The sequence below is a fragment of the Arenimonas sp. genome (assembly GCF_036275555.1).
Lineage (GTDB): Bacteria > Pseudomonadota > Gammaproteobacteria > Xanthomonadales > Xanthomonadaceae > Arenimonas.
On sequence record NZ_DASUDO010000006.1, the window covers coordinates 53,631 to 165,036 of the forward strand.

Sequence of the window (111,406 nt, forward strand, 5' to 3'; positions counted from 1 at the left end):
CCGACCTGCCCGGCCTGACCCTGCTCCACCGCGGCAAGGTCCGCGACGTGTACGAACTGCCGGGCAACCGCCTGCTGATGGTCGCCACCGACCGGCTGTCGGCCTTCGACGTGGTGCTGCCGGACCCGATCCCGGGCAAGGGCGAGATGCTGTGCCAGATCAGCAACTTCTGGTTCGACAAGACCGCGCACCTGGTGCCCAACCACCTTACCCACGAGGACGTGGCCAGCGTGCTGCCGGCGGGCGTGGACCCGGCGCTGTACGCGAAGCGCGCCGTCGTGACCAAGCGCCTCAAGCCGGTGCCGGTGGAGGCCATCGCCCGCGGCTACCTGATCGGCAGCGGCTGGAAGGACTACCAGCGCTCGGGCGCCCTGTGCGGCATCGCCCTGCCCGCCGGCCTGCAGCAGGCTCAGCAGCTGCCCGAGCCGATCTTCACCCCGTCCACCAAGGCGGCCGTGGGCGACCACGACGAGAACGTCAGCTTCGCCCACGTGGTGTCGCTGGTCGGCGCCGACCTGGCGATGCAGGTGCGCGACGCGACGCTGGCGATCTACCGGTTCGCGGCGGCGTATGCGCTGGAGCGCGGCATCATCATCGCCGACACCAAGCTCGAGTTCGGCCTGGACGAACACGGCGTGCTGCACGTGATGGACGAGATGCTGACGCCGGATTCCTCGCGCTTCTGGCCGGCCGACCAGTACCGGGTCGGCATCAGCCCGCCCAGCTATGACAAGCAGTTCGTGCGCGACTACCTCGAGACCCTGGACTGGAACAAGACGGCGCCCGGCCCGAAGGTGCCGGCCGAGGTCATCGAGGGCACGCGCCGCAAGTACGCCGAGGCCCTGGACCGCCTGGCCGACCTGCGCCTGGACTGATGCCGGGCCCCGGGGGCGGGGCTATGATGGGCCGTCCCCGAAACCCCGGAGCACGACCATGGCCACGTCCCCCGACCTGATCGATACGCCCGACCCGCGGCGCCCGGTCGACCGCTGGCTGTCGAGCTATTCAGGCGACCACGTCAACCCGACCAACCAGTCCATCCACCTGCTGTGCGTGCCGGCGATCGTGTGGTCGGTGACGGCGGCGTTGTGGGTGGTCCCGGTGCCGACGGCACTCGTGAACCAGGGCGCCTGGATGGCGGTGGGCATGTTCCTGGCCTGGGCCTGGTACTGGCGGCTGTCGCGGCCGCTGGCGATCGGCATGCTGGTGGTGTTCGTGGCCTTCGGCTTCCTCAACCGCGCGCTCTGGATGGCGCTGGGGTCGCAGGGTTTGCTCTGGCTGGCGATCGGCGTGTTCGTCGTGGCCTGGATCGGGCAGTTCATCGGCCACAAGATCGAAGGCCGCAAGCCGAGTTTCCTCACCGACCTGAGCTACCTGCTGGTCGGGCCGCTGTGGACGCTCGACAAGCTCTATCGCAAGCTCGGCTGGCAGCACTGACTGCAAAAACGAATGTGGGAGGGACTTCAGTCCCGATGCCCTTCACCGAAAAGCATCGGGACTGAAGTCCCTCCCACAGGTCGAACGTGCTGCCGTATCAGCCGGCCATCGCGGCCGCGCCGACGCCCATCATGCCGATGATGATGCCGATCACGATGCTGGCCACGAAGCCCAGCACCACCATCGCCACCAGGTACAGCAGCGACACCAGGCAGGAGCGGCCGTAGCCGATGGCCTGGCCGGTCGGCGACTTGATCAGCAGGTTGATGAAGAACGCGGTGATGAACAGCGCCGCGAGCAGGCTCACGCCCATGATGCCCAGCGACGCCATCATCATGCCGGCCGCCGCCGCCTCGTTGCCCATCGAGGACGGATCGGTCATGCCGGCACCGACGCCCATCACCATGGTCAGCGCCATTTGGATGATGAAGCCCACCACGCCGGACAGGAACACCACCAGGATCGACTTGCCGTAGCTCGGCGAGAAGCCCTGCAGCAGGCGCACGCTGAACTTCAGGATCAGGCCACCCACCAGCAGGCCCAGCACCAGCATTACCGCGAAGATCACCAGGATCATGCCCCCCAGGGCAGCCATCTGTTCCATTGAAACTCTCCCCATTGGATACTCGGATGCGCGTTGCGCCCGCCGACTCTGCCCGAGCGCCGCGCCAGCGGCAAGCCATCCCCCGCCACTTGCCTTCCCACTCCCCCGCATCGGTAACCGGCATGCCCCTCCGCGACTTGCTCCTGGCGCTCCTGGTGTGCGTGGCCTGGGCCGGCAACTTCCTGACCTCGGCGCTGGCGCTGCGCGAGATGCCGCCGCTGCTGTTCACCGGCCTGCGGCTCGCGCTGCTGGCGCTGCTGCTGGGCGCCTTCCTGCGCCGCCCGGCGCCGGGCCAGTGGCCGCGGCTGCTGGCGATCGCGCTGTGCATGGGCGTGCTGCACTTCGGCCTGAGCTTCTGGGCGATCAAGCTCGCCGGTGACCTGTCCTCGCCGGCGATCGTGATGCAGAGCTACGTGCCGATGTCGGTGCTGCTGGCCTGGGCGCTGCTGGGCGAGCGCTTCGCATGGCGCACCGGCACGGCGATCGCTTTGAGCTTCGGCGGCGTGCTGGTGCTCGGCTTCGACCCGCTGGTGCTCGACAACCCCGAATCGCTGGTGCTGATGCTGGTGTCGGCGTTCTTCCTCGCGGTCGGCACGGTGCTGATGCGGGGCCTGGGTGGCGTCGATCGCTACGGCATGCAGGCCTGGACCGCCGTGCTGGGCGTGGGCCCGATGCTGGCGCTGAGCCTGTGGCTGGAGCCGGGCGGTTTCGAGGCCATCGCGGGCTTCAGCGGGCAGGCCTGGTTCGGCGTGGCCTACGCGGCCATCGTCGCGTCGCTGCTGGGCCACGGGATCTACTACTCGCTGGTGCAGCGCCACGCGGTGGCGAAGGTCATGCCGTGGCTGCTGCTGACGCCGGTCTTCGCGGTTGCGCTCGGGGTCCTGGTCTGGGGCGATCGCCCGGGCCCGAAGCTGTGGCTCGGCGGGGCGATGACCCTCGCCGGCATCCTGCTCATCGCCCTCCGCAGCCTCGCCAAGTCCCGTCCCGTTCCTACCCCCGAAGAACTTTAGGGCGTGGCGCCGGCGTCACCGCCCACGGGCACAAAAAGGAAGGCGGGCCGAGGCCCGCCTTCCAAAGCTTCCGACGCAGCAGGGGTCAGAGCTTGGCGACCCAGTCGTCCTTTTCGCGCGGGCGCAGCAGCCAGCGGCACAGCGCCGGCAGGAAGATGATCGCCGCGACCATGTTCACCACGAACATGAAGGTGAGCATGATGCCCATGTCGGCCTGGAACTTGAGGTCGGAGAAGATCCACATCGCCACGCCCACGGCCAGCGTCAGCGCCGTGTAGAAGATCGCGATGCCCGTGGTCTTGAGCGCCACGAAGTAGCTCTCCGCGACCGTCCGGCCCTGCAGCATCGACTCCCGCATGCGCGCGAAGATGTAGATGCCGTAGTCCACGCCGATGCCCACGCCCAGCGCCACCACGCACAGCGTGTTGACCTTCATGCCGATGTCGAGCTCGACCATCAGCGAATGGCCCAGCTCGGTCACCAGCACCAGCGGCGCCAGCACGCAGAGCGCGGCCAGCGGGTTCTTGAAGCTGATCCAGCACATCACGAACACCGCCGCGTAGAGCAGCATCAGGATCATGTGCTCGGACTCGCGCACCGTGTCGTTGGTGGCGGCGGCGACGCCGACGTTGCCGGTGGCCAGGCGCAGGTTCACCTGGTCGGAGGTGAACTCCGGGTTCTCGGCGGCCTGCTCGGCCAGCTGCAGGCGCAGGTTGCCGGGCACGTAGGCGTCGTTGGCCTCGCGGAACTCCTTCACCGCCGCGACCACGCGGTCGATGGTGGTGGCCTGGTGGTCGGAGGTGAAGATGGTGATTGGGATCGCGCTGCAGTCGGCGTTGAGCAGGCCCGAGTCGGTCTCGAAGCTCTGCGTGGCCTGGCGCAGCGTATCCGGGTCGCGCGGGAGGACGCGCCAGCGCACCGAGCCGTCGTTCCAGCCGGCGTTGACGATCTTGGCCGCGGCCGGCAGCGTGATGACCTGCTCCACGCCTTCCACGTTCTCCATGTGCCAGGCAAACCGGTCGATGGTCTCCATGGCGGCGAAGCTGGTGGTGCAGGCCGACGGCGCCGCCTCCGCGATCACGTTCATGATGTCCACGCCCAGCGCGAAGCGCTCGGCGATCAGCACCGCGTCCTGGTTGTAGCGGGCGTCCGGGCGCAGCTCGGCCACGCCCTTCTGGGCGTCGCCGATCATCACCTTGTTGCCGTGCTGCCAGGCGAAGAACCACACCACGAGGCCGATCAGGATCACCGCCGCGGCCGGGCCGGGCTTGGACAGGCGCGACAGCGCCGCCCAGATCTTGTCGAAGCGCGTGAGCTGGCGCAGGCGGAACTCGCGCTTGCGGTCGATGTTGCGCAGGCGCGTGTAGCTCAGCAGCACCGGCAGCAGCACCAGGTCGGTGAGGATGGTCAGCGCCACGCCCACGGTGGCGGTGATGGCCAGCTCGCGCACCATGTCGATCGGGATGACCATGATGGCGCCGAAGCCGATGCAGCCGGCGATCAGGGCCACGGTGCCCGGCACCAGCAGCATGCGGAACGACAGGCGCGCGGCCTCCAGCGGATCCACGGCGTCCTTGGCGCGGGCGCGCAGCTCCTCGACCGTGCCCTCCTCCAGGCCGCCGAAGAAAATCTCGCCGCGGAAGCGGTTGATCATCTGTTCGCCGTGGCTCACCGCGATCGCGAAGATGAGGAAGGGCGTCAGCATGTTCATCGGGTCGATGCCGAAGCCCATCAGCTTCAGCGCGCCCAGCATCCACACCACCGACACCAGGGCCGCGGCCACGGTCAGGCTGGCCAGCTTCACCGAGGTGGAGTAGAGGAACAGCAGCAGCCAGGTGAAGGCGATGGTGACCGCGAAGAACTTGATGACCGAGCGCGCGCCGTCGCTGATGTCGCCGACGACCTTGGCGAAGCCGATGATGTGGACGGTGTGGTTCTCGTCCTCGTACTTGGTGCGGATGGCCTCGAACTGCGCCGCCACTTCCTGGTAGTCGACCTTGTTGACGTCGCTTTCCGGGATCAGGTCGGCCCAGATCATCGCGCCGGACCAGTCCTTGGCGACCAGGCGGCCGACGATGTTGGCCTTGACGATGTTGCCGCGGATGGCCTGGAAGTCCTCGGGCGTGGACTGGAAGCCCTCGACGTTCGGGGTGAAGGTCTGCGGGATGACGTTGCCGCCGGACAGGCCGTCCTCGACCACCTCGATGAAGCGCACGTTCGGCGTGAACAGCGAGCGCGAGCGGGCGTCGTCGGTGGAGTCGAGGTTGATGACGTCGTTGGTGACGTTCTCCAGGGTCTTCATGAACTCCTGGTCGAACATGTCGCCGTCCTTCGCGATCACGGCGACCAGCACGCGGTTGGCACCGCCGAACTCGGCCTCGTAGTCCTGGAAGGTCTGCATGTACTCGTGCTGCAGCGGCACCTGCTTCTTGAAGCCGGCGTCGACCTCGAGTTGCATGGCGAAGTAGAGCATCGCCACGGTGATCGCCGTGAAGACGATCAGGACGAGCGGCCGGTTGCCGAAGACGATCTTCTCGGCAAAACGGGCGAAGGGGCCGGGCTGGGCGTTGGGCAGGCTCATTGCTACTCCGTCACTTCGGGCGGTACAGGTCGGCGCCCTTGTCGCCGATCACGAGGTATGCGGCGTCGTCCACCGGCAGCACGCCCGACAGCAGCGGCGTTTCGCCGGTGCCCATCTCGTAGGCGGTGGCGGTGAACGGCGTATCGGCGTCGGGGCGCGTCAGGATGGCGCCGTTGGCGCCGACCAGCACCGCGCCGCCGCCGGGCAGCGCGTGGCCGCCCATCAGGCTGGTGGTGATGCCGGTCTCGACCTCGGTCCAGGTATCGCCGAGGTCGCGGGACTCGAGCACGTTGCCGCGCAGGCCGAACACCAGGATGTGGTCGTCCTCCCACGTCAGCACGCCGAACATCGAGCCCTCGTAGGGCAGGCGCTTGCTTTCCCAGGTCTCGCCGCCGTCGCGCGAGCGCATGAAGGTGCCGCGCTCGCCGGCGATCACCAGCGCGCCGGAGCCGGCGCGGGCCATGGCGTTGAGGTGCGGGTCGGACTCCGCGTCGAGCATCAGGTCGTCGTCGCTGAAGGTCCAGTCGTCGGCCTCGGCGACTTCATCGGACGCGGGTTCGGGCTCGGCCGCCGCATCGTCGGCGGCACCGCCCAGCACGCTGCGCGGGGTCCAGGTGACGCCGCCATCGCTGGTGACCAGCATCAGGCTGTAGGCGCCGATCGCGAAGCCGTTGCGCGCGTCGGTGAACAGCAGGTCCATCACCGGCACGCCTTCGCTTGGGTCGACGAGGTCGTAGCTCCAGGGCGCGGCGCGACGACGGGTCCAGGTCTGGCCGCCGTCGGTGGAATGGACGATGACGCCGTCGTGGCCGGCGGCCCAGAGCACGCCATCGGCGGTGGCGATCGTGGTGAGCGTGGCGCGGGTCGGCACCTTGGCCTGGGTCCAGGCCTGGCCGTCTTCCGAGACCAGGACATGGCCGCGTTCGCCCACGGCGAAGAAGCCGGCATTGGTGCGCACCACGTCCAGCAGCAGCGAGCGGCTGGCGCGCGGCAGGATCTCGGCGTCGAGCAGCACCGGGTCGGTGGCGGCGACGGGAGCGGACGGCTCGACGGAGGCTTCCGGAGCGGCGTCCAGGCCGGGGTCGGCTTCGGCCGTCTCGGCGGCAGCCTCCTCGGCGGGAATCTCGGGCTCGGGCGACTGCGCGGACAGCGGCAGCGCCAGGGCCAACAGCAGGGCGCCGGTCAGGCGCGAACGACGAAGGGGGATCGCTGGCATTTCTTCCTCCACCTGGGCCCGCGCCATTCGCGGGCCCCTGAACGCAGCCGCGCCCTTTCGGGCGCGGCTGGTGAATCAACCACTGGGGATCAGCGAACGCCCGCGGTGCGGAGGTTCTGCGGCGAGTAGTTCGCCGGGGTGCTCTGGTAGCCGAAGTCGCGCGGCTTGTCCTCGTTGTCCAGCAGGCCGGTGATGTAACGGCCGGACTTGAGGTCGTGGTGGGTCTCGAGGGTGGACCAGAAGGTCGGCACCTCGTAGTAGTTGATCGACGGCGCGTCGGAGTAGCGCCACAGGTTGCCCTGGCCGTCGTAGTGGTCGGTCAGCAGGATCTGGTAGCTGTCCTCGTCCAGGTAGAAGGTGCGGCGGCTGTTGATATGGCGCTGGCCGGCCTTGAGCTTGGCCTCGACCACCCACACGCGATGCAGCTCGTAGCGCATGAGGTCCGGGTTGAGGTGGCCCGGGCGGATCAGGTCGCGGACCTTGGCCTTGTCGCTGTGGGCCCGGTACGAGTTGTACGGGACCAGCATTTCCTTCTTGCCGACCACGGTCCAGTCGAAGCGGTCCATCGCGCCGTTGAACATGTCGGTCATGTCATTGGTGCGCAGGCCGTCGGACGCGGTGCCCGGGTTGTCGTAGGCGACGTTCGGGGCGCGGCGCACGCGGCGCTGGCCCGGGTTGTACACCCACGCCTGGCGCGGCGCGGCGGCCGCGTTCAGGGTTTCGTGCACCAGCAGCACCTGGCCGGCGAGGCGGGCCGGGCCGAGCACTTCCTGCTTGAAGTACAGCAGGATGTTGTTGATGTTCTCGGTGGTGTTGCCCGGCTTGTAGTACAGGCCCAGGATTTCCTCGCGCAGCTTGATCAGCGTGAACGCACCGCCGGCCGTCGGGGCCGCCTGGTTCGAGTAGCTGACCACCGACAGGCCCTTGTACTTGAGCTTGTGGTTCCAGATCAGCTCGTAGGCGTTCTGCGGGATCGGGAACGGGATGCCCTCGGCGCAGCCCTGGATGCCTTCGCCATTGGCGACCAGCTTGCACTGGGTCGCGTTGCGCTTGGTGAAGTCATAGGTGCGCTGCGGGAACGAGGCGCTGCGGCGGGTCGGGTACACGTCCATGCGGAAGGTCGGGTACTTGGCGAACATCGCCTTCTGGCCCGGCGTCAGCACTTCGCCGTACTGGGCGACGTTGGCGCGGGTGACCGAGTACAGCGCCTTGTCGGCCGCGAACGGATCCGGATGGAAGGTGCCCACGCGGAAACCCGCGGGCGGGCGGACGATGCCGCCGTCCCACGCCGGGATGGTGCCCGCCGCGTTGCCCGCCTTCTCGGCGCCGATCGGGGTCAGGCTCTGGCCGAGCTTGGCCGCTTCCTGCGCGCTGACCGCGGCCTGCGCGGCGCCGCTGCCCAGCACGATCGCGCCGACGAGTGCGGTCAACGCGTGCTTCTTGATGATTTTCATCCTCTGCCTCCCTGTTGGCGTCAGAACGAATACTTGACGGTGAACGACGCGAAGTCGCGGTCGTGGATCTGGTTGAACTGCTTGGCGCCGCTGAACTGCGTGTAGCTCAGGTCGAAGACCAGCTTGTTGAGGTAGTTTGCTTCGACGCCGAGGGTCAGCGACTTGCGGTCCTCGAGGAAGTTGCCGCCCGGCCCCGGGGTGGTACCGCTGACGTCATGGTTGAACGCGATGCGCGGAGACAGCGTGAGCGGGGTGCCGAAGGCGCTGGCGTAATCGGCGCGGGCCGCCAGGCGGTAGCCCCACGAGAACGCGGTCGGGAAGCCGCCGCCCAGCGTCTGCGGGTTGCGCAGGCAGCCGAACTGCAGGGCGCCCGCGCCCGGGAAGCCGGCCGCGGCGACGTCGGCGACGTCGCAGCCACCGCCGGTGTCGGTGCCTTCACCTTCGTAACGCAGCACGGAGGCGTCCGGCAGGTCCCAGACCTCGGTGGCGCCGACTTCACCGACCAGGGCGACCTGGTTGGCGCCCAGCACCTCGGCGAAGGCCTTGGTGAAGGTCATCTGGATCTGGCTGACTTCATGCTCGCGCCAGCCACGGACTTCCTGGCCGAGGGCGAAGCTGCCCAGCTGGCTGTTGAAGCGTAGCGCCGGCACCGGGATGAACGGGTTGAGCGGGCTGAGCGCGCCGAACAGCAGCTCGACGTCGTCGACCTGCAGCGGGGCGTTCGGGCGGTGGCTGATTTCGCCCTGCCAGGCAACGCCGCCCGGCAGCGTGGTGTTCCAGCTCATGCCGAACAGCTGGATGTCTTCCGGATACTCGACGAAGAAGCGGCCGCTGGCGGCGCCCACGAGCGGGTTGTTGACGGCGCGGCCCGAGAGCAGCGGCACGCGGCTGTGGTAGTTCAGGAAGTAGAAGCCGAACTCGGTTTCGTTCAGGGCCTCGGCGTACCAGCGCAGCGCCATGCCGTACTGGCCGGCGTCATCGGCGGCGCGGTCCTCGATGCGGCCGACGGCGTTGCCGCAGCCGATGGCGATGATCTGGCCGGCGGTGGCCGGGCCGTAGATCGCGGCGAGGTCGGCGAAGCGATCCGAGGTGGCGAAGCCGGCCGGACCGTTGTAGCAGGTGGAGAAGAAGTTCTCGGGGTTGTACACCGGCTGCGGCGTGGTGCCGAAGCCCAGCATCACGTAGGTGCCGCCCGGGGTGCCGAAGTCGTTGGAGCTGAAGTAGGTGCCGGCGGCATCGACTTCGATTTCCTCGAACTCGAACATGTACAGGGCCTCGAGGGCCACGTTCTCGGACAGGTTGATGGAGGCCCAGGCCATGTCGATCGGCAGGAAGGCTTCCTTCAGCTCGGCGCCGGCCACGCGCAGGGCGGACAGGTCGACGGGGTTGATGACGTTGATGCCGTTCTGGATGAAGGTACCCTCGCCCCAGCTCACCACCTGGCGGCCGACGCGGACGGTGCCGCCGAGCTGACCTTCCTCGCCGAGCTCGAAGTTCTTGTAGACGAACATGTCGAGCATGCGGAAGCGCTGGCCGATGCGGTCCTGCGCGATCTCGGTGAGGTCGTCGCGGCCTTCGTTCTCGAAGTCGTGGAAGAAGGTGCCGCGGGCGAACGCGCCCCAGTCACGCCAGGTCAGGCTGACTTCGGAGGTGATCTTGAAGGCGCTGGAGATCGCGTCGCCGTCGTTGTACTTGAGGTTGCCGTCGTCGCGGTTGGCCGAGAAGCGGCCCGGCGCGGCGATCTGCGAGGGGGCGCCCGGCACGCCGCCGGTCGAGGTGCAGCGGCCCGGGCCGACCGGGATCGCGCCGAGCGGGAAGTTCTGCGCGCAAAGCAGCGGGTTGAACCAGGACTTGGCGATCAGGTTCTCGTCCTGCTCCTCGACGCGCCACGAGTAGCCGTAGGACACGGTGGTGTCCCAGCTGCCCGAGAGCTCGCCGCGCGAGAACTCGAAGGCCTGGGCGGCCGGGGCAAGCACGAGGCCGAGCGCGACGGCGGCGGCCAGCGGGGCACGAGCGGCCCGCCCGTGGTTTGCATGCAGTTTCTTCATGGGTGGATCCTCGGGTCAGGGCTTGCGTGCGGTAATCGGGGCACCACCAAATGCGGTGGCATCAAGGGGCGGGTGGAGTAACGCCGCAAAGGAATTGTTCTTCATGACGGTTCTGGCTCCCCCCAGACTCTAGAGCATTTCCTCTAGGCATATTAATTGTTCGTTAGGATTTGGCAATGCTCCCGCGTATGGTGCCGGTCACGCTTCCCTATGTTGCGGCGCAGCACGCGGCGGGAAGGCCTCGGGGCCGGGCCGGAAACCGCGCGGCGAGTGGCCCAGCGCCGTCCGCGCGGGGCCGCCGTCGTAGACCAGGTCCTGCCCCAGGCGGTCGAGGAAACCCTCGCCGAGCCCCGGCGTCCGGGTCAGCCAGCGCAGGCCGCGAACCGCCAGCCGGAACACCCATCCCGGGACCCGCAGCACCCGGGCGCCGGGCGCGCCGGCCGCGATCGCCCGCACCGCCATCTGGTCGAAGGGCAGCGTCTCGCCGCCCGGCAGGTCGAAGAAGCCGGGGCGCGGCCGCGGTTCGCGCAGGCAGGCCAACACCGCCGCGGCGACGTCCTCGACGTGCACGGGCTGGCGCAGCCCGCGGGCCGAGGCTGGCAGCGGCAGCAGGCGCCAGCGGCGCGCGGCGTCCACCAGCCGGCTGAGGTTGCGGTCGCGGCCGTTGCCGTAGACCAGGGTCGGGCGCAGCACGGTCAGGGCGATGCCGCGCGCGGCGGCGACCGCGGCCAAGCGGAGTTCGGCCGTGCGCAGCGACACCGCGAGCGCACGCTCGCCGGCCTCGGCGGAATCGCGCTTGGCATGCACGCTGGTCGAACCCAGGGCCACCACCCGCGCCGGCGCCAGCGGCGAGCGCTCGAGCCAGTCGGCGAACGCATCCAGCGGCCCGAGGCTGGCGATGGCGCCGGCCGCGGGCAGCCCCTCGAAGTCGTCCAGCCCGGCCTGCACCCAGCGCACGCCCCGCTGCGGCGCGCGCGCTTGCCGCGACACCGCCACGCAGGGCGGATCGCCCGGCGCCAGCGCCTGCGCGAAGGCCGTGCCCACTTGCCCGCTGAGCCCGAACACGAGCCATGGCGGGACATCCGGGGATCTGCGTTCTTCCATGCGCCGAGCATAGCGCCGCGGTCACGACACGGGCGCGACAAACGCATGGGTTAGACTTCCGGGCCGATCGTCGTCCCCCGGGGCGCCGGACCCGACCGCCGCCCCGCGCCGCTGGCCGCGGGGCGCCGACCAGCAAGGAACGCGATGCTCGAGGCACTGCTAGCCATTCCCTTCGTCCTGGCCCTGGCCATCGGGCTGCTGCCGCGCGAACGCCGCCGCACCGCCGCGTGGCTGGCGGGCCTGGCCCCCGTGGCCGGGCTGGTCCTGCTGGCGCTGCTCACGCCGCCCGTGCTGTCCGGGGAAGGCGTGCGCAGCCTCACCGAGTGGGTGCCGACGCTGGGCCTGGCCGTGTCGCTGCGGCTGGACGGGCTGGCCTGGATGTTCGCCGGCCTGGTGCTGGCGATCGGCGGCCTGATCGTGCTCTACGCCCGCTACTACCTCAGCGAAGAAGACAGCATGCCGCGCTTCTTCTGCTTCCTGCTGCTGTTCATGGGCTCGATGCTGGGGCTGGTGGTGGCCGGCAACCTGATCCTGATGGCGGTGTTCTGGGAGCTCACCAGCGTCAGCTCCTTCCTGCTGATCGGCTTCTGGAACCACCGCAGCGATGCCCGCGAGGGCGCGCGCATGGCGCTGGCCATCACCGGCACCGGCGGCCTGGCGCTGCTGGGCGGCGTGGTGCTGCTGGGCCGCATCGCCGGCAGCTACGAACTGGACGTGGTGCTGGCGGCGGGCCCGCAGATCCTCGCCAGCCCGTGGTACCCGGCGGCGCTGGGGCTGGTGCTGCTGGCGGTGTTCACCAAGAGCGCGCAGTTCCCGTTCCAGTTCTGGCTGCCGCACGCGATGGCGGCGCCGACGCCGGTGTCGGCCTACCTGCATTCGGCGACGATGGTGAAGGCCGGCGTGTTCCTGCTCGCGCGCCTGCACCCGGCGCTGGCGGGCAGCGACCTGTTCTTCTACGTGGTCAGCGGCATCGGCGCGGTCACGCTGCTGGTGGGCAGCTGGCACGCGATCTTCCAGCACGACATCAAGGGCCTGCTGGCCTACTCCACCATCTCGCACCTGGGCCTGATCACGCTGCTGTTCGGGCTCTCCACGCCGATGGCGGTGGTGGCGGGTTTGTTCCACATCATCAACCACGCCACCTTCAAGGCCTCGCTGTTCATGGCCGCCGGCATCATCGACCACGAGACCGGCACGCGCGACATGCGCCGGCTGGGCGGGCTGTTCAAGCTGATGCCCTACACCGGCGCGCTGGCGATCATCGCCTCGCTGGCGATGGCGGGCGTGCCGCTGCTCAACGGCTTCCTGTCGAAGGAAATGTTCTTCACCGAGGCGCTGGAGGTCGAGGGCCACCAGTTCATGCGCTGGGGCGTGGCGGCGGCGGCGGTGCTGGCGGGCGCGTTCGGCGTCGCCTACAGCCTGCGCTTCGTGGACGACACCTTCTTCGGACCTGGCCCGCTGCGGATCGAGACGACCCCGCACGAGCCGCCGCGCTGGATGCGCATCCCGGTGGAAGTGCTGGTGGTGGTCTGCCTGGCGGTCGGCATCGTGCCGGCGCTGACGATCGCGCCGGTGCTGCACGCCGCGGCCACCGGCGTGCTCGGCGACGACGTGCCGGCCTACAGCCTGGCGATCTGGCACGGCCTGAACGTGCCGCTGATGATGAGCCTGTTCGGCCTGGCCGCCGGCATCGCGCTCTACTTCGGCATCAAGCGGCTGATCGATCTCTACGGCATCAGCTACGACTCGCTGGGGCGCCGGGTGTTCGAGTGGAAGACCGACCGCGCGATCGCGTGGGCCGGGCGCCTCACCGCCACGCTCGAGAACGGCAGCCTGCAGCGCTACCTCGGCCTGATGGTGCTGGCGGCGCTGGTGATGGGCGCCACGCCCTTCCTGGCGGCGTCGCTGTCGCCCGGCGGTTCGCAGCCGATGCCGCCGCTGGGCTGGCTGGTGTGGGCGGTCGGCGTGGCGGCGACGCTGGCCACCGTCGCGCTGCACCGCCACCGCCTGCTGGCGCTGGTGGTGATGGGCGCGGTGGGCCTGGCGGTGAGCCTGGCCTTCCTGCTGCTGTCGGCGCCCGACCTGGCCCTGACCCAGCTGCTGGTGGAAATGGTGACGATCGCACTGATGCTGCTGGCGCTGAACTACCTGCCGGAGGAATCGCCGGTCGAGCGTTCGCGCCTGCGCCGATGGCGCGACGCGGCCATCGCGCTCGCGGCCGGCGGCGGCACCGCGGCGCTGGTGCATGCGGCGATCACCCGCCCGCTGGACACGGTGGCGACCGAGATGCTCGCGCTGTCGCTGCCCGAGGGCGGCGGCACCAACGTGGTGAACGTGATCCTGGTCGACATCCGCGGCTTCGACACGCTCGGCGAGATCACCGTGTTCGGCGTCGCGGGCCTGATCGTGCACGCGCTGCTGCGCCGCGTGCGCCTGCGGCCCGAGCGCGTGGTCGACGGCACGCCCGACCCGCTGCTGATCCCCAACCTGGTGGCGCGCCTGCTGCTGCCGCTGGCGCTGGCGGTGTCGCTCTACCTCTTCCTGCGCGGCCACAACCTGCCCGGCGGCGGCTTCATCGCCGGCCTGGTGCTGGCGGTGCCGATGTTGCTGCAGTACGTGCTGTCGGGCACCGACTACGTCGAGCAGCGGCTGGGCTTCGACTACCCGCGCGTGATCGGCCTGGGCCTCGCGGCCGCGCTGCTCACCGGCCTGGGCAGCTGGCTGCTCGGCTATCCCTACATGACCAGCCATACCGACTACGTCGCCGTGCCACTGCTCGGCAAACTTCCCCTGGCCAGCGCCATGGCCTTCGACACCGGCGTCTACCTGGTGGTGGCCGCCGGCACCCTGCTGATGCTGGGGATGATGGGCAGCGTGCGGGCGCCCGGCGCGCGGAGGGGCGGCTGATGGAGCTGGCGCTGTCGAGCTTCATCGGGGTGCTGGTCGCGGGCGGCGTCTACCTGCTGCTGCGCGCGCGCAGCTTCGACGTGATCCTGGGCCTGACCCTGCTGTCGTATGCAGTGAACCTGCTCATCTTCAGCATGGGGCGGCTGGTGGTGGGCAAGCCGCCGATCGTCGCCGAGGGCCTGGCGCCCACGCTGGCCAACCACGCCGACCCGCTGCCGCAGGCGCTGGTGCTAACTGCCATCGTGATTTCCTTCGCGATGACGGCGGTGCTGCTGGTGGTGGCGATCCGCAGCCGTGGCGAGAGCCGTACCGACCACGTCGACGGTGACGAGCCGCGGCCGGGGGATGGCCCGTGAGCCCGCACCTGGTGGTTGCGCCGATCCTGCTGCCGCTGCTGGCGGGCCTGTTGCTGCTGGTGCTGGGCACGCGGCGCGTGCAGGTGCAGCGCTGGATCGGCACCCTGGCCTGCCTCGGCGGCATCGCCCTCGCCGGCGCGCTGGCGCTGCAGGCCGACGACGGCGGCACCCGCGTCTACCTGGTCGGCAACTGGGCGGCGCACCTCGGCATCGCGCTGGTGGCCGACCGGCTGGCCGCCATCATGCTGCTGGCGACGGCGCTGCTGGCCCTGCCCTGCCTGGTGTTCGCGGCCGGTGGCTGGGACCGGCGCGCGCCGCATTTCCACGTGTTCTTCCAGTTCCAGCTGATGGGGCTCAACGGCGCTTTCCTCACCGGCGACCTGTTCAACCTGTTCGTGTTCTTCGAGGTGCTGCTGATCGCGTCCTACGGCCTGCTGCTCAGCGGCGGGCGCGGGCTGCAGATGCGCAGCGGCCTGCAGTACGTGGCCTTCAACATCACCGCGTCGACGCTGTTCCTGGTGGCGCTGGGCTTCATCTACGGGCTCACCGGCGCGCTGAACATGGCCGAGCTCGCGCATCGCGTCGGCCAGGTGCCGGCGGCCGAGGCGGCGCCGCTGAAGGCGGCGGCGGGGCTGCTGCTGGTGGTGTTCTGCGCCAAGGCGGCGCTGCTGCCGCTGTACTTCTGGCTGCCGGAAACCTACGCGCGCAGCCCGGCGGCGGTGGCGGCGATGTTCGCGATCATGACCAAGCTGGGCGTGTACGCGGTGCTGCGTGTCTTCAGCCTGGTGTTCGGCGCCGAGGCCGGTGCGCTGGCCGGGCTGGCCTGGCCCTGGCTGCTGCCGCTGGGCGCGGCGACGCTGGTGCTGGCGACGCTGGGCGCGCTGGCCGCGCCCTCGCTGAGGCTGCTGGCCGCCTACCTGGTGCTGGGTTCGGCGGCGACGCTGTTCATCGCGCTGGGGCTGGCGAGCGCGGACGCCGTGGGCGCGGGCCTCTATTACCTCGTGCACAGCACGCTGGTGGGCGGCGCGCTGTTCCTGCTGGCCGACCTGGTGCGCAAGCAGCGCGACAACGCCGGCGACAGCCTGCGCAAGTTCGACCGGCTGGGGCCGAAGGCGCTGCTGGGTTCGCTGTTCCTGCTGGCGGCGCTGTCGGTGGCCGGGCTGCCGCCGCTGTCGGGCTTCATCGGCAAGTTCAGCCTGCTGGCGGCGGTGCCGGAGGCGCACGTGGCCTGGCTGTGGCCGGTGCTGCTGGGCACCGGCGTGCTGACGTTGATCGCGCTGGCCAGCGCCGGCAGCCATGTGTTCTGGCGCGAAGGCGGCGAGGTGCCGGCGGCCGGGCGCGTGCCTGCGCTGCGCCGGGCCGAGGTGGGGGCGACGATCGCGCTGCTGGCGCTGGGCGTGCTGCTGGCCGTGGCCGGCGGGCCGGCGCTTCGCTACGCGCAGGACGCCGGGGCGCAGCTGATGTCGCCCGCGGGCTATATCGAGCAGGTGCGCGGCGCGCTGCCGCGGCCGGGGGTGTCGCCATGAAGGCCTGGTTCCCCGCGCCGCTGCTCAGCCTGGCGGTCTTCGTGGTGTGGCTGCTGCTGGCGGCCACGCTGGACCCGGCCCACCTGCTGCTGGCCGCGGTGCTGGCGGTGCTGCTGCCGCTCGCCGCCCAGCGCCTGCGCGGCGAAAGCGCAGGCATCCGGCGGCCGCTGCTGGCGGTACGCCTGGGCCTGCGGGTGCTGGGCGACATCGTGATGTCCAACCTTGAAGTCGCCGGGCGCATCCTGGGCCGTGAATCGAAGATCCACCCGGGCTTCGTCTGGATCCCGCTCGAGATCACCAACCCGCACGGCATCGCCGCGCTGGCCGGCATCATCACCATGACGCCGGGCACGCTGTCGGCCGAACTGGCGCCCGATGGCCGCCACCTGCTGGTGCACTGCTTCCACCTCGACGACGCCGCCGCCACGATCGCCCAGATCAAGCAGCGCTACGAGTCCCCGCTCAGGGAGATCTTCCCGTGATCGAAACCTGCCTGGACATCACGCTGGGGCTGTTCGCCCTGGCGATGCTGCTGAACCTGTTCCGCCTGCTGCGTGGCCCCACCCTGCCCGACCGCATCCTGGCGCTGGACACGCTGTACGTGAACACGATCGCGCTGCTGGTGCTGGTGGGACTGCGGCAGGGCAGCACGATCCACTTCGAGGCGGCGGTGGTGATCGCCATGCTGGGCTTCGTGGGCACGGTGGTGCTGTCGAAGTTCGTGATCCGCCGGGACATCATCGAATGAGCGCGCTCATGGAAATCCTGGTCTGCGCGATGCTGCTGCTCGGCGGCGGCTTCGCCCTCGTCGGCTCCTGGGGCCTGGCCAAGCTGGGCGACTTCTACCTGCGCCTGCACGGCCCGACCAAGGCCAGCACGCTCGGCGTGGGCGGCGTGCTGATCGCGGCGATGCTGTGGCAGCTGGTGCAGGGGCAGCCCAGCCTGCGCGAGCTGCTGATCACGCTGTTCCTGTTCATGACCGCGCCGGTCAGCGCCCACCTGCTGGCCAAGGCCGCCCTCGCCCTCGACCCCGCCTCCCGCCCCGCCGACCCGAAATAAATCGGTACCGGGTTCATTTTCTTTTCCGATGAGACCGAGCCCATGACCCTGCGATGCGTGGCACTGGTTTCGGGACCCGCGGCGGCCCTGGCGGCGTATTTCCTGCTGGTCAACGGCGGCAGTGCCCACGCGCTGGCGGCCACGGTGGGGCTGACGCTCTGGTGCGCGCTGTGGTGGATCCTCGAGCCGGTGCGCGGGCCGGTGACGGCGCTGCTGCCGCTGGCGGTGCTGCCGCTGCTGGGCGTGCTGGATGCCAAGCAGGTCGCGCAGAGCTACGGCCATGAGCTGATCATGCTGCTGGGTGGCGGCTTCATGCTCTCGCGCGCGCTCGAGCGCAGCGGCGCCCACCGGCGGCTGGCGCTGGGGATGGTGCGGGCCTTCGGTGGCCGCAGCGGGCGCAGCCTGCTGTATGGCTTCATCGCGGCCTGCGGACTGATCAGCATGTGGATCTCGAACACGGCCACGACGCTGCTGATGCTGCCGGTGGCGCTGGCGGTCCTCGAGGGTTATCCGGACAAGCGGCTGCACGCGCCGCTGATCCTGGCGATCGCCTACGCCGCGAGTGTCGGCGGCCTGGGCACGCCGATCGGCTCGCCGCCGAACCTGGTGTTCATGCAGGTGTATTCCGAGGCCACGGGCACGCGCTACGGCTTCCTCGACTGGATGGCAATCGGCGTGCCGGTGGTGCTGGTGTTCCTGCCGCTGATGGCGCTGTGGCTCGGCCGCGGCCTGGCGGGCGCGCCGGCGGCGGTGCTGCCCGACAGCGGGCCGTGGACGCCGGGCGAGCGGCGCGTGCTGGTGGTGTTCGCACTGACGGCGCTGGCCTGGATCTTCCGCAGCGAGCCTTTCGGCGGCTGGAGCGCGCTGCTGGGCCTGCCGGGCGCGAACGATGCCAGCGTGGCGCTGCTGGCGGTGGTGGCGCTGTGCGTGATTCCCGACGGGCGCGGCAGCCAGCTGCTGGACTGGGAGACGGCGGAGAAGGTGCCGTGGGGCGCGCTGGTGCTGTTCGGCGGCGGCATCGCGCTGGCGGCGGCGTTCCAGACGTCCGGCCTCAGCGCCGCGGTGGCGGAAAGCCTCTCGGGCCTGAGCGCGCTGCCGCTGCCCCTGCTGCTGCTAGGCATCGTCGGCGGCGTGGTGCTGCTGTCGGAGATCGCCAGCAACACGGCGACCGCGGTGCTGCTGATGCCCATCCTCGCCGCCACCGGCGTCGCCGTCGGCGTCGATCCCGCGCTGTTCATGTTCCCCGCCGTACTGGCAGCCAGCGTCGGCTTCATGCTGCCGGTGGCCACCGCGCCCAACGCCATCGCCTACGGCAGCGGCCTGGTCACGTCCCACGACATGCTGCGCCACGGCGCGGTGCTGGACCTCATCGGCGTCGCCGTCCTGAGCGCGATCTGCTACCTCGCCTTCGCCTGACAAAACCAAATGAACCTGGTTCATTTGGTTTTGCTGTTTGGGTTACTTTTTGGGGAGGTAGAGGTCGGTGATGGTGCCTTCCTGGATTTCGGCGGCCATGGCGACGGATTCGCTGAGGGTGGGGTGCGGGTGGATGGTGTGGCCGATGTCGCTGGCTTCGCAGCCCATCTCGATCGCGAGGGCGAGTTCGGCGATCAGGTCGCCGGCGTGGACGCCGACGATGCCGGCGCCGATCACGCGTTCGGTGTGCTCGTCGAAGATGAGCTTGGTGAAGCCCTCGGTGCGGCCGATGCCGACCGCACGGCCAGACGCCGCCCACGGGAATTTCGCCACGCCAACCGCCAGGCCCTTGGCCTTGGCTTCGGTTTCGGTGACGCCGACCCAGGCGATCTCCGGATCGGTGTAGGCCACCGACGGGATCACCCGCGCCACCCACTCCTTCTTGTGCCCGGCCGCGACCTCGGCCGCCAGCTTGCCCTCGTGCGTGGCCTTGTGCGCCAGCATCGGCTGGCCCACCAAGTCACCAATGGCGAAGATGTGCGGCACGTTGGTCCGCATCTGCTTGTCGACGGGGATGAAGCCGCGGTCGGTGACGTGCACGCCGGCCTTTTCGGCGTCGAGCTTGCCGCCGTTGGGCGCGCGGCCCACCGACACCAGCACGCGGTCGTACTTCGTGCCCGCGGGCACCGACGCGCCCTCGAAGGTGGCGTGCAGGCCGTCCTTCTTCGCATCCACCTTCGCGACCTTGCAGCCCAGGTGCACGGCCACGCCGCGCTTCTTCAGCAGGTCGGCCAGCGGCTTCACCAGGTCCTTGTCGGCGCCCGGCATCAGCTGGTCCATGAACTCGACCACGGTGACCTGGCTGCCCAGCGCCGAATACACGCAGGCCATTTCCAGGCCGATGATGCCGCCGCCGACGACCAGCAGCGTCTTCGGGATGTCCGTGAGCAACAGCGCATCGGTCGAGTCCATCACCCGCGCGTCGTCCCAGGGGAAACCGCCGAGCTTCACCGGCTGCGAACCGGCCGCGATGACGCACTGCCCGAAGCGCACCCGCTTCACGCCTTCCTGCGTGCGCACCTCCAGCTCGTTGGGCGACACGAAGCGGCCCTCGCCGGTCAGCGTGCGCACCTTGCGCTGCCTGGCCATGCCGGCCAGGCCCTTCACCATCTGCCCGACCACCTTGTCCTTGTGGCCGCGCAGCTTGTCGAGGTCGATCTTGGGCGTGCCGAACTCGATGCCGAAATCGGCGGCGTGCTTCGCCTCCACCAGCACCTCGGCCGCGTGCAGCAGCGCCTTGGACGGGATGCAGCCGACGTTGAGGCAGACGCCGCCCAGCGCGTCGTAGCGCTCGACCAGCACGGTGTCCAGGCCGAGGTCGGCGCTGCGGAAGGCGGCGGTGTACCCGCCGGGGCCGGCGCCGAGCACGAGCATTTCGCATTCGAGGTCCGCCTTGGCGCCGCTGTCCAGCGACGCGGCGGATGCCCTTGTGGGAGGGACTTCAGTCCCGATGCCCTTGGCAGTGTTCGCTCCGGCGGCGGCGGCGTTCGGGACTGAAGTCCCTCCTACAGGGGAGGCGACGGCGGCATCGGCCGCCTCGGCGATGGCGATCACGTCACCGGCGGAGACGGTGTCACCGACCTTCACCCTCAGTTCGGTGATGGTGCCCGCGGCGCTGGCCGGCACTTCCATCGTCGCCTTGTCCGACTCCAGCGTCACCAGGCCCTGGTCCTTCTTCACCGCGTCGCCGGGCTGCACCAGCAGCTCGATCACGGGCACGTCCTTGTCGTCGCCCAGGTCGGGCACGCGCAGTTCGATCTTGGCCATCGTTCTCTCCGGGATCAGGGGGCGCGCCAGCGGGCGTAGAGCTCCGGCCGGCGGTCTTGCAGGTTCTTGACGGTGCCGCTGCGGCGCGCCTCGCGCAGGGCGGCCAGGTCCAGGTCGGCGAACAGCAGCTGCTCGACCTGCGGCGCGGCCTCGGCGGCGATGCCTTCGGGCGGGAACATCACGTCGCAGGGCGTGTACACCGCCGACTGCGCGTACTGGATGTCGAAGTTGGCGACGTTGGGGCAATGGCCGACGTTGCCGGCCGCGACCAAGTACACCTGGTTCTCGACCGCGCGCGCGCGGCAACTCAGCGACACACGCAGGTGCCCGCTTCGCAGGTCGGTGCAGTAGGGCACGAACAGCACCAGCGCGCCCTGGTCCACCAGGTGGCGGCCGAGCTCGGGGAACTCGCTGTCGTAGCAAACCATCACCCCGACCGGGCCGGCGTCGGTTTCGATCACGCCGGCGGCGTCGCCGCCCTCCACCGCCCAGCTGGCCTGCTCGCTGGGCGTGATGTGCAGCTTGTCTCGGCGATGCAGCGCGCCGTCGCGGGTGGCGACATAGCAGATGTTGCGCAGGTCGCCCTCCGGCGTGCGGGTCGGGTGCGTGCCGCCGACCACGTGGATGCGGTACTGGTCGGCCAGGCGCACCAGCAGCGCGGTCACGTCGGGCGTGTGGCGGCTCAGGCGCTCGATCGCCGCGGCCGGATCGAGCATGGACGACTCGGCGCTGAGTAGCTGCAGGGTGAACAGCTCGGGGAAGACGATGAAATCGGCGCCGTAGTCGGCCGCCACCCGGACGAACTCCTCCACCTGCGCGGCGAAGCCGTCGAAGCCGGCGACCCGCCGCTGCCCGTACTGCACCGCCGCGACGCGGATGCGCGCGGGCACCGCGCCTGGAATGGCGGGCAGCGGCGCGGCCATCAGAGCAGCAGGCGGCGCAGGTCGCCCAGCACCTGGGCCAGGTAGGCGGTGAAGCGCGCGGCGGCGGCGCCGTCGATCACGCGGTGGTCGTAGCTCAGGCTCAGCGGCAGCATCAGGCGCGCGTCGAAGTCCTTGCCGTTCCAGACCGGCTTCATCGCGCTGCGCGACACGCCCAGGATGGCGACTTCCGGCGCGTTGATGATCGGCGTGAACGCGGTGCCGCCGATGCCGCCCAGCGAGCTGATCGAGAAGCAGCCGCCCTGCATGTCGGCCGAGGTCAGCTTCTTGTCGCGCGCCTTGGCGCTGATCTCGCCCAGCTCCTTCGCCAGTTCCAGCAGGCCCTTGCGGTCCGCGTCGCGGATCACGGGCACCACGAGGCCGTCGGGCGTGTCCACGGCGATGCCGATGTGGAAGTACTTCTTGAGCACCAGGTTGTCGCCGTCGAGCGAGGCGTTGAAGGCCGGATACTTCTTCAGCGCGGCCACCGCGGCCTTGATCAGGAACACCAGCGGCGTGACCTTGGTGTCCTTGTTCTCCTCGCCCAGCTTCTTGCGGAAGGCCTCCATCTCGGTGATGTCGGCGTCGTCGAACTGGGTGACGTGCGGGATCATGGCCCAGTTGCGCGCGAGGTTGGCGCCGCTGAGCTTCTGGATGCGCGAGAGCGGCTTGCTTTCGACCGGCCCGAACTTCGCGAAATCCACCTTCGGCCACGGGATCAGGTCGAGCCCGCCGCCACCGCCGGTCGCGCGGGGTGCGCCGCCGCCGGCCAACGCCGACTTCACGAAGGCCTGCACGTCCTCCTTGCTGATGCGGCCGGCGCGGGCGCTGCCCGTCACCTGCGACAGGTCCACGCCCAGCTCGCGCGCGAACAGGCGCACGGCCGGGCTGGCGTGCGGCACCTTGGCCGGCATCAGCGCGTCGGCGTCGAAGCTGACGGGCGGGCTGCTGCGCGAGGGCGCCTCCGCCGACGCAGCGCGCGGGGCTTCGGCCGGCTTGGCCGGGGCCGGGGCCGGGGCCGGGGCGGCGGATTCAGGCCTGGCGACGGCAGCCGGCGCCGGCGCGGCAGCGGGGGCGGGCGCGGGAGCAGGCGCCGCCGCGGGTTTGGCGGGCGGAGGCGCCGCGGCCGCCACGGCCGGCTCGATCAGCGCCACCACCGAGCCCTCGGACAGCTCGTCGCCGACCTTGACCTTCAGCTCGCGCACGATGCCGTCGAACGGTGCCGGCACTTCCATCGTCGCCTTGTCCGATTCCAGCGTCACCAGGCCCTGGTCCTTCTTCACCACGTCGCCGGGCTGCACCAGCAGCTCGATCACGGGCACGTCCTTGTCGTCGCCGATATCCGGCACCCGCGCTTCCTTAAGCTCGGCCATGGTCCACCTGGGTTCCGCGAAATGAGTCCGCGCCCATTGTCCCCCGTTCGCCGACGACGGCCAAGCGCCGGGCAAAAAGAACCCCCGGGGTAACGGGGGCCTTGGATTGGCGCAAACACCCTGGCGACGCGTGCTGTTCGCCGCCAGGCGAGGCCGGTAACGGCCCGAGCGCAATGTCACCCTTGGAGAGCAGGGCCAGTCTGGCCGCCACCGCGGCGACGATGCGCGTGCGGATGGTGACAGTGACTGCAGTCATGGACTGCCCCCGGCGCCGGAAGTTCCCGGCGAGCCTGAATCGTTCACGCGACTTGGACGCCGGCCTCACCGGGGCTTGAAGCGGCGCTCGCGAGGATCGGCGGGCCGGAAAGACCGGTCCCCCCGATAACCCCGCAAGGAGCCACCCCATGTCCCGCATTGCCCTGATCGCCCTCGCGCTTGGCGGCGCGCTCGCCGCCACCGGCGCCAACGCCCAGTCCTTCACCGCCACCCTCGGCTACCAGAACACCGACCCGAAGTCCGACAACGGCACGCTCGCCGGCGCCCGCGCCAGCGTCAACGATGACTGGAGCCTGACCGGCAGCTTCGCCTACGGCTTCAACGACAACTTCTCGGTCGAGCTGTGGAGCGGCCTGACCGCGTTCGAGCACGAAGTCTCGCTGGCCGGCCTCGGCACCGTCGCCACCGTCGAGCACCGCCCGACCACGCTGAGCCTGAACTACCACTTCAACACCGACGGCCAGTTCCGCCCGTTCATCGGCGCCGGCTACGGCGTGGTCAACGTCTCGGGCGAGCAGAGTCGCGGCGCGCTGGCGGGCCTGGGCATCGACGGCGACAACGCCAACGGCCTGAGCCTGACGCTGGGCGCGGACGTGTACTTCAACGACAACTTCTTCGTGCGCGCCGACGTGCGCAAGCTCGACTTCGACACCGAAGTGACGGTGGAGACCCTGGGCAACGTCGGCACCGCCGAGGTCGACCCGCTGGTCTACGGCATCAGCGCCGGCTTCCGCTTCTGATCCACCGCTGAAAACCCCCGGGGCGGCCCCACCGCCCGCCCCGGGGACCCCGCGCTTCAGCCTTCGCGCTGGGCGCGCTGCGCGCGATGTTCCGCGCGCATCTGCTGGCGGTGCGCCTTCAGTTCGTCCGCGCTGATCTCGCCGTTGTTGTTGGCATCGATCACCGCGAAGTGCTCCGCCCAGCGCGGCATCTTGTTCCCCAGCTCGGCGCGGCTGATCGCGCCGTTGCCGTCGTCATCCATGCCCTTGAAGAGGCCGCGCTGGTAGGCGTGCATCGTCCGCATGCGGTGATGGCGCTTGCCCTGCATGGCGTGGCGGCGCGCGTCGGCGATTTCAGTGCGCTCAAGCTCGCCGTCGCGGTTGGCGTCGATGCGGTCGAAGTTGCGCACCATGCGATCACCGAAGGCCTGGGCCTCGATGCGGTCCAGGCGGCCGTCGCGGTCCTTGTCGGCCTCGGCGAAGCGCGCCTCGGCCTTGGCCTGCCACTCGGCGCGGCGCGCCTCGCGGTCGGCGCCGGCGTCCTGCGCAAAGGCGAAGCCGCTGGCCAGGACCAGGGCGGTGCAGATCAGTGGCTTGAACATGTGGATCTCCCTCGTGGCGGCCCATTCCGCCCATGCCACCGAAAACGTGGCAACCCGGCACGCGTTGACGGGGCGCGCGAGGCCGCGGGGCATCCGTTCAGCCTCGCCATGGCGCCGCTTGCCGCCGTCCGGGCGCTGCGGCATCGTTCCCCCGGCGCCCCCTGGAGAAACGCCGATGAAGACGCGACTGCTCGCCCTCGCCCTGGTGATCCCGCTGGCTGCCTGCCGGCAGGAGGCGCCCGCGCCCGCCGCCGAGGCCCCGCCGCCGCCGATGGCCACCGCGCCGGAACCGGCGCCCCCGGAAGACACCGCCGTGCCCACCGTGCCGCGCGCCTTCCTTTGCCGGGGCAACGAACCCTTCTGGTCGCTGGACATCACGGCCGACCGCGCCCTGCTCAAGACACCCGACGCCGAAACCGAACTGCAGGGCGAACTGGCGGCCGCCGACGGCGGCAGCTTCCGCTTCACCGGCGCGCCGGAAGGCAGCCCCGAGGAATCGGTGGCCACGCTCATCGCGCCGGGCCAGTGCTTCGACACCATGGCCGACGGCCCTGCGTTTCCCTTCAGTGCCCAGGCCAGCTTCGGCGGCGGCGCGCCGGTGAACGGCTGCTGCAGCGCCGAGATGGGCCTGGACCTCGACGCCGCGCCGGTGTTCGAGGCCGCCGGCAAGCCCGACACCGACTGGACGCGCCGCCTCGCCGAGCTCGACGAGGCGATCGGCCGCTGCGTCCAGGACGCGGGCGTGGTCACGGTGGCCGTCACCAGCGCCTGGCCGATGAACCGCGGCAAGGCCGGCGTGCGCCTGCGTGACCCGGGCGATGCCCGCTTCGACTGCATCGTCGACCTGGGCAGCGGCAAGATCGACAACGTCACGGCCGTCGCCGCCGACGACCGGGTGCCCAACGAAGGCCAGCCGCTCTGGCTGCCGGCCGGCAACGGCCCGCCGATCCTCGGCTGCGGCCGGGTCGAGCGGGTGATGCTGGGCGGCGACGCCGTGGTGGGCTACCTGCACTACACCGACGGCTGCGGCTGAGGCCGCGGCGTCAGGCCGCGGGCAGCCCCAGCCGGGCGCAAAGGCCGCCCTCCGGCGCGGCGTCCAGCACGAGCTGGCCGCCGTATCCGGCGGCCAGGTCGGCCGTGATCGCGAGGCCCAGGCCGGTGCCGGGCGTGCGCTCATCGAGGCGCACGCCGCGCTGCAGCGCCGCCTCGCGCTGGCCCGGCGGCAGGCCCGGGCCATCGTCGCGCACCTCGATCCACAGGCCGGCGGCGGCAAGGCCCGCCACCACGCGCACCTGTCCGCGCGCCCATTTGCAGGCGTTGTCGAGCAGGTTGCCGAGCATTTCCTCCAGGTCGTCCTCGGCGCCGCGGAAGCGCAGCGCCCCGGGCACCTGCACGTCCCATGACAACGCCTTGTCGGCATGCGCGGCCTGCAGCAGGGGCTGCAGCCGCGCCACGGCCGCGGCGACGCCGGCGGCGCCGCGCAGGTCCACCGGCGTGCCGGCGGCCAGGTGCCGTTCGACCACGGTGCGCATGCGTGCGGTTTGTTCGGCCACCAGCGCGGGCAGGTCGTGGCCCGGGCGCTGGGTGCCGGCGTCCAGCACGGCCAGCGGCGTTTTCAGCGCGTGTGCCAGGTCCTGCGAAGAGCGGCGCGCACGCGCGACCATGCGCTCGTGGTGCTCGAGCAACTGGTTGAGATGCTCGGCCAGTGGCATGACCTCGGTGGGCAGCGGTGCCGGATCCAGGCGCCGGGCCTCGCCGCTGCGTACTTTCGCCAGCCCGTTGCCGAGCCCGCGCAGCGGCTTCAGGCCATAGCGCACCTGCCCGGCCGCGGCCAGCGCCAGCCCGGCCGCCAGCAGCGCGAAGGACAGGCCGGCCAGCCAGCGGAATTCCTCGACCTCGCGGCGCAGGATGGCCTGGTCGCTCGCCACCCATACCCGCACCGGCGCGTCGACGCCCGGCAGCTGAATCGTGCGCTCGGCGCTGCGCAGCACCTGCCCGCGCGGGCCCGCCACTTCCCGGAGCCGCAGCGCGCCGTCGGTGGCGGCGACCGGGAGCACCGGCGCGAAGTCCCACATCGAGCGCGAGCGGAACGCCCCCGGCCCTTCGCCCACCTGCCAGTAGTGGCCGGAGAACACGCGCGCGTAGCGGCCGTCGGCGGGCTCGCGGCGCATCCGCACCTGGCCGTTGCCGTCGCGCGCCAGCACGCCGGCCACCGTCACCAGGTCATCGGCCAGGCGTCGGTCGAAGGCACCCAGCACCGCGCGTTCGAAGGCCGCGCCCAGCAGCCACGCCGCCAGCAGCGAGGCGGCGGCGATGCCGGCGAGGCTGGCCAGCAGCAGGCGCCCGCGCAGCGAGCGCAGCGTCCTCATGGCGGGTCGCCCAGCACGAAGCCCTGGCCGCGCAGCGTGCGCAGCAGGCCCGGCCCGAGCTTTCGCCGGATGCGGCTGATCAGCACGTCGAGCGCGTTCGAATCCGGGTCGAAGCCGCCTTCGTACACATGCTCGCCCAGCACGCCGCGCGTGATCACCTTGCCCGGGTGGTGGATGAAGTAGGACAGGATGCGGAATTCCTGCGCGGTCAGCGCCAGCGGCGCACCGTCGAGGCTGAAGCGCGACGTGTTCACGTCCAGCACCAGCGGCCCGCAGGCGAGTCGCGGATGCGCATGCCCGGCGCTGCGGCGGATCAGCGCGCGCAGGCGCACGATCAATTCCTCCAGCTGGAAGGGCTTGGTGAGGTAATCGTCGGCGCCGGCGTTGAAGCCGGCCAGCTTGTCGTGCCAGCGGCTGCGCGCGGTCAGCACCAGCACCGGGAAGCCGCGCCCGGCGTCGCGCCAGCGGCCCAGCGCGGCCAGCCCGTCCATGCCCGGCAGGCCCAGGTCGAGCACCGCGGCGTCGAACGCCTCGGTCTGGCCCAGGAATTCGGCCTCGTTGCCATCCGCGACCGCGTCGACCGCGAAGCCGGCCCCGGCCAGGGCCTCGGCGATGCGTGCGCGCAGCGTCGGGTCATCTTCCGCCAGCAGGATGCGCATCAGTCGTCGTCATCGTCATCGTCCACCTCGAGTTCGAGCAGGCGGCCGCTGCGGGCATCGTAGGTGAGTTCGACCACGCGGCCGTCCTCGCGCAGGATCTCGATCTCGTACTCGCCGTCGTCGAGCTCGACCTCCAGCACCTCGCCCGGGTGCTCGCGTTCGGCCCGGGCGAGCAGGCGCTCGAGCGGCACGAACTCGCCGCGGCGCACGCCTTCGCGCGCGCGCCGCGAATCGTCGTCCGCCTGCACGGGCACGTGCAGCGCGGCGACGGCGCCGGCGATAACCAGCAGGATGGGAAGCTTGGGCATGCGCGCAGTGTGCCGGGAATCATTAACGGCTCCGTTAACGACCCGATCATGGGCCTGTTAGGCGCGGTGCGGATAGTGGCGTCCACCGGCAACGACCGGACCCACCCACCGAAGGAGACACCCCATGAAGACCCCCACCCTGCTGATCGCCCTCTCGCTCGCCTTCGCCGCCAGCGCGGCCTCCGCCCAGCCGGTCGGCAGCGCCGCCGACGCCACCGCCCGCCTGCAGGCAGCCGGCTACGCCGACGTCCGCGACCTCGAGTACGACGACGACCTCTGGGAAGCCGAAGTGCGCCACGCCGACGGCCGCTGGCACGACGTGGCCCTCGACCCGGCCACCGGCGAGCTGATGGACGACCGCGGCGACCGCGGCCTGATGACCGCCGGCGACGTGATCGCCCGCCTCCAGGCCGCGGGCTTCACCGAGGTGCGCGACCTCGACCTCGACGATGCCGTGTGGGAAGCGGACGCCCGCGGCAGCGACGGCCGCCGGGTCGAACTGCGCATCAACGCCCATTCCGGCCGCGTGATCTCGGAGGAGATCGACGACTGACCGCCGCGCCAGGCGGAATCCCCGGACGGGCCGCGAAAGCGGCCCGTTCCTTTTCCGACCCCGCGCCGGATCAGCCACGCCCGCGGCCGGCGGGCCCGTCGGATTTCGCCCCCGGAGGGCGTAAAGTCCGTTTTCACCCGCAAGGTGTCGTTTTCGCCACTGCCGGGGGCGGCCCGTGGGGCGGACGCTGTGCCTACCCCGGGCCTCGCCCGATTCGCACGGAGCCACCCATGAATCGCCTGCTGCTGGCCGCTCTGCTCTCCCTCGCCGGCCTGGCCCCCGCCAGCGCCGCCCCGCCCGCCGACGAAGCCATCTTCGTCGAGGGCAGCCGCTACGACGCCGTCCTCAGTGCCAGCCGCGGCGACTGGCGCCTGCTGCCGCTGACCGGCGCCGAAGTGCGCCTGCGCCTGGCCGAGGCCTGCCGCGCCGGCCCGACCCCGCCGCCCGGGCTGTGGCTGCTGAGCCAGGACGCCGCCGGCCGCCCGCAGCTGGTCGCGCCCTCGGCGACGCCGCTGCCGGCCGGCCATCCCGGCCGCATCCCGCTGGTGGGCTGCGGCGATGCCGACACCGGCGCGCTGGCCGTGCCCGACGCGCTGTCGGACTGGCTGCGGCAGCATTCCGGAGCGATCTATGTCACGCGATGAGCAGCGCTTCACCGTCGGCCTGCTGGCGCTCGAGGGCGCCGTGCTCTCGAGCCTCACCGGCCCGATGGACATCCTGCGCATCGCCCAGAAGCTGGCCGAGGTGCGCGATCCGGGCACCCGCCTGCGCCTGGAGACCGTGCTGGTCGGCGCGCGCGGCCAGGCCACGGTGACCGGCAGCGGCGGCCTGTCGATCGGCCCGGTGCAGCCGCCCGAGGTCGCGCTCGACCTGCTGCTGGTGCCGGGCTACATGCACTCCAGCGCCGGCGACATGGTCGACCAGCTGGCGGGCTTCGGCCCCGAGATCGCCCTGCTGCGCGCCATGCACCTGCGCGGCGTGCCGATCGCCGCCAACTGCTGCGGCACCTTCCTGCTGGCGGAGGCGGGCCTGCTCGACGGCCGCCACGCCACCACCAGCTGGTGGCTGGACGCCGCGTTCCGGCAGCGTTTCCCGCGGGTGAAGCTCGACATCGAGCGCATGGTGGTCGAGGACGGCGGCGTCACCACCACCGGCGCCAGCACCGCGGTGCTGAGCTACATCCTGCAGCTGCTGGCCCGGCGCGTGGACCCGGCGCTGGCCCAGCACACCGCGCGCATGATGCTGATCGACCCCGACCGGCAGAGCCAGGCGCCCTACATCAGCCTCGCGCTGACTGAACGGCCGCGGCATTCGCTGTCGGAGAAGGCCGAGCACTTCCTGCACAAGGAGCTGCACCGCGAGCTGAGCATCAGCGAGCTGGCCGAGGCCTGCGGCACCAGCGAGCGCAGCCTGCTGCGGCACTTCCGCCAGCACTACGGCAGCACCCCGCTGGGCCACGTGCAGCACCTGCGGGTCGAGCGCGCCAAGGCGCTGCTCGAGACCACCTTGCTCAGCTTCGAGGAAATCGTCGAGCGCTGCGGCTACAGCGACGCCTCGAGCTTCCGCAAGCTGTTCAAGCGCGCCACCTCACTGACCCCGGCCGAGTACCGCGACCGCTTCCGGCTGCGCGCGGCCTGAGGCCAGCCTCGGTTTCAAGCCAAACAGCGGGCGCAGCACGGCCACGCGCTTGACCATCTCGTGGCCAAGCCCGCAGGCCGCCAGCGTGCCCAGCACGACCAGGGCCGCCTCGAGCGCGCCGCCCAGCCGCAGCGGGACCAGCCAGTAGGCGAGCAGCACGGTCGCGCTCTGGTGGATCACGTACCACGGGAACACCGCCTCGCTCGCATAGGGCAGCCAACGGAAGGGGCGGTCGAGCGCGTGCCTGCCCCAGGCCAGGATCGCCAGCAGCACGGTCCACACCAGCAGGCCGCGCAGGCTGCGGATCGCCACCAGCGCCGGCTCGCCGAACACGATGTCGGACTTGAGCAGGGGCACGTACACCGCGGTCATCGCCAGCGCCGCCCAGCCCAGCGGGCGGCGGAGGCGGCGCAGTTCGTCCCAGAACCCGGCCGAGCGCGACAGCGCATAGCCATAAAGGAACACGGTGAAGAACTGCGCGTGCTGGAACCAGTCGTCGAACAGCCCGTTGGTCGCCTCGAAGCGAACGAGCAGCAGGTTCAGGTACAGCACCAGCGGGAACGCCGGAAGCAGCACGAGCTTCCAGCCGCGCAGCCCGGCGAGCGCAGACTGGAGGCGCCGGCCCGGGCCGGACTCGAGCAGGGGCAGCAAGGCCGCCAGCACGAGGGTGTAGATCCACAGGTAGGCCAGGTACCAGAGATGGTTCCAGGTCAGGTCGTAGTCGCTGAAATCGCCCGGCGGCCACGGCGCCAGGAACCAGTAGCGCGCCAGGAACGTGCCGAATCCAGGCTCGAAAGCGCCCGCGGCCACGCCTTGCACATAAGCCTGCACCGAGCAGATGACGAACATGCCGAACACCAGCGGCACGAACAGCCGCACCGTGCGCTCCCAGGCGAAGCGCCCCGGGTGCCGGGACGGCCGGTACAGCCCGATCGCCAGCCCGGACAGCAGGAACAGGAGCGCCATGCGCCACCGGTTCATGGCCAGCATCGGCCACTGCAGCCAGTCCTGCAGGTAGCTGCTCTTGATGTGCCAGTCCCACTCCGCCACGTAGAGCATCCCGCAGTGGTAGGCGATCAGCGACAGCAGGGCGAGGACGCGCAGCGCGTCGAGGTCGTGGCGGCGTTCCATGGGTCGTCTCCGGGATCGGGAGCACAGGCTGGCGCGGTCGTCGCACCGCGGGCCACCGCCGGGTGACGACCCGCGGGCCGCGAGGGACGAACGGCGGAACCGGGGGACGAACCGCGGCGTCGACCCGCAGGCCGCGGCCTAGAATGGCGGCATGCCTGCCCCCTCCCCCGCGGCCGAACGCGCGCCCACCCTGTACGAGCGATACCTGCCCTGGCGCCGGTGGGCGGAGGCCGGCTACTGGCTGGCGTCGATTTCCCTGTCGGCGATCGGCAACACCATCACCGTCGGCATGGAGCTTCGCCGCGCCGGCCTGCCCCACCATCCGGCCGAGCCGGCGATCTGGGAGTGGACCAGCAACCTGGTGATCCTGGCGCTGGTGCCGGCCATCGCCTGGTTCACCCGGCGCTTCCCGGTGCACTTCGATACCTGGCGCCGGCAGCTGCCGTGGTACCTGCTGGCCAGCGTCGCCTTCAGCCTGCTGCACGTGGTGGGCATGGTGGCGCTGCGGCAGGCCATCTACGCGCTGGGCGGCGACAGCTACGATTTCGGCGACTGGCCGCGGCAGCTGTTCTACGAGTACGTGAAGGACGCCCGGACTTTCCTGGGCGCCGTGCTGATGATCATTGGCTACCGGTTCGTGCTGCGGCGCCTGCAGGGCGAGGCCAGCCTTCTAGACGCCCCGGACGACGACGCGCCGCCCGTGGAGCCGGTGGACCGCCCGGAGCGCTTCCTGGTGCGCAAGCTCGGGCGGGAGTTCCTGGTGCCCGCGGCCGACATCGAGTCGCTGCAGGCGGCGGGCAACTACGTGAACCTGCGGGTGCGCGGCCGCGAGTACCCGCTGCGCAGCACCATCGCCGCGATCGAGTCCCGGCTCGACCCGGCGCGCTTCCAGCGCGTGCACCGCAGCCACATCGTCAACCTCGACCACGTGGCCATGATCGAGCCGCTGGAGACCGGCGACGCCCGCCTGCACCTCAAGGACGGCAGCACCCTGCCCTGCAGCCGCCGCTACCGCGCCGCGCTGCGCGAACGGACCGACTGAGGCCCGCTGCGGCGGCCGCGCTGCTGGGCGACAATGCGGCATGGCCCCGCCCCGCAAGATCGTGCACGTGGACATGGACGCGTTCTACGCGTCGGTGGAGCAGCGCGACGATCCGTCCCTGCGCGGCAAGCCGGTGGTGGTGGCCTGGCGCGGGGCACGCTCGGTGGTGTGCGCGGCCAGCTACGAGGCGCGCAAATTCGGCGTGCGTTCGGCGATGCCGGCGCTGCGGGCCGAGAAGCTGTGCCCGCAGGCGATCTTCGTGCCGCCCGATTTCGCCCGCTACAAGGCGGTGTCGCGCCAGGTGCGCGCGATCTTCGCCCGCCACACCGACCTGATCGAACCGCTGTCGCTGGACGAGGCCTACCTCGACGTGACCGAGAACAAGACCGGCCTGGCCAGCGCCACCGCGGTTGCCGAAGCGATCCGGGCCGCCATCCGCGAGGAAACCGCGCTGACCGCCTCGGCCGGCATCGCGCCCAACAAGTTCCTGGCCAAGATAGCCAGCGACTGGCGCAAGCCCGACGGCCAGTTCGTGGTGAAGCCGGCGCAGGTGCTGGCCTTCCTCGCGCCGCTGCCGGTGGGCAAGCTCCCCGGCGTGGGCAAGGTGATGGAGGCGAAGCTCGCCACGCTCGGCATCCGCACCGTGGGCCAGCTGCGCGAGCACGGGCTGCACGAACTGGAACGGCGCTTCGGGCGCTGGGGCCGCCGACTGCACGAGCTTTCGCGCGGCATCGACGAACACCCGGTGGAATCCGAGCGGCCAACCACGCAGGTCTCGGCCGAGGACACCTTCGAGCGCGACCTGCCGCTGGAGCAGACCACCGACGCGATCGAACGCCTGGCGGCCAAGGCCTGGGCCGCGGCCTCGCGCGAAGGCGACCGCAGTGGGCGCACCGTGGTGCTCAAGCTCAAGACCGCCGATTTCCGCATCCTCACACGCAGCCTGACGCCACCGTCGCCGCCGACTTCGCTGGCGCAGGTGGTGGCGATCGCGCTGGAGCTGCGCACGCGCGTGGAGCTGCCGGCGCGCACGCGCTACCGGCTGGTGGGCGTGGGCCTGGCCAACTTCCGCCGGCACGACGAGCTGCCGCCGCAGCCGGAATTGTTCGCGCCCTGAACGAAAACGGGCGGCCCGAGGGCCGCCCGTGTTCCGCGTGGGGGGAAGTGCCGCGGAACGTCGCGCCTTACTCCTCGGCCTCCTCTTCCTCCGGCGACTCCTCGAAGGCGTCGAACTCATCGCGGCTCAGGCGCTGGTCGCGGTCGAGGTCGGCGGCGGCGAACTGCAGCGCCAGCTCGTGCTCGGGCGGCAGGTCGGACTGGACGACGAAGCCGTCGGCATCCTTGTCGATCTCGTCGAAGCCGATGCTGGCGTGGTCCTGCACGGGGGCGTTGGCCATCGTGCCGTCCACCGGCGGCGGCGTGGCGGCGAAAGCGGCGCCGGACAGCGCCAGGGTGATCGCGGCCAGGGCGGCGGAACAGGGATTCTTGTTCATGTCGTGCTCCTTATCTGCGGGGGGATGAAGCCATTGGCTTCAACGACACCCTGCACCCGCGCACACGAACCTTCGCTGAAAAAAACCTCAGCGTTTCGTTAAGGCCCGACGCGGATGGGCAGCAGCGGCGTGGGCAGCCGCTCGGAGCCGACGTACACGACGCCCGGCTCGGGGCCGGTCGCCATGGCCTCAGCCTTCGACATCGGCGGCAGCGCGCGCCGCTGCACCGGCGCGGACAGTACCGACGCCCAGGGCTGGCCATCGATGCGCGGCCACACGTAGACCGCGGCATAGGTCAACACCACCAGCGCCCGGCCATCGTGCGTGATGTCCAGGCCGGTGGCCTGCGCCGACAGCGGCGGCAGCTCGGCAATCGCTTCGGCGAGCACCGGGACCTCGTTGCCGCGTGCCGACAGGGGCACGCGGTAAAGACGCTGCGGCGACTCGCGCTTGCTCAGCACCAGCAGGCTGCCCGACGCGGGATCGACGGTGATGCCCTCGGCATCGCGCGGGCCGTCGGGATAGCGGAAGCGCAGCGTCCATTCGACGGTGGCCTCGGTAGCGCCGGGCGCGGGCTCACGCACGGCATACACGTTGACGTGCGGCCGGCGCTGCTTGTTGTCGCCAACGTCGCCCAGCAGCAGCCAGTCGGTGCTGCCCTCGCGCCACATGGCCAGCGTTTCCCAGTCATCGCTGAGCCATGACGTGCCACGCACGACCACGCGCCCAAGGTCCTCGCCGCGCCGCCCCAGCCGGAACAGCCGGGGGCGGCTGCCGCTGTCGTTGATGCTCCAGAGCACGCCCGGGTCACGCACCGACGCCTCCAGGCCGCTCATCTCGCTCAAGGCCTGGTCCTGCACCAGGAAAGCGCCCTCGGGCAGCGGGTGCGGGGAGTTCTCGGCGCAGCCGGCGAGCCCGGCCAGCGCCGCCGCGGCAAGGCCGACACGGGGCAGGAAGGATCGGGCGACAGGCAGGGGCCGGGGCGACATGGCGCGACCCTAGTCCCCGCGTGGTGAAGCTTTCGTTACCCCGGCGCGCCGTCCCCAAAAGAAAAGGGGCCGGCATGGCCGGCCCCTTGGGACGCGTTTACGCGAAACGTCAGTAGTACAGCCCGTACAGCACGTCGCGGATCAGGCCGGTGGCCAGCGCAACCAGGACCACGTCGCGGTCGACCCGCACCCAGTGGTAGCCGTAGGGCGGCGGCGGCAGGCGGTAGGCCCGGTAGTCCACGTAGTAGTGGCGCTCGTAGTAGTGGCGCGGCAGGCGATGGCCCACGCGCCACTGGTAGGGCGCGTAGCCGCGCGGATACACGTAGCGCACCGGCGCGCGGTAGCGGTACTGCGGCTGCCAGTAGTAACCGCTCCAGCGGCCGTCGTCGTGGCGGGCGTAGTGGTCGCGACGGTCGTAGTAGCGGTCGTCGCGGCGGTCCTGGCGCCACTCGCGGCGATCATCGCGCCAGTCGCGGCGGTCTTCGCGCCACTCGCGACGGTCCTCGCGGTGGTCGGCACGCCAGTCGCGGCGGTCGTTCCGGCGGTCGTCCCGGCGGTCGTAGCGGCGATCCTGGCGGTCGTCGCGGCGGTCTTCGCGCCAGTCGCGACGGTCATCGCGGCGGCCGTCGCTGACGATGCCGCTGGCCCCGCCCGGCTGATCACCGCGGCGGTCGTTGCGGTAATCGCGGAACTCCTCGCGGTCCTCGACGCGCTCGCGCGCCTCGGCGCGGTACTGGGCGTCGCGGACGGCACCCGGCAGGCCGCTGTTCTGCGCACCGGCCGGCAGCGCCGAGGAACCGGCGAGCAGGAGGGCCAGGGTGGCAAGCTTGAGATGGGACATGGTCAGCCTCGAAAGGTACGTGGACGGGAAGGATCCACGGCGCGAATCATCGCTCCCGGGCGTCTGAATTCGTGTTGAATACCGGCGGCCCCGTTTCACTTCCAGTCAGCGGCGTGACGACTGACCGCGCCGGGCGGGCTGGGCTAGAATCCCGCATCCCCACCACCCCGCCCCCGAGGCCGCCATGCCCTCCTTCGACGTCGTCTCGGAAGTCGACAAGCACGAGCTCACCAACGCCGTGGACACGGCCAACCGCGAGCTGTCCACCCGCTTCGACTTCAAGGGCTCGGACGCCAAGTTCGAGCTGAACGAATTCGTGGTCACCCAGCACGCCCCGAGCGACTTCCAGCTCAAGCAGATGCTCGACATCCTGCGCGGCCGCCTGGTCGCCCGCGGCATCGACATCCGCTGCCTGGACGTGGCCGAGCCCGAGGTCAACCTGGCCGGCGCGCGCCAGAAGGTCACCATCAAGCAGGGCATCGAGCAGAAGCTGGCCAAGAAGATCGTGGCCACGCTCAAGGAAGCCAAGCTCAAGGTCGAGGCCCAGATCAACGGCGACAAGCTGCGGGTCAGCGGCAAGAAGCGCGACGACCTGCAGGACGCCATGGCCCTGCTGCGCAAGTCCGACATCGAGCTGCCGCTGCAGTTCGACAACTTCCGCGACTGAGCCGCGGGTTGGCGCGTCGTTGCCCGAGTGGAACTGTTTAACAGGAAATAGTGAAGAGGAAATAGGAACTAGTGAAGTGCTTACGGCTAGCCCGGACCTGCTCCACTATTTCCTAGTTCCTCCTCACTAGTTCCAAGTTCCTGGCCCCCCAAAGATCACCCTCCGATCCTCCTCCCCCAGCACCCTCCACTCCCCCGACACCGTCCCGCCCAGCGCTAGGCCGCCCAGGCTATGGCGGTGCAGGGCTTCGACGTGGTTGCCGACGGCGGCGAACATGCGCCGGATCTGGTGGTAGCGGCCCTCGACCAGCGTGATGCGCGCGCGCCGCGGGCCGAGTGCCTCGAAACCGGCGGGCGCCAGCGGCGTCTTTTCCGATTCCAGCATCAGCGTGCCGCTGCCGAAGACCGCGGCCTCGTCGCCGCGCAGGTCGGCGGCCAGCGTGGCCTCGTAGACCTTTTCCAGCCTGGCCTTGGGCGAGGTGATCCGGTGCAGCAGCGCGCCGTCGTCGGTCATGAGCAGCAGGCCCGAGGTGTCGCGGTCCAGGCGGCCGACCGTGGACAGCAGCGGGTCGCGCAGGCGGTAGCGCGGCGGCAGCAGGTCGTAGACCACGCGGCCCGGGTCCTTGGTCGAGCAGGTGTAGCCGGTCGGCTTGTGCAGCAGGAGCAGCAGGCCCTGCGGCGGGTCCAGGGGTTCCCCGTCGATGCGGATTTCGTCGTGGCCGACGGCGTCGTCGGCATACAGCACCTCGCCGGCCGGGTCGGTGACGCGGCCTTCGCGGAACATCAGCTGCACCTGCTTGCGGCTACCGTAGCCCAGGTTCGCGATCAGCTTCACCAGCTTCATGCGGCGCCCGCCTTGGTCGCTTCGATCACCTTGAAGCCCGCGTCCTCGCGCACCGTGCGCACGCCGGTGAAGCCGCGGGCCAGCGCCGCCTCGTAAGGAAGATGCCGGTTGGCCACCAGCCACAGCCGCCCGCCGGCGCGCAGCGCGCCCGCGGCGGCGGCGATGAAGGCCTGGCCCAGCCCCGGCTCGTCGGCGCGGCCCTGGTGAAAGGGCGGGTTGCTGACGATGAAGTCGAAGCGCTCGGCCAGGCCGCGGGTCACGTCGTGCCAATGGAAGCCGAGCGGCACGCGCGCGCCGGCCAGGTTCTCACGCGCCAGCGCCAGCGCCCGCGCCTCGGCTTCGTACAGATCGAGGCCGGTGACGGCCGGGCAGCGCGCCAGCACTTCGCTGGCGAGGTAGCCGAAGCCGGCGCCCAGGTCGGCGCCCCGCCCCGCGAGATCAGCCGGCAGGCTGTCGGCGAGCAGCGCGGACGCGGCATCGATGCGGTCCCAGGCGAACAGCCCCGGCCGGCTCAGGAAGCGACCCTCGGCGATGCGGCGCGGCCCATCGAGTGCGCGCCACTCGGCCTGCAGCGCCGCATCCACCTGGTCGGCGTCCATCGGCGCGGTCCAGCAGACCCGGCAGTGGTTCTTCGTCAGCGCGTGCACCGGGCCGGCCAGCCGCGCGAGGTCGTCTTGCATCGAGCGCGCGCCCTCCTTGTTGGCGGCGCAGGCCACCACCACGCCCCCCGGGGCCAGCTGCGCCAGCGCACGCGCCAGCAGCGCGCGCGATTCGTCGCGCTGGCGCGGCGCCAGCACCAGCACGCGCTCGAAGCGGCCACTGTTGGCCTCCGACACCGCCAGCCCGTCGCGCTCGAGCGCATCGGCCCAGGGGCGGAAGCTCTGCTCGCACACCGGCTTGTGCCGGCGTGCGGCGTTCAGCGCGACCCCGGCGCGCGCGCGCAGGAACAGCGTGCCGCCCGGCGCCGGCCAGTCGAGGGCGCCCGAGGACATCGGCAGGAACAAGGTGTCGAGTGCAGGATCGGCGGCCAGGGCCAAGGGCGGTCTCCGCCGTGGGAACGCCGCGATTCTAGCCGGTGCCGCGGCTCAGGCGCTTTCGTCGGCGAGCGCGTGCACGCGGTTGCGGCCCTGGTCCTTGGCCGAGTACAGCGCGAGGTCGACCGCGCGGTACAGGCCGTCCGCATCCCCGTGCCGGGCCGGCTCGAAGCGGCCGACGCCGATGCTCACCGTCACCGGCAGCCGTGCGCCGGGGCCGCAGTCCAGCGGATGCTGCGCCAGGTCGTTGCGCAGCGACTCGGCCAGCGCGCGGCCGTCGGCATGCGTCCCTTCGATCAACACCCCGAACTCCTCGCCGCCCAGCCGGGCCAGCAGGCAGGCCGGCGGCGGGAAGGCCCGGTGCAGGCGGTCGGCCAGCGCCTGCAGGCAGGCGTCGCCGACCGCGTGGCCATGGCGGTCGTTGACGCGCTTGAAGTGGTCGATGTCCAGGATCAGCAGCGTGAACCCGGCGCCGCCGCGCAGCGCGCGCTCGGCCGCATGGGCCAGGCAGGCGGTGAAATGCCGGCGGTTGGCGAGGCCGGTCAGCGAATCGGTGCGGCTGAGGTGTTCGTAGAGGTCGCGCTGTTCGCGCAGCGCCTCGTCCAGCCGCAGCCGGCGCCGGTACTCTGCGTGGCTGCGCACCACGGCGCCGGCGAGGTAGAGCGCGTAGAACGACATCGCCACCGCCAGCGCGCGCGCGTCGGGCAGGCTCCAGAGCACCACCAGCATCGGCAAGAACAGCACGCACACGCCCACCGCCGCGAGGTGCCGCACGGTCGAGTAGATGTTGGCGAACACGGTGGCATAGCCGATGGTGGCGATCAGCGACACCATCCGGGTGTCTTCGCCAAAGCGCGTATCCAGCAGCACCCAGGCCTGCACGCCGGCCCACAGCACCGACGCGAGCGGCAGCACGAGGGCGTAGCGCAGCAGCCAGCGGCGGGCGTCGTCCTCGTTGGCGGTGTCGGGCGGGCGCATCGCCACGCGCAGCGCGGCCAGCAGGAGGAAGCCCGCGGCCACCGCGAGCGCGGTGACCGGGGCGAAGTCGAGCACGTTGCCCAGCCAGCCGATCACGGCCCAGCCGAAAACGTAGAGGAAGCCGCCGACCTTCGAGAGCTGGTAGGTGTCGGCGACGACCTGCCGCAGCCGCCACCCGGCCAAGGGCTGCGGCGCGGCCATCAGGGGGTCATTCGCAGGCGCAGCGGGCGCGCGTCGCGCAGCGGACGGCGCCGAAGTCGCGGCCGGCGCGGCACACCGCCTGTTGGCCGGCATCGCAGCCCACGGAGCAACCGCTGCAGGTAGTGGTGGGCGGGGCCGTGCAGGAGGTCGGGCCCATGCCCGGGCCGGCGGACGCCAGCGGCGCCGGCGCGGTGGCGGCGACCATCGACAGGAAGCCGACATCGGGCTGGGCCTGGCAGGCCTGGCGGACCGAGGCCACGTGGGCGGCGGCGGTGTCTTCGCTGCCGCGGGCGCTGGCGAAACCCTCGATGTACGAGACGTACGGGGACGGGTCCGCGGCGCCGTTGAAGTCGGCGCACAGCGCGGCCTGCATGTCCGGGGCCGGCGCCGGTTCCTGCGCCAGGGCCGGCAGGCCCGCGAAGATCGTGGCCAGGGCGACCACGACCGCGAAACGCATCATTCCCATCATTTCCTTCACCCTTTTGGTTGATGGCGCCTGGGGGCGCCTGGACTGGCCGGAAGCACTGGAAACCACCGAAACGCACGACGCCAACACCGTAGCAAATTCCACCACCGGGCGCGCGAAATCAAGCGGCCGGCGGCCCGGCGGCGGGCGGGCGGCGCAGGTCCAGGCTGCGGTAGTCGAAGCCGTGGGCGATGCGCGGCTTCACCACCTGGAAGAAGGGCGAGACGTCGAAATCCCGTGGGGCGTACAGGCTGTGATGCCGGATGTGAAGGATCTCCCGCCGGGCGCGCCGGGCCCCGGCCGAATCGACGTCCACCAGCTCCACTTCCGGCAGGATCGGGTAGTGGATCGATTCGAAGGCCTGGGCCAGCAGGGTCGAGCAGATCGCCTTGGTCGGCTCGCCGCTGCCCAACGACAGCATCCGGCGCTTCATCGAACCCGGCACCGGCGGGGTGCGGATGAAATAGCGGGCCAGGTCGAGGATGTTCTTCAGGTCGTAGGTGATGCCCTTCCGGGACAGCATGAACTCGGCCAGCGCCGCCACCTCGGCCTCGCCCAGGCCGACCGGCCGGCAGATGCGGGTATGAAGACCCGAAAAGGCGCTCAGCGGGATCGTGCGTACGCCGTCCACCACGTCCACGTCCACCAGCACCCGCGGCTCCTCGCCCTCGGCCGGCGGGCCGAGGGTGTCGCCGATGTAGAGCGCGGCGTGCGACCAGGTCGACTGGGTGAGGTACTTGATGGCGCTGGCGAAGCGGCTGCTGCCCTCCACCAGCACCACGTCGCCCTTGCGGAGCGTCGCGGCGAGCAGGCCGGTCGGGCTGGTCGGTATGTGGCTGTTGCGCTCGCGCGGCCGGGCCAGGAAGGCCGCGAGGCGACGACCGAGGTATTGCAGGGGCGACATGCCGGCTCCGACCGGAGGATCCGGCGCCCAGCCTAGCGCAAGCGCCGGGCGCGCGGCCCGGTCAGGCGGCGGGACGCTGGCCCGCCAGCAGCGTGCGCAGTTCGCGCAGCTTGGCCTTCACCCGCGCGGCCTGCTCCGGGCCAAGCCGGATCATGGCCTTGTGACCCACCGACGCGGCCTCGAGGGTCGGGTCGGCGAAGGCCCAGCGCGGCTTGTCCGGCACCGGCACCAGGGCCAGCGGCCCGGGCGGCGTCGGCGCGGCGAGCAGGTGGTCGATCACCTCGACCAGCCGGTCGTTGAACTGCCGGTCCGGCACGCCCAGGTCGCGATAGGCCTGCTGCAGCAGCGGATAGAAGCGGACGTAGGCGGAAACCAGCTGGCGCGAATCCACGGCTTCGAACAGCGCCACCGCGGCGCGGTAGCGGGCTTCGTTGGCCGGGTCGAGCCAGGTGCCGCCGTCGCGCGTGGCGACGCCCAGCGTGCCGGCGACGGGCCGGGCCGCGTAGACGTTCTGGGTGACGGTGCTTCGCGGCAGCGCGTCGATGGTCGCGACCAGGCGCGGCAGCAGGAACTCCAGGCGCAGGAAGGGGCCCAGGTCGGCGCCGCCGGCCGCGGCGGCAAGCGCGGCCATGGCCTCCGCGTCGCTCTGGTCCAGCGGCGGCAGCGGCGTGGCCGGGGCGTCGGGCAGCACCGGCACGGCATCGATCGGGTAAGCGTCGGGCACCGCGGTGGGCGCAGGGTCGAGCACGGGCGCGACGGCGGCGGCCGGGGCGGTGGCGGTGGCCGGCGCAGGCGCGGCGTCACGCGGGTAGTACTTCCAGGCGACCAGGCCGGTGGCGGCCACGAAGGCGGCGGCCAGCCAGGGGCCGTAGTGGAAACGCTGGGACATGCCGGGACTCCGCGCGGTTCAGACCGGCCTGAGAGTGGCCGCCCCGGCCTGAAGTTCCCCGGAACGGAGGCGTATGCTGGCGCCCTCGCCGCCGGGAATGTCCGCCATGGCCTGCTGCCGTCGCCTGTTCGCCGCGTTGGTCCTGCTGCTCGCCGCCGCGGCGCAGGCCGAGCCGCCGCCGCGTTTCCCGCCGGGCGCGGTCTGGCACCAGGACATCCGCGACGCCCCGCTGCACCCGGATTCGGCGGCGATGGTGGCGACCTGGGTCGGGCTCGGCGGCTTCGGCTACGGCCGCATGCAGATCGACTTCAGTTTCCACGTGGTGCGCGCCGGCGATGACGCGCCGCTGCGCACGATCCTCGCCTACCCCTCGGCGGGCAGCTACTACTCGCCCGACTGCGAGGCGCCCGGCACCGCGATACCGGTGCCAGCGGACGCCGCGATCGAGGGCCAGGCCGGCCTGGCCTGCGACAACGCCAACGGCGACTGCCATTTGCTGGTCGTCCAGGGCTCGCGCCTGTACGAGGCTTACCGCGCCAACGCCAGCGGCACCGGCGGGCTGCAGGCGCAGTGCCTGGCGGTGTGGCGGCTCGACCGCACCTACCCGGCCAGCAACCGCGGCGAACACTGCACCAGCGCCGACGCCGCCGGTTTCCCGATCGCGCCGCTGCTGTTCAACGCCGACGAAGTCCACGCCGCGATGCAGCAGGCCGACGGCGACCTCGGCCATGCGATCCGCTTCATCCTGCCCAACGCGCGCATGGCGACCACGCTGGTCGGCGGCGTGCGCCGCCCGGTGTACGTGCGGCCGGCCAGCCATGCCGGCGGGCCGAGCGGGCCGGAGGGCACGATTCCCTACGGCGCGAGGCTGCGGCTGCGCGCCGATTTCCCGGTCGGGCTGTATCCGCCGGCGGCGCAGGTGATCCTGCGGACGATGCAGCGCTACGGCATCGTGCTCTCGGACGGCGGCAACATCGCGCTGACCGCCGAGAGCGACCGTTACACCGAACACACCTGGGCGTCGCTGGGCATCACCTCGCGCGTGTTCGACCAGGCGGTGCCGGCGGCGCCGGTGCGGGCGCAGGACTTCGCGGTGCTCGACACCGGGCCGCGCATCGTCGAGACCTACGACTGCGTGCGCAATCCCGAGCTGGTCGATCCCTACGGCCTGGTCGCGCGCACCCTGCGCGTCGGGTCCGGCCGGCGCGAGCTCACGTCATTGGCCTGGCAGGGCGGCGCCGAACGCGTGGACATCCACGCCGGCACCGAACTGGTGGCCACGGTCGACAACACCGGCGCCTTCACCGCCAAGCCGCGTCCGCGGGGCACGCCGTGGCGCGTCTGCAGCGCCGGCACCAGCGCCTGCAGCGAAGCGGCGGCACCGATGCCCGACCGCTATCTTCACGCGCCCAAGGCGCCCCGGAAAACCTTGCCCGGCCGCAACCAGGACTAGGCCATTGGTCACTTGACCGCCCCGGAGCGCATTCGCCACAGTCGGAAGGCAATTCCTCTCGCAGCCGCCCCGGTCACGCCGGCGCGCGGCCCGGTCCCTTCGCTGGAGTGACACGATGCACAGACGCGACTTCCTGACCATCTCGGGCGTCGGCCTTGCCGGCCTGATGCTTCCCTACAGCCGCTCCATCGCCGCCCAGGAGCTGGTGTCCGGCCTCGACGTCGCGCTCAAGAAGGCGATCGCCGACGCCGCGCTCAACGCCGCCACCGCCGCCGGCGCCAGCTACTGCGACGTGCGCGTGGGCCGCTACCTGCAGCAGTTCGTGATCACCCGCGAGGACAAGGTCCAGAACGTGGTGAACACCGAATCCACCGGCGTCGGCATCCGCGTGATCGCCAACGGCGCCTGGGGCTTCGCCGCCACCCGCGACCTCGGCGTCGCCGCGGTCGCCGAGGCCGCCCGCCAGGCCACCGCCATCGCCAAGGCCAATTCGCGCTTCCAGACCGCGCCGGTGCAGCTGGCCAAGGTCACCGGTGTCGGCGAAGTGAGCTGGAAGGCCCCGGTGAAGAAGAACGCCATGGCCGTGCCGCTCAAGGACAAGGTCGACCTGCTGCTGAGCGTGAACGCCGCCGCGATCAAGGCCGGCGCCGACTTCGTCAACTCCACGCTGTTCCTGGTGAACGAGCAAAAGTACTTCGCCTCCACCGACGGCAGCTACATCGACCAGGACGTGCACCGCATCTGGGCGCCGTTCACCGTGACCGCCATCGACAAGGCCAGCGGCAAGTTCCGCACCCGCGACGGCCTGTCGGCGCCGATGGGCATGGGCTACGAATACCTCGACGGCGACGCCTCGCAGAAGTACGTCTCGCCCAACGGCGTGGTGAACTACGGCAAGTCCTACGACATGGTCGAGGACGCCGTCGCCGCCGCCAAGCAGGCGCGCGAGAAGCTCACCGCCCCGTCGGTGAAGCCGGGCAAGTACGACCTGGTGCTCGACCCCTCGCACCTGTGGCTGACCATCCACGAGAACGTCGGCCACCCGCTCGAGCTCGACCGCGTGCTGGGCTACGAGGCCAACTACGCCGGCACCAGCTTCGCCACGCTCGACAAGCGCGAGCAGGGCTTCCGCTACGGCAACGAGCGCGTGAACCTGTTCGCCGACAAGATCCAGGAAGGCAGCCTGGGCGGCGTCGCCTACGACGACGAGGGCGTCAAGACCAAGCAGTGGGACCTGGTGAAGGACGGCATCCTGGTCAACTACCAGGCCATCCGCGACCAGGCCCACATCATCGGCGAGAAGGAATCGCACGGCTGCTGCTACGCCGACTCCTGGTCCAGCGTGCAGTTCCAGCGCATGGCCAACGTGTCGCTGGCGCCGGGCAAGGAAAAGCTCTCGGTCGCCGACATGATCAAGGACGTCGAGAAGGGCATCTACATCATCGGCGACGGCTCGTTCTCGATCGACCAGCAGCGCTACAACGCCCAGTTCGGCGGCCAGCTGTTCTACGAGATCAAGGACGGCGCCATCGCCGGCATGATCGAGGACGTGGCCTACCAGATCCGCACGCCGGAATTCTGGAACGCCTGCTCGGCCATCTGCGACGAGTCCGACTACCGCCTCGGCGGCAGCTTCTTCGACGGCAAGGGCCAGCCCGGCCAGGTCTCGGCGGTGTCGCATGGTTCCAGCACGGCCCGCTTCGACGGCATGAACGTCATCAACACCGCCCGCAACATCGGCTGACCGGCCAGGAGCCCAAGACATGAGCATCTTCACCGAAGAACAGGCCAAGGCCATCCTGGACAAGGTCATCAAGCTGTCGGTCGCCGACGACTGCACCGCGACCCTGACCGGTTCGATCAACGGCAACATCCGATTCGCCCTGAACAACGTCTCCACCAGCGGCATCGTCAGCGACATCCAGCTGGCCGTGCAGTGCGCCTTCGGCAAGCGCGAGGGCATCGCCACCATCAACGAGTTCGACGACGCCGCGCTCGAGCGCGTGGTGCGCCGGGCCGAGGACCTGGCGCGCCTGGCCCCGGAGAACGAGGAGTACATGCCGGCGCTGGAGAAGCAGGTCTACCGGCCCAGCCCGACCTTCGACGCCGCCACCGCCGCCATCACGCCGGAGCTGCGCGCCCAGGTCGCCGCCGACTCGATCACGCCCTGCAAGGAAAACAAGCTCATCGCCGCCGGCTTCCTCAGCGATGGCCAGAGCTTCTTCGCCTTCGCCAACAACAAGGGCAACTTCGGCTACCAGAAGGCCACCAACCTCAACTACACCTGCACGGTGCGCACCGAGGACGGCCGCGGTTCGGGCTGGGTCTCGCGCAACCTCGGCGACGTCAGCCAGTTCAAGGCCAGCGACGACATCCAGGTCGCGATCCAGAAGGCGCGTGATTCGGCCGACGCCAAGGCGCTCGAGCCGGGCAAGTACACCGTGATCCTGGAGCCGGCCGCGGCCGCGGGCCTGATCAGCTTCATGATGTTCTTCTTCGACGCCCGCCAGGCCGACGAAGGCCGCAGCTTCCTGTCCAAGAAGGGCGGCGGCACCAAGCTCGGCGAGCAGGTCTACGACCCGCGCGTGAACCTGCGCGCCGACCCCTGGGACGCCGATGCGCCGGTGCTGCCCTGGGACGAGCTGGGCCTGCCGCGCGAAGCGATGGACATCATCAAGGACGGCAAGATCGCCAACCTGCAGTACTCGCGCTACTGGGCGCAGAAGCAGGGCAAGAGGGCCGTGGCGACCCCGGGCAACCTGCTGATGTCGGGCGGCGACAAGTCCACCGCCGAGCTGGTGAAGGGCACCCAGAAGGGCATCCTGGTCACCCGCACCTGGTACATCCGCATGGTGGACCCGCAGACGGTGCTGCTGACCGGCCTGACCCGCGACGGCACCTTCTACATCGAGAACGGCGAGATCAAGCACCCGGTGAAGAACTTCCGCTTCAACGAGTCGCCGGTGATCATGCTCAACAACATCGAGGAGCTCGGCAAGCCGGTGCGCCTGGGTGCGGACGAGTCGCCGTTCGTGATGATGATCCCGCCGATGAAGCTGCGGGACTTTACGTTCACGTCGCTGTCCGACGCGGTTTGAGTTGAAAGAAAAGCTCCCTCTCCCCAGCCCTCTCCCCCAAGGGGAGAGGGAGCCTGAAGCCCCTCTCCCCTTGGGGGAGAGGGGTTGGGGAGAGGGGGACGCCCCGTCCCCATGAACCGCCGCCACTTCCTCGCCACCCTCGCCACCACCCTCGCCGCCCAGGCCCTGCTCCCGCGCAGTCTGATGGCGCAGTCCGGCGCCGACTACGACTTCTGGTTCACGCGACTGATGTACGACTCGGGCGACTGGGACGTCGACCAGCGCATGCCCGCCAACCTAATCACCTCGCTGATCGAGTACACCCCGCTGCGGGTGGACCCGAAGGAGCACGTGCTGGCGCTGTCGGACCCGCGCATGCTCACCGCGCCCTTTTGCTACTTGTCGGGGCACAAGCTGGTGGAGTTCAACCCGGACGAGCGCCGCAACTTCGAGCGCTACGTGCGCAGCGGCGGCTTCGTGTTCGTGGACGACTGCAACCACGACATCGACGGGCTGTTCGCGAAGTCCTTCGAGGACGAGATGGCGTCGATCTTCGGCCCGCAGGCGCTTCGGAAGCTGCCGCCGCGGCACCCGGTGTACTCCAGCTTCTTCACCTTCGACGGACCGCCCACCACCAGCTTCGAGCTCAACGGCTGGGGCGACGACATCGTGCACGACTACCTCAAGGGCATCAGCATCGATGGCCGGCTGGGCGTGCTCTACAGCAACAAGGATTACGGCTGCGAGTGGGACTATGACTGGCGGAACAAGCGCTGGCTGGCGGAAGACAACACGAAGTTTGCGGTGAATATCGTGATGTATGCGCTTACCAACTAGGAGGTAGTGATTAGGAGGTAGGAGATAATGAGAGCGGGATCCTGCTCCGGCTTTAACTATCTCCTACCTCCTAATCACTAACTCCTCATTCCAAGGATCCACGGACTCCAGATGACCACGCCCTCCCCCGAAGCCGATCTCCAAAGCCAGCTGGCCCGCATCGCCCCGCTCCGCGCCGCCATCGCCCAGGCCATCGTCGGCCAGGAGGACGTCGTCGAGCAGCTGCTGATCGGCCTGCTCGCCGGCGGCCACTGCCTGCTCGAGGGCGTGCCGGGCTTGGGCAAGACCCTGCTGGTGCGCACGCTGGGCCAGGCGCTGGACCTGCAGTTCCGGCGCGTGCAGTTCACGCCCGACCTGATGCCCAGCGACATCCTGGGCACCGAGATCCTCGAGGAGGACCACGGCACCGGCCACCGCCACTTCAAGTTCCAGCCCGGCCCGGTGTTCACCAACCTGCTGCTGGCCGACGAGCTCAACCGCACGCCGCCCAAGACCCAGGCCGCGCTGCTCGAGGCGATGCAGGAGAAGACCGTCAGCTACGCGGGCGTCACCCACGTGCTGCCGGCGCCGTTCTTCGTGCTGGCTACGCAGAACCCGCTCGAGCAGGCCGGCACCTATCCGCTGCCGGAAGCCCAGCTCGACCGCTTCCTGCTGCACGTGCGGGTGGACTACCCGAGCGAGGCCGAGGAGCGCGACATCATCGAGCAGACCACCGGCAGCAAGACCGCGAAGGTGCCGCAGGTGATGCACGGCGACGACGTGCTGGCGCTGCAGGCGCGCGTGCGCGAGGTGCACCTGGGCGCCGACCTGCTGGACTGGATCACGCGCCTGGTGCGCGCCAGCCGGCCGCTGCCGGGTGCCTCGGCCGACGTGATGAACTGGGTGAAGTGGGGCGCGGGCCCGCGCGCCGGGCAGTCGCTGGTGCTGGCCGCGAAGGCGCGGGCGCTGCTGCACGGCCGCTTCGCCGCCACCCGCGAGGACGTCGTCGCGCTGGCCGCACCCGTGCTGCGCCACCGGCTGCTGCTGTCCTTCGCCGCCGAGGCCGAACAGAAGTCGGCGGACGACGTCGTCGCCTCGCTGCTGCGCAGCGTGCCGCTGGGCGGCTGAGCCACGGCGTGGCCGGCCCCGATTTCATTCCCGCCGCGGTGCGCGCGCGGCTCAAGGACCTGCGCCTCGCGGGGCGCCGGGCCGTGGGCGGGCATGGCTTCGGGCAGCACCCCAGCCGCAGCCGCGGCGCCGGGCTGGAGTTCGCGCAGTACCGCGCCTACGAGCCCGGCGACGAGCTGCGGCAGATCGACTGGAAGCTGTACGCGCGCTCGGACAAGTTCTTCGTGCGCGAGGCCGAGCGCGACAGCCCGCTGACCGCGTGGGTGGTGGTCGACGCCAGCGCCTCGATGGGCCAGGGCGACGCCGCGCGCCCGGGCTGGACGCGGCTCGACGCCGCGCGCGCGCTGGCCGCCTGCGTGTTCGAGCTGGCGTTGCGGCAGGGCGATGCCTTCGGCCTCGCGATCATCGGCGGCGACGGACTGCGGCTGGTGCCGGCCGGCGCCGGGCCGCGGCAGCGCGACCGCTGCCTGATGGAGCTGCAGGCCGCGCGGGCCACTGGCGCGTGGCCGGACGCGATGAAGCTGCGGCCGCTGTGGGAGCGCGCGCTCGCCGGCCAGCTGGTGGTCGTGCTCAGCGATGACTTCGACGAAGCCGTGGTCGCGCTGTCGGAGAAGCTGGCGGCCGCGCGGCGCGAGGTCCTCAACGTGCAGCTGCTGACCGCCGAAGAGCGCGACTTCCCCTTCCGCGGCGGCCATCGTTTCCGCGACCCCGAGACCGGCGACGAGGTGCTGAGCGACGGCGCCGCGGCGCGCGACGATTTCCTGCGCCGCTTCGCCGCCGCGCGCGCGGCCCTCGGCGCGAGGCTGGCCGGCGCGGGTGTGCGCCGGGTCGAGTACTTCCTCGACGAGCCATTGGACCAGCCGCTGCGCCGCCTGTTCGCGCCACTCGCCTCGGAGCGCGCATGAGCCTCGGCCTGCTGGCACCGGCCGGACTCTGGGCGCTGGCGGCGCTGGCGCTGCCGCTGCTGGTGCACCTGGCCCGCCGCGATGAGCAGAAGCCCACCGCCTTCGCCGCCCTGCGCTGGCTGGCCGCGCGCCTGAAGCCGCGGCAGAAGCTGCGGTTCGAAGAGTGGCTGTTGCTGGCGCTGCGCCTGCTGCTGGTCGCCGGGCTGGCGCTGCTGCTGGCCCGGCCCGTGCTGCACGGCGCCGGCGCCGGCGTGCCGTGGCTGGTGGTGATGCCCGGCGCCGACACCGCGCAGATGCCCACGCTGCCGGATGACGCCGAACGGCGCTGGCTCGCCCCCGGGTTCCCGCCGCTCACCGACGCGCCGCCGTCGCCGCCGGTGGCCAGCGCCAGCCTGCTGCGCGAACTGGATGCCACGCTGCCCGCCGGCACCGCGATCACGGTGCTGGCCACCGAACGCTTCGACGGCGCCGACGGCGAACCCGTGCGCCTCTCGCGCCGCGTCGACTGGCGCGTGGTAGCAGGAGCGCCGGCGGAAGCCAAGCGCGCGGCCGATCCGCCGTTCAAGCTGGCCGTGCGCCACGGCGGCGACGACACGCCCGGCCTGCGCTACCTGGGCGCCGCCGCGCTCGCGTGGTCGCCGGACGCCGCGACCGCGCCCGACATCGCGCCGGACATCGCAGCCGCCGACGCCGCGCTGGCGGACGACACGCGCCACCTCGCGTGGCTGGCACCCGGCCCGCTGCCACCGGCCATCCGCACCTGGATCGAAGGCGGCGGGCGCGCACTGATAAGCGCCGACGCCGAATGGCCGCTGCCGGAGGATGGCCAACCCGCGTGGCACGACGCCAGCGGCGAACCGCGCGCCCGCCGCGCCGCGCTCGGCCAGGGCCTGGTGCTGCAGCTGGCGGTGCCGCTGTCGCCCGCGTCGCTGCCCGAATTGCTCGAGCCCGGATTCCCCGACACCGTGCGCAACCTACTGCAGGCGCCGCCGCCCGCCCCGCAGCGCGCGGTGGCCGCGGCCTACGCGCCGCGGCCCGGCGGCCCGGGCTTCCCCGAAACCCCGCGCGAACTGACGACGCCGCTGCTGTGGCTGCTGCTCGCGCTGTTCGCTCTCGAACGCTGGCTGGCCACCGGCCGGCGCGGGGTGCAGGCATGACGCCCGCCCTTCCGATCCAGCGCGCCCTCGCCGTCGCGCGCCGACGGCACGCCGCGATCGTCGCGGCGTTCGCCCTGCCGGTGCTGGGCTACGTGGCGGCATCGCTCGCGACTGACCGCTCGCCCGCTGCGCTGCTGCAGGCGGGCGTGGTGATCGCGATCACGGCCCTGGTGGCTTGGTTGAAGCGACCGGGTCGCGACCTGCGCGGCCTGGTCCGACGCCTCGACGCGCGCCCGGACCTCGAGGACAGCGCAGACCTGCTGTTCGCGGCGCCTGGGTCGCTGGGTCCGCTGCAGCAGCTCCAGCGCCAGCGCCTGCTCGACCGGCTGGCCTGCAGACCGGCCGACCTGCGCGCGGCCTGGCCGCTGCGCTCGCTGCTGGCGATCTGGATCGTCTTCGGCACGCTGACCGCAGCCACCATCTGGCTGTTCCCGCAGGGCATCACGATCACGCTGCCACAGCGCCCTTCGCCGACGCCGGCCCCGACGGCGGCGGCGGCCACCGACCTGGTGGTCGAGACCGCCCGGCTGCACGCCGAGCCGCCCGCCTACACCGGGCTCGCTGCGGGCACGCAGCCGGAGCTGTCGGGCAAGTTCGCGCAAGACTCGCGCCTGCGCTGGACACTGCGCTTCGCACCGCAGCCCGAGGCGGTCGAGCTCGTGTTCCACGACGGCCAGCGCCTGCCGCTCACCCGCGAGGGCGAGGACTGGACCGCCACCCGCACGCTGTCGAAGTCCACGCTCTACCGCATCGTCCCCGCCGGCCCGCTGCCGCTGCGCGACGACGCGCTGCACCGGCTCGATGCGATTCCCGACCAGCCGCCGCAGATCCGCGCGGTGGCGCCCGAGCGCAGCCTCACGCTGGCCACGCCGGGCCAGCGCCAGTGGGCGCTGGACTTCGAGGCCAGCGACGACCACGGCCTCGGCCCCGCGCGCCTCGAGATCACGCTGGCGCAAGGCAGCGGCGAACAGGTCACGGTGACGGAACAGACCCGCGTGCTGCGCGGCGAAGGCGACGCCCGCCTGCGCCGCTACACCCACACGCTCGACCTCGCCCGCCTCGGCCTGGCCGAAGGCGACGACCTGATCGTGCGCCTGGTGGTGGCCGACAATCGCGCGCCGTCGCCGCAGCAAAGCCGCAGCGCCAGCTTCATCCTGCGCTGGCCGCTGCCGCCCAGCGCCGAATCGACCGGCATGGAGGGCCTGGTGAAGAAAGCGCTGCCGGCCTACTTCCGCAGCCAGCGCCAGATCATCATCGACGCCGAGGCGCTGCTGGCCGATCGCCCGCGGCTGACGGCGGACGAGTTCATGCTGCGCTCGAACAACCTCGGCGTGGACCAGCGCCTGCTGCGCCTGCGCTACGGCCAGTTCCTGGGCGAAGAGAGCGAAGGCGAGCCCGAACCGCCGCCCGGCTACGAGGACGGCGAACACGCGGAAGGCGACGGCCACGACCACGCGTCCGAGCCCCCGGCCGCGCCCACGCCGCCCGGCGGCGACAGCATGCTCGAACTCTACGGCCACACCCACGACGAAGCCGAGGCCGCGACCCTGCTCGACCCCGAGACCCGCGCCCTGCTCAAGCAGGCGCTCGACGCGATGTGGCTCTCCGAAGGCGGCCTGCGCCAGGGCGACCCCGCCGCGGCGCTGCCGCATGCGTACCGCGCGCTGGGCTTCATCAAGCAGGTGCAGCAGGCCTCGCGCATCTACCTGGCGCGCACGGGCCTGGAGCTGCCGCCGATCGACGAGGCGCGACGCATGACCGGCGACCGCAAGGGCATCGCGTCCCGCACCACCGGCCTGGCGCCGCGGGACGCCGGCGAGAACCCGGCGCTGCCGCTGTGGCAGGCGCTGGCGGGGCCCGACGGCGGCGAACCGGCGCTGGAGGCCTTCGCCGACTGGCTGCGCGCGAACGAAGCGCGCGTGGACGACCCGCTGTCGCTGGTGGCGGCGATCGATGCGCTGCGCCGCGATCCCGCCTGCACGGACTGCCGCGCCGCGCTGCGCGCCCGGCTGTGGCCACTGCTGCCGCGCGACGCCGCGATGACCCCGGCCCGGCCGCGGCCCGGCGAACGCGGCCAGGCGTATCTCGACGCGCTGCGCACCGAGGCCTCGCCATGAACGAGCTCGCGCTGATGGCGTGGGCGCTGGCCGCGATCACCGCGGTGGCGATGCTGCGCGTCGCGATTTCCAGCCGCGGCGAACGCACGTGGCGCCGCGCGCTGCTGGGGGCCGGCCAAATCGCGCTGGCCGCGCTGCTTTGGTGCGTGCTGGTGCCGCCTTCGCAGCCGGGCCGGTCGGGCGCGCTGGTGCTGCTCACCGAAGGCGCCGACACGGATGCGCTGGAATCCGCGCCCGGGGACCGCGTGCTGTCGCTGCCGGGCGCGCCCGCGTTCGAAGGCGCCGAGCCCGTGCCCGACCTCGGCACCGCGCTGCGCCGCCATCCCGACGCGCGGCCCGTGCGCGTGCTCGGCCACGGCCTGGCCGCGCGCGACCGCGATGCCGCCCGCGGCCTCGGCTTCGGGTTCGTGCCGGCGCCGCTGCCGGAAACGCTGGTCGCGCTGTCGCGGCCGGACACGATCGTGCGCGGACGCCGCTTCGAACTCGCGGGCCGGATCACCGGGCATGCCGGCGGCGAAGTCGAGCTGCTCGATCCCGCGGGCGAACGCATCGATCGCGCCGCGCTCGATGCGGCCGGCGGCTTCCGGCTCACCGGCGTGGCCGGACCGGCAGGCGCGGCCGACTACCGCCTGCAGTGGCGCCGCGAGGGCGACGATGACGACGCCGGCGGCATCGCGCTGCCACTGCGCGCGACCGAGGGCGCTCCGCTGCGCGTGCTCGTGCTGGCGGGCGGCGCCAGCCCGGAGCTCAAGTACCTGCGCCGCTGGGCGCTCGATGGCGGCCTCGCGCTCGGCAGCCAGCTCCGGCTCGGCGCCGGCATCGTGCTGGGTGACGACCGCGCCGCGCTGACGGCCGCGCGCCTGGCCGAACTCGACCTGGTGGTGATCGACGAACGCGCCTGGCGCGCGCTCGGCGCCGGCGGCCAGGCCACGCTGCGCGACGCGGTGCGCGACGGGCTCGGCCTGATGCTGCGGCTCGGCGACGATCCCAACGCCGCCGAACGACGCGTGCTGGCCGACTGGGGTTTCACCGTGACGCCCGCGGACGTGCCGCGCGGCCTGCGCCTGCCCGGCACCGCGCAGGCCGACGCCGCCACGCCCGGCACCGACGATGCCGAAGCGCGCGCCACCGACGCCGCCCCGCTGCTGTCGCGCCGCCCGCTGCAGCTGGCCGCTGCCGACGGCGCGCCGCTGGCCACCGGCGACCAGGGCGAAGTCGTGGGGCTGTGGCGTCCCGAGGGCCGCGGCCGGATCGCGCTGTGGACGCTGTCCGACACCTTCCGCCTGGCGCTGGCGGGACGGCAGGCCGCCTACGGCAGCCTCTGGTCGCAGGCCTTCGGCACGCTCGCCCGCGCGCGCGGCGAGCCCGCGATGGCGGTGCCGGCGCAGGCCTGGACGGAGGAGCGCAGCGCGCTTTGCGGCGTGACCGACGACACGCGATTGATCGACCCCGCGGGCGAGACCATCGCGCTGGCGCCCGACCCCGCCACCGGCGCCGCGGCCTGCGCCGCGTTCTGGCCAACGCGCGCCGGCTGGCACCTGCGCCGCGACGGCGAGCGCGAGCAGGCCTTCCTGGTGCGCGCGCCGGCCGAGGCCCCGGGCCTGCATGCCGCGCAGCGCCAGCAGGAAACCGCCGCGCTGGCCGGCCGCGCCGCCGCCGGGGAAAGCACCCCCGCGCCGGTGCCCGGACCGCGCTGGCCATGGGTGCTGGCGTGGCTGCTGCTGGCCGGCGGGCTCTGGTGGTTCGAGCGTTCGCGGCGCGGCCGCGCCCCGCCGAACGGCGTCGGCTAGCCGCGCGCGTCCGCCGAAAGCTCGGCCGCAAGCTCCGGCGACACACCCGGGATGCGCGTCCAGTCGATGGCGTCCACCTGCTCCGGCGCCAGGAAGCGGCGCGCATAGTCGAGGTACACGCGCTCGCGCAGGAAGACCTCGAACAGGTCCGGATCCACGTGGTGGTCGAGCTTCATCCGGCCCAGGATCGCCAGTGATTCCGACAGCGTCTTGCCGGGTTTGTACGGCCGGTCGCTGGCGGTCAGTGCCTCGAAGATGTCGGCGATGCCCATCACCCGCGCCTGCACGCTCATCTGTTCGCGCGTCAGGCCGCGCGGGTAGCCCTTGCCGTCCATGCGTTCGTGGTGGCCGCCGGCGTACTCGGGCACGTTGCGCAGGTGCGCCGGCCAGGGCAGCGCTTCCAGCAGGCGGATGGTCATCACGATGTGGTGGTTGATGATCCCGCGCTCGGCGGCGGTGAGGGTGCCGCGGCGGATGGTGAGGTTCTCGACTTCGTCCTCGCTCAGGAAGGGCTGCTCGGCGCCATCGGGGCCGCGCCAGCGGTGCGCGGCGATGCGCTGGATGGCCGCCACCCGCGCGTCGTCCATGAACTCGCCGCCGGTGTTGGCGGCGCGCACGATCTCGCGGTCGGCGTCGAGCTGGGCCAGCCGCTCGGTGTAGGTGGCCGTATCGAGCTCGCCGTTGAGGTGGGCGATCTGGGCGTCGCGCTTGAGCACCTCGAAGCGCGTGTCGATCAGCGCGATGCGGTCGAACAGCGTCTGCAGCTTGGTGGCCTTATCCACCACGTGCACCGGCGTGGTGATCTTGCCGCAGTCGTGCAGCAGGCCGGCGATCTTGAGCTCGTAGCGGTCGGCCTCGCTCATGTCGAAATCGGCCAGCGGCCCGGCCTTCGTGCGCGCCACGGCCTCGGCCAGCAGGTTGGTCAGCACCGGCACGCGCTCGCAGTGGCCGCCGGTGTAGGGCGACTTCTCGTCGATGGCGGTGTTGACCAGGTTGATCAGCGCCTCGAACAGCGTCTCGAGCTGGTCGACCAGGATCCGGTTGTTCAACGCGATCGCGGCCTGCGAGGCCAGCGATTCCACCAGCTGCTGCTCGGCCTGGCTGAAGGCATCCACCTCGCCGGTGGCGTTGCGCGAGTTGATCAGCTGCAGCACGCCGATCACCTTGCCGTCGTGGTCCTTCATCGGCACGGTGAGGAAGGACTTCGAGCGGTAGCCGGTGCGGGCGTCGAAGGCGCGGGTGCCGCTGAAATCGTAGCCCTCTGCCGCGTAGGCGTCGGGGACGTTGACGGTGGTGCCGGTCAGCGCCGCGTGCACCGCCACCATGTCGTGGCGGCCGGCGCCGGTGGCGTCATGCATGGCGATCGGCGGGAAATCGATCGGCGCACCGTGGCGGCCGCCCATGAAGTAGCCGAGCGTGCCGTTGCGCAGCACTTCGAACACCAGGGTGTCGCCGCTGACGCGATAGAGCGTGCCGCCGTCGGCGTGGGCGAACTCGCGCGCGGTCTCGAGGATGCGCTCGAGCAGGGTCGGCAGGTCGCGTTCGTGCGACAGCGCCACGCCGATGGCGTTGAGCGTCTCGAGGCGGCTGAGGATGTCGGCTTCGCGGGTCATGGCGGCGGCGGCGGTGGGCCCGCCGCCAACATGACGCCAAACGCGGGGGCGCGCAATCCGCGTCCGGCGACCCGCGCCCGTGCCGCCGCGGCCGGAACGCCGGGCCGCCGTTGCAGGCGGTCGTCCCGCGTCGTTGCCGGCGGACCGCTCAGCGCCAGCCGGCGTCGCGCGCCTCGCGCTCCTGGGCGGCGTCGAGCGGCTCGCCGTCGATGCGCGCGTCCAGCTCCGCCAGCACGATCTCCGGCAACGCGGTCGAGGCCTGGCGCAGGCCTTCGCCCCCGACCGGCGGCACCGACACCACCACCGGCACCTGCCATCGGCCGTCGGGCGCGCGGCAGGCCAGGCCGGCCAGGTCGCGCTCGCCGCCAACGCGGAACGCGCGGCAGAACGCGCCGTCGCGATCGCGGAAACTCAGGCCGATGCGCAGGCCGTCGCCGGTTTCGGCGCCCAGCCGCGACTGCAGCGACTCCGCCAGCACGCCGTCCGCGACCAGGCGTCCCGATTCGGACGCCAGCGGACCGGCAGGCGGCGCCATCACCAGCCGCGAAACCGCGACGCCCAGCACCAGCGCCGCCGCCATCGCCGTCCATTCCGGCAGCGCCCAGCGCCGGCGCGCGGGGCGCGGCAGCGGATGCACCGTGGCCCCGCCCCTGGGCGCGGAAACAGGCGCGGGCACGGTCGCGGCGGCCGCGGCGGTGGCGGTCGAACCGGCACCGCGCGCCAGCGCCAGCAGGTGCGCCGGCACCGGCTCGTCGAGCATCGGGTCGAAAGCGTCGCGCAGCTGCGCCCGCAGCCGGCGCGCCTGCGCCACGGCCTCCGCCACGGCTGGGTCGGCGGCGATCGCGGCCTCGACGAGGGCCGTCCCGGCGGGATCGAGCTCGCCGTCGACGTAGGCGAAGATGCGCTCGTCGCCCGGCTTCATGCGCCCACCCCGGCGGCACCGCCCAGCAGCTGCTGCAGCGCCTCGCGGCCGCGCGCGAGGCGGCTGGTCAGCGTGCCGATCGGCACCGCCATCGCCTCCGCGGCCTCGCGGTAGGACAAGCCTTCGATCAGTACCAGTGCAATGGCCATGCGTTGTTCCTCCGGCAGGCGGGCCAGTGCGGACTGCACCGACATCGCCAGGTCCTGGCCCTCGAACGGCGACTCGCCGACCAGGGCCCCCTGTTCCTCGGGCGCGAACACGCGCTGCCCGCGCTGTCGCGACCGCACTTCGTCGATCCAGGCGTTGCGGACGATGCCGAACACCCACGCGTCGAGCCGCGCGTCCGGCCGCCATTGCGCGGAGCGGGCCAGCGCACGCTCCAGCGCCACCTGCACCAGGTCGTCGGCGTCGGCCGGATCCCGCGCCAGGGTCCGGGCGAAGCGCCTCAGGCGCGGCAGCAGGGCACACAGTTCCTGGTTGAAATCCATGGCGGTTACGGTGACCGTCCCTCTTGCCTACGCGCCGGAGGGCGTATTTATTCCCGCCCCGGCTGAACGGGATGCGACGGGATGCTAGCACCGCCCCGGATGATTCCGGCCCGTCCCGGCGTAGGCTGTAGGCATGAGGCGATCACTTTCCCTGATGCTGTTGCTTGCGGCCGCGCCGGTCGCGAGTGCGCTCGGCCTGCCCGTACCGCTGCCGCGGCTGCCGGTGGATCTGCCGCCCCCGGTGCAGGGAACCCTCGACCTGGCCGGCAGCGAACTGCGCGCCGTGCGTGAACGCGCCCTACTGCGCGAGCACCGGCGCTGGCTCGAAGCCGACCCGCGCGGCGCCCCCGCGATCCGCAGCGAAGTCGTGGCGATCGCGCCGACGGAGGCCGCGCTTGGGCGCGCCCGCGACGCCGGGTTCCGGATCGTGCGCGAGTCGGTGCTGGCGCCGCTGGACCTGCGCATCGTGGTGCTGCGCGCACCGGAGGGCCTGCGCGTGCGCAGCGCGCTGCGGCGGCTGGCGAAGCTCGATCCCGAGGGCCGCTACGACTACAACCACGTGTACCTGGGATCGGGCGCGACCGCGTCGGACTCGGCGGCGACGACGGTCCTCGCGCCCGCCGGGGACGGCGCGCCGCCCCGCGTCGGACTGGTGGACAGCGGCGTGGACGCCTCGCACCCCACGCTCGCCGGCGTGGACGTAAGGCGCTGGGGCTGCGGCGACCGCGCGCTTCCCGACGCACACGGCACGGCGGTGGCGTCGCTGCTGGCCGGCGATGCGCGGGGCCGCGCGCGCGGCGGCCAACTGTTCGCCGCCGACATCTACTGCGGCGAGCCGACCGGCGGCGCGGTCACGACGCTCGCCGAGGCCATGGCCTGGCTGGCGCGCGAGAAGGTGGCCGTGGTCAACGTCAGCCTGGTCGGCCCGCCGAACCAGCTGCTGGCGCAGCTGGTGGACGGCATGCAGCGGCGCGGCCACGTGCTGGTGGCCGCGGTGGGCAATGATGGTCCCTCGGCGCCGCCCCTGTTCCCCGCGGCCTACCCCGGGGTGATCGGCGTGACCGCGGTGGATCCGCGCGACCGGCTGCTGCCCGAGGCGATGCGCGGCGACGCCGTGGATTTCGCCGCGCCCGGCAGCGAACTCTGGGCGGCGCGCAGCGGCGGTGGGCAGGCGCGCGTGCGCGGCACCTCGTTCGCCGCGCCGCTGGTGGCGCGGCTGGCCGCGCGCGAGCTTGTACTCCCCACGCCCGGTGCGGCGGATCGCGTGGTGCGCCGCCTCGAGGGACAGGCGCGCGACCTCGGCCCCCGCGGGCACGATGCGCGCTTCGGGCGCGGCCTGCTGTCCGGGGACGCCCGCGCGGCCTGGGCCGCGCCGATGAACGAAGATTGAATGCGGCCCTCGCCGCGGGAAGAAAGCGGTACCCCGGCGCGTAGGACACCTTGAAGCCGCAGATGAGCTGCGGCGTTCCCAAGGAGACCGCCATGAACCACAAACTGCTCGCTTCCGCCGTCCTCGCCGCCCTGCTCTCCGCCAGCCCGATGCTGCAGGCGCAGTCGCTGGTGGGTGGCGCCGCCGGCAGCCTGCGCGGCACCGTCGGCGCCGGCCCGGGCTCGCTGGGCAACCTCGGTGCCCGCGAAACCCTCAACGGCGCCCGCGGTGAACTGCGCGGCACCCTGGCCGAGCGCCGCGCCGCCGCGCGCGAACTGCGCGAGCAGCAGCGTGCCGCCGCGGCCGCCGCCGAACTGGCCGGCGAAGCCACCGGCCGCGCCGACGCCAATGCCGGTGCACTCGGCAGCGCGGGGGCGCTGACCGGTTCGCTGGCGGGCGATACCGCCGGCCAGATGCGTGCGAACGAGGCCATGGCCTCGCTGTCGGGCGCGGGCGAACTGACCGGTGCCGCCTCGGGTGAACTGCCGCGCGCGGAGCTGCCGGAGATGCCGTCTTCGTCGGACCTGCCGTCCACGCCGGACCTGCCGTCGGGTTCCGACCTGCCGGCGACGCCGGGCGCGCCGGCCCTTCCCACCGGCGCCGAAGCCACCGCGGCGGTCGAAGGCGCGGCCAACGGCGCGGTGTCGCTGACCCGCCAGGCGCCGCCCGCCGTCGAGCCCGGTCCGACCGAGGGCGGCGACGGCAACGACGGTGCGACGCCGGCTCCGGCGCCGCGCGCCGAAGCCCGCGGCCAGGCCGATGCCTCGGCCAATGCCTCGGCCTCGCGCCGCGGCGCCTCGGTGGACGCGTCGGCCTCGGCGCGCGGCGAGGCCGGCGTTCGCCGCTGATCGCCGGTCCGCGGTAACGGGAGGCGGGCGCCGCGGGGCGCCCGCCTTTTTTTCTCACCTGCGCCGACGCGACCGGACAAGCGCGAATGCATCGGCTACGCTCGAACCGCCTTCCACTTCGTGGGCGAGCGGGAACATGCAGACGCGCGCAAGGCCTGCCGTTGGCGGGCACCTCCGGTCACCCGGACCCCGCGCCATCATGGCCGGGTGGGCGCTCGCGTTGCTCTGGCTCGCGCTCGCGCTGGCCCCGCCGGTGTCCGCCGCGACGCCCGCGGCCTTCGGCGACCTGCTGTCGCAGGCGGATGCGCTGCGCAGCGCGGACCCCGCCCGGTTCGAAGTCCTGCTCGCCCGCCTCACCGAACGCGTGCACGAAGCCACGCCCGCCCAGCGGGAACTGCTCGACTACCTCAAGGCCTACCGGCTCGGCTACACGGGCCGCTTCGACCTGGCCATCGAAGCCGGCACCCGCCTGTTCGAGACCTCGTCCGATCCCGCCATCAAGGTCCGCGCCGGCGGCCTGGTGGTCAGCAGCCGCGCGGTGACGCGCGAGTTCGTCGAGGGCCTGGTGTTCCTGGACAAGGTGCTGGCCCTGGTGGAGCAGGTCGACGACGCCGAAGTGCGCCACCACGCCTGGGCCGCCGCGGGCGTGATCCACAACCAGGTCGGGCAGTACGCGCAGGCGGTGCACTACGTGGAGCTGCTGCAGGCCGATGGCGTCCAGGGTCGCACGCGCTGCTTCACCGGCGTGCTGCGGCTGGAATCGCTGGGCTTCCTCGACGCCGCGCCGGAAGATCCGGCCGAATTCCAGTCGGTCATCGACTACTGCCTGTCGCAGGGCGAAACCATGCTGGCCAATTTCGGCCGCGTGCACCTGGCGGCCAAGCTGGCGGCCGATGGCCAGGTGCCGGTGGCGGTCTCGCTGCTGGAGTCGCGGCTCGGCGAGATCGAGGCCACCGGCTATCCGCGCCTGCTCGGCGAGGTGCACGCGCGGCTGGCGCGGCTCAAGCTCTCGCTGGGCTGGCGCGAAGCCGCCGACGCGCACGCCCTGCGCGCGGTCGCCAACTCCAGCGGCATCGCCAACACGCAGGTGCTGGTGCAGGCGCATGAGGTGCTGTACGAAAACGCGCTGGCGCGCGGCGATGCGGCCGCGACCCTGCAGCACTACCGCCAGTACGCCCAAGCCGAGCGCGCCTGGCTCGACCAGGTCAAGGCGCGCGAGCTGGCCTACCAGATGGCCCGGCACGAATCGCTGCAGAAGTCGCAGACCATCGAACTGCTCAACCGCCAGAACGACGTGCTGCGGCTCGAGCAGCAGGTGGCGGCGAAGACCGCGGAGGCCAACCGCCTGCTGATCGGCCTGCTGGCGCTGCTGGCCGCGTCGGTCTTCTACTGGGCCTACAAGGTCAAGCGGATGCAGGTCTCGCTGCGGACGATGGCGCAGACCGATGCCCTCACCGGCGTCAGCAACCGGCACCACTTCACGCAGACGGCCGAGGCGCTGCTCGAGGCCTGCCGGCGCGGCGGCACGGATGCCGGGCTCGTGATGCTCGACCTGGACCACTTCAAGGCGATCAACGACCAGTACGGCCACGCCGCCGGCGACTGGGCCCTGCGCCAGGTGGCCGAAGCCTGCCAGGCCGCCTGCCCGCCCGACGGGCGGGTGGGCCGGCTGGGCGGCGAGGAATTCGCACTGCTGGTGGTGAACCAGGATCTCGCCAGCGTGGTCGGCCTGGCGCGCGAGTGCCGCAAGCGCATCGCGTCCATCGATGCGCGCGGCGCGGGCCATGCCTTCGCCCTCACCGCCAGCTTCGGCGTGGCCGGCAGCCGCAGTGGCGGGCACGACTTCGATGGACTGCTGGCGCGGGCCGACGATGCGCTGTACCGCGCCAAGCGCGAAGGACGCGACCGCGTCTGCGTGCACATGCCGGGCAGCCACGCCGACGCGCCATCCCCCGCCAGCCGCTGACGGCACGCGCCCTGGGGAAATCCTTTCCCGCAGCCGCCGGCCGCGATGGCCAGGCGAATCCGTGCGCGGCGTTGGATTCCATGCAGCCCGCGTTCATCCCGGCGGCGTGACCCACCGCACGGAACGAACGAGAACTGTGAAGCAGTCGCGGAACGGAATGTGAGCAAGCGCTGGAAACCCCCGAAAACGTGCGCGAAATCCCACAGCTTGCAAGTGTGAGCCGCTGCGCATCCACGCGGTTTTCACTTTCCTAGACTGCGTTCCAAGGAACCACCGCACCCCTCGGCGCGTGGTCCTAAAGTCGGGAAGAAGGCACATGCGCAAGCACCTCGGTCTCCTGCTCCTCGCCCTCGTCGCCGCCGCCGGCAACGTCGAGGCCAGCTCGCAGTTCTCGGCCCAGCCGGCCGGCGGCCACGCCTCCTCTTCGCCCACCCGCGCCAGCGCCGCGGTCAACTTCCGCATCGTCATCCGCGAGTCGATCAGCCTCGGCGGCCAGCAGCAGAAGTCCCGCCCGGACGCGCCGCCGATGATCCAGTCGGTGAGCTTCGAGAACGGCCGCGAAGTGGTGACGCTCGCCCGCCCCTGAGTCCCGGCGCGGCCGCGCTTGCGGCCCGCCCCCGCCAGCGGCTTGAATGGACCGTCACCACGCGGTCCCCGCCATGGCCTCCTTCCTGCTCGAAACCCCGCGGCTGCGCCTCACCGAACTGGCCGAAGACGACGCCGGCTTCGCGCTGGCGCTGCTCAACACCGAGGGTTTCCTGCGCCACATCGGCGACCGCGGCGTGCGCCGCTTGGACGAGGCCCGGCGCTACCTGCGCGAAGGCCCGCTGGCGAGCTACGCCGAACACGGCTTCGGCCTGTGGAAAGTGACCCGCAAGGCCGACGGCGTCGCGGTCGGCATGAGCGGGCTGGTCCGGCGCGACAGCCTGCCGCGACCCGACCTCGGCTATGCCTTCCTGCCCGACTACACCGGGCAGGGCCTGGCCAGCGAGGCCGGCGCGGCGGTGCTGGCGCACGCCTTCGGCACGCTGCGGCTGCCGCAGGTGCTGGCGATCGTCAGCCCGGGCAACGAGGCGTCCGTGCGCGTGCTGGCAAAGCTGGGAATGCGCGAATGGGGCCTGCGCGACTTCGAGGGCGAAACGCTGCGGGTGTTCACCCGCGAGGCCGAGCCGGCGCCGGAATGAGAACGGGGCGGGCCGCTTGCGCGACCCGCCCCGTGTTTTCTCGCCCCGCGGCAGCCTTGCGGCGCCGCGACGGCGCGGCGATCAGGCCGCGGCGTCCTTGAGCTTCTTGAGCGGGCGCACCTTCACCTTGACGGTGGCCGGCTTGGCGGCGAACCACTGCTCTTCCTTGGTGAACGGGTTGATGCCCTTGCGCTTCGGCTTGGCCGGCACGTTGACGACCGAGATCTTCAGCAGGCCCGGCAGGGTGAACGAACCCGCGCCCTTCTTGCTGACCGAACCGTGCACCGCGCCTTCCAGCGCGCCCATCACGGCGCGGACGTCCTTCGCGGCGACGCCGGTGGACTCGGCGATGTGCGAGACCAGGCCCGACTTGGTCAGGGCTTCCTTGATCGGCTTCGGGGCGGACGGCTTGGCAGCGGCCTTCGGGGCAGCCTTCTTCTTTGCAGCTTTCTTGGTAGCCATTTTTGTTTGTTCCCGTGGTTCTTGGGTGGTTGGGGTGCCTGGAAATCCCTCCGGCACCGCGAATGTAGGGCAAGTCCGGCGCGCCGCCAAGTGCAAAACCGCAAAAAAACGGCTTTTTTCGCGGCCGGCAAAAAAAAGCGGCGAACCCGGAGAGCAGGGTTCGCCGCGGGAAGCCCAGGGGGGGGGCGGCTTCCTCAAGTCATGGCCCCGGCAGCACCCGGGGCCACCACGGGACTCAGGCCGCCTTGGCCTTCTTCAGCGCACGCATCTGGTCGTGCATCTGCTGCACCTCGGGCAGGTGGCGGGCGGCGAGCTCGCGCACGCGCACCGGCTGTCCGGCGTCGAGGGCGTCGCGGAAGGCCTCGAGGACGCGGTCCTCCTGCTCTTCGAGCGTGGCGATGTAGGCGGCGTCGGAATCCTTCTTAAGGCTCGCCTTGAGGTCGGCATAGCCCTTGCGGATGCTGCCCAGCCAGGTGCCGTCCTGGTCCGGCTCCACGCCCTGGTGGGCGATCTCGGACTTCAGGTCGGCGGCGATGCGGCCCTTGAGCGCGGCCATGCGCTGGAACAGCTCGCGATAGCCGGGGTGGGACGTCTCCTTGGCGGCATGCTGGTGGAAGTCGATGCCGTCGTTGAGGGCTTCGACCAGGTGGTTGAGCGTCTTGGCAGTCTTGTTCATTGCGAATTCTCCTTGGGGGGATGGCTGGCGCCGCAACGACGCCGGCCAGGGTGGGCGGCACGAGGCCGCCCGGGGGTGGAACACGGATCAGCCGTCGATGGCGTCGGCGGTGCGCTCGGCGGCCTTCAGTTCGGCATCGGCCACGGCGATGGCGGCCTCGTACTCGGCCTTGGCGGCGGCGTCGCAGGCGTCGCGGTCCTGGCCACTCAGCGCATCGCAGCGCTGCTGGGCGACGTCCAGCGCGCCCTTGGCGCGCGTGACCGCCACCTCGTGGCGCGCCTCCGCGGTGTCCTCGGTGGCTTCGGCCTGCGCGCCGGCGACGTCGTCGCCCTCGGCCCAGGCCTCGTTGACGTCCTGGTTGGCTTCCGCCGTGACGTCGGCGGCGTCGCTGCGCGCCTCGCCCAGGTCCTCGGCCGCTTCGGCACGGGCCTCGGCGACGTCCTCCTGGGTCTCGGCCGGGTTTTCCTGGCAGGCCGACAGCGCCAGGGCGATGGCGAACGGCAGGGCGACTCGGGTGAACTTGTTCATGTGCTTGCTCCATGTGGGGGGGAATCCGGCGCAGCCACCGGGGGGCCGTGGCGCCGTCATGGAAGAAGGGAGCAAGCACCGTGCCAACGGCGCGAAGCGCGCGGGGATGGGCTTTGGCGCGGGTGGCGCGCCCTGCATCCGCGCAATCTGCACGATCGTCGCGACGGGATCCTGCAAGCTGCACGTCGCGCGCTTCGCGATCCGCCGCGCCGTGCGCGCGGCCGCGCGTGTCATTCCACCCGCGGCAACTCGAGGGTGAAGCAGGCGCCACCGCCTTCGCGATCGTCGTACCAGAGGTCGCCGCCCATCGCGCGCGCCTTCTGCTTCGCCAACGCCAGGCCGAGGCCGGTGGACGACTCGCCGCCGGTCGGCTGGCTCGACAGCGTGGCATAGCGCCGGAACAGCGAGGCCTGCTCATCGGCGCCGATGCCGGGCCCGCGGTCCATCACCCGGAAGCGCGCACGATGCTCGCGCCCGGCGGCGGCCAGCGTCACCACGCTGCCGGGCGGCGCGTACTTCACCGCGTTCGACACCAGGTTCTGCAGCACGTGCAGCAGCGCCAGGCGCTGGCCGCGGGCGAACAGCGTGCGGTCGGCGTCGAACTCGAAGCGCATGCCCTTGGCGCGCGCCGAGTCGGCCAGCGCGTCCGCGGCCTGCTGCAGCAGCGGGCCCGCGGGCAGCGGCTCGACGGCGATGCCGCGGGCCTCGTCGGCGGCCTGGTCCAGCACCGCCTGCAGGAACATCAGGCCCGACTGCGAGGCCTCGCGCAGCGTCGCGAGGGGCCGGGCGCGCGCCGGCGGGTCGTCCGGCGACACCAGCATGTCGGCGGAGAACAGGATGTTGGTGAAGTGGTTGCGCAGGTCGTGGGCGATCAGCTCCAGGCTCTCCTGCCGCTCCACCGCCAGCGCCGCCAGCCGGTCGCGCGCCAGCTTGAGCGAGGCGTGGGTGCGCACCCGCGCCAGCAGCTCCTCGGGCACGAAGGGCTTGGTGATGTAGTCCACCGCGCCGGCGGAGAAGGCGCGCACGAGCGACTCGCGCTCGTGGTCGGCGGTGAGCAGGATCACCGGGATGGTGCGCGTGGCTTCGTCGGCCTGCAGCCGCGCGAGGACGTCGAAGCCGTCCATGCCGGGCATGCGCATGTCGAGCAGCACCAGGTCGGGCCGCAGGTCCGCCAGGCGGTCGATGGCCTCCGCCCCGCCCAGGCAGGGCGCCACGTCGAAGCCTTCGCGGGCCAGCAGGCTGCCGACGGCGCGCACGTTGGGCTCCTGGTCGTCGACCACCATCACCAGCGGGCTGCGTTCGGCATCAGTCATGGCGCGGCTCCGCGGCGCGGGGGCAGGTTTCCAGCAGGCGCTTGACCGCCGGCAGGTCGAAGGTGGCGGCGGCCTCGGTCAGCGCGGCGCCGTGGCGGGCCAGGCGCGGCCAGTCCAGCGTCGTCGCGAGCTCGGACATGCGCGCCGCGGCCGCCTCGACCTCGCGCATGCGCAGGTGGCGGCGGACCTGGGGAAGGTCGGCGTGCAGGGCTTCCAGCGCCTGCAGCGCGGCCGCATCGGGCGCGCGCGGCGTGCTGTCGTCGGCGGGTTCAACGACGGCTTCCGGGGCGGACGCAACGCCCGCCGGCGCATCGGGATCCGGTGCCGCCGGGAAATGCCGCGCCAGCGCCTCGAACAGCTCGGCCTTGGTGTACGGCTTGCGCACGTAGCCATCGAAGCGCGCGCGCACCCACTCCTCGTCCTCGTTCATGCTCGAGGCCGTGACCGCGATCACCGGGATGTCGTCGTGCTGCTGCGAGGCGCGGATGCGCTGCAGCGCCTGGTCGCCGGACAGCCGCGGCATGCGCAGGTCCATCAGCACCACGTCCGGCGCCGCGGTGCGCACCTGTTCGACGGCGGCCAGGCCGTCCACCGCCTGGCGCACGCGGTGGTGGCTGCCGCCGAGGTAGGCCGCCACCAGCTCGCGGTTCCACGCCACGTCGTCCACCACCAGCACCTCGAGCGGCGGCAGGCGGTCGAAATCGACGCGCAACCCGGCCACGGGCTGCTGGCTGACGCTCTCGTGGCTGATCGCCCGCTCGGGGATCTCGAACACGAACAGCGAGCCCTCGCCCACCGTGCTGTCCACGCGCAGCGTGCCGCCCATCAGGTCCACCAGGCGACGCGCGATGCTCAGGCCCAGGCCGGTGCCCTCCCGGCTGCGGCCGTCCACGCTGTCGCCCTGCTCGAACGGCTCGAAGATCTGGCCCAACTGGTGCGCGGGGATGCCGGTGCCGGTGTCGGCCACCTCGATGCGCAGGTCGCAGTGGCCATCCTTCGGGCAGGGGTGGCAGGCCAGGCGCACGATCACGCCACCGTGCTCGGTGTACTTCACCGCGTTCGACACCAGGTTGATCAGCACCTGCCGGACCCGCACCGGGTCAACCACCAGCGGCAGGTCGGCCTGGCCGTCGTACTCCGCGGTGAGGCGGATGCCCTTGTCGGCAGCGGCCTGGCGGAACATGGTCAGGGTCTGGTCGACGATCTCGCGCAGGTCGGTCGGCTCGTCGCGCAGGTCCATCTTGCCGGCCTCCATCTTCGAGAGGTCGAGCACGTCGTTGATCAGCGACAGCAGGGCCTGGCCGCTCTTGCGGATCGAGTCCACCCAGGCCACCTGCTTCGGGTCGCTGATGTCCTCGGCCAGCAGGTTGGTGAAGCCGAAGATGGCGTTCATCGGCGTGCGGATCTCGTGGCTCATGCTGGCCAGGAAGATGGATTTGTCCTGGCTCGAGCGCCGCGCCTGCTCGGCCTGCATCTCGGCGCGGAACGCCTCGGCGGCCTTGCGCTGCATGCGGCGGGTGGCGGCGTAACCCACCAGGCCGGCGAACAGGGCCAGCAGGCTGGCGGTCACCACCGTGGCCCAGTTCTGCTGCAGCATCTGGTTGCGCTGCTGGTTGCGCGCCGCGAGCAGCGTGGCCTCTTCGGCGTTCATTTCCACGATCACCTGGCGCATCTCGGCCAGCAGGCGCGCGCCCTGCCCGCTGCGCACCCGCTCTTCCATCGCGGCGAGGGCGCCGGTCATGCCGCGGTTGGCATCGCTGCGCAGCTGCTGGGTGGTGGCGCTGTATTCGCTGCGGGCGAGATGCATCGCCTGCAGCCGGGTCAGCAGTTCCACCTGCCGCGGGTTGTCGCTGACGTGGCCGGACAGGCCGGCGAACGACTCGTTCAAGGACTGCAGCACCAGCCGGTACTCGAGCTGGAAATCCGGCTTGCCGGTCAGCACGTAGCGCAGGTGGTGCGATTCGCTGTCGCCGAGCAGGCCCCAGACCCGGCCGATGTCGTTCATCACCTGCTGGGAATGGCTGGCGGCCTCCACCGAGGCCTGCATCGCGTCCGTGGCGCGCAGCGACAGGTAGGACGTGCCGGCGAGCACCAGCACCGAGGCCAGCAGCAGGCCGTTGAACACGCGGTAGCGAAACGTGGCCGGACGGTTCGGCATGGAGTCCCCCGGGGCCCGCGGCAGCGGGCGAAGCGATTGCAGTCGTCAGTTCATCAGCCACAGCGTGCCGTTGAGCACCAGCGCGAAGCTCACCCAGGCCACCAGCGGCACCTGCAGCGTACCGGCCAGCGGGCGCACGCGGCCGAAGGCCAGCGTCATCCACAGCACGGCGCCCCACAGCAGCACGATGTCCACGAAGGCCGAGGCCGGCGAACGCAGCCCGAAGAACAGCGGCGTCCAGGCCAGGTTGAGCACCGCCTGCACGCCGAAGGCCAGCCAGGCCTGCGGACGCGCGGCCTCCGCGGCCGGGCCGGGTTCGCGCGACACCAGCCAGACCCCGGTGCCCAGCAGCGCGTACAGCAGCGTCCACACCGGACCGAACAGCCACGCGGGCGGGTGCCAGGTGGGCTTGGCCAGGGCGTCGTACCAGGCGCCCGGGCTGAACAGCACGCCGACGCTGGCCCCCGCCGCCACCACCACCACGACCCAGCACAGCCAGGCGATGCCGTCGCGCAGGCGCACCGGGGGACGCGCCGGCGGCAGGCCGGGGGCGGCGTGGCGTGGGATGGAAGCCGGGTTTCGCACGAGCATTCTCCGTCGGTTCGGCGGCGTCAGAGGCCGTAGGCCTTGCGCTTGCGGTAAAGGGTGGAGCCGTCGATGCCCAGGGTGCGGGCGGCGGCGTCCAGGGTTTCGCTGGCGGCGATCACCGCCTCGATGTGGGATCGCTCCAGCGCCTCGAGCGTCACCGGGGCACCCACCGCGGGCGCATGCGGCGAAGCGTCGGCCGGGCCATGGCCCAGCGAGAGGTGCTGCGGCCCGATCTCCTCGTCATTGCACAGGATCACGGCGCGCTCGATCACGTTCTGCAGTTCGCGCACGTTGCCGGGCCAGGCGTAGGCCTGCATCGCCGCCATCGCGGCCGGCGAGATGCGCGCCGCCGGCAGGTGGTAGGCGCCGGCATAGCGGCGCAGGAAACCCTCGGCGAGGTCGGCCAGGTCCTCGCGGCGGTCGCGCAGCGGCGGCAGCACCAGGCTGATCACGTTCAGGCGGTACAGCAGGTCGAGGCGGAAGGTGTTGTCGCGCACCATCGCGTCGAGGTCGCGGTTGGTGGCCGAGACCAGGCGCACGTCGGCGTGGCGCGTGGTCGGGTCGCCGATGCGCTCGTATTGCTTGTCCTGCACGAAGCGCAGCAGCTTGGGCTGAAGCGCCAGCGGGAAGTCGCCGACCTCGTCCAGGAACAGCGTGCCGCCATCGGCCAGGCTGACGCGGCCCTGGGTGCTCTGGGTGGCACCGGTGAAGGACCCCTTGGCGTGGCCGAACAGCTCGCTTTCGAGCAGCTCGGCCGACAGCGAGGGGCAGTTCACGGTCGACATCGCGGCGCTGGCGCGATCGCTCCAGTCGTGGATGGCATTGGCGAGCACGCCCTTGCCGGTGCCGCTTTCGCCCAGCAGCAGCACGTTGGCATCGGTGCGCGCGACCTGGCGCGCCATCGCCAGCACCTGGGCCATGGCCGGGCTCTTGCTGGACAGCGCGTTGCCCGGGGTGGCCGGGCCCTGCTGCAGGCGGTCGATGCGGTTGAGCAGGTCGAGGGTGTCGAGCTGGCGCGCCACCGCCACCCGCAGCTGCGCCGGCGAGCAGGGCTTGACCAGGTAGTCGGCGGCACCGTCGCTGATCGCGCGCATGGCGTCGTCCACCTGCGAGTGCGCCGTGACCATGATCACGCGCATGCGCGGCGCCAGCTCGCGCAGTCGCGGCAGCGCATCCATGCCGGAATCGGCACCCAGGTTGCGGTCGAGCAGGCAGACGTGGAAAGGCTGGGTGGCGGCCAGCGCCAGGCCCTCCTGCAGGCGGGTGCTGGTGCTGACGCGATAGCCGGCGCCCTCCAGGCACAGCCTGAAGTTCTCCAGCAGGGTGGGATCGTCGTCGATCGCCAGGATGCGGCCTTTCGGGGCGGCCGGGGTATCGGGCACGGGAAGCTCCGGTTGAGTGTAAAAACTTCAGCAAGGGCTGTGCCAAGCCGTCCGGGGCGCGTGGCAACGCGGTTTCCAGCCGTGCGCCGCCCCGGGACCCTTGCATTCTGCAATACGCCTTCCGGGCTGGCCATGCAACTTGCAAGCCGTGCCCGGCCTCGGGCCGACCCGTTATCATGGCGCCCCCACGGCCCACGCCTTCGTCCGGACCCCGCCATGAGCAACACGCCTCCCGACCGCCTCAGCATCAACCCGCGCAGCCCCTTCTTCGACGAGGCCGTCCTCGAGCGGGGCATCGGCGTGCGCTTCAAAGGCATCGAGCGCACCAACGTCGAGGAGTACTGCATCAGCGAGGGCTGGGTTCGGCTGCCGGTGGGCAAGTCGCTCGACCGCCACGGCAACGCCATGACCCTCAAGACCAGCGGCGAAGTGGAAGTCTGGTTCCTCGACCAGGAAAAGTGATCCGCCGCACGATCCTGCGCATCGGCGGCTGAACGCCGGCGCGGGATCCGCGGAATCCGGCAGCCCGTCGCGGAATCCGCGATCCACGAGGCGCAAAGTCTCCCCACGGGACACCGGGGCCACGCGCCCCTCCGACGCGGCCCTTGCCGCGACGAGCACGATGCGTGCCCCGGAACGGAGGCCCGCATGCGCCTGGTTCCGCAACTCATCGTCCGCCTCGGCGGTGACATCCGGCTCGCCATGATCCTGCTGTTCGGCGCGCTGACGGTGGTGTCGGTCATTCCCTTCGCCATCTTCCGCGCCCTGCAGGGCGACTGGGTGGCGGCCGCGGTGGACACGCTGATGGTGCTGACCATGGTCGGCAACGCCAGCTTCGCCTGGATGACCGGGCGCACCGTGCTGGCGGGCTCGATCAACGCCGTGGTGGTGTCGGCCACCTGCGCGGTGCTGCCGGGCGTGCTGGGCATGGCCGGGCTGTTCTGGATCTACACGGTGCTGCTGGCGAACTTCATGCTGGCGCCGCGCTGGCTGGCGGTGTCCTGCGGCCTGCTGATCCTGGTCGGCGCCCTGATGACCGCGCCCTTCCCCCATGCGATGGCGGCGACCGCCTTCGTGGTCAGCACGGCGCTGGTGATGCTCTACGCCTTCATCTTCGCCTCGCTGACCGAGTACCAGCGCCAGCGCCTGGTCGGCCTGGCCACGCGCGACCCGCTGACCGGCGTCGCCAACCGCCGCAGCATGGAGGTCGAGCTGGCCGACGTGCTGCGCTCGCACCAGGAACAGGCCCAGCCGGCGGCGCTGGCGGTGGTGGACCTGGATCACTTCAAGCGCATCAACGACCTGCACGGCCACGATGCCGGCGACCGGGTGCTGCAGGCGTTCGCGCAGCTGGTGGAGCACTGCATCCGCAAGCGCGACCGGTTGTTCCGGTTCGGCGGCGAGGAGTTCGTGCTGCTGTTCCCCGCCACCGACCGCGAGGGCGCCCGCGCGGCGCTGGAGAAGGTGCAGCGCGAGCTGCGCGAGAACCTCATGGGCCCGGACGGCCCGGTCACCGTATCGATCGGCGCCGCGCTGCTCGCGCCGGGCGATGACTGGCCGGCCTGGCTGGCGCGCGCCGACCAGGCGCTGTACCTGGCCAAGCGCAGCGGCCGCGACCAGGTGCGCTTCGACGACCCGCGCCCCTCGCCGGGCGAGCGCCGCCTGCACCTGGTGATGCCCGGCAGCGGCTGATCAGCAGGGCGTGCCGCGGGCGATGCGGCGGGTCTCCACCACCGGCAGCGCCTGCAGCCCGTCGGGCGCGGGCACGTTGGTCGGCCGGTAGTTCGACGGGGCGTGGGCGAGGCGGTCGAGCACCGAGCGGTGCAGGCATTCGCCGTGTGCACGAAACTGGCCCACCGGCCGCTGGACCGCGCCCATGGCCTTGTACGCGATGGTCATCGAGTCGTTGAGGTTGGCGTTGAAACAGGGCCGGAACCAGGCCAGGTAGTCGTCGTCGAACTGCAGTCCCAGGCCCTCGGCCTTCTCGACGATCCAGTGCAGGGCTTCGTTGGCCAGGCCGTCCGGGTTGTAGCTGCCGCCGACGTTGCTGTGCACGCCCGCGAACCAGGCCTGCTCGAGCACGCCGTTCCAGCCCGCCGGTTTCTCCCACGGGTTGACCTTGAAGGGCTTGCGGCGCTCGTCGATGGCCATGGCGTGGTAGGCGTTCTGGATCTGCGGCACCAGCGAGATGTCGTGGTACTGGTATTTCTTGCCGTTGAAGACCTGGCCGAGCAGGCCGGGCGCACCCAGCGCGCCCACCGTGTCCCAGACGCCGACCATGCGGATCGGCGGCGCCGGCAGCGCGTCCTTCACCTTGCGGAAGGCGTGCGCCCACTCGGCGCTGTCCTTGCCGTGCTGGCTTTCGTAGCAGCCGTAGATTTCGGGCACGTAATAATCGTCGTCCTTGCGAAGCAATCCCACCTGGTTCATGAAGCCAGCCAGCGTGCGCACGGTGAAGGCGCCGCGGCTGAAGCCGAACAGGTAGATCTCGTCGCCCGGCACGTAGTTGTAGACGATGAACCGGTAGATGTTGCGGATGGTGTCCTCGATGCCCTTGCCGAAGGCACCGCCGGTGAACTTGTCCATGCCGCCTTCGGTGCCGACGCCGTCGAAGTAACCCACCACCTGGTCGACGCCGCGGTCGTCGCGCGAGCGCACGGCGCGGGCCAGCTTGGTGACGTTGGTGGGGCGGCGCTTGCCGGTCTTCTCGTCCACCTGGTCGCGCAGGTTCCAGGTGCCGTCGGCGCAGATCACGAGTCGTTTCATCGAAGGCCTCCGGGCCGGATCAGTCGATCACCACGCGCAGGCCTTCGCCCGGCGCGCCGTATTCGGTGCGGTAGCCGAACTGCCGGCGGCGGTCCGCGCCGGCCCAGTCGCGGTTGTGGTCGGATTCGCAGTTGAAGCAGATCACCACGTCGTCGCCGGCGCGATGCACGACCAGGCGGGCCAGGGCCTCGGGGTCCGGGTGGCCGAAGCGGGCGCCGGTGGTGGACACCAGGTAGCGCTGCGCGGGGAAGGCCTCGAGCATCGGCACCGACAGGTTCTTGGCGCTGCCGTGGTGCGGCAGCTTGAAGGCGTCGACCGGCTGCGGTTCACCCGCGAAGGGCTCGCGCGCCAGGCTTTCGAGCAGCACCGAGGGATGCGCGTCGGCGCCGAACAGCACGCGCTTGCCGTCGTACTCGGCCAGGAAGGCAATGCTGGAGCCGTTGGCCGGTGTCTTGTCCTCCTTGAACGGCACCTGCGCCAGCAGCTCGACGTCGTCGCCGAGGAAGCCACCGCCGAGGACGGTTTCCTCGCGCGCGTAAGCCTTGCCGGGCACCAACCCCTCCTCGACGATCACCTTCTCCCACTCCTTCTTCAAGGCCTGCATCTTCTCCCACGTCGGCGACAGCACCGTCAGCGCCATGCCGGCGAAGCGGAAGGTCCGCAGCTTGCCCTGGCGCGGCACCATCACCGCACGGTGGCCGAATTTTCGGTTCCAAGGCCAGCCGCCGCGACGGATCAGCTCGCTGAGCTGTTCGCCCTGGTCGGGCCCCATCAGGCCATCGATCTCGTCGGAAAGATGGAAGTAGCCGTTGAACCAGATCTCCTTGATGCGCACGACCGAGGGCTCGAGCTCGTCGAGGAAGCGCAGCGAGGCGCCGATGTGGTCGTCGTCGACGTGGGTAACCACGAACAGCTCGAACACGCATTCCCCCTCGGCGTCCACCACGGCCTGGATGCGCGGCAGCAGGTGCTTTTCGTAGGTGGCGGCCGGTCCGGTGTCGATCAGGATGCGCTTTGGCCGCGCCGGATCGCCGTACTCGATCCAGAGGCAGTCGCCGTGGGCGGCGTCGAGCATGTCGATGGTGAACATCGGTGGGGCTCCGTCGAGGGTCAGAGGCGCCAGGCGCTGTGGCCGTAGGCGACGAGGGTGAAGGCCATGCCGTGCCCGTCCGCCAGCAGCGAGCGCTTCACGGCGAGCATGGCCTCGTCGAAGCGCTGCGCGGCGTGCGCCGGCGCGCCGGTGGCCTGCATCAGCCGCGTCGCCAGCAGCGCCGCTTGGGTCGAGTGGATCACCGACAGCGTGCCGACCACGATCGGCGCACCGCTGCGCACGAAGCGGCCCACGGTGCCCATGAAATCGATCTCGGCGACGGACGTGCCGCAGCCCAGCAGCAGCACCAGCGGGCCCGGCCGGGCCAGCGCGGGCGCGCGCACGTGCAGCGGCTCGATGTTGTCGGCGTCCAGGTAGAGATTGGAAATCTCCAGCGACGGGATGGCGGGATCGATGGTCGACTTGCCGGTGTGCGGGAGCAGCACCAGCAGGTCCGGCAGGGTGTCGGCGATGCGTTCCTCCCAAGCCCGCCACGACTCCACGCGCGTGAGCTTGGGCACCAGCTTGCCGAGCGTGGCCGGCACGCCCGTGGGCCCGTCCATTTCGGCCTGGGCGATCTGGCTGGCGGCCAGCAGCGCGGAGGTGAAGGGCCCGATGCGCTCCTCGCCTGGCGTCGGGACCGAGAGCCGGTGCCGGCTGTCGCCGTGGGCTTGCCGCTCGATGCATTTGCTCATGCCCCAGAACGCCGCCGGGCAAACATGGTCGCGGCTGTCGCGGTGCGGGCAGCCGGCGTGTACCGCTTCGCCGCCCGGCGCCAGCGCGGCCGCCGCATTCGGGCACAGCGTGGCCTCGGGCAGCGGCGAGCGCCCGGAGTACAGGAATTCGACGGGGAAGAAGGCCTCGGCGATGGCTTCGACCACCTGCACGCGGGCGGCCGTGGCCATCTCGCCGAGCGGATAGTGCGCCTGGAGCAGGCCGAGGATGCTCGCGCCGTGCTTGGCCAGCAGGCGCATCAGCTTCAGGTTGGCGTCGCTGCCGAGCGCCGCGTCCTCGTCGCCCACCGAGACCACCACGTTGGCGGCCACCGCCTTGCGCAGCGACTGCAGCGAGGCCTTCATGCCTTCGGGCTCGTCGAAGCTGACCGCGCCGCCGGCAACGGTGGTGATGCCCGACACGCCGGCCGGGCTGTCGTTGATGACGAAGGCGATGTCGGCCGGCGTGCCCGCGCTGGCGCTGGCGAATCCGGGGACGTAGCGGTTTTCCTCGCGCAGCGCGCAGGCGCCGGCCGCATCGGCGGTCATCAGCAAGGTCTGCAGCACGCGGTTCTCGTGCAGCACCAGCAGGCGGGCGCGGAAGTCGGCGGGTTGCGCGCCGCAGCGCAGGTCGAACTCCGCGGCGGTGCTGTCGCCCGCGCGCGGCAGGTGGATCACGGCCGATGCCGGCGGCGGCAGCGTGCGCTGGCCGGCACCATCGCGCGCAGGCGAGAGCGGCACCCAGGCCAGCGTGAGGTCGTGGCCCTCGGGTTGGTCGGGCAGCCGGGTTTCATCCAGCGCGACGTTGGCGCGCACCTGCGGGCCGCCGCGGTCGGCGCCGATGTGCACGCGCACGCGGTAGTCGGTGTCGGGCACCAGCCGCACCGGCGCGGCATCGGGCGCGTCGGCCGCGGCCTCGCGCAGGACCAGCGCCTGCACGTAGCGCGGATCGCGCGGCGGTGCGTCGGGTGACGCGCCGTGGGGATCGGCGGCGGTGGCGGGCGGCGACATCGGCGGGCCGTCGTCGGGCGGCGGCGCCGCCATCGGCAGGTCGTCCGGTGGCGGCATCACCGGCGGCGCGGCGCCCGAAAGGGGCGGCGGCGGCGCCAGGTCGTCCGGCGGGGGCGACATCGCGAAGCCGTCGTCGGCCGGCATCGGCGCGGGCGCGCGCATCGCCGGCGGCGCCACCGGGGCCGCGGTGTCGATCCGCCCGAGCGCTCCCTCGAGGGCACGGCGCACGCGCACCAGGCTGCGGGCATCGCCGCCTTCGTTGGTCCAGCCCAGGGAAGGCAGCTGCGACTTCAGCGCGCGGCCGATCTGCCGCACGCGCGCCAGGCGGGTATCGAGGCCAAGGTTGCCGAGCACGTCCTGCGCCAGCACCACCGTCGCCTCCTTCGGCGCGTCCTGCAGCCGCGCCGCCAGGCGGCCGGCGGCGTCGGCAATGAAGGTGCCGGCGATGAAGCCCGGATCGGCGTGCAGCAGCGGCGCCGGGAAATCGCCGATCGCGGGATCGCCCTGTTCCTGTCGCCGGGCGTCCGCGCGCCGGGCCGTGAACAGGGAGGCCGGCAGGCCGCGATTGTGGGAGAGCTCGCGCACCAGCGCCTGGAACCAGGCCTGCTCGTCGCCCGCCGCCACCGCGCACAGGCCGATCGCGCCGGCGTGGTAGCGCGACGCCAGGGCGGCGATGCCTTCCTTCAGGCGCGCTTCGTCGCCGTCGGACCCGCCGAGCAACAGCACGGCGTCGGCGACGGTGCGGGCGCCGGGCACCGCGCCCAGCGCGGCCCGCAGGTCGCCGCGACAGAGCAGGAGGTCGACGATGCGATCGTCGTGGCCGACGGGCTCGACCTTGAAAAGTTCGCCGTAACGCGCGCCGGCGAGCCGCTGCCACAGCGCCGCGTCGTCGCGCGGCACGCCGATCCGTAGCGGCCACTCCCAGAGGCTGGCGCCCGGTGCCGCGACCTCGAACCAGGCGTCGGAGACTTCGGGCAACGCGCACAGGGCCTGCACCAGCGCCGCCGGCGACACGCCGCGCGCCGCGCCCGACAGCGCCACCGACCGCGGGCCCGGCGCGCAGACCCGCCGGCACCAGGCCGCAAGCCCGGACAGCACGCGGGCGCGCACCGGCGGCAGCTCCAGCATCGCGCCGATGCGCCGGACACCCGGCAGCGAGACGGACAGCGCGGGCGCCGAGGCGGCCCGATCCAGCGCCTTCGCCAACGCGGCCTCGTCGGCGCTGCCCTCGAGCAGCGACTGCAGCGCGCGCGGCGCCGCACCGGCCACCAGCACGAACCGCGCTTGCTGCACCGCATCGAAACCGGCCAGCGCCGCACCGAAAACCTCGAACCGCATGCCCATCCCCCGCGCCGTCGTACCCGGAGTTACGAGTCGCGGGCCCTGCACAGGCCATGCGGGAAAAGCCGGGACGCGGCGCCAGAATCGAAGTTCTTTCCGAATCAGTCGGTTGCCGGCTGACCGGGTAAGCATTGCTAACTGCCGCCACCGCGGCGGCGGGCCCGGAAGGCCTGTTTCAAGCAGTGATCGCGTTGGCAGGAGTGGTTCCCGATGGAGGCCCCCGCATGCGCCCCTTCCTGCCCCTCGCCGCCCTGGCTTGCCTGGCCGCCGCGCCCGCGCTCGCCCAGCCCGCCGCCTCGCACGTGGTCGTGCGCGACACGCTGCCGCGGCCGGTCAATATCCGCGTCGCCGAGGCCGACGGCGCCGCCGCGATCGAAGCGCAGCGCATCGCGCTCGAGGCCGCCCGCGCCGACGCCGAGCTGCAGCGGCGCGTGCTGCTGCACCAGCGCAAGATCGGCACGCTCACCGACGCGCAGTATCGCGAAGGCCTGTCCGGCTATGACCGCGCCATCGACGGCTATCGCCAGCTGCGCCCGGGCCAGCGCGTGCGCCCCGACGGCGCCGAGGCCGCGGTGCTGGAAAAACAGATCATTGATTTCACCGCCGCCCGCGACGGCCTCGGCGCGCCCTCGGTGCTCGCCGAGGTGGACACCTTGCGCGGCGACCGCGGCGAAGTGCGGCTGCCCGCCGAGGCGCTGCAATCGTCGCTGGCAGCGAGGCTGGAGCAAGCCCGCGCCGAACTGCCGGACGATGCGCGGCACGCGCCGGCGCGCGCCTATCTCGACGGACTGGAGCGCCGCGCCGCCGAGCAGCTGCCCGCGCTGGCCGACGCCCGCGGCAACGTGGCGCTGGCCGACACCGTCGAAATCATCGAGGAAGTGCAGGTCGCCTACACCATGTCGATGGAATCCTGGCCGGTGATGCTGCGCGTGCGCTCCATCCCCGAGCAGGCCATCGTCGAGCTGCGTGCGCTGGCCTCGGCGCCACTGGCCTTCACCACCGATACCCAGCGCGAGGTCATCCGCGGCTGGTTCGACTACACGGTCAGCAAGGCCGGCTACAAGACCGTCGAGGGCAAGGACCTGAACCTGGTGTGGGCCGAGGGCCTGTTCACCTGCCAGCTCGTGCCCGAGGACTCGCCGCAGGCCCCCCTGCCCTGCAACATCGAATGAGGTCGCCACGATGAACGAACCGGTCCTGCCCGCTCCCCCGCCCGCCACCCGGCGCTGGCTGTCCGCGCTGCTGGCGCTGGCGGTCACGGTGCCGCTGTCGATGGCGCCGCTGCTCGGCAACCTCGAGATCCCGGGGTTCCGGGCGCTGCTGTCGCTGTTCCCGCGCGGGCTGCAGGACACGGCCCTGCCGCTGGCCTCGCTGGCGATGGCACTGGTGGCGGTGAGCGTGCAGTTCTTCTCGCGCGACCGGTTCAGCGGCCGCAAGCTCACGCGCGCGTTCATCGTGCTGGTGGCGGGGCTGTTCCTGCTGCTGCTGGTGCTGGCCTGGCGCCACAACCAGACCGTGGTCGCCATGAAGGTCGGGCCGACCGGTGAGACCGCCAGCTTCGTGGTGGCGGCCCAGCGCAGCGCCACCTGCCCCTGCCCCGCCGGCAGCGGCGACGCTGAGTGCATCCAGCGCCTGGGCCTGGACGGCTCCCGCCTGCCGGTGTGCTGGGACGAACGCGAGGTGCGCGGCAACGGCTTCGTGCTGCTGCTGCTTTACGTGCTGCTGATGTCGGGCCTGGGCGCGCTGGTCGGGCTGCTGGTGATGACGCGCACGCAGCCGCGGCCGCGTGCGCGCAAGCCGCGCGGTCAGTAGCCGCGGGCGATGTCCACCCTGTTCAGAAGCGGCTCGCCGGCGGCGTAGCGGCGCAGGTTCTCGGTGACCAGCAGCCACAGGCGTGCATCCTCGCGGTCGGAATCGCCGGCGATGTGCGGGGTGATGATCACGTTCTCCATCGCCCACAGCGGGTGCCCGGGCGGCAGCGGCTCCGGATCCGTCACGTCCAGGCCGGCGCCGCCCAGCTGGCCGCTGCGCAGCGCCGCCACCAGGTCGTCCTGTACGACGCTGCGGCCGCGGGCGATGTTGATGAAGTAGCCGCCGGGCTTCATCGCCGCGAAGAAGCGCGCGTCGAAGATGCCGGTCGTGGCGGGCGTGATCGGCGCGGCGTTCACCACCACGTCGGCCTCGGCGGCCAGCGCCAGCAGTTCGTCGGGCAGGCCGACGCGGGCGACGTAGTCGGGGCCTTCGCGGCTGGAATTCCGGGTGGCGATGACGCGCATGCCCAGGCCGTGGCCGCGCCACGCCACCTCGGTGCCGATGCCGCCCAGGCCCACCACCAGCAGCGTGCGTCCCTTGAGCTCGCGCGCGCGGCCGAAGCCCTCGCGATTCCACTCGCCGGCCTGCTGGTAGCGCCCGTACTGCGGCAGGCCGCGGGCCAGCGACATCATCATGGCGATGGCGTGCTCGGCGATCGGCGGGCCGCTGGTGCGCTGGCCATTGGTCAGCACGACGCCGCGCGCGGCCAGTCCCTCCACCGCGACGCAGCGCTCGACGCCCACCGGGTAGGACTGGAACCAGTGCAGCCGCGGCGCCGCGAGCAGCGTCGGGTCGCAGGCGCCGAAGACCGCGGTGGCGGTGGCGAGCTGTTTGGCCAGGGCGGTCGGGTCGTCGCTGGCGGCGACGATGGCCGCGCCCGGCGCGGCGCGCTGCAGCGCCGCCAGGCGCTCCGCATCGGCGCGCAGCACCAGGACGCGGGGCGTGGCGGACCAGCCCGGCAGGTCGCGCGACGCGACCGCACCCTCGCGCAGGCCCAGCTCCCGGATCATCGCCGCGGCCGCCGGGTCGGGCGGGGGTGGCTTGGCCTGGGTGGCGCTGCCGAGCAGCGAGGTGAGCAGGACGAGGCAAGCGGCGAACTGGACGTGGGCGGACATGGATTTCCCCTGGTGGTGTCCCGGCCGGGCGTTCGGCGGGGACCAGCGTACTCCCCGGGCGGCGCAATGACCGGGTCCCGGGGCCGCGTTACGATGGCGGCCCGCCCATCAAGGCCCCGCGAACGCGCATGGACCCCATCCTTTCGATCCGCGGCATCGGCAAGACCTATGCCTCGGGCCATGTCGCCCTCAAGTCGGTCGACCTCGACATCCACCGCGGCGAGATCTTCGCCCTGCTCGGCCCCAACGGCGCCGGCAAGACCACGCTGATCAGCATCATCTGCGGCATCGTCAACGCCAGCCGGGGCAGCGTGCTGGCCGACGGCTTCGACATCGTCGGCGAGTTCCGGCAGGCGCGCTCGCGCATCGGGCTGGTGCCGCAGGAGCTCAGCACCGACGCCTTCGAGACCGTGTGGGCCACGGTGCGGCTCAGCCGCGGCCTGTTCGGCAAGCCGCGCGACGATGCCCACCTGGAGAAGGTGCTGCGATCGCTGAGCCTGTGGGACAAGAAGGACAGCAAGATCATGGCGCTCTCGGGCGGCATGAAGCGGCGCGTGCTGATCGCCAAGGCGCTGGCGCACGAGCCGCGCATCCTGTTCCTGGACGAGCCCACCGCCGGCGTGGACGTCGAGCTGCGCCGCGACATGTGGAACCTGGTGCGCGGGCTGCGCGACCAGGGCGTCACCATCATCCTCACCACGCACTACATCGAGGAGGCCGAGGAAATGGCCGATCGCATCGGCGTGATCAACCACGGCGAGCTGGTGGTGGTGGAGGACAAGCACGTGCTGATGCGCAAGCTGGGCAAGAAGCAGCTGGCGCTGCAGCTGCAGCAGCCGCTGGCCGCGATCCCGGCCGAGCTGGCGGCGCTTCCGCTGGAACTTTCGGAGGATGGCTTGACCCTCACCTACACCTTCGACGTGCAGGGCGAGCGCACCGGCATCGCCACGCTGCTGCGCAAGCTGGCCGACCACGGCATCGACTTCCGCGACCTGCATTCGAGCGAGAGCTCGCTCGAGGAGATCTTCGTGAACCTGGTGTCCGGCCGCGGCAAGGGAGGCCAGGCATGAACTGGTATGCCGTCAAGGCCATCTACCGCTTCGAGATGGCGCGCACCTTCCGCACGCTGGGCGAATCGATCATCTCGCCGGTGCTTACGACCTCGCTGTACTTCATCGTGTTCGGCGCCGCGATCGGCGCGCGCATGGGCGAGGTGGGCGGTGTCAGCTACGGCGCCTTCATCATCCCCGGACTGATCATGCTGTCGCTGCTCAACGAGTCGATCTCGAACGCGGCCTTCGGCATCTACATGCCCAAGTGGGCCGGCACCATCTTCGAGCTGCTGTCGGCGCCGGTGGGCTGGGGCGAGGCGGTGCTCGGCTACGTCGGCGCCGCGGCCAGCAAGTCGGTGATGCTGGGGCTGCTGATCCTGGTGACGGCGCGCTTCTTCGTGGACTACGAGATCGCGAATCCGCTGGCGATGATCCTGTTCCTGTTGCTCACGGCGGTGAGCTTCAGCCTGTTCGGTTTCATCATCGGGCTCTGGGCCACCGACTTCCAGAAGCTGCAGGTGATCCCGCTGATGGTGATGACGCCGCTGACCTTCCTGGGCGGCGCGTTCTACTCGATCGACATGCTGCCGCCGGTGTGGCAGAAGATCGCGCTGCTCAACCCGGTGGTGTACCTGATCAGCGGCTTCCGCTGGAGCTTCTTCGGGCGGTCGGACGTGAACGTGGTGGTGAGCTTCGCCGCCATCTGCGGCTTCCTGGCGCTGTGCCTTCTGGCGGTGTGGTGGATCTTCCGCACCGGGTGGCGGCTCAAGAGCTGAGCCGCGAAGCGCCGGGCTCAGGTGCCGCAGAAGGTGTGGGTGACGCGCTGCTCCGGCGCCGGTGGCGCCATGAACGGTGCCTGCGCCGGGCCGTCGTCGAACGGACGCCGCACCGCGGCAAGCAGCGCCTCGAATGGCGCCAGGTCGCCGGCCGCCGCGGCCGCCAGCGCGGCCTCGACGAGATGGTTACGCGGGATCACCGCCGGGTTGGCGGCATCCATCACGGCGACGCGCGCGGCGACATCGCCCGGCTCGCGGCCCAGCCGTTCGCGCCAGCGCGCCAGCCACGCGTCCATGCCGGGTGATTTGGGCAGGGCGGCTTGTTCGCCGCGGGCGACGCCCGACAGCGCGCGGTACGCCAGCGTGTAGTCGGCTTCCACCGCCTGCAGGGCCTCGAGGAAATCCTGCGCCAGCGCCTCGTCACCATCCTCTTCGGTGGACAGGCCCAGCTTGCGGCGCTGGCCGGCGAGCCAATGCTCCCGGTAGGCGGGCGCGAAGGCCTCGATCGCGGCGCGCGCCATCGCCACCGCCTGCTCGCCGTCGGCGTCGATCAGCGGCAGCAGGCACTCGGCCAGCCGCGCCAGGTTCCACTGCGCGATGCCCGGCTGGTTGCCGAAGGCATAGCGGCCGCGGCGGTCGATCGAGCTGAAGGTCTTGGCGGGGTGGTATTCGTCGAGGAACGCGCAGGGGCCGTAGTCGATCGTCTCGCCGGACACCGCCATGTTGTCGGTGTTCATCACGCCATGCACGAAGCCGACCTGCATCCAGGCGGCCACCAGCCGCGCCTGCGCCTGCACCACCGCTTCGAGCAGGGCCAGCGGCGGATTGTCGTGGTCGGCCAGCGCCGGGTAGTGGCGCGCGAGCACGAAGCCGACCAGCGCACGCACCGCCGCGTGCTCTTCGCGCGCGGCGAAGAACTGGAAGGTGCCTACGCGGACGTGGCTGGCCGCGATGCGGGTGAGCACCGCGCCGGGCAGCGCGCCGTCGCGGAACACCGCCTCGCCGGTCGCCACCGCCGCCAGCGCGCGCGTGGTCGGCACGCCCAGCGCGTGCATCGCCTCGCTGACCAGGAATTCGCGCAGCACCGGGCCAATGGCCGCGCGGCCGTCGCCATTGCGCGAGAAAGGCGTCGGGCCGGCGCCCTTGAGCTGCACGTCGAAGCGCCGTCCCTGCGGATCGGTCACTTCGCCGAGCAGGATCGCGCGGCCATCGCCGAGCTGCGGCACGAAGTGCCCGAACTGATGGCCGGCGTAGGCCATCGCGATCGGGCGCGCCTGCGGGGGCGGTGCATTGCCGGAAAACATCGCGGCGGCGCGCGCCTCTAGCGCGGGGTCGAGGCCGAGCGCCCCGGCCAGCGCCGCGTTCCAGGCCAGCAGCCGCGGCGCGGCCACCGGCGTGGGCTCGACGGCCGACCAGAAGGTCGGCGGCAGGGCGGCGTAGCTGTGCTGCAGCTGCATCAGGACTTCGGGACCTGCACCTTGGGGGCGTCCACGAAGGGCCGGATGCCGAACTCGGGATAGATCTCGGCCGGGTAGTAGACGACGCCGTCCTTCACCACGGCGCGGATGCGCTTGATCTCGCGCAGGTCGCGGGTCGGGTCGCCGGGCACGAGGAAGAAATCGGCCAGCTTGCCGCGCGCGACCGAGCCGGTGGACTGGTCCTGGCCGAGGTACTTCGCCATGTCGTACGTGGCCAGCTTCAGCACTTCCGCCGGGGTGTAGCCGAGCTGGCCGAACAGCTCGAGCTCGCGGTGGAAGTTGAACGAGCCGCCGAGGTCGGTGCCGGGCACGATCAGCACGCCGCGCGCCTTCATCTGGCGCAGCGTGTCCATGATCTTGCCGTAGGCCAGGCGATAGGCCTCGGCATCGCCGGGCGCCGACATGTCGGACCAGGCGCGCTTGCTGTCGCGCTGCACGCCCACGGGCAGGTTGTCGATCACGTCCACGGAACCCGCGGGCACCTCGCCGTCCTGGTTGAGCAACAGGTTCTCGTGGATGGCGATGGTGGGCTCGACCGCGACGCCCTTGGCGACGATGTTGTCGAGCGTCTTCTGCACCGGCGCCGAGTCCAGGTCCAGCGTGGCCAGGCGCTTGAGCGCGGTCAGGCGCAGCAGCGTGCGGGTGTCTTCCTCGGGCGACAGCACCCAGCCGAGCATGATCTGGTTGATGTGGGTGAGCTCGTCGTAGCCCGCATCCACCATCGCATCGGCGTTGGAGAACGCCGGCACGTGGCCGGCGACGCGCAGGCCCAACCGGTGCGCCTCGGCCGCGGCGGCCTTCGACCACTCGGGCTTCATGCTGTTGTAGAGCTTGACCTGGTGGTAGCCGCGCGCCGCGTAGAAGCGCACCGCCTCCAGCGCCTCGGCCTCGCTCGCGACCAGGTAGCCATTGTTCGAATTGAACGGGCTGCGGCCCTCGATGAAGCCGCTGCGATGCACGCGCGGGCCGGCGATGCGGCCGGCCTCGATGCTGGCCACGAGGTCGTCGAGCACGGCGTTGTTGTTGCCCATGTCGCGCACGGTGGTGATGCCGGCGGCGATGTTGAGGATGGCGCCGCCCTGCCCGGTGTGCGAGTGCATCTCGTGCAGGCCGGCGACCAGGGTGCCGCCCTCGCCGTCGATGCGCACCTCGCCCGGCGAGGGCTTGGCGTCGAGCGGCTGGATGCCGGCGATGTGGCGGCCGTGCACCACCACGCTCACGGGCTCGGAAAGCTTGAGCGTGGCCGGGTCGAAGACACGCACGTCGTGGAAGCGGACCGGCGCACCGTACCGGTGCGCGGTGCGCGCCTGCAGCGCCACCAGCCGGGCCTCGCCGAGGTCGGCGGCGAGCTTGCGCAGCCGTTCTTCCTCGGCCTCGTAGCCCTTGCGGACCACCACGCTGCCCGGCGAAGCGACGGCGAACATCCCGCCGCGCTCGTCCAGCAGCACGTACTCCGGGTTGAGCTCGAGGCCGGAGAGCGCGTAGGTGCGCACGGTGATGCGCTCCTTGCCCATGCCCACCTGCAGCGGCTCGCCCGGCACCAGGCTCACTTCGCCGGCGGGCAGGGCCGCGATGCGGCGGTCGGCGTCGTCCAGCAGCACGCGCGCGTAAAGGCCCAGCGACCACGGGCTGGCCGACTGGCCGATGTAGAGCGCCGGCGCCGACAGCGCCTGCTTGCCCGGGCCCACGGCGTCCTTCCACGCGGCCTCGCCGTCCGCCAGCGTGAAGGATTCGTCCACCTTGCTGCCGAACGTGGTGCTGCCGGTGATCGTCCACGCCACCGGCAGGCCGTCGGCGCCCAGCGTGAGCTGTTCGGCGATGGTGGGGCCGCGGCCGTTGTTCTTGACGTCGTAGTCGATGCTGACGCGGTCGCCCTCGCGGGTGGCGACCAGGTGGCCGACGGTGTTTCCGCCGGTGATGACGGTGAACTGCTCGGCCCCGTCGGCGGCGACGGCCGCGTTCGACAGCAGGCAAAGGGCGGCGACGGCGAACCAACGCATGGCGTGCTTCCTGTTTCCCCTGGGATGCGGCCACTGTCGGTCATGCGGGCGGCCGATTCAAGCGGGGCCCGGACCGTGAATTTTTTCAGCGGCGTGGGAATCGATTTCCCCTCGGGATGCGCCCGGACCCCTGATTCCACGGGTTTTTTGGCTTGGCAAGCTTCGTGCAGTGCTTTGCCTGCCACGCGAACTTCCTCGCGCCATGGAGCCCACCGCCATGCAGAACACGCTGACCGTCCACGACTCCCCGCCCGCCGCCCCCCTGCTGCCGTCCGCCGAAGGCCTCGAGCGTGCGCTGCGGGACGTGCTGTCCCTGGAGTCCGCCTTCGTCGCCAAGTTCCTGCCCTACCAGGACATGACCCGGCTGCCGCCCGGCTACGCGGGCTTCGCCAAATGGCACTTCCGCCGCCTGCACGACGACAGCCTGGCCTGGAAGGACGTGGCGCCCGCCTACGCGCTGGCCTGCCTGTCGCACTCGGCCTACGGCACCGCCATGGATCCGAGCGTGGAGTGGGAGCTGGAGCTGCAGTGGGGCGACCTCAAGTCGCTGTCGCGGCTCGACTGGAGCACGGCCCGCCGCCTGATCATGGACGCCTGGACCTACCTGTCGGGCAACAAGGCCCTGCCGGAAGGGCTGGACGAAGCCATCGAAGCCCGCAATGCCGCCGCCGAGGCCGCCGACGCCTACGTCGAGGAAGACGAGGACGGCCTGCGCGTCGACCTGGAGCTGGTGCCGGCCTACGTGGTGCTGCGCGAATCCATGGCCGGCCGGCGCCCGCAGGATTGGCGCACGCGCGGCCAGGCGCGCTGGCTGTCGAGCGACGTGAACGTGCTGTCGCTGGCGATGAGCCCGGCGCTTGCGGTGCTGGACGCCGTGAGCCTCTACAGCTTCGTCGACGAGGAAGGCCGGCTGCTGGTGCGCATGGCCTTCCCGCCGAACCTGCTGCGCACGCTGGACACGGGCACCAAGACCCGGCGCGCGCTGGACCGCGACCTGCGCGAGCGCATCGAGCGCTGGCGGGTGGAGCAGCACTCGGCCCTGCTGCGGGTTCCGAGCGCGCTGTGCCCGGGCGAGTTCAACCTGCTGGCCAATCCGGAACACCCGGACTTCCCGCTGCTGCAGCGCATGGACGCGGTGCCGCTGGACATGGACCGCCGGCGCCGCAGCCACTGAGGCGCGGCGTGATCAGGGCGGCGGCGGTGGGAACAGCCGCCGCATCTGGTCCAGGCACCCCACCGCGTCGGATTCCATCTGGTCGAGGATGGGTTCGATGTCGGTGCGGTCCTCGCAGCGCAGGCCCAGCACCCCGGCATTCATGAACAGCGAGTTGAGGTGGTTGCGGAGCTGGTGTTCGACCTCGACCACGGTGGTGCCGGGAAGCGTCACCCAGGCGCGGCCACCCTTCGCGGGCGGCGCATCGAGGAAGGGGCGCAGCGCCGCCAGGTAATCCGCCAGCACCAGCCGGTCGTGCAGCGTCAGCGCGGCCGGGTCGCGCATCCGCAGGCACAGCACCGCCGACGATCCCGGAGCCGAACCCATGTCGAGGTCGAATTCCACGCACTGCCTGCCGCCCGCCGCCGCGGCGCTGGGCGACACCAGCTCGATGTCCTCGCAGCCCTTGGCCTCGAGCCAGGACAGCATGGGCGGCGGAAACAGGAAGCCCATCTCAGGCGTGGTTTCCATTCGAGGCCTCCGCATCCAGATCCCCCGCCCCCAGCGCATCCTCGGGCGGCAGCGACGCGGCCTTGTAGCTGCTGAGCCGGTTGTAGATGGTCTTGGTGGTGATGCCCAGCACCTGCGCCGCCTTGGCCTTGTTGTTGTCGAAGTAGGCCAGGGTCTTGAACAGCATGCGCCGCTCGATCTCGTGCATCGGCGTGCCGACCACGAAGGTGATGGTGCTGGCGGTCTCGGCCACGGGGCGCATGTCGTCCACCGGCAGGCTGGGCGTGACGCGGTCGGACTCGGCCAGGATGTAGGCGCGCTGGATGATGTTCTTGAGCTCGCGGATGTTGCCGGGCCAGCGGTAGCGCTGCAGCAGGTCGGCGCCCTCGCGGGTCAGCACGCGGCGGGTGCCGTAGCGGTCGTTGAGCCGCTTCAGGAACAGGTTGGCGATCGGCAGGATGTCCGCGGGCCGGTCGCGCAGCGGCGGCAGCGCCATCGGGAATTCGGCCAGGCGGTAGTAGAGGTCTTCGCGCAGCCGGCCCGAGTCGATGGCATCGACGTGCGGCCGGTTGGTGGCCGAGACGATGCGCACGTCCACCGCGATGTCCTCGCTGCCGCCGACGCGGCGGATCTGCCGCGTCTCGAGGGCGCGCAGCAGATGCACCTGCAGGTGCACGGGCATCTCGCTGAGCTCGTCGAGGAAGAGCGTGCCGCCCTCGGCCTGCTCGAACAGCCCGACGTGGCGCGAAGCGGCGCCGGTGAAGCTGCCGCGCTCATGCCCGAACAGCTGGCTGGTGAGCAGGTCGGCCGGCACCGCGCCGCAGTTGATCGCGACGAAGGCGCCCTTGCGCCCGCTCTCGGCGTGGATGGCGGCGGCCACCAGCTCCTTGCCGACGCCGCTTTCGCCCTCGATAAACACCGAGGCGTCGGTGGGCGCGACGCGGCGAACCTGCTGGCGCACGGCATCCATCGCGGCCGACGGGCCGGCGATGCCGTGCCAGGGATCGCCCAGCGCGGGCTCCGGCGCGGGCAGCCGCGGCGCGGCGGCCTGCAGCAGCTGCCGGAAGCGCGCGACCTGCATCGGCTTGACCACGTAATCCACGATCGGCAGGTGCATCGCCTTGAGCGCGGACTCGACCGTGGGATTGCCGGTGATCAGGATCACCTGGGTGCGGCCGCCGAGGTCGACGTGCTCAAGCAGTTCGAGGCCGGAGCCATCGGGCAACGAAAGATCCACCAGGGCGACGTCGAAGGCGGTTTCGCGGATGCGGGCCAGCGCCTGTGCGACGGAGCCGGCGATGACGACATCGAAATCCAGTGCGCGGGCGATCTCGGCAGCGGCCCTGACGAAACCCACGTCGTCGTCAACGATAAGCAAAGCGGCACGGTCAACCATGATGTCCACCCCCCCGAGTGGCAGTCTTTGCCAAGACTAACCGGTGGAATGGGCCCGTGTTCACGGATTTTCCCGGCCCGCCCCGGATTACAACGCAGTGAAAGTTCTTCCCGCCACCCCTCGCGTTGGCACCGTCCTTGCCATGCACAAACCACCCCCCAGGAGCCCGCCATGCGCACGCCCACCGCCACCCTGCCCGAACTGGTCGAAGCCCTGAACGACGGCATGGGTTACCTCTATCTCGCCGCCGAGCGCAGCCACCATCCCGCGCGCGTGCAGCTGTTCCACCGCATCCGGCGGCTGAAAGCCGACATCGCGGCTGACCTTGCCAGCGGCTGTGTCGGGCCGATGCACCCGGTGCCCGAGGACGGCAGCTGGCTGGCCGCCTGGCGCGACGCCTGCAGGGGCCTCCCGGCCACCCTCGCCCACGGCCCCGACCGCGCGATGCTCACCGCGCTCGATGCGCAGGAGCTGCGCCTGCTGCGGGCCTTCCGCGACGCCATCGGCAAGGACCAGCCGCCGGCGCTGCGCGAACTCGCCGCCACCCACCTGCCCGAGGTCGAGGAGGCGCGCGACCAGCTGCACGAACTCAAGTCCGGCACCGAAAACGCCTTCCTCGCCCGCAAGCGCCATGCGGGCGGCGTGGCGGGCCGGCTGCTGCTTCGGCCGGCCGATCCCGGAGCGGGCCGCGGGGCCTGATTCCGCGGGCGTGCGGGGCCGGCCGCGGCAAAGCCGGGCCCCGCCGCGGGGACGCAGGGAATAAAACCCCTGCCCCGGACGTAGTGCTTGTGGAGAGGCCGCGGGTTCCCGCGGTTGGACCGGTTATTCCAACCCTCGATACAAGGACACGACCATGAAGCACCCCGCCCTTGCCACCTCCCTCGCCCTGCTGCTGGTCCCCGGCCTCGCGGTCGCCGACGGCGAATTCACGCTTTCGACCGGCGCCAGCCACAGCACCGGCACCTACGGCGGCGACATCACCACCGACATCAGCACCTTGGCAGTGACCGCGCGGTACGACGCCGAACGCTGGAACCTGAGCGCCAGCCTGCCGTGGCTGCGCGTTTCGGGTGACCCGAACGTGCTGCCGGGCACCGGTCCGGTGCTCAACCTCAATCCGCTGGGGCGCGGCCGGCTCGGATTGGTGCTCGATGAACCGCAGGACGACTTCGGCAGCCGCCGTGGCACCGCCTCCGGCGCCGGCGACGTGACGCTGCGCGCCGGCTATGCCCTTGCCTCGACGGGACCGGTGCTGGCCGAACTCAGCACCACGGTGAAGCTCGCCACGGCCGACGAGGACAAGGGACTGGGCACCGGCGCCAACGACTATGGCGTGGCGCTGGATGTGTCCCGCGAGTGGGATCGCGCCAGTGTGTTCGGCGGCGTGAGCTACACCCGGCTCGGCGATACCGACTTCATCGCCGCCGCGGACGTGCTCGGCGCGAACCTCGGCACTGGCTGGCGCGCCGGCCGCGGCCAGCTCGGCCTGGTCTACGACTTCCGCGAGTCGGCCTCGAGCAGCTTCGACGACCGCAGCGAGGTCACCGGCTACTACAGCGTCAACACCGCCCGCGGGAATCCATTCCAGGTCTACGTGCTCGCCGGCCTCAGCGAAGGCAGCCCCGACTGGGGTACCGGCGTGAGCTACGGCTGGAAGTTCTGAGCCGCCTGCGGGGGCAGGCAAGCAACGGGGTCAGGTTCCGAACCTGACCCCGTCCTTCTCGGACTCCAGCAGCGTGAGGACGGGCGCGAAGCCACCGCCCGGGGTGCGGAAATTGGTGGTCTGGCCCTGGTACATGCGCGCGGCGAACAGCAGCGGGTGGCCTTGGTAGGCGTAGGCGCGGAGGTCGATCTTCAGCGGCGCGTCGCAAGCGCCCCGGTGGCGCTGGCTGGGCGGCACCAGCGCCTGCGCGACGTAATGGGTGCCGGTCATCTGCTGCCAGGTCTTGTGCGTGAGCTTGTCGCCTCGGTAGCTGGCGCGGCTGCCAAAGCCACCGGCGGGCTTGAAGAACAGCTGCTTGCGGCGCTGCCAGAGGTCGTCGCGATTGGCGTCGGTCATCACCTCCGTGCGCGGGATGCCTTCGGCCAAGCGGTCGATGTCGGCGGCGGCGATACCCGCGGCCTGCAGCCAGCGGCGATCGCCAAGCAGCGCCAGGTTACGCTTGTCGGCGTAGAGCGCGTGGCTCCAGGGGTGCGGACTCAGCGCCACGGCGCGATCGACATAAGCGGCGCGCAGCGCGGCCGACGCGGGCTCGGCCAGGGCGAAATCGGTGCAGCGGTTGTAGACGAAACCGATGGCCTGGTTGTCGACCTGCAGCGCGCCATCGCGGTAGTCCAACTCCGCCGGATCACGGATCACCGCGTCGATGCCGCGGGCGCGCAGGCGGTCGCGGAACAGCACGAACTCCGGATACAGGTACTGCTGGCGCGGCGCCTCGTCGACGATGGCCAGCAGGCCGCGGCGACCGGCGGGCGCCTGCGCGTCCCACTCGGCCAGCAGCACGTCCACCGCCGCTTCGGCGACGTCGCCTTCGGCCACCGCCGGCGCGGTCAGCGTCGGCAGGCACAGCTGCTGCGCCTCGACCAGCAGCGCGTTGATCAGCACGCCGCCCGGGTTGGTGTTGATCTCGATCAGCCGCGGGCCGTCGGGGCCGAGATGGAAGTCGAAGCCCAGCAGGCCGCCCGGCGAGCCGGGGTCGACATACGCGGTGTCCGGCGTGCGCTCGCGCACCGCACGACGAAAGGATTCGGAGGCCGCCACGCGCTCGATCGCTTCGATCAACGCCGTCATCGCCCGCACCTGCGCCGCCGGCACGAACACCGGCAGCGCGGCGAACAGGTGCGCATGGGTCTCGGCCAGCGGCGCGGACGCTCCGTGCGCGGCAAGCACCTTCTCCAGCTGCGCGCGCAGCTCGGCCGGATCCACCGCCAGGCAGAAGCAGGCGCGATGCAGGTCGTCGGCGGAGAGCGGCGCGGTGCAGCCGATGCCGCAGATGCGGGACAGCGCCTCGGCGGTCAGGCCCTTGGTCCGCTCCGCCTCCCCGCCTTTCGTTGGCGACTGCACCTGTTCCGCTCCCGGTTTGGAATCGGCGCCAGTATGCCAGCGCGCGTCCTCGGGCGAGCCTTCCCGGACCGGCGTATCAGCGGGGCGACGGCCTCGGGCCGGCGGGACGGTTGGCGCGCTCTTCGCGGAAGGGCGCAGCGAGGAATGGCACCAGCATCGGCACGCGCTGGCGGTAGGCCAGGTAGCGATCCCCCAGCTGGCGCGCGAGGTCGCGCTCCTCGAAGCGGATGGCAACCAGGATGTAAGCGGTCAACGCCCCCGCGAACAGCGCATGACCCACCGTCATCGTGGGCCCGCCCCACAGCGCGAGGATGAAACCGAGGTACAGCGGGTGGCGCACGAGGCGGTAGAAGAGTGGCGTCACGAACTGATGGTCGCGGTCGGCGCGACCCACGAACTGCTGCCAGACCTGGCGCAGGCCGAACAGGTCGAAATGGTCGATCAGGAAGGTGGACAGCAGCACGAGGCCGAAGCCACCCGCGAACACCGCCCAGCCGATGGCCTGCCCCACCGGCGTCGCCGCCGACCACAGCAGGCCGGGCAGCGGACGCCACTGCCAGAACAGCAGCATCAGCACGAGGCTGGCCAGCAGCACGTACACGCTGCGTTCGGCCGAGGCCGGTAGCCGCTGCCTGAGCCAGGCCTTGAAACCGAGCCGCGCCATCACGCTGTGCTGCAGGCCGAACACCAGCACCAGGCCCAGGTTGACCAGCACGGCCGTGGCCATCGGCGTCGGCTGGCCGCCGAGGTCGACCGAACGCGGCACCAGCGCCGGCAACCGCGGTAGCCATTCCGCCAGCGCGGTGGCCTGCAGGTTGCCGGTGAAGGCAATCAGGTAGAGGAAGGTGGCGAAGAAGATCGCGTAGGTCACAAGGCCGAACAGCAGGATCGCGCTTCGCTTCATGGCACGCACTCGCAGGGGGACTGCCGCGAACGCTACGCCCGGGCCCGCCCCCTGCCATGGGGCGGGTGTCCCGATGGCCGGCAGGCGCTCGCCTATTCCCGGGACAATTGTCCCGATTGTTAAGGCGCGCCGCCCGCCGAAGAACCGCGCACCATCGCCTGCCCCCGGTTGGCGACGCCCAGTTTCCGGTAAAGGTTGGAGAGGTGGTTGCGCACGGTCTTCTCGCTGATCAGCAGGCGTCGCCCGATGTCGGCATTGCCCAGGCCCCGGCACAGCAGGTGCAGCACCTCGCGCTCGCGACGGCTGAGCGCTTCCTCGCCCGCCGCCGGTCGCCCGCCCGGCGCGATGCCCGCGAAGTCCAGCACCGCGCGCTGGAACACCGCCCAGGCCGCCTCGTGCCCAAGCAGCACGTGGTTGCGCGACTCGAGCTCGACGAACTCGGCACCGGGAATGCCCGCGGCCAGCCGGCGACCTTCGTCGAACGGCACCACCTCGTCCTCGCGCGCGTGCAGCACCAGCGTCGGCACCCGCACCTGCGGCAGCAGCTCGGAGATGTCGGTGAAGGCGCGCACCGACAACAGCTTCACCGCCATCTCCGGCGAACAGGTCTTGCGGCACAGGTCGTTGTACCAGTCGAGCTGCTCGTGCGTGCCGCCCGGCAGGAAGCGCGCGGTGAAGGCCTGCCGGAACACCGGGTTGTCGCTGCCCCAGCCCAGCCGCACCATCTCCACGACGGCGCGGTAGTGCTCGGCGTCACGCTCGCTGCGCCTGGCCCAGCCGCGCGCATAGCTGCCGTAGAGGATCAGGTGCGACACCCGCTCGGGGTGCCGGATGGCATAGCGGATAGCCGCCGCGCCGCCCTGCGAGATGCCCAGCAGGACCAGCGGCGCGCGCGGTTTCGCGGCCTCGACCACGGTTTCCAGGTCGGAAAGCCAGTGCGTTTCCGCGACGTCGTCGACCTCGCGGTCCGACAGCCCGCAGCCGCGCTCGTCGAAGCGCAGCAGGTCGAAATGGGTGGAGAAGAAACGCAGCCAGTGCCGCCAGACCGGGCTGTCGACGTCGTCGCGCAGGTGGGTCATCCAGTTCGCGGCCTTGACGAGCGACGGCCCGGTGCCGGTGCGCGTCCAGGCCAGGTGCACGCCGTCGGCGGTGCGCACGAGATGGATGGACTGGCGCATCCGGTGGCGGGGCTTCAGCGGTGCTGGTCGAGCAGGATCGGATTGCCGTCGGGATCGACCACGATGCAGTGGCCGCGGCCGGTGGTGGATTCGTCCACCTCCGTCACCGGCGTGATGCCGCGGGCCTTGAGCTGGCGCTGCAGCTCGCGCACGTCGGTGAAGGGGTCGACGTTCTGGCCGTTGTTGTCCCAGCCCGGATTGAAGCAGAGCATGTTCTTCTCGAACATGCCCTGGAACAGGCCGATCACGGTGTCGCCGTTCTTCAGGATCATCCAGCCGTGCTGCGACTGGTCGTGGAAGGCGGTGAAGCCCAGCGCCTCGTAGAACTTGCGCGAGGCGTGGATGTCCTTGACCGCGAGGCTGACCGAGAAATTGCCGAGGTTCATGGCGTGGCTCCCTGGCCGCGCGGCGGCCGGCTCTGCGGGAGTGTGCCAGTTTTCAATCCGTCGACGTAGCCGCCTTCATCGCCGCCGCCAGCGCCGCGTCCAGCTCGCCTGCGCGCGCCACGGCCGGGTGCGCCGCCACGCGCGCCATGTAGTCGGTGATGGCCGGCAGCTTGGGCACGATGCCGAAGCCGGTGGTCCAGGTGAAGGCGGTGCCCCAGAGCAGGTCGGCGGCGGTCAGCGTGTCGCCCACCAGGTAGCTGCCGCGCGAAAGCTGCGCCACCAGCACGTCGATCACGGTCTGGTAATCGCGGTACGGCGAAGCGCTGGGTTCCAGCGGGGCGCGTTGGTAAGCGTGGTCCACCAGCGCCGGCTCAAAGCAGGCCCCGTAAAAGGCCAGCCAGCGCAGGTAGGGCCCGCGCAGCGGATGGTCGAAGGCCGGCGCCAAGCCGGCCTCGGGGAAGCGATCGGCGAGGTAGATCGTGATGGCCACCTGCTCGGTGACCACCGCATCGCCATGCACGAGGGTGGGCAGCTTGCCCAGCGGATTGATCGCCAGGAATTCCGGCGTGCGGGTCTGGCCCGTGGCGAAATCGAGCGGGACCACCGTGTAGTCCACGCCCAGCGCCTCGAGCAGCACGCGCGCGCTGGCGGAGCGGGACTGCGGGTTGTGGTAGAGCGTGAGCGTCGTCATGGCGGAACCCCGGTAAGCGGAAAGTGTCGCCACGGTATCGGAGATTGCGGACAGTTACTGTCCTCGATACGCTCGGCGCATGCTGTCCACCTCCGCCCGCCTGCTCCGCCTCGCCAGCCTGCTGCAGTCGCGGCGGCACTGGCCCGGCGCGGCGCTGGCCGAGGCGCTGGGCGTGGAGTCGCGCACCCTGCGGCGCGACATCGACCGATTGCGCGAACTGGGGTATCCGGTGGAGGCGTCGTCGGGCGTCGGCGGCGGCTACGCGATGGGCCGCGGCGCGGCGCTGCCGCCGTTGCTGCTCGATGACGAGGAGGCCGTGGCGCTGGCGATCGCGCTGCGCGCCGCGGGCGCCACCGTCGGCGGCATGGAGGCCACCGCGCTGCAGCTGGTGGGCAAGCTCGACCAGCTGATGCCCGCCCGCCTGCAGCGTCGCGCCAGCGCCCTGCATGCCGTGACACTGTCGCTGCGCACGGGCGAGCCGCTGGTGGATGCCGGCCGCCTCAGCGCCCTGGCCGCCGCCTGTCGCGATGGCCGCGCCCTGCACTTCCACTACCGCAAGCACGCCGGCGACACCGACGCGCGCCACGTGCAGCCGCAGCGGCTCGCCAACTACGGCCGGCGCTGGTACCTGGTGGCCTGGGACGTGGACCGCGCCGACTGGCGCACCTTCCGCATCGACCGCATCGAGGGCGCCCTCGAGCCGGGCGAAGCGTTCCCGCCCCGTCCCTTGCCCGCGGATGTGGCCGCGCGCCTCGAGCGCGGCATCGCCTATGCGCCGTTCGCCTGCCGCGTCACGCTGCGGCTCGCGGGAAGCGCGGAGGAACTGCAGGCCGCGCTGCCGCTGTGGTGCGGCGTGGTCGAGCCTTTGACCGACACGCACAGCTTGCTTCACATGGGCGCCGAGACGCCGGAAGGCTTGCTGGCCCAGGTGCTGATGATCGACCGCGAGGTGGAATGGGTGGGCGGCAATGTGCCGGCTGCGTCGTTCGCGCGGGTGCTGGGGCGGTTGTCTTCGTTGTTCTCCGGCGTCCGGGAAGAGGTGACCGCGTGAAGTGGCGGTACGTGTGCATCACATTGCTGGTCGTGGCCACCGCGCCGGCGTGCGTGCCGGCGATCAACGCACTGGGCGGCGCCCTGGCCCCTGCGATGGGCCTGCCGTCCGGCGGCCACGCGCGGCTGGCCTGGGACCTGGGCTGGCTGCTGCTGTCGGCGTTCGCGACCGTCTGGCTGCCTGCGCGCTGGTCGCCGCTGTGGCCGCGTGGGTTGGCGGTTGGCCTGGCGGGTCTGTGGATGGGCGCGGCCGCTTGGGCCGCCTGGAACATGGGATCCGATTTCGCAGCGTGGTTTGTCGTGGCCGTACTGGTCGGGGTGCCGATCGTTGTGTGTGCCGCCGCGTGGCTGGGCGGTAGCCGCCGAAAGCGTTAGGCCGCAATGGTTGGCGCCGAGACCAACTCGTCAGGCGGCGACGTCGACGTAGTTGACGAGCACGCTCGGCTGCGGAATAGGTTGGCCGTCCTCGCGAATACCCGCCAGGTGCATCTCGATGGCCGAACGCATGCGCTGCCCGACCTCCTCCACCGTGTCACCCAATGCAACGCAGCCCGGCAGGTCGGGCGCCCAGGCGCCGTAGTTGTTGTCGGTCTTGTCGATGACGATGGCGTAGCGCATGGCGTTCACTTTTTCAGCCCAGCCTGCATCAGGATAGTGCCTGATTTCGCTGACCTTCGGGGGCATGGGCCGGTTCCTGCTTGAACCGGCCCAGCCTCCCTTCCCCGGAGCCTCCGGGGCATCCGTGTTCGACGCGCAACCGCGTCCGAACTTACGCCGCGCGAAGCAGCGCCACCTTCGGGAAATCCACCGGCACGTCCAGCGCCACGTTGATGTAGTTGGTGAAAAGGTTCAGCGCGATGTGCGCGAGCAGCTCGACGATGCCTTCGTCGTCGAAGCCGGCGTTGCGCAGGGCCTGCACATCATCGGCGCCGACCGCCGCGCGGTGCTCGACCACCTTCAGCGCGAACGCGAGCGCGGCGGCGGTCTGCGGGTCATCGCTGTGGCCGGACTGGGCGGCGGCCATCGCCTCGGCGCTGGCGCCGGCCTTGCGGCCGAGCGCGGTGTGCGCGGCCAGGCAGTACTCGCAGACGTTGCGGTTGGCGATGGCCACCGCGACCTGCTCGCCCAGCTTCGCCGGCAGCTTGCCGCCGCCGAGCGCGCCGAAGGCGGACCACATCTGCTGCAGCGCGGCCGGCGAGTTGGCCACGGCGCGGAACATGTTCGGGGTGGCGCCGAACGCCCCCTGGACCTGGGCCAGCAGCGGCTGGCTGGCGGCGGGGGCAGTGGCGGCAGTGTGCAGGGGGACGCGGGACATGGGGTTCTCCGTAAGGGGTAGCGCGGATTGCGCCAGCACAGGATCGGGCCTAGGCTCGGTTCCTTGGTGACGAATCGTCCCGATTACTTGATGGAGCGTCCGAAATGGCCGTCGACCGCCTGCAGGGCCTGCTGAGCCGCTTCTCGGTCAGCGCCCGCCTCTTCCACAGCGGACCGCTGTGCGGCATCACCGACTTCGCCGAGAACGGCCAGGGGCAACTCCACCTGGTGCGGCGCGGCCCGCTGGAGGTCCACCACGCCGGTGAAGTGGTGCATGTCACCGAACCCAGTCTGCTGTTCTACCCGCGCCCGCTGGCGCACCGCTTCGTCAGCGATGCCCAAGTGGGCGCCGACATGGCCTGCGCGAACCTGGCCTTCGGCGGGGCGGTGTCTGTCAGCGTGGGCGGCGGGGCCACCCATCCCATCGCGCGCTCGCTTCCGCGGTTTGTGTGCCTGCCGTTGGCCGAACTGCCCGGCGCCGCAAGTGTGCTCGAGGTACTTTTCGACGAAGCCTTCGCCCAGCGCTGCGGAAGGCAGATTTTGCTGGATCGGTTGTTTGACGCGGTGCTAGTGCTGCTATTGCGACACCTGCTCGACAGTGGCCATCTCACCGACGGGCCGTTGGCGGGGCTGGGCCACCCGCAGTTAGCGAAAGCGATCGTAGCGATGCACGACGAACCGACTACGGCGTGGACGCTGGAGAGCCTGGCCACGCGCGCCGGCATGTCGCGCAGCCGCTTCGCCGAAGTGTTTGCGCAGGTGGTAGGCGAAACGCCCGCGGCTTACCTCGCACAGTACCGCATGACGCTGGCGCAGCAGGCGCTGCTGCGCGGCGACGGGCTGGAGCGAGTGGCGCAACTTGTGGGGTATGGGAGCGGTCCCGCACTATCCAGAGCCTTCACGGCAAACTTCGGCTTCTCACCAAGTGAATGGCGGCGAAAAATCGCTCTCAATCATCAGGCCACCCTTCGTTCGGCGCGTAAAAATGTAGTTTAAGAGCCAGAACATAATTGCTCAGCACTAGACGCTAGCGACCCGCACCGAGGAACAAAAATGTCAGATAAAGTCGCCAAAGCACACCCTTTTCTAATGCACTACACAACCTCAGAGGGGCTAAAGGGAATCGTCGAAAGCGGTAGCCTGTGGGCATCCAACGCCAAGTTCCTCAACGACTCAGAGGAGACAGTTCACTACCTCAATACTCGCCTTCCCGAATTTGTGAGGGAAGTTGCCGAAGACTTTATAAAGGACTGCAAAATCGACCGGACCAAGTCAGCGGCTATTAATAAGCTTGGCGGATCAGAAGCATTGGTTGCGAGAGCTACAAGCTTGCTTGTCGATCACCTTAAAGCAAGGACTCTGCAGTACATCGACCCCTACATTCTTTCCCTTTCTTCGCCTGCAAGTGAGTTGATCTCAAGGAACGGCCTTCTCAGCCAGTGGCGAGCCTATGGAAGTGATGGCGGCTATGCTATCAAGATCAATACGGAAAAATTTTGGTCACTCCTCCGGGAGGAAGAGAAGAAATTTCACTACCAACACTTGGAGTGGGGAGATGTCTTTTACTATGGTGCTAGCCATCCGCAAGCAGCCAGCGACGACGCACGGAAAGCAGAAGCTGTGTTACGAGAAGAGGTGTACCGAATGATAGAAACCGGGACACCAAGAAACCACATGAATATTTACTTCTCGCTAACGACACTATCGTGCCTAAGCAAGCACTGGGGCTTCTTTGAAGAGCAAGAAGTCAGAGTTGTTGCAATACCGCAGAGAGATGCATCGGATATCATTAACACCGACTCGAACGGAAAGACTCAGAAACTGATCCACCATCGAACGAAAGGTGGAACCGTAATTCCATACATTGCGATTACTGGAGATCGAGGAGAGAGAGGCCGCCTTCCGATTGAGTCTGTGATTGTCGGCCCTCACAAAGACAAGGACATGCGTAAGCTGTCGGCGGAAACGCTGCTTAGGGAAAACGGCTATGACGTTCCCGTCATCGTATCTGCGATCCCCTATCTCGGCAGCTAGATAAAGCATACAAAACGTATATAGTTTTATTCCAGAGCGAGGCGACACGTTAGGAGGCGCAATGGCAGCCCATCCAACCGCAAAATTCTTCCGCCGTGGCATGAGCGCCAGACGCTAATTAGGCCTCGTAGATCGGGCTATATAGGGAGTCGACTGAATGGTTAAGACATGGTCTCGCGGTGAGGGGCAAGACGCGACCTGCGATGTTTGTGCATCGGTCTATTCCGTCACCATCCATCGATTCCCTCATAGGGACAAAGACTCCTTTTCATGCAGCGTTTGCGGCGAGCTGATGCGAGAGTGGAACGATACCGCCAGCCCCAGCTTTGCGCTCAAACACCGCGGCACACCGCTTCCTGGGCGCGGCGCATAACTAGTCATTCAAGCCGACGCCTACGGCGCAGCTTAACCAGGGCGTTATACCGCTGTCGGATTGGATCGCTCGTTATCGATCTTGTACTGCTTGATCGCCCGCGCCACATCCTTCCCGTTCATCTTCCCCTCCGCCGCCAGCGCCGCGATCGCCGCGTGGGCGATGTAGTACCGGTCGACCTCAAAGAAGCGGCGCAGGTTCGCGCGGGTGTCGGAGCGCCCGAAGCCGTCAGTGCCCAGCACCGTGTACTTCATCGGCACGAAGGCGCGAATCTGGTCGGCGAAGGCGCGCACGTAGTCGGTTGCGGCGATGGCCGGGCCCTGGCGGCCTTCCAGGCATTCGGTGACGTAGGCCTTGCGCGGGGTCTTGGCCTCGGGGTTGAGGCGGTTCCAGCGTTCGACGTCGAAGCCGTCGCGGCGCAGCTCGGTGAAGCTGGGGCAGCTCCAGATGTCGGCGGTGACGCCGAAGTCCTTGTCCAGCAGCTCGGCCGCGGCGATGGCTTCGCGCAGGATGGTGCCCGAGCCCAGCAGCTGCACGCGCAGCTCGCCCTTCTTGGGCTTGCCGGCGTCCTTCAGCAGGTACATCCCCTTGAGGATGCCCTCGGCCGCGCCCTCCGGCATGTCCGGGTGCGGGTAGTTTTCGTTCATCAAGGTCAGGTAGTAGTACTCGTCCACCTGGTCCTCGAGCATGCGCTGCATGCCGTGCTGCAGGATCACCGCCACTTCGAAGCCGAAGGTCGGGTCATACGCCTTGCAGTTCGGAATCGCGCCGGCGAGCAAATGCGAGTGGCCGTCTTCGTGCTGCAGGCCTTCGCCGTTCAGCGTGGTGCGGCCGGCGGTGGCGCCGAGCAGGAAGCCGCGGGCGCGCATGTCGGCGGCCTGCCAGGCGCTGTCGCCGATGCGCTGGAAGCCGAACATCGAGTAATAGATGTAGAACGGCAGCATCGGCTGGTCGGACGAGGAATAGCTCGTCGCCGCGGCCATCCACGAGCTGAAGGCGCCGGCTTCGGTGATGCCCTCTTCCAGCACCTGGCCGGCCTGGTCCTCGCGGTAGTACATCAGCTGGTCGGCATCCACCGGCTTGTACTTCTGGCCGTGCGGGGCGTAGATGCCGATCTGGCGGAACAGACCCTCCATGCCGAAGGTGCGCGCCTCGTCGGCCACGATCGGCACGCAGCGCGGGCCCACCTGCTTGTCGCGCAGCACGATGTTCAGCGCCTGCACGAAGCTCATGGTGGTGGAGTTCTCGCGGTCGCCGGTGCTCTTGAGCAGGCGCTCGAACACTTCGAGCTTCGGCGCGGTCAGCGCCTGCGAGGTCTTGCGGCGGCGCTGCGGCAGGAACCCGCCCAGCTTCTCGCGGCGCGACTTCATGTACTCCACTTCCGGCGACTTCTCGCCCGGGTGGTAGAAGGGCACGTCGGCCAGCTTGTCGTCGCTGATGGGGATCTGGAAGCGGTCGCGGAAGGCCTTCACCGCGCTGTCGTCGAGCTTCTTGGTCTGGTGGGTCGGGTTCAGCGACTCGCCCCAGCTGCCCATGCCGTAACCCTTCACGGTCTTGGCCAGGATCACGGTGGGCTGGCCCTTGTGGTTCACGGCGCTGTGGTAGGCGGCGTACACCTTGTGCGGGTCGTGGCCGCCGCGGTTCAGGCGGGTGATGTCCTGGTCGCTTAGGTTGCTCACCAGCTGCAGCGTCTGCGGCGTCTTGCCGAAGAAGTTCTCGCGCGTGTAGGCGCCGCCGAAGGCCTTGCAGTTCTGGTACTCGCCGTCGACGGTGTCCATCATCACTTTCTTGAGCGAGCCGTCGGTGTCGCGCGCCAGCAGCGGATCCCAGTAGCTGCCCCACACCAGCTTGAGCACGTTCCAGCCGGCGCCGCGGAAGCTGCCCTCCAGCTCCTGGATGATCTTGCCGTTGCCGCGCACCGGGCCGTCCAGGCGCTGCAGGTTGCAATTGATGACGAAGATGAGGTTATCGAGGCCCTCGCGGCCGGCCACGCCGATCGCGCCCAGGCTCTCGGGCTCGTCCGTCTCGCCGTCGCCCAGGAAGCACCAAACCTTGCGGTCGCTCGGCGCGATCAGGCCGCGGTGCTCGAGGTACTTCAGGAAGCGCGCCTGGTAGATGGCGCTGATCGGGCCCAGGCCCATGCTCACGGTCGGGGTCTGCCAGTAGTCCGGCATCAGCCACGGGTGCGGGTAGCTGGAGATGCCCTTGCCGTCCACTTCCATGCGGAAGTGGTTGAGCTGGTCCTCGCTGATGCGGCCTTCCAGGAAGCTGCGGGCGTAGATGCCCGGCGAGCTGTGGCCCTGGATGTAGAGGATGTCGCCCGGGTGGTCGGCCGAGGGCGCGCGCCAGAAGTGGTTGAAGCCCACGTCGTACAGCGTGGCGCCGGACGCGAAGCTCGCGATGTGGCCGCCCAGGTCGCCGGGCTTGCGGTTGGCCTTCACCACCATGGCCATGGCGTTCCAGCGGATGATGCTGCGGATGCGCCATTCCAGCGTGGCGTCGCCGTCGTGCTTGGCTTCCAGGTGCGGCGGGATGGTGTTGATGTACTGGGTGGTGGGCTGGAACGGCAGCTGGCCGCCGGCGCGGCGGGTCAGCTCGACCATGCGCTCGAGCAGGTGGTGGGCGCGCTCGGGGCCGTCGGCGTCCAGCACGGCCTTCATGGACTCGATCCACTCGCGGGTCTCGATGGGGTCGAGGTCGTTTTCCAGTACGTCGGTCAGCCAGTTCATTCCGTCTTCCTGAGGCCGGCGGTCGGGCGCGGCCGGTCCGTTTTAGAGTCAAGGCTCGGGAGTTTACCGCAGGGGGCCGGCCCGACGCCCCCGTATGCACCCGGGGCTCACCTCCGGAGGCTATGCTGTCCGGGCCCTGCCCCCGAGGGGACCGATGGAAGCGAACCTGCCACGCGCCTCCGACCTGCTGGCTGCCGGCCGCCTGGGCTGGCGGCGCAGCCTGCGCACCCGGCTGATGTTCTGGTCCAGCCTGACCAGCATCGTGCTGCTGTTGGGCGTGGCCGCGGTGTTCTACGCGGCGCTGCGGGGCGTGCTGATCCAGAACGCCAAGTCCGAGATCCACAACCTCGCCAGCCAGACCTCCCGCGGCCTGGCGGCCACCCTCGAATCGGTGCAGGTCAGCGGCCAGGCCCTGGCCGAGAACGCCACCGCCGTGGGGCTGGAGCCGATGCGCCAGCGGACGCTGCTGATGTCCACCATCCGCTCCGACCCGTCCATCGCTGGCGCCATGGTGATCATCGAGCCGGGGCGGCTGTCGCCCGAGGACCCGGGCTTCGACTGGTACATCCGTCGCGAGGGCGGCGGCTTCAAGGAATCCTCGGTCAAGGACCTGGGCTACGACTACCGGAACATGCCCTGGTACACGCGCACCACCGGCGTGGGCCAGGCCTGGTGGGGCGAGCCCTACGCCAACGCCGCCACCGGCGGCGAGTACTTCACCACCTTCAACTTGCCGCTGCGGCGCCCGGGCGACGGGCCGGAGGGCGCCGTGATCGGCATGGTCAGCGTGGACGTGCCGCTGCAGCGGCTGCGCAGCGTGCTGGGCGAGCTGCCCGACGCCAGCAACCTGATCCCGGTGCTTTATTCGCCCGAGTACCTGATCACGCTGCACCCGGACCCCGCGCTGGCGATGAAGCAGAACCTCGAGGGACTGGTCACCACCGGCGGCCGCAGCGACCTGGCGCCGGTGGCCGACCAGATCCGGCGCCGCCAGGACTTCGAGGTGCAGCACCGCGTCGCCAGCGGCGCCGACGCCGGGCTGGTGCGCTACACCTTCGGCGGGCCGGTCGGCAGCACCGGCTGGACCTTCACGCTGGCGGTGAACGAGAACGTGATCCTGGCCCAGCTCAACCGGATCACGCTCTGGGGCCTGCTCGGCGGCCTGTTCGGCGTGCTGCTGTGCGTGGCGGCGATCCGGCGCTACTCGGGCATGATCGCGCGGCCGATCGAGGACATCACCAACACGGCGCGGCATTTCGCCCAGGGCGAGTTCGATTACCCGCTGGCGCACACCCAGCGCGAGGACGAGGTGGGGGTGCTGGCGCGCGCGTTCGACACCGCGCGCGCCTCGATCAAGCGGCAGATGACCGAGATCGCCGACATGGGCGCGGCGCGGGCGCGGCTGGAAGGCGAGCTCAACATCGCCGCCGACATCCAGCAGGCCATGCTGCCGGCCGGCAGCGAGTTCGATGCGGGCGAGGCCCACCTCGAGTTCCACGGCCTGCTGGAGCCGGCCAAGGCGGTGGGCGGCGACTTCTACAACCTGTTCGAGCGCGACGGCGACTCGCTGTGGTTCGTGATCGGCGACGTGTCGGACAAGGGCGTGCCGGCGGCGCTGTTCATGGCGCGCACGATGACGGTGCTGGAGGTGGCGGCGCAGCTGGGCGGCTCGCCGGGCAAGGCGCTGCGCGAGGCGGCCAAGCACCTGGTCGAAGGCAACGACACCTGCATGTTCGCCACCGTGCTGTGCGGCGTGATCGAGCTGCGCACCGGCGCGCTGGCGCTGGCCAGCGCCGGCCACGAGGCGCCGGTGATCCTGCGTGCCGACGGCCGGCGCGAGTTCGTGCCGGTACCCACCGAGGGCCCGCTGGGCGTGGACGTGGCGCGCGAGTATCCCGCCTGGCGTGGCCGACTGATGGCGGGCGACACGTTGTTGACCTATACCGACGGCATCACCGAGGCGTTTGATCGTGACGACCAGCCCTTCGGCACCGACCGCCTGCTGGCGACGCTCGACCCCGCGCTGTCCGCACGCGCGCAGTGCAGCCACCTGGTGGACGCCGTGCACGCCTTCACCAACGGCGCGCCGCAGTCCGACGACATCACCGTGCTGGCCATCCGCTACCGGCGCGATGCCCGCGTTCGCGAGCGCTTCAGCGTGAAGGCCTCGTTGCAGCCGCCGCTGCCCGGCGACGCGGTGCACCAGCTGCTGGCGCAGGTGGACGCCGGCCTCGAAGGCCACGACCTGCCGGCCACCCTGATGCACGACGTGCACCTGGTGGTGGAGGAAGTGGCCTGCAACGTCATCGACCACGGCGCCGAGGACGGCCGCGAGCCGACGCTGGAGCTGGTGGCCACGGTCGAAGGCAACCAGCTCTCCATGGAATTCCGCGACGACGGCCGGCCCTTCGACCCGCTGTCGCAGCCCACGCCCGACCTCTACGCCGACATCGCCGACCGCCCGATCGGCGGCCTCGGCGTGCACCTGATCCGCGAGCTGGCCGAGGACGTCGCCTATGCCCGCGACGACGGCCAGAACATCCTCCGCATCGTCCTGCACATCCCCACTCCGGAGCGCACTGCATGAGCCTGAGCATCGAGATCACCCCCGCCGGCAACGGCAACCAGCGCGTGGCCCTGGCCGGGCGGCTGGACACCCACACCTACGGCGACCTCGACCAGCAGCTGGCGCCGGTGCTGGGCTCGTCCATCCATTCGCTGGTGCTCGACCTGGCCGGCCTCGACTACATCAGCTCGGCCGGCGTGCGCTCGATCTTCAAGGCGCGCAAGGCGCTGGCGGCGCGCGGCGGCAAGGTGGTGGTGGTGAACCCGAAGCCGCAGATCCAGAAGGTGTTCGACGTGGTGAAGGCGGTGCCGCTGGACGAGATCTTCTCGTCGGTGGAGGAGGCCGATGCCTACCTCGACGCGATGCAGAAGAAGGTGCTGCGCGGCGACGACGACGAGTAGTCGTCAGCGATTGAGCCAGAGCGCGCCGTACACGGCCAACGAGCCGAGCACGTAGAGCATTTCCACCGCGCGCTTGCGCCCGGGCTTGTCGCGCGAGCGGGTGAGGTCGAGCAGCATCTGCCGCAGCAGGAAGGTGTAGAGGATGTAGTACAGGAAGGGCGTGACGTGCACCCATGGCGGGAAATCGGAGAGCGCCTTGCCGAACCAGCCGAGGATGGTCTCGATCTCGACCCAGATGCCGAGCAGGCCGAGCGCCGCGTTGATCAGCATCCACTTCACCTCGTCCCGGCCGAAGATGGCCAGGTAGAACGCGAGGTAGACGACGATCGCGATGCCGCCGTGCAGGTACAGGAACGCCAGCTCGACGTCGTCGGCCGCGTAGGCCATCAGGAAGCCCGACAGCCCGAACATCCCCATGTGCACGAGGAAGAACGGGTAGATGAAAAGCATCGGCAGCTTCTCGCCCTTGCGAATGAGCTTGCCGTTCACCGTGATGTCACCCTCCGCCCTCATCCCCGCCCCCAGGCAAATGAACCAGGTTCATTTGATTTTTCCCCGCGCCAACGATGGCCGGGAATGCCGGCGTCCGCAAGGGGCCGCCGCGCCGCAAATGAACCTGGTTCATTTGCGGGGGAGGAGGAGTTTCAGGGAGCGTTCGAGGGCTTTGCGGCGGAGGCCGGGGTAGCGGAGGCCGTCCCAGAGGGGGCGGAGCCAGCGGCGGCGGTCGGGCTCGAGCAGGGCTTCGCGCATGCGGGCCTCGAGGCGGTACATCGTGGCCAGGCCGCGGCCCTGTTCGCGGCGGCCGGCGGGCAGGTCGGGACGGGCGTCGACGCAGCGGTCCTGGTCGTCGGCGACCTCGTGGTACATCTGCGCCACCCGCTGCTGGCGGCGGCGCCAGGTGGCGGCGTCGTCGGCGCTGCGGTCGAACACCCAGTTGCCCAGGTTGCCTTCGTGGCGCCGGTAGCCGAGCAGCGGCTCGGGCAGGCAGTGGCATTCGCCCAACAGCACGGCACGCAGCTGCAGCGCGTTGTCCTCCACCCTGCCCTGCAGCGGCGGCAGCGTGGTGAAGACCTCGCGGCGCACCGCCATCGAGGCGCCCAGCACGGTGATCAGGTGCCCGGCGCGGCGCAGGTCGCGCTGGGTCAGCACCGCCTGCTGGCCGCGGTTGCGCGGCTTGATGATCTCGCCGCGCGGGTTGATGTCGTTGACCGTGGAGCCAACGATCATCGCCTGCGGATGCTTGCGCATGTGCCCCACCAGGCGCTCGACGCGATGCGGGTAGGCCACGTCGTCGCCGGCCAGGAACACCAGGATGTCGGTGCCCGCCAGCGGCGCCAGTTCGGTGAGATGCGCGCACAGGCCGACGTTGCGGGCCGTGCTGCGCACGCGCACGCGGTGCGGGCCGCGGTAGTCGCGAACACGGGCGGCGATGCGCTGCAGCGATTCATCGCCCGAGCTGTCGTCGGAGACGATGATCTCGCAGGGCACGGTCTGCGCCAGCGCCGAATCCAGCGCCTCCACGATCGTGTCCTGCATGCGGTAGCAGACCAGCAGGATGGTCGCCACCGGCGGCACGTCGGCCACGACCCCGGCCTCGAACAGCGACGGCTGGATCGAGGACGTGGTCCGGGTGGCCATGTCAGCCCCGGGCGATGCGGATCTGGGCGTCCACGGCCGCGATCGCCGTCATGTTCACCACGCGCCGCACCGTGGCGGAGGGCGTGAGCACGTGCGCGGCGCTGGCCAGGCCCATCAGGATCGGGCCGATGCCGACGCCGTCGGTGACGCTGCGCACCAGGTTGTAGCTGGCGTTGGCCGCGTCGAGGTTGGAGAAGGCCAGCAGGTTGGCCCGGCCCGAGAGCTGCGACTGCGGGAAGATGCGCTGGCGCGCTTCTTCGTTCAGGGCGATGTCGGCGTGCATCTCGCCCTCGACCTCGAGCTTGGGCGCGCGCTCGCGCAGGATCGCCAGCGCGTCGCGCATCTTCTGCGAGGAGGCGCTGTCGCTGGAGCCGAAGTTGCTGTGGCTCACCAGCGCCGCCTTCGGCGTGATGCCGAACAGCTTGAGCCGGAACGCCGACTGGATCAGCGACTCGGCCACCTCGGCCGCGCTCGGGTCCACGTTCACATGCGTGTCGGTGAAGAAGAACACGCCCTTCTCGTTGAGCACGGCGCTGAGCGCGGACAGGCCGCGGGTCTCGCTTTCCACGCCCAAGATCTCGCGCACGTACTTGAGCTTGCGCACGAAGCGGCCGACCAGGCCGCACAGCAGCGCGTCGGCCTCGCCCCGGCGCACCATCAGCGCCGCGATCACCACGTCGCGCGAGCGCACGATGGCCTTGGCCGCCGCCGGCGTGATGCCCTTGCGCTGCATGATCTGGTGGTAGAGCTGCCAGTAGTCGTTGAAGCGCGGGTCGTCGTCGATGTTGGTCACGTCCACGTCCACGCCGACGCGCAGGCGCAGGCCCAGGCGCTGGATGCGGCGCTCGATCACCGCCGGGCGGCCGACCAGGATCGGCCGGGCCAGGCCTTCGTCCACCACCGTCTGCACGGCGCGCAGCACGGTTTCTTCCTCGCCCTCGGCGTAGACCACGCGCTTGCGGTCGGCGCGGGCGCGGTCGAACACCGGCTTCATCAGCAGGCCGGTGCGGAACACCCAGCTGCTGAGGCGGTCGCGGTAGGCCTCGAGGTCGGCGATCGGGCGGGTGGCGACGCCGGAATCCATCGCCGCCTTCGCCACCGCCGGCGCCAGCGACACCAGCAGGCGCGGGTCGAACGGGCGCGGGATCAGGTACTCGGGGCCGAAGCGCGGCGTCTCGCCGGCGTAGGCCGCACCGAGGTCGGTGGCCTCGCGCCGGGCCAGGTCGGCGATCGCGCGCACGCAGGCCAGCTTCATCTCTTCGTTGATGGTGGTGGCGCCGACATCGAGCGCGCCGCGGAAGATGTAGGGGAAGCAGAGCGCGTTGTTGACCTGGTTCGGGTGGTCGCTGCGGCCGGTGGCGATGATCGCGTCGGGGCGCGCCTGCCGCGCCAGCGCCGGGTCGATCTCGGGCGTGGGGTTGGCCAGCGCGAAGATCACCGGGCGTTCGGCCATCTGCTTCACCATTGCCTCGGTGAGCACGTTGCCGGCCGAGACGCCGATGAACACGTCGGCGCCGACGATGATGTCGGCCAGCGTGCGCGCGGACGTCTCGCGGGCGTAGCGGACGATGCCGTGGTTGGCGCCGCCGGGCGCCAGGTCGGCGCGGCCGGTGTGCAGCACGCCGTCGCGGTCGCTGACCAGGATGTTCTGCGGCTGCATGCCCAGCGCCACCAGCATGTCCAGGCAGGCGATGCCGGCCGCGCCGGCGCCGCTGACCGCGAGCTTCACCTGCGCGATGTCCTTGCCGACCACGTGCAGCGCGTTGAGCACCGCGGCGCCGACGATGATCGCGGTGCCGTGCTGGTCGTCGTGGAAGACGGGGATCTTCAGCCGCTCGCGCAGCTTCTTCTCGACCACGAAGCACTCGGGCGCCTTGATGTCCTCGAGGTTGATGCCGCCGAAGGTGGGCTCGAGCGAGGCGATGATGTCGACCAGCTTGTCCGGGTCGTTCTCGGCGATCTCGAGGTCGAACACGTCGATGCCGGCGAACTTCTGGAACAGCACGCCCTTGCCTTCCATCACCGGCTTGCCGGCGAGCGGGCCGATGTTGCCCAGGCCCAGCACCGCGGTGCCGTTGGTGATCACGCCCACCAGGTTGCCGCGCGCGGTGAGCGCGCTGGCCTCGCCCGGGTCGGCGACGATGGCTTCGCACGCCGCGGCCACGCCCGGCGAATAGGCCAGGGCCAGGTCACGCTGGGTGATCATCGCCTTGGTGGGCGTGACCTTGATCTTTCCCGCCGGCGCCTGCCGGTGGTAGTCGAGGGCGGCTTGCTTGAAGTCTTCTTGTTCGGACATGGGTCGGACGGTCTCGGGCCGTGCGCGCGGGCGCCGGCGAATGGGCCCCCGATTGTAGCGGCCCGCCGGGGGGCCTGCCGACGCGCCCGTATGGCCGCGGCTGGCGATGCCCGGCGCAGGCGGCCAGAATGGCGCTTTCCCGCGCGACCCGACGATGCCCGCCAGCCCCGACGCCCCGCCGCGCCTGCGCGCCCTGCCCCTGCTGCTGGCCCTGGTCGCCCTGCAGTGGCTGCTGGTGGCCAACCCGGGCTATTTCAGCCACGACGAACTGCAATGGGGCGCGCGCGCCGACGTGGCGGGCTGGGCCGACCTGCCGTGGGTGTCCTGGACCGATGTCGGCACGTTCCAGTGGCGGCCGCTCACCTTCAACCTGTGGCTGGTGGTTTCGAACGCCAGCTTTGGCTGGCCCCAGGCCATGCATTTGCTGTGGGTGGCGATGGGCAGCGCGGTCGCGCTGGCGCTGGGTTCCCTGCTGCTGCGCGTCGGTGCCTCGGCGGCGGTGGCGCGCGGCGCGGCGCTGCTGTTCGCGCTGGGTCCGTACGCGGCTTACGTGCACGGGTGGGTGGGCACGCTGGCCGACCTGCTGTGGGTGGGCGCCGCGATGGCGCTGGCGCACGCGCTGGTGACGCTGCACGCCCGCGGCGCCGCGCCGGTGGTGGCCGCCGCGGTGGCGTTCGCCTTCACCGCGCTGGGGCTGCTGGCGAAGGAAGCCGCGCTGGCCATTCCCGCGCTGCTCGGCCTCGCCTGGTGCCTGCAGCGCGGCCGGCCGGTCGGGCTGGCCGCGGTGATCGGCAGCGGCGTGGCGGCGGTGCTCTACCTGGCGCTGCGGTTCGACACGCTGATGACGCCGGCCGAGGCCAGCACCTACGCGATCTCGCCCGGATCGGCGCCGCGCAACTGGGCCACGTACTGGCTGTTCCCGCTGCGGCCGGCGGCGTTCGAGGCCACGGGCACCTGGCTGGCGTCCGCGAAGCACCTGGTGCTGGCGTCGGTTCTGCTGCTGGCGCTGGTCGCGGCAATCGCGTGGCGCGCGCCGCGACGGGCGCTGGCGCTGGTGGTCGGCGGCAGCCTGGCGCTGGCGCCGGCGCTGCCGCTGGCGTTTCCCGCCAACCAGTACGGCTACGGGTTCTGGGCCTGGGTCGTGGCCTGCCTTGCGCTGGCGTGGCCGGCGCTGGGGCGCGCGGGGCGCGGGCTGGTGCTGTTCCTGGCGCTGGTGACGACCTGGCACGGCGTCAACGTGCAGCGCGAGATGCAGCGCGTGGGCGGGAAGCAGGCGGTGTTCCAGCCGGCGCTGGTGCAGGCGCTGGCGGCGCACGACGGCGAGCTTCGACTGCTGACCCCGGTGCGCGACGAGTGGATCTATCGGCGCCTGAGCCACGAGGTGCCGGCGTGGCGCGGTGCGGCGATCGGGGATCGGGTGCGGTGGGTGGAGGCGGACGAGGCGGCGGATTATCGGGTGGCGGAAGACGGGGCGCTGGTCGCGCCCTGAAAAGCATCGGGACTGAAGTCCCTCCTACAGGGAGCTGCTGTGGGACGGACTTCAGTCCCGATGCTTTTCAAAGACCCAAGACCAGGTCATCGGCATCCACGCGATCCAGCCGGATCTTGTTCGCAAACAGCGAGAACGCCAGCATCCCCGCCAGCCCGTTCGCGCGCTGCATCCAGGGCGGCACGTACAGCGGCGCCGCCAGCGCGCCCGACTCGAACGCGCCCTCGAGCGCGAACACGTCCTCGAGCGCCATCTTGCCCGCGAACAGCTGCCGCGCCTGGCCCAGCTTGTGGTGGCGCAGGCACCAGCGGAAATACGTGTGCACCGACAGCAGCCCGCGCAGGTACACCGTGTCCTTGGTGAAGGCCGCACCGCCGCCCAGCGGCACGCCGCGGAACACGCGCTGGCTGGAGGTGAAGCTGTCGAGCGCCGACTGCCCCGAGTCGATGAAGAAGCGGAACACCTCGACGAAATCAGCGCCGTGGATGGCCTTGTCGATCGCGACGATGCGCAGGCTGATCCGCTTCATCCGCTCGATGTCCATCGAGCCCGAGATCAGCTCGGCGAAGGTGGCCAGGCCCTCCTGCGTCGCGGTGGTGCGCGGCGAGCCGCGGGCCAGCGACTTCAGGTGCGGCTGCTCGCGGCCGTTGAGGCCGGTGAGCGTGTGCACGAAGGCCTCGTGCACCAGCAGCTGGTTGCGGTCGTACTCGCTGAAGCCGGTGTTGGTGCGCAGGCGGATGCGGGTGGAGCTGGCGGCGGCCTTCGCGATCAGGGCGTCGTCGAGTTCGACCCGCACCTTGTGCCCGGTGAAGAACCCGTCCACCGCGGCCTGCAGCTCGGCCTGCACGGTCTCGGCGGGCAGCACGTAGTCGGGCTCGACCTCGCGCAATTCCTGGTCCATTTCGTCGGCCAGGCCGATGAAGTGGGTGGCGGCGTCGAGGTGGGTGGGGCCGTCGCCCGGCAGCATCTCCACCGGGCGGCCGAACAGCCGCGTCGAGTACGCCGTGACCCGGTGCGAGCCCACCGCGTCGAGCAGGCGGGTGGTGATGCGCCAGCTCTCCGAGGTCAGGCGCAGGTAGCGGCCGAGCGGATCGTCGGGGTCGGCCAGCTCGTGCACCTTGTCCAGCTCGTCGCGCACGGCGGCGTAGTCGCCGCGCGGATACTCGGGGCGCGGCATGTGGATGCGGCCGATTTTCCAGGCGGCCAGGAACTCCTCCTGCAACCGCGCGGGCCAGCTCACCGATTCGAGCAGCCGGATGCCGCGCACCGCCGCCACCAGGCGCGCATCGAGCGCCGCGTGGTGCGCCAGCGAGCGCGCGGCCGCGGTCATCGGCGGCCCAGCTTGTCCTTGGTGCGCCGCTGCTTGTTCTTCAGCGCCAGCGCTTCCTCGGCGCGGCGCGCGGCCTGGGTGACGGCGGCGGCCTCGGCTTCGTCGCGCAGCTTCACGTAGTTGAGGTAGCGGGCCTCGTCGAGCGTGCCGTCCTCGATCGCCGCGCGCACGGCGCAGCCGGGCTCGTTGCCGTGCACGCAGTCGCGGAAGCGGCAGCCGGCGCCCAGGGCCTCGATGTCCTCGAAGGCGTCGACGATGTCCTCGTCGCCGCTGAGCTTTACTTCGCGCATGCCCGGCGTGTCGATCAGGC

102 protein-coding genes (2 of these 102 only partly in view) are annotated in these 111,406 nt (G+C 71.0%); 48 read left to right on the forward strand and 54 right to left on the reverse strand.

Going from position 1 to position 111,406, the window contains the following annotated elements:
• Both VFV21_RS01230 and VFV21_RS01235 read left to right on the forward strand, forming a co-directional pair.
• Window positions 1–875, forward strand: the 3' portion of a protein-coding gene (locus VFV21_RS01230) for a phosphoribosylaminoimidazolesuccinocarboxamide synthase (RefSeq protein WP_329667737.1). It extends 22 nt beyond the left edge of the window; only the last 875 of its 897 coding nucleotides appear in the window; its start codon lies beyond the left edge, outside the window; the stop codon is at window positions 873–875.
• A 58-nt stretch (window positions 876–933) separates the two neighbouring features.
• Window positions 934–1,437 carry a DUF962 domain-containing protein gene (locus tag VFV21_RS01235; protein WP_084590549.1) on the forward strand — a complete coding sequence of 168 codons (504 nt, stop codon included), beginning with the start codon at window positions 934–936 and terminating at the stop codon, window positions 1,435–1,437.
• 97 nt (window positions 1,438–1,534) lie between these two features.
• On the opposite strand, the gene VFV21_RS01240 is transcribed toward VFV21_RS01235, so the two are convergent.
• Window positions 1,535–2,032, reverse strand: a complete 498-nt coding sequence (locus tag VFV21_RS01240; RefSeq protein WP_329667738.1) for a hypothetical protein — start codon at window positions 2,030–2,032, stop codon at window positions 1,535–1,537.
• A gap of 131 nt (window positions 2,033–2,163) precedes the next feature.
• Between VFV21_RS01240 and VFV21_RS01245 the strand changes: the two genes are divergently transcribed.
• Entirely contained in the window at window positions 2,164–3,051 is an 888-nt protein-coding gene (locus VFV21_RS01245; protein ID WP_329667739.1) for a DMT family transporter, read from the forward strand.
• Window positions 3,052–3,136: 85 nt separating this feature from the next.
• Here VFV21_RS01245 and VFV21_RS01250 read toward each other — a convergent pair whose 3' ends face one another.
• The 5 genes from VFV21_RS01250 to VFV21_RS01270 form a co-directional block, all read right to left on the reverse strand.
• Window positions 3,137–5,632 (reverse strand): efflux RND transporter permease subunit, encoded by a 2,496-nt coding sequence (locus tag VFV21_RS01250; RefSeq protein ID WP_052574987.1) that lies wholly within the window; start codon window positions 5,630–5,632, stop codon window positions 3,137–3,139.
• Between the two features lie 10 nt (window positions 5,633–5,642).
• Window positions 5,643–6,848 (reverse strand): WD40/YVTN/BNR-like repeat-containing protein, encoded by a 1,206-nt coding sequence (locus VFV21_RS01255; protein ID WP_329667740.1) that lies wholly within the window; start codon window positions 6,846–6,848, stop codon window positions 5,643–5,645.
• 89 nt (window positions 6,849–6,937) lie between these two features.
• A complete protein-coding gene (locus VFV21_RS01260) occupies window positions 6,938–8,302 on the reverse strand; it encodes a DUF1329 domain-containing protein (RefSeq protein ID WP_156968845.1) in 1,365 nt (454 codons plus the stop codon).
• 20 nt (window positions 8,303–8,322) lie between these two features.
• The gene (locus VFV21_RS01265; RefSeq protein ID WP_329667741.1) at window positions 8,323–10,350 is read right to left on the reverse strand and encodes a DUF1302 domain-containing protein; all 2,028 of its coding nucleotides are present in this window, start codon (window positions 10,348–10,350) and stop codon (window positions 8,323–8,325) included.
• Window positions 10,351–10,548: 198 nt separating this feature from the next.
• Entirely contained in the window at window positions 10,549–11,454 is a 906-nt protein-coding gene (locus VFV21_RS01270; protein WP_329667742.1) for an SDR family oxidoreductase, read from the reverse strand.
• Between the two features lie 144 nt (window positions 11,455–11,598).
• On the opposite strand from VFV21_RS01270, the gene VFV21_RS01275 reads away from it, so the two are divergent.
• From VFV21_RS01275 to VFV21_RS01305, 7 genes are read left to right on the forward strand one after another with little or no spacing between them, the layout of a single operon-like run.
• Window positions 11,599–14,361, forward strand: coding sequence for a monovalent cation/H+ antiporter subunit A (locus VFV21_RS01275; protein ID WP_329667743.1), 2,763 nt, complete (start codon window positions 11,599–11,601; stop codon window positions 14,359–14,361).
• Complete coding sequence (locus tag VFV21_RS01280) at window positions 14,361–14,717, forward strand: Na+/H+ antiporter subunit C (RefSeq protein ID WP_034210002.1); 357 nt, start codon at window positions 14,361–14,363, stop codon at window positions 14,715–14,717. Before VFV21_RS01275 ends, VFV21_RS01280 begins: the two co-directional genes overlap by 1 nt.
• Window positions 14,714–16,243 (forward strand): monovalent cation/H+ antiporter subunit D, encoded by a 1,530-nt coding sequence (locus VFV21_RS01285; RefSeq protein ID WP_329667744.1) that lies wholly within the window; start codon window positions 14,714–14,716, stop codon window positions 16,241–16,243. Before VFV21_RS01280 ends, VFV21_RS01285 begins: the two co-directional genes overlap by 4 nt.
• A complete protein-coding gene (locus tag VFV21_RS01290; protein WP_034210004.1) occupies window positions 16,240–16,725 on the forward strand; it encodes a Na+/H+ antiporter subunit E in 486 nt (161 codons plus the stop codon). Before VFV21_RS01285 ends, VFV21_RS01290 begins: the two co-directional genes overlap by 4 nt.
• 44 nt (window positions 16,726–16,769) lie before the next feature.
• Complete coding sequence (locus VFV21_RS01295; protein ID WP_245593928.1) at window positions 16,770–16,991, forward strand: K+/H+ antiporter subunit F; 222 nt, start codon at window positions 16,770–16,772, stop codon at window positions 16,989–16,991.
• A complete protein-coding gene (locus VFV21_RS01300) occupies window positions 16,988–17,302 on the forward strand; it encodes a Na+/H+ antiporter subunit G (RefSeq protein ID WP_034210007.1) in 315 nt (104 codons plus the stop codon). Before VFV21_RS01295 ends, VFV21_RS01300 begins: the two co-directional genes overlap by 4 nt.
• A gap of 42 nt (window positions 17,303–17,344) precedes the next feature.
• Window positions 17,345–18,718 (forward strand): SLC13 family permease, encoded by a 1,374-nt coding sequence (locus tag VFV21_RS01305; protein WP_329667745.1) that lies wholly within the window; start codon window positions 17,345–17,347, stop codon window positions 18,716–18,718.
• Between the two features lie 42 nt (window positions 18,719–18,760).
• Here VFV21_RS01305 and lpdA read toward each other — a convergent pair whose 3' ends face one another.
• Genes lpdA through VFV21_RS01320 form a run of 3 tightly spaced genes read right to left on the reverse strand, consistent with a single transcriptional unit; the run spans window position 18,761 to window position 22,838 of the window.
• Window positions 18,761–20,545, reverse strand: coding sequence for a dihydrolipoyl dehydrogenase (gene lpdA, locus VFV21_RS01310; protein WP_329667746.1), 1,785 nt, complete (start codon window positions 20,543–20,545; stop codon window positions 18,761–18,763).
• A 14-nt stretch (window positions 20,546–20,559) separates the two neighbouring features.
• The gene (locus VFV21_RS01315) at window positions 20,560–21,468 is read right to left on the reverse strand and encodes a carbon-nitrogen hydrolase family protein (RefSeq protein WP_329667747.1); all 909 of its coding nucleotides are present in this window, start codon (window positions 21,466–21,468) and stop codon (window positions 20,560–20,562) included.
• Complete coding sequence (locus VFV21_RS01320) at window positions 21,468–22,838, reverse strand: dihydrolipoyllysine-residue acetyltransferase (RefSeq protein WP_329667748.1); 1,371 nt, start codon at window positions 22,836–22,838, stop codon at window positions 21,468–21,470. The genes VFV21_RS01315 and VFV21_RS01320 overlap by 1 nt, the downstream gene beginning before the upstream one ends.
• Before the next feature lie 404 nt (window positions 22,839–23,242).
• On the opposite strand from VFV21_RS01320, the gene VFV21_RS01325 reads away from it, so the two are divergent.
• Entirely contained in the window at window positions 23,243–23,854 is a 612-nt protein-coding gene (locus VFV21_RS01325; RefSeq protein WP_329667749.1) for an OmpW/AlkL family protein, read from the forward strand.
• A gap of 56 nt (window positions 23,855–23,910) precedes the next feature.
• Here VFV21_RS01325 and VFV21_RS01330 read toward each other — a convergent pair whose 3' ends face one another.
• A complete protein-coding gene (locus VFV21_RS01330) occupies window positions 23,911–24,435 on the reverse strand; it encodes a hypothetical protein (RefSeq protein WP_329667750.1) in 525 nt (174 codons plus the stop codon).
• 175 nt (window positions 24,436–24,610) lie between these two features.
• On the opposite strand from VFV21_RS01330, the gene VFV21_RS01335 reads away from it, so the two are divergent.
• Window positions 24,611–25,468, forward strand: a complete 858-nt coding sequence (locus tag VFV21_RS01335; RefSeq protein WP_329667751.1) for a hypothetical protein — start codon at window positions 24,611–24,613, stop codon at window positions 25,466–25,468.
• Between the two features lie 10 nt (window positions 25,469–25,478).
• On the opposite strand, the gene VFV21_RS01340 is transcribed toward VFV21_RS01335, so the two are convergent.
• From VFV21_RS01340 to VFV21_RS01350, 3 genes are read right to left on the reverse strand one after another with little or no spacing between them, the layout of a single operon-like run.
• Window positions 25,479–26,804 carry a sensor histidine kinase gene (locus tag VFV21_RS01340; RefSeq protein ID WP_329667752.1) on the reverse strand — a complete coding sequence of 442 codons (1,326 nt, stop codon included), beginning with the start codon at window positions 26,802–26,804 and terminating at the stop codon, window positions 25,479–25,481.
• A complete protein-coding gene (locus VFV21_RS01345) occupies window positions 26,801–27,463 on the reverse strand; it encodes a response regulator transcription factor (protein ID WP_329667753.1) in 663 nt (220 codons plus the stop codon). Before VFV21_RS01345 ends, VFV21_RS01340 begins: the two co-directional genes overlap by 4 nt.
• Window positions 27,463–27,771, reverse strand: coding sequence for a PepSY domain-containing protein (locus tag VFV21_RS01350; protein ID WP_034210040.1), 309 nt, complete (start codon window positions 27,769–27,771; stop codon window positions 27,463–27,465). Before VFV21_RS01350 ends, VFV21_RS01345 begins: the two co-directional genes overlap by 1 nt.
• A 124-nt stretch (window positions 27,772–27,895) precedes the next feature.
• Here VFV21_RS01350 and VFV21_RS01355 point away from each other — a divergent pair, with 124 nt between their 5' ends.
• The 3 genes from VFV21_RS01355 to VFV21_RS01365 all read left to right on the forward strand — a co-directional run bounded on the left by VFV21_RS01355 (window position 27,896) and on the right by VFV21_RS01365 (window position 29,962).
• Window positions 27,896–28,324 (forward strand): PepSY domain-containing protein, encoded by a 429-nt coding sequence (locus VFV21_RS01355; RefSeq protein WP_329667754.1) that lies wholly within the window; start codon window positions 27,896–27,898, stop codon window positions 28,322–28,324.
• Window positions 28,325–28,554: 230 nt separating this feature from the next.
• Complete coding sequence (locus VFV21_RS01360) at window positions 28,555–28,968, forward strand: hypothetical protein (RefSeq protein WP_034210042.1); 414 nt, start codon at window positions 28,555–28,557, stop codon at window positions 28,966–28,968.
• Complete coding sequence (locus tag VFV21_RS01365) at window positions 28,955–29,962, forward strand: GlxA family transcriptional regulator (RefSeq protein WP_329667755.1); 1,008 nt, start codon at window positions 28,955–28,957, stop codon at window positions 29,960–29,962. The genes VFV21_RS01360 and VFV21_RS01365 overlap by 14 nt, the downstream gene beginning before the upstream one ends.
• Here the strand turns inward: VFV21_RS01365 and VFV21_RS01370 are convergent.
• Window positions 29,912–31,093, reverse strand: a complete 1,182-nt coding sequence (locus VFV21_RS01370) for an acyltransferase (protein WP_329667756.1) — start codon at window positions 31,091–31,093, stop codon at window positions 29,912–29,914. The genes VFV21_RS01365 and VFV21_RS01370 overlap by 51 nt on opposite strands.
• A gap of 151 nt (window positions 31,094–31,244) precedes the next feature.
• Between VFV21_RS01370 and VFV21_RS01375 the strand changes: the two genes are divergently transcribed.
• Window positions 31,245–32,135 carry a LytTR family DNA-binding domain-containing protein gene (locus tag VFV21_RS01375; RefSeq protein WP_052574995.1) on the forward strand — a complete coding sequence of 297 codons (891 nt, stop codon included), beginning with the start codon at window positions 31,245–31,247 and terminating at the stop codon, window positions 32,133–32,135.
• 40 nt (window positions 32,136–32,175) lie between these two features.
• Window positions 32,176–33,252 (forward strand): DNA polymerase IV, encoded by a 1,077-nt coding sequence (gene dinB, locus VFV21_RS01380; RefSeq protein WP_329667757.1) that lies wholly within the window; start codon window positions 32,176–32,178, stop codon window positions 33,250–33,252.
• A gap of 67 nt (window positions 33,253–33,319) precedes the next feature.
• On the opposite strand, the gene VFV21_RS01385 is transcribed toward dinB, so the two are convergent.
• The 3 genes from VFV21_RS01385 to VFV21_RS01395 all read right to left on the reverse strand — a co-directional run bounded on the left by VFV21_RS01385 (window position 33,320) and on the right by VFV21_RS01395 (window position 35,458).
• Window positions 33,320–33,628: a hypothetical protein gene (locus VFV21_RS01385; protein ID WP_034210045.1), complete on the reverse strand. Its 309-nt coding sequence runs from the start codon at window positions 33,626–33,628 to the stop codon at window positions 33,320–33,322.
• A 98-nt stretch (window positions 33,629–33,726) separates the two neighbouring features.
• Window positions 33,727–34,617 (reverse strand): hypothetical protein, encoded by an 891-nt coding sequence (locus VFV21_RS01390; protein WP_329667758.1) that lies wholly within the window; start codon window positions 34,615–34,617, stop codon window positions 33,727–33,729.
• A gap of 109 nt (window positions 34,618–34,726) precedes the next feature.
• Window positions 34,727–35,458 (reverse strand): RcnB family protein, encoded by a 732-nt coding sequence (locus VFV21_RS01395; protein WP_329667759.1) that lies wholly within the window; start codon window positions 35,456–35,458, stop codon window positions 34,727–34,729.
• Window positions 35,459–35,642: 184 nt separating this feature from the next.
• On the opposite strand from VFV21_RS01395, the gene VFV21_RS01400 reads away from it, so the two are divergent.
• The gene (locus VFV21_RS01400) at window positions 35,643–36,125 is read left to right on the forward strand and encodes a YajQ family cyclic di-GMP-binding protein (RefSeq protein WP_034210047.1); all 483 of its coding nucleotides are present in this window, start codon (window positions 35,643–35,645) and stop codon (window positions 36,123–36,125) included.
• A 126-nt stretch (window positions 36,126–36,251) separates the two neighbouring features.
• Here the strand turns inward: VFV21_RS01400 and VFV21_RS01405 are convergent, their stop codons facing one another.
• From VFV21_RS01405 to VFV21_RS01430, 6 genes are all read right to left on the reverse strand, one after another.
• Window positions 36,252–36,968 (reverse strand): 16S rRNA pseudouridine(516) synthase, encoded by a 717-nt coding sequence (locus VFV21_RS01405; protein ID WP_329667760.1) that lies wholly within the window; start codon window positions 36,966–36,968, stop codon window positions 36,252–36,254.
• Window positions 36,965–38,005 carry a class I SAM-dependent methyltransferase gene (locus VFV21_RS01410; RefSeq protein ID WP_034210049.1) on the reverse strand — a complete coding sequence of 347 codons (1,041 nt, stop codon included), beginning with the start codon at window positions 38,003–38,005 and terminating at the stop codon, window positions 36,965–36,967. Before VFV21_RS01410 ends, VFV21_RS01405 begins: the two co-directional genes overlap by 4 nt.
• A gap of 48 nt (window positions 38,006–38,053) precedes the next feature.
• Window positions 38,054–39,181, reverse strand: a complete 1,128-nt coding sequence (locus VFV21_RS01415) for a GGDEF domain-containing protein (RefSeq protein ID WP_329667761.1) — start codon at window positions 39,179–39,181, stop codon at window positions 38,054–38,056.
• Window positions 39,182–39,188: 7 nt separating this feature from the next.
• On the reverse strand, window positions 39,189–39,641 hold the full coding sequence (locus VFV21_RS01420; RefSeq protein WP_329667762.1) for a hypothetical protein: 453 nt from the start codon (window positions 39,639–39,641) through the stop codon (window positions 39,189–39,191).
• Window positions 39,642–39,768: 127 nt separating this feature from the next.
• Entirely contained in the window at window positions 39,769–40,551 is a 783-nt protein-coding gene (locus VFV21_RS01425; RefSeq protein ID WP_329667763.1) for a YiiX/YebB-like N1pC/P60 family cysteine hydrolase, read from the reverse strand.
• Between the two features lie 61 nt (window positions 40,552–40,612).
• The gene (locus VFV21_RS01430; RefSeq protein WP_329667764.1) at window positions 40,613–41,440 is read right to left on the reverse strand and encodes a DUF3014 domain-containing protein; all 828 of its coding nucleotides are present in this window, start codon (window positions 41,438–41,440) and stop codon (window positions 40,613–40,615) included.
• A 106-nt stretch (window positions 41,441–41,546) separates the two neighbouring features.
• Here VFV21_RS01430 and VFV21_RS01435 point away from each other — a divergent pair, with 106 nt between their 5' ends.
• The 9 genes from VFV21_RS01435 (at window position 41,547) to VFV21_RS01475 (ending at window position 53,883) form a co-directional block, all read left to right on the forward strand.
• Complete coding sequence (locus VFV21_RS01435; RefSeq protein WP_329667765.1) at window positions 41,547–42,893, forward strand: hypothetical protein; 1,347 nt, start codon at window positions 41,547–41,549, stop codon at window positions 42,891–42,893.
• Between the two features lie 115 nt (window positions 42,894–43,008).
• The gene (locus VFV21_RS01440) at window positions 43,009–44,637 is read left to right on the forward strand and encodes a TldD/PmbA family protein (RefSeq protein WP_329667766.1); all 1,629 of its coding nucleotides are present in this window, start codon (window positions 43,009–43,011) and stop codon (window positions 44,635–44,637) included.
• A gap of 19 nt (window positions 44,638–44,656) precedes the next feature.
• On the forward strand, window positions 44,657–45,991 hold the full coding sequence (locus VFV21_RS01445; protein WP_329667767.1) for a TldD/PmbA family protein: 1,335 nt from the start codon (window positions 44,657–44,659) through the stop codon (window positions 45,989–45,991).
• A gap of 111 nt (window positions 45,992–46,102) precedes the next feature.
• Entirely contained in the window at window positions 46,103–46,807 is a 705-nt protein-coding gene (locus VFV21_RS01450; RefSeq protein ID WP_329667768.1) for a DUF4159 domain-containing protein, read from the forward strand.
• Between the two features lie 111 nt (window positions 46,808–46,918).
• Window positions 46,919–47,914: an AAA family ATPase gene (locus tag VFV21_RS01455; protein ID WP_034210059.1), complete on the forward strand. Its 996-nt coding sequence runs from the start codon at window positions 46,919–46,921 to the stop codon at window positions 47,912–47,914.
• Between the two features lie 8 nt (window positions 47,915–47,922).
• Window positions 47,923–48,819 (forward strand): DUF58 domain-containing protein, encoded by an 897-nt coding sequence (locus tag VFV21_RS01460; RefSeq protein ID WP_329667769.1) that lies wholly within the window; start codon window positions 47,923–47,925, stop codon window positions 48,817–48,819.
• Window positions 48,816–49,976, forward strand: a complete 1,161-nt coding sequence (locus VFV21_RS01465; protein ID WP_329667770.1) for a BatA domain-containing protein — start codon at window positions 48,816–48,818, stop codon at window positions 49,974–49,976. Before VFV21_RS01460 ends, VFV21_RS01465 begins: the two co-directional genes overlap by 4 nt.
• Window positions 49,973–52,093 carry a hypothetical protein gene (locus tag VFV21_RS01470; RefSeq protein WP_329667771.1) on the forward strand — a complete coding sequence of 707 codons (2,121 nt, stop codon included), beginning with the start codon at window positions 49,973–49,975 and terminating at the stop codon, window positions 52,091–52,093. Before VFV21_RS01465 ends, VFV21_RS01470 begins: the two co-directional genes overlap by 4 nt.
• Complete coding sequence (locus VFV21_RS01475) at window positions 52,090–53,883, forward strand: carboxypeptidase regulatory-like domain-containing protein (RefSeq protein ID WP_329667772.1); 1,794 nt, start codon at window positions 52,090–52,092, stop codon at window positions 53,881–53,883. The genes VFV21_RS01470 and VFV21_RS01475 overlap by 4 nt, the downstream gene beginning before the upstream one ends.
• Here the strand turns inward: VFV21_RS01475 and VFV21_RS01480 are convergent.
• The 3 genes from VFV21_RS01480 to VFV21_RS01490 all read right to left on the reverse strand — a co-directional run bounded on the left by VFV21_RS01480 (window position 53,880) and on the right by VFV21_RS01490 (window position 56,906).
• Entirely contained in the window at window positions 53,880–55,496 is a 1,617-nt protein-coding gene (locus tag VFV21_RS01480) for an HD domain-containing phosphohydrolase (RefSeq protein ID WP_329667773.1), read from the reverse strand. The two genes, VFV21_RS01475 and VFV21_RS01480, sit on opposite strands and share 4 nt — an antisense overlap.
• Window positions 55,497–55,644: 148 nt before the next feature.
• Window positions 55,645–56,418 carry a hypothetical protein gene (locus VFV21_RS01485; RefSeq protein WP_329667774.1) on the reverse strand — a complete coding sequence of 258 codons (774 nt, stop codon included), beginning with the start codon at window positions 56,416–56,418 and terminating at the stop codon, window positions 55,645–55,647.
• Window positions 56,415–56,906: a sigma-70 family RNA polymerase sigma factor gene (locus tag VFV21_RS01490; protein ID WP_329667775.1), complete on the reverse strand. Its 492-nt coding sequence runs from the start codon at window positions 56,904–56,906 to the stop codon at window positions 56,415–56,417. The genes VFV21_RS01485 and VFV21_RS01490 overlap by 4 nt, the downstream gene beginning before the upstream one ends.
• Before the next feature lie 133 nt (window positions 56,907–57,039).
• On the opposite strand from VFV21_RS01490, the gene VFV21_RS01495 reads away from it, so the two are divergent.
• From VFV21_RS01495 to VFV21_RS01515, 5 genes are all read left to right on the forward strand, one after another.
• Window positions 57,040–58,296 carry a S8 family serine peptidase gene (locus tag VFV21_RS01495; protein WP_329667776.1) on the forward strand — a complete coding sequence of 419 codons (1,257 nt, stop codon included), beginning with the start codon at window positions 57,040–57,042 and terminating at the stop codon, window positions 58,294–58,296.
• Between the two features lie 92 nt (window positions 58,297–58,388).
• Complete coding sequence (locus VFV21_RS01500; protein WP_329667777.1) at window positions 58,389–59,183, forward strand: hypothetical protein; 795 nt, start codon at window positions 58,389–58,391, stop codon at window positions 59,181–59,183.
• A 199-nt stretch (window positions 59,184–59,382) separates the two neighbouring features.
• On the forward strand, window positions 59,383–61,149 hold the full coding sequence (locus VFV21_RS01505) for a GGDEF domain-containing protein (protein ID WP_329667778.1): 1,767 nt from the start codon (window positions 59,383–59,385) through the stop codon (window positions 61,147–61,149).
• 316 nt (window positions 61,150–61,465) lie between these two features.
• Window positions 61,466–61,735, forward strand: coding sequence for a hypothetical protein (locus VFV21_RS01510; protein WP_034210072.1), 270 nt, complete (start codon window positions 61,466–61,468; stop codon window positions 61,733–61,735).
• A gap of 73 nt (window positions 61,736–61,808) precedes the next feature.
• Window positions 61,809–62,333 (forward strand): GNAT family N-acetyltransferase, encoded by a 525-nt coding sequence (locus VFV21_RS01515; RefSeq protein WP_329667779.1) that lies wholly within the window; start codon window positions 61,809–61,811, stop codon window positions 62,331–62,333.
• A gap of 81 nt (window positions 62,334–62,414) precedes the next feature.
• Here the strand turns inward: VFV21_RS01515 and VFV21_RS01520 are convergent, their stop codons facing one another.
• From VFV21_RS01520 to VFV21_RS01550, 7 genes are all read right to left on the reverse strand, one after another.
• Complete coding sequence (locus tag VFV21_RS01520; protein WP_034210074.1) at window positions 62,415–62,795, reverse strand: HU family DNA-binding protein; 381 nt, start codon at window positions 62,793–62,795, stop codon at window positions 62,415–62,417.
• Between the two features lie 235 nt (window positions 62,796–63,030).
• Window positions 63,031–63,471, reverse strand: a complete 441-nt coding sequence (locus VFV21_RS01525; RefSeq protein WP_329667780.1) for a PA2169 family four-helix-bundle protein — start codon at window positions 63,469–63,471, stop codon at window positions 63,031–63,033.
• An 87-nt stretch (window positions 63,472–63,558) separates the two neighbouring features.
• Complete coding sequence (locus tag VFV21_RS01530) at window positions 63,559–63,999, reverse strand: hypothetical protein (protein ID WP_052574999.1); 441 nt, start codon at window positions 63,997–63,999, stop codon at window positions 63,559–63,561.
• Window positions 64,000–64,229: 230 nt separating this feature from the next.
• Window positions 64,230–65,312, reverse strand: a complete 1,083-nt coding sequence (locus VFV21_RS01535; protein ID WP_034210076.1) for a hybrid sensor histidine kinase/response regulator — start codon at window positions 65,310–65,312, stop codon at window positions 64,230–64,232.
• Window positions 65,305–67,470 carry an ATP-binding protein gene (locus VFV21_RS01540; protein WP_329667781.1) on the reverse strand — a complete coding sequence of 722 codons (2,166 nt, stop codon included), beginning with the start codon at window positions 67,468–67,470 and terminating at the stop codon, window positions 65,305–65,307. The genes VFV21_RS01535 and VFV21_RS01540 overlap by 8 nt, the downstream gene beginning before the upstream one ends.
• Before the next feature lie 45 nt (window positions 67,471–67,515).
• Window positions 67,516–68,061, reverse strand: coding sequence for a TspO/MBR family protein (locus tag VFV21_RS01545; RefSeq protein WP_084590554.1), 546 nt, complete (start codon window positions 68,059–68,061; stop codon window positions 67,516–67,518).
• A gap of 20 nt (window positions 68,062–68,081) precedes the next feature.
• Entirely contained in the window at window positions 68,082–69,440 is a 1,359-nt protein-coding gene (locus VFV21_RS01550) for a sigma-54 dependent transcriptional regulator (protein ID WP_329667782.1), read from the reverse strand.
• Between the two features lie 216 nt (window positions 69,441–69,656).
• Between VFV21_RS01550 and VFV21_RS01555 the strand changes: the two genes are divergently transcribed.
• Both VFV21_RS01555 and VFV21_RS01560 read left to right on the forward strand, forming a co-directional pair.
• Window positions 69,657–69,902, forward strand: coding sequence for a DUF3297 family protein (locus tag VFV21_RS01555; RefSeq protein ID WP_034210079.1), 246 nt, complete (start codon window positions 69,657–69,659; stop codon window positions 69,900–69,902).
• A gap of 186 nt (window positions 69,903–70,088) precedes the next feature.
• Window positions 70,089–71,132: a GGDEF domain-containing protein gene (locus tag VFV21_RS01560; RefSeq protein ID WP_329667783.1), complete on the forward strand. Its 1,044-nt coding sequence runs from the start codon at window positions 70,089–70,091 to the stop codon at window positions 71,130–71,132.
• Here the strand turns inward: VFV21_RS01560 and VFV21_RS01565 are convergent, their stop codons facing one another.
• Genes VFV21_RS01565 through VFV21_RS01575 form a run of 3 tightly spaced genes read right to left on the reverse strand, consistent with a single transcriptional unit; the run spans window position 71,133 to window position 76,358 of the window.
• A complete protein-coding gene (locus VFV21_RS01565; protein WP_084590555.1) occupies window positions 71,133–72,206 on the reverse strand; it encodes a DUF2235 domain-containing protein in 1,074 nt (357 codons plus the stop codon).
• Between the two features lie 19 nt (window positions 72,207–72,225).
• Complete coding sequence (locus VFV21_RS01570) at window positions 72,226–73,296, reverse strand: ComEC/Rec2 family competence protein (protein ID WP_329667784.1); 1,071 nt, start codon at window positions 73,294–73,296, stop codon at window positions 72,226–72,228.
• A 20-nt stretch (window positions 73,297–73,316) separates the two neighbouring features.
• On the reverse strand, window positions 73,317–76,358 hold the full coding sequence (locus tag VFV21_RS01575) for a hypothetical protein (protein WP_329667785.1): 3,042 nt from the start codon (window positions 76,356–76,358) through the stop codon (window positions 73,317–73,319).
• A gap of 227 nt (window positions 76,359–76,585) precedes the next feature.
• Between VFV21_RS01575 and VFV21_RS01580 the strand changes: the two genes are divergently transcribed.
• Window positions 76,586–77,533, forward strand: a complete 948-nt coding sequence (locus tag VFV21_RS01580; protein WP_329667786.1) for a hypothetical protein — start codon at window positions 76,586–76,588, stop codon at window positions 77,531–77,533.
• Between the two features lie 10 nt (window positions 77,534–77,543).
• The gene (locus tag VFV21_RS01585) at window positions 77,544–78,173 is read left to right on the forward strand and encodes a hypothetical protein (protein WP_034210084.1); all 630 of its coding nucleotides are present in this window, start codon (window positions 77,544–77,546) and stop codon (window positions 78,171–78,173) included.
• Here VFV21_RS01585 and VFV21_RS01590 read toward each other — a convergent pair.
• A complete protein-coding gene (locus tag VFV21_RS01590; RefSeq protein ID WP_052575003.1) occupies window positions 78,167–79,288 on the reverse strand; it encodes a D-2-hydroxyacid dehydrogenase in 1,122 nt (373 codons plus the stop codon). The two genes, VFV21_RS01585 and VFV21_RS01590, sit on opposite strands and share 7 nt — an antisense overlap.
• Window positions 79,289–79,416: 128 nt before the next feature.
• Between VFV21_RS01590 and VFV21_RS01595 the strand changes: the two genes are divergently transcribed.
• Together VFV21_RS01595 and VFV21_RS01600 are read left to right on the forward strand one after the other, a co-directional pair.
• Entirely contained in the window at window positions 79,417–80,358 is a 942-nt protein-coding gene (locus VFV21_RS01595) for an ABC transporter ATP-binding protein (RefSeq protein ID WP_034210085.1), read from the forward strand.
• The gene (locus VFV21_RS01600) at window positions 80,355–81,116 is read left to right on the forward strand and encodes an ABC transporter permease (RefSeq protein ID WP_329667787.1); all 762 of its coding nucleotides are present in this window, start codon (window positions 80,355–80,357) and stop codon (window positions 81,114–81,116) included. Before VFV21_RS01595 ends, VFV21_RS01600 begins: the two co-directional genes overlap by 4 nt.
• Before the next feature lie 17 nt (window positions 81,117–81,133).
• On the opposite strand, the gene VFV21_RS01605 is transcribed toward VFV21_RS01600, so the two are convergent.
• Complete coding sequence (locus VFV21_RS01605) at window positions 81,134–82,573, reverse strand: protein adenylyltransferase SelO (RefSeq protein WP_329667788.1); 1,440 nt, start codon at window positions 82,571–82,573, stop codon at window positions 81,134–81,136.
• Window positions 82,573–84,594, reverse strand: a complete 2,022-nt coding sequence (locus VFV21_RS01610; RefSeq protein WP_329667789.1) for an amidohydrolase family protein — start codon at window positions 84,592–84,594, stop codon at window positions 82,573–82,575. Before VFV21_RS01610 ends, VFV21_RS01605 begins: the two co-directional genes overlap by 1 nt.
• A gap of 202 nt (window positions 84,595–84,796) precedes the next feature.
• Here VFV21_RS01610 and VFV21_RS01615 point away from each other — a divergent pair, with 202 nt between their 5' ends.
• Entirely contained in the window at window positions 84,797–85,768 is a 972-nt protein-coding gene (locus VFV21_RS01615) for an RES family NAD+ phosphorylase (RefSeq protein WP_329667790.1), read from the forward strand.
• Between the two features lie 12 nt (window positions 85,769–85,780).
• Here VFV21_RS01615 and VFV21_RS01620 read toward each other — a convergent pair whose 3' ends face one another.
• Together VFV21_RS01620 and VFV21_RS01625 are read right to left on the reverse strand one after the other, a co-directional pair.
• Complete coding sequence (locus VFV21_RS01620) at window positions 85,781–86,278, reverse strand: hypothetical protein (protein ID WP_156968851.1); 498 nt, start codon at window positions 86,276–86,278, stop codon at window positions 85,781–85,783.
• A complete protein-coding gene (locus VFV21_RS01625; RefSeq protein WP_329667791.1) occupies window positions 86,262–87,653 on the reverse strand; it encodes a sigma-54 dependent transcriptional regulator in 1,392 nt (463 codons plus the stop codon). The genes VFV21_RS01620 and VFV21_RS01625 overlap by 17 nt, the downstream gene beginning before the upstream one ends.
• Before the next feature lie 171 nt (window positions 87,654–87,824).
• Between VFV21_RS01625 and VFV21_RS01630 the strand changes: the two genes are divergently transcribed.
• Entirely contained in the window at window positions 87,825–88,352 is a 528-nt protein-coding gene (locus VFV21_RS01630) for a hypothetical protein (protein ID WP_329667792.1), read from the forward strand.
• A 154-nt stretch (window positions 88,353–88,506) separates the two neighbouring features.
• Window positions 88,507–89,316, forward strand: a complete 810-nt coding sequence (locus VFV21_RS01635; RefSeq protein WP_329667793.1) for a transporter — start codon at window positions 88,507–88,509, stop codon at window positions 89,314–89,316.
• 30 nt (window positions 89,317–89,346) lie between these two features.
• Here the strand turns inward: VFV21_RS01635 and VFV21_RS01640 are convergent, their stop codons facing one another.
• From VFV21_RS01640 to VFV21_RS01660, 5 genes are all read right to left on the reverse strand, one after another.
• Window positions 89,347–90,717, reverse strand: coding sequence for a hypothetical protein (locus VFV21_RS01640; protein WP_329667794.1), 1,371 nt, complete (start codon window positions 90,715–90,717; stop codon window positions 89,347–89,349).
• A gap of 76 nt (window positions 90,718–90,793) precedes the next feature.
• Window positions 90,794–91,621, reverse strand: coding sequence for a methanethiol S-methyltransferase (gene mddA, locus VFV21_RS01645; protein ID WP_329667795.1), 828 nt, complete (start codon window positions 91,619–91,621; stop codon window positions 90,794–90,796).
• Window positions 91,622–91,740: 119 nt separating this feature from the next.
• Complete coding sequence (locus VFV21_RS01650) at window positions 91,741–92,799, reverse strand: alpha/beta fold hydrolase (RefSeq protein ID WP_329667796.1); 1,059 nt, start codon at window positions 92,797–92,799, stop codon at window positions 91,741–91,743.
• Window positions 92,800–92,813: 14 nt separating this feature from the next.
• Window positions 92,814–93,185 carry a VOC family protein gene (locus VFV21_RS01655; protein ID WP_329667797.1) on the reverse strand — a complete coding sequence of 124 codons (372 nt, stop codon included), beginning with the start codon at window positions 93,183–93,185 and terminating at the stop codon, window positions 92,814–92,816.
• Between the two features lie 52 nt (window positions 93,186–93,237).
• Window positions 93,238–93,876: a glutathione S-transferase family protein gene (locus VFV21_RS01660; RefSeq protein WP_329667798.1), complete on the reverse strand. Its 639-nt coding sequence runs from the start codon at window positions 93,874–93,876 to the stop codon at window positions 93,238–93,240.
• A gap of 79 nt (window positions 93,877–93,955) precedes the next feature.
• Here VFV21_RS01660 and VFV21_RS01665 point away from each other — a divergent pair, with 79 nt between their 5' ends.
• Both VFV21_RS01665 and VFV21_RS01670 read left to right on the forward strand, forming a co-directional pair.
• Entirely contained in the window at window positions 93,956–94,927 is a 972-nt protein-coding gene (locus VFV21_RS01665; RefSeq protein WP_329667799.1) for a YafY family protein, read from the forward strand.
• A complete protein-coding gene (locus tag VFV21_RS01670) occupies window positions 94,924–95,301 on the forward strand; it encodes a hypothetical protein (RefSeq protein WP_329667800.1) in 378 nt (125 codons plus the stop codon). The genes VFV21_RS01665 and VFV21_RS01670 overlap by 4 nt, the downstream gene beginning before the upstream one ends.
• A gap of 30 nt (window positions 95,302–95,331) precedes the next feature.
• Here VFV21_RS01670 and VFV21_RS01675 read toward each other — a convergent pair whose 3' ends face one another.
• Together VFV21_RS01675 and VFV21_RS01680 are read right to left on the reverse strand one after the other, a co-directional pair.
• Window positions 95,332–95,610 (reverse strand): type II toxin-antitoxin system HicB family antitoxin, encoded by a 279-nt coding sequence (locus tag VFV21_RS01675; RefSeq protein ID WP_329667801.1) that lies wholly within the window; start codon window positions 95,608–95,610, stop codon window positions 95,332–95,334.
• A gap of 85 nt (window positions 95,611–95,695) precedes the next feature.
• The gene (locus VFV21_RS01680) at window positions 95,696–96,241 is read right to left on the reverse strand and encodes a peroxidase-related enzyme (RefSeq protein WP_329667802.1); all 546 of its coding nucleotides are present in this window, start codon (window positions 96,239–96,241) and stop codon (window positions 95,696–95,698) included.
• 104 nt (window positions 96,242–96,345) lie between these two features.
• Between VFV21_RS01680 and VFV21_RS01685 the strand changes: the two genes are divergently transcribed.
• Both VFV21_RS01685 and VFV21_RS01690 read left to right on the forward strand, forming a co-directional pair.
• Window positions 96,346–97,236: an AraC family transcriptional regulator gene (locus VFV21_RS01685; protein WP_329667803.1), complete on the forward strand. Its 891-nt coding sequence runs from the start codon at window positions 96,346–96,348 to the stop codon at window positions 97,234–97,236.
• Window positions 97,237–97,293: 57 nt separating this feature from the next.
• Window positions 97,294–98,274, forward strand: coding sequence for a DUF2971 domain-containing protein (locus VFV21_RS01690; protein ID WP_329667804.1), 981 nt, complete (start codon window positions 97,294–97,296; stop codon window positions 98,272–98,274).
• Between the two features lie 417 nt (window positions 98,275–98,691).
• Here the strand turns inward: VFV21_RS01690 and aceE are convergent, their stop codons facing one another.
• Entirely contained in the window at window positions 98,692–101,376 is a 2,685-nt protein-coding gene (aceE, locus tag VFV21_RS01695) for a pyruvate dehydrogenase (acetyl-transferring), homodimeric type (protein WP_329667805.1), read from the reverse strand.
• Between the two features lie 154 nt (window positions 101,377–101,530).
• Here aceE and VFV21_RS01700 point away from each other — a divergent pair, with 154 nt between their 5' ends.
• Window positions 101,531–103,963, forward strand: coding sequence for a SpoIIE family protein phosphatase (locus VFV21_RS01700; protein ID WP_169742269.1), 2,433 nt, complete (start codon window positions 101,531–101,533; stop codon window positions 103,961–103,963).
• On the forward strand, window positions 103,960–104,343 hold the full coding sequence (locus VFV21_RS01705; protein WP_034210113.1) for an STAS domain-containing protein: 384 nt from the start codon (window positions 103,960–103,962) through the stop codon (window positions 104,341–104,343). Before VFV21_RS01700 ends, VFV21_RS01705 begins: the two co-directional genes overlap by 4 nt.
• Window positions 104,344–104,346: 3 nt before the next feature.
• Here the strand turns inward: VFV21_RS01705 and VFV21_RS01710 are convergent, their stop codons facing one another.
• The 3 genes from VFV21_RS01710 to VFV21_RS01720 form a co-directional block, all read right to left on the reverse strand.
• Window positions 104,347–104,832: a hypothetical protein gene (locus tag VFV21_RS01710; protein WP_329667806.1), complete on the reverse strand. Its 486-nt coding sequence runs from the start codon at window positions 104,830–104,832 to the stop codon at window positions 104,347–104,349.
• A 132-nt stretch (window positions 104,833–104,964) separates the two neighbouring features.
• The gene (locus VFV21_RS01715) at window positions 104,965–105,981 is read right to left on the reverse strand and encodes a glycosyltransferase (RefSeq protein WP_329667807.1); all 1,017 of its coding nucleotides are present in this window, start codon (window positions 105,979–105,981) and stop codon (window positions 104,965–104,967) included.
• A gap of 1 nt (window position 105,982) precedes the next feature.
• Window positions 105,983–108,277: an NADP-dependent malic enzyme gene (locus tag VFV21_RS01720; protein WP_329667808.1), complete on the reverse strand. Its 2,295-nt coding sequence runs from the start codon at window positions 108,275–108,277 to the stop codon at window positions 105,983–105,985.
• Window positions 108,278–108,431: 154 nt separating this feature from the next.
• On the opposite strand from VFV21_RS01720, the gene VFV21_RS01725 reads away from it, so the two are divergent.
• Entirely contained in the window at window positions 108,432–109,766 is a 1,335-nt protein-coding gene (locus tag VFV21_RS01725) for a hypothetical protein (protein WP_329667809.1), read from the forward strand.
• A 67-nt stretch (window positions 109,767–109,833) separates the two neighbouring features.
• Here the strand turns inward: VFV21_RS01725 and VFV21_RS01730 are convergent, their stop codons facing one another.
• Window positions 109,834–111,096, reverse strand: coding sequence for a flavohemoglobin expression-modulating QEGLA motif protein (locus tag VFV21_RS01730; protein ID WP_329667810.1), 1,263 nt, complete (start codon window positions 111,094–111,096; stop codon window positions 109,834–109,836).
• On the reverse strand, window positions 111,093–111,406 hold the 3' portion of the coding sequence (rsgA, locus tag VFV21_RS01735) for a ribosome small subunit-dependent GTPase A (protein ID WP_329667811.1). Its footprint extends 763 nt past the window's final position; only the last 314 of its 1,077 coding nucleotides appear in the window; the start codon falls outside the window, past its right edge; the stop codon is at window positions 111,093–111,095. Before rsgA ends, VFV21_RS01730 begins: the two co-directional genes overlap by 4 nt.

Coding starts and splice junctions, on each gene's coding strand:
- VFV21_RS01605 (WP_329667788.1), bottom strand. CDS start 82,573: ATGCAGCTGCAGCACAGCTACGCCGCCCTGCCGCCGACCTTCTGGTCG.
- VFV21_RS01290 (WP_034210004.1), top strand. CDS start 16,240: ATGAAGGCCTGGTTCCCCGCGCCGCTGCTCAGCCTGGCGGTCTTCGTG.
- aceE (WP_329667805.1), bottom strand. CDS start 101,376: ATGAACTGGCTGACCGACGTACTGGAAAACGACCTCGACCCCATCGAG.
- VFV21_RS01485 (WP_329667774.1), bottom strand. CDS start 56,418: ATGAAGCCGGGCGACGAGCGCATCTTCGCCTACGTCGACGGCGAGCTC.
- VFV21_RS01335 (WP_329667751.1), top strand. CDS start 24,611: ATGAAGACGCGACTGCTCGCCCTCGCCCTGGTGATCCCGCTGGCTGCC.
- VFV21_RS01375 (WP_052574995.1), top strand. CDS start 31,245: ATGCCTGCCCCCTCCCCCGCGGCCGAACGCGCGCCCACCCTGTACGAG.
- VFV21_RS01715 (WP_329667807.1), bottom strand. CDS start 105,981: ATGGCCACCCGGACCACGTCCTCGATCCAGCCGTCGCTGTTCGAGGCC.
- VFV21_RS01305 (WP_329667745.1), top strand. CDS start 17,345: ATGACCCTGCGATGCGTGGCACTGGTTTCGGGACCCGCGGCGGCCCTG.
- VFV21_RS01255 (WP_329667740.1), bottom strand. CDS start 6,848: ATGCCAGCGATCCCCCTTCGTCGTTCGCGCCTGACCGGCGCCCTGCTG.
- VFV21_RS01450 (WP_329667768.1), top strand. CDS start 46,103: ATGAACCGCCGCCACTTCCTCGCCACCCTCGCCACCACCCTCGCCGCC.
- VFV21_RS01260 (WP_156968845.1), bottom strand. CDS start 8,302: ATGAAAATCATCAAGAAGCACGCGTTGACCGCACTCGTCGGCGCGATC.
- VFV21_RS01480 (WP_329667773.1), bottom strand. CDS start 55,496: ATGACCCGCGAAGCCGACATCCTCAGCCGCCTCGAGACGCTCAACGCC.
- VFV21_RS01300 (WP_034210007.1), top strand. CDS start 16,988: ATGAGCGCGCTCATGGAAATCCTGGTCTGCGCGATGCTGCTGCTCGGC.
- VFV21_RS01400 (WP_034210047.1), top strand. CDS start 35,643: ATGCCCTCCTTCGACGTCGTCTCGGAAGTCGACAAGCACGAGCTCACC.
- VFV21_RS01370 (WP_329667756.1), bottom strand. CDS start 31,093: ATGGAACGCCGCCACGACCTCGACGCGCTGCGCGTCCTCGCCCTGCTG.
- VFV21_RS01705 (WP_034210113.1), top strand. CDS start 103,960: ATGAGCCTGAGCATCGAGATCACCCCCGCCGGCAACGGCAACCAGCGC.
- VFV21_RS01625 (WP_329667791.1), bottom strand. CDS start 87,653: ATGGTTGACCGTGCCGCTTTGCTTATCGTTGACGACGACGTGGGTTTC.
- VFV21_RS01660 (WP_329667798.1), bottom strand. CDS start 93,876: ATGACGACGCTCACGCTCTACCACAACCCGCAGTCCCGCTCCGCCAGC.
- VFV21_RS01295 (WP_245593928.1), top strand. CDS start 16,770: ATGCTGCTGAACCTGTTCCGCCTGCTGCGTGGCCCCACCCTGCCCGAC.
- VFV21_RS01700 (WP_169742269.1), top strand. CDS start 101,531: ATGGAAGCGAACCTGCCACGCGCCTCCGACCTGCTGGCTGCCGGCCGC.
- VFV21_RS01275 (WP_329667743.1), top strand. CDS start 11,599: ATGCTCGAGGCACTGCTAGCCATTCCCTTCGTCCTGGCCCTGGCCATC.
- VFV21_RS01535 (WP_034210076.1), bottom strand. CDS start 65,312: ATGACTGATGCCGAACGCAGCCCGCTGGTGATGGTGGTCGACGACCAG.
- VFV21_RS01540 (WP_329667781.1), bottom strand. CDS start 67,470: ATGCCGAACCGTCCGGCCACGTTTCGCTACCGCGTGTTCAACGGCCTG.
- VFV21_RS01650 (WP_329667796.1), bottom strand. CDS start 92,799: ATGCGCCAGTCCATCCATCTCGTGCGCACCGCCGACGGCGTGCACCTG.
- VFV21_RS01655 (WP_329667797.1), bottom strand. CDS start 93,185: ATGAACCTCGGCAATTTCTCGGTCAGCCTCGCGGTCAAGGACATCCAC.
- VFV21_RS01565 (WP_084590555.1), bottom strand. CDS start 72,206: ATGAAACGACTCGTGATCTGCGCCGACGGCACCTGGAACCTGCGCGAC.
- VFV21_RS01345 (WP_329667753.1), bottom strand. CDS start 27,463: ATGCGCATCCTGCTGGCGGAAGATGACCCGACGCTGCGCGCACGCATC.
- VFV21_RS01685 (WP_329667803.1), top strand. CDS start 96,346: ATGGCCGTCGACCGCCTGCAGGGCCTGCTGAGCCGCTTCTCGGTCAGC.
- VFV21_RS01690 (WP_329667804.1), top strand. CDS start 97,294: ATGTCAGATAAAGTCGCCAAAGCACACCCTTTTCTAATGCACTACACA.
- VFV21_RS01420 (WP_329667762.1), bottom strand. CDS start 39,641: ATGATGCGTTTCGCGGTCGTGGTCGCCCTGGCCACGATCTTCGCGGGC.
- VFV21_RS01515 (WP_329667779.1), top strand. CDS start 61,809: ATGGCCTCCTTCCTGCTCGAAACCCCGCGGCTGCGCCTCACCGAACTG.
- VFV21_RS01250 (WP_052574987.1), bottom strand. CDS start 5,632: ATGAGCCTGCCCAACGCCCAGCCCGGCCCCTTCGCCCGTTTTGCCGAG.
- VFV21_RS01665 (WP_329667799.1), top strand. CDS start 93,956: ATGCTGTCCACCTCCGCCCGCCTGCTCCGCCTCGCCAGCCTGCTGCAG.
- VFV21_RS01390 (WP_329667758.1), bottom strand. CDS start 34,617: ATGTCGCCCCGGCCCCTGCCTGTCGCCCGATCCTTCCTGCCCCGTGTC.
- VFV21_RS01725 (WP_329667809.1), top strand. CDS start 108,432: ATGCCCGCCAGCCCCGACGCCCCGCCGCGCCTGCGCGCCCTGCCCCTG.
- VFV21_RS01525 (WP_329667780.1), bottom strand. CDS start 63,471: ATGAACAAGACTGCCAAGACGCTCAACCACCTGGTCGAAGCCCTCAAC.
- VFV21_RS01475 (WP_329667772.1), top strand. CDS start 52,090: ATGAACGAGCTCGCGCTGATGGCGTGGGCGCTGGCCGCGATCACCGCG.
- VFV21_RS01580 (WP_329667786.1), top strand. CDS start 76,586: ATGCGCCCCTTCCTGCCCCTCGCCGCCCTGGCTTGCCTGGCCGCCGCG.
- VFV21_RS01340 (WP_329667752.1), bottom strand. CDS start 26,804: ATGAGGACGCTGCGCTCGCTGCGCGGGCGCCTGCTGCTGGCCAGCCTC.
- VFV21_RS01325 (WP_329667749.1), top strand. CDS start 23,243: ATGTCCCGCATTGCCCTGATCGCCCTCGCGCTTGGCGGCGCGCTCGCC.
- VFV21_RS01240 (WP_329667738.1), bottom strand. CDS start 2,032: ATGGCTGCCCTGGGGGGCATGATCCTGGTGATCTTCGCGGTAATGCTG.
- VFV21_RS01610 (WP_329667789.1), bottom strand. CDS start 84,594: ATGCGTTGGTTCGCCGTCGCCGCCCTTTGCCTGCTGTCGAACGCGGCC.
- VFV21_RS01360 (WP_034210042.1), top strand. CDS start 28,555: ATGAATCGCCTGCTGCTGGCCGCTCTGCTCTCCCTCGCCGGCCTGGCC.
- VFV21_RS01280 (WP_034210002.1), top strand. CDS start 14,361: ATGGAGCTGGCGCTGTCGAGCTTCATCGGGGTGCTGGTCGCGGGCGGC.
- VFV21_RS01470 (WP_329667771.1), top strand. CDS start 49,973: ATGACGCCCGCCCTTCCGATCCAGCGCGCCCTCGCCGTCGCGCGCCGA.
- VFV21_RS01585 (WP_034210084.1), top strand. CDS start 77,544: ATGAACGAACCGGTCCTGCCCGCTCCCCCGCCCGCCACCCGGCGCTGG.
- VFV21_RS01560 (WP_329667783.1), top strand. CDS start 70,089: ATGCGCCTGGTTCCGCAACTCATCGTCCGCCTCGGCGGTGACATCCGG.
- VFV21_RS01680 (WP_329667802.1), bottom strand. CDS start 96,241: ATGTCCCGCGTCCCCCTGCACACTGCCGCCACTGCCCCCGCCGCCAGC.
- VFV21_RS01600 (WP_329667787.1), top strand. CDS start 80,355: ATGAACTGGTATGCCGTCAAGGCCATCTACCGCTTCGAGATGGCGCGC.
- VFV21_RS01720 (WP_329667808.1), bottom strand. CDS start 108,277: ATGTCCGAACAAGAAGACTTCAAGCAAGCCGCCCTCGACTACCACCGG.
- VFV21_RS01570 (WP_329667784.1), bottom strand. CDS start 73,296: ATGTTCACCATCGACATGCTCGACGCCGCCCACGGCGACTGCCTCTGG.
- VFV21_RS01415 (WP_329667761.1), bottom strand. CDS start 39,181: ATGGCCGCGCCGCAGCCCTTGGCCGGGTGGCGGCTGCGGCAGGTCGTC.
- VFV21_RS01235 (WP_084590549.1), top strand. CDS start 934: ATGGCCACGTCCCCCGACCTGATCGATACGCCCGACCCGCGGCGCCCG.
- VFV21_RS01465 (WP_329667770.1), top strand. CDS start 48,816: ATGAGCCTCGGCCTGCTGGCACCGGCCGGACTCTGGGCGCTGGCGGCG.
- VFV21_RS01425 (WP_329667763.1), bottom strand. CDS start 40,551: ATGTCGCCCCTGCAATACCTCGGTCGTCGCCTCGCGGCCTTCCTGGCC.
- VFV21_RS01265 (WP_329667741.1), bottom strand. CDS start 10,350: ATGAAGAAACTGCATGCAAACCACGGGCGGGCCGCTCGTGCCCCGCTG.
- dinB (WP_329667757.1), top strand. CDS start 32,176: ATGGCCCCGCCCCGCAAGATCGTGCACGTGGACATGGACGCGTTCTAC.
- VFV21_RS01505 (WP_329667778.1), top strand. CDS start 59,383: ATGGCCGGGTGGGCGCTCGCGTTGCTCTGGCTCGCGCTCGCGCTGGCC.
- VFV21_RS01555 (WP_034210079.1), top strand. CDS start 69,657: ATGAGCAACACGCCTCCCGACCGCCTCAGCATCAACCCGCGCAGCCCC.
- VFV21_RS01510 (WP_034210072.1), top strand. CDS start 61,466: ATGCGCAAGCACCTCGGTCTCCTGCTCCTCGCCCTCGTCGCCGCCGCC.
- VFV21_RS01330 (WP_329667750.1), bottom strand. CDS start 24,435: ATGTTCAAGCCACTGATCTGCACCGCCCTGGTCCTGGCCAGCGGCTTC.
- VFV21_RS01490 (WP_329667775.1), bottom strand. CDS start 56,906: ATGGATTTCAACCAGGAACTGTGTGCCCTGCTGCCGCGCCTGAGGCGC.
- VFV21_RS01445 (WP_329667767.1), top strand. CDS start 44,657: ATGAGCATCTTCACCGAAGAACAGGCCAAGGCCATCCTGGACAAGGTC.
- VFV21_RS01495 (WP_329667776.1), top strand. CDS start 57,040: ATGAGGCGATCACTTTCCCTGATGCTGTTGCTTGCGGCCGCGCCGGTC.
- VFV21_RS01520 (WP_034210074.1), bottom strand. CDS start 62,795: ATGGCTACCAAGAAAGCTGCAAAGAAGAAGGCTGCCCCGAAGGCCGCT.
- VFV21_RS01435 (WP_329667765.1), top strand. CDS start 41,547: ATGGCCTGCTGCCGTCGCCTGTTCGCCGCGTTGGTCCTGCTGCTCGCC.
- VFV21_RS01620 (WP_156968851.1), bottom strand. CDS start 86,278: ATGGAAACCACGCCTGAGATGGGCTTCCTGTTTCCGCCGCCCATGCTG.
- lpdA (WP_329667746.1), bottom strand. CDS start 20,545: ATGGCCAAGATCGAACTGCGCGTGCCCGACCTGGGCGACGACAAGGAC.
- VFV21_RS01320 (WP_329667748.1), bottom strand. CDS start 22,838: ATGGCCGAGCTTAAGGAAGCGCGGGTGCCGGATATCGGCGACGACAAG.
- VFV21_RS01595 (WP_034210085.1), top strand. CDS start 79,417: ATGGACCCCATCCTTTCGATCCGCGGCATCGGCAAGACCTATGCCTCG.
- VFV21_RS01675 (WP_329667801.1), bottom strand. CDS start 95,610: ATGCCCCCGAAGGTCAGCGAAATCAGGCACTATCCTGATGCAGGCTGG.
- VFV21_RS01575 (WP_329667785.1), bottom strand. CDS start 76,358: ATGCGGTTCGAGGTTTTCGGTGCGGCGCTGGCCGGTTTCGATGCGGTG.
- VFV21_RS01245 (WP_329667739.1), top strand. CDS start 2,164: ATGCCCCTCCGCGACTTGCTCCTGGCGCTCCTGGTGTGCGTGGCCTGG.
- VFV21_RS01590 (WP_052575003.1), bottom strand. CDS start 79,288: ATGTCCGCCCACGTCCAGTTCGCCGCTTGCCTCGTCCTGCTCACCTCG.
- VFV21_RS01430 (WP_329667764.1), bottom strand. CDS start 41,440: ATGTCCCAGCGTTTCCACTACGGCCCCTGGCTGGCCGCCGCCTTCGTG.
- VFV21_RS01315 (WP_329667747.1), bottom strand. CDS start 21,468: ATGGCCGCGCCGCTGCCCGCCATTCCAGGCGCGGTGCCCGCGCGCATC.
- VFV21_RS01530 (WP_052574999.1), bottom strand. CDS start 63,999: ATGAACAAGTTCACCCGAGTCGCCCTGCCGTTCGCCATCGCCCTGGCG.
- VFV21_RS01355 (WP_329667754.1), top strand. CDS start 27,896: ATGAAGACCCCCACCCTGCTGATCGCCCTCTCGCTCGCCTTCGCCGCC.
- VFV21_RS01545 (WP_084590554.1), bottom strand. CDS start 68,061: ATGCTCGTGCGAAACCCGGCTTCCATCCCACGCCACGCCGCCCCCGGC.
- VFV21_RS01730 (WP_329667810.1), bottom strand. CDS start 111,096: ATGACCGCGGCCGCGCGCTCGCTGGCGCACCACGCGGCGCTCGATGCG.
- VFV21_RS01385 (WP_034210045.1), bottom strand. CDS start 33,628: ATGAACAAGAATCCCTGTTCCGCCGCCCTGGCCGCGATCACCCTGGCG.
- VFV21_RS01440 (WP_329667766.1), top strand. CDS start 43,009: ATGCACAGACGCGACTTCCTGACCATCTCGGGCGTCGGCCTTGCCGGC.
- VFV21_RS01365 (WP_329667755.1), top strand. CDS start 28,955: ATGTCACGCGATGAGCAGCGCTTCACCGTCGGCCTGCTGGCGCTCGAG.
- VFV21_RS01615 (WP_329667790.1), top strand. CDS start 84,797: ATGGAGCCCACCGCCATGCAGAACACGCTGACCGTCCACGACTCCCCG.
- VFV21_RS01350 (WP_034210040.1), bottom strand. CDS start 27,771: ATGCCCAAGCTTCCCATCCTGCTGGTTATCGCCGGCGCCGTCGCCGCG.
- VFV21_RS01405 (WP_329667760.1), bottom strand. CDS start 36,968: ATGAAGCTGGTGAAGCTGATCGCGAACCTGGGCTACGGTAGCCGCAAG.
- mddA (WP_329667795.1), bottom strand. CDS start 91,621: ATGAAGCGAAGCGCGATCCTGCTGTTCGGCCTTGTGACCTACGCGATC.
- VFV21_RS01395 (WP_329667759.1), bottom strand. CDS start 35,458: ATGTCCCATCTCAAGCTTGCCACCCTGGCCCTCCTGCTCGCCGGTTCC.
- VFV21_RS01500 (WP_329667777.1), top strand. CDS start 58,389: ATGAACCACAAACTGCTCGCTTCCGCCGTCCTCGCCGCCCTGCTCTCC.
- VFV21_RS01635 (WP_329667793.1), top strand. CDS start 88,507: ATGAAGCACCCCGCCCTTGCCACCTCCCTCGCCCTGCTGCTGGTCCCC.
- VFV21_RS01270 (WP_329667742.1), bottom strand. CDS start 11,454: ATGGAAGAACGCAGATCCCCGGATGTCCCGCCATGGCTCGTGTTCGGG.
- VFV21_RS01455 (WP_034210059.1), top strand. CDS start 46,919: ATGACCACGCCCTCCCCCGAAGCCGATCTCCAAAGCCAGCTGGCCCGC.
- VFV21_RS01630 (WP_329667792.1), top strand. CDS start 87,825: ATGCGCACGCCCACCGCCACCCTGCCCGAACTGGTCGAAGCCCTGAAC.